At 36.7% G+C, this 115,343-nt stretch carries 106 protein-coding genes, 5 pseudogenes and 1 other annotated feature (2 of these 112 running past the window's edge); of the genes and pseudogenes, 93 read left to right on the forward strand and 18 right to left on the reverse strand.

All coding sequences use genetic code 11. The features are described from left to right. The 3 genes in view from Q9317_RS02765 to Q9317_RS02775 are tightly spaced (at most 51 nt apart) and all read left to right on the forward strand, a layout consistent with a single transcriptional unit that may run on beyond the window. Positions 1–783 carry the 3' portion of a Gfo/Idh/MocA family protein gene (locus tag Q9317_RS02765; RefSeq protein WP_003100974.1) on the forward strand. It extends 180 nt beyond the left edge of the window, so the window shows 783 of its 963 coding nt (coding positions 181–963); its start codon lies beyond the left edge, outside the window; the stop codon is at positions 781–783. Between the two features lie 51 nt (positions 784–834). Continuing rightward, positions 835–1,923, forward strand: a complete 1,089-nt coding sequence (locus Q9317_RS02770; RefSeq protein ID WP_051009475.1) for an MmcQ/YjbR family DNA-binding protein — start codon at positions 835–837, stop codon at positions 1,921–1,923. A 19-nt stretch (positions 1,924–1,942) separates the two neighbouring features. Further along, entirely contained in the window at positions 1,943–2,647 is a 705-nt protein-coding gene (locus Q9317_RS02775; protein WP_003100977.1) for a B3/B4 domain-containing protein, read from the forward strand. 37 nt (positions 2,648–2,684) lie between these two features. On the opposite strand, the gene argR is transcribed toward Q9317_RS02775, so the two are convergent. Beyond that, positions 2,685–3,158 (reverse strand): arginine repressor, encoded by a 474-nt coding sequence (gene argR, locus Q9317_RS02780; protein WP_003100979.1) that lies wholly within the window; start codon positions 3,156–3,158, stop codon positions 2,685–2,687. Between the two features lie 140 nt (positions 3,159–3,298). On the opposite strand from argR, the gene Q9317_RS02785 reads away from it, so the two are divergent. From Q9317_RS02785 to Q9317_RS02895, 23 genes and pseudogenes are all read left to right on the forward strand, one after another. Beyond that, a complete protein-coding gene (locus Q9317_RS02785; protein ID WP_003100980.1) occupies positions 3,299–3,979 on the forward strand; it encodes a Crp/Fnr family transcriptional regulator in 681 nt (226 codons plus the stop codon). A 279-nt stretch (positions 3,980–4,258) separates the two neighbouring features. Further along, complete coding sequence (gene arcA, locus Q9317_RS02790) at positions 4,259–5,494, forward strand: arginine deiminase (protein WP_003100981.1); 1,236 nt, start codon at positions 4,259–4,261, stop codon at positions 5,492–5,494. Between the two features lie 5 nt (positions 5,495–5,499). Next, a complete protein-coding gene (locus Q9317_RS02795) occupies positions 5,500–5,940 on the forward strand; it encodes a GNAT family N-acetyltransferase (RefSeq protein ID WP_003100982.1) in 441 nt (146 codons plus the stop codon). A gap of 96 nt (positions 5,941–6,036) precedes the next feature. Further along, positions 6,037–7,050, forward strand: coding sequence for an ornithine carbamoyltransferase (argF, locus tag Q9317_RS02800; RefSeq protein ID WP_003100983.1), 1,014 nt, complete (start codon positions 6,037–6,039; stop codon positions 7,048–7,050). A 103-nt stretch (positions 7,051–7,153) separates the two neighbouring features. Then, entirely contained in the window at positions 7,154–8,647 is a 1,494-nt protein-coding gene (locus Q9317_RS02805) for a YfcC family protein (RefSeq protein ID WP_003100984.1), read from the forward strand. A gap of 21 nt (positions 8,648–8,668) precedes the next feature. Continuing rightward, complete coding sequence (locus Q9317_RS02810) at positions 8,669–10,000, forward strand: dipeptidase (protein WP_003100985.1); 1,332 nt, start codon at positions 8,669–8,671, stop codon at positions 9,998–10,000. A 24-nt stretch (positions 10,001–10,024) separates the two neighbouring features. Beyond that, positions 10,025–10,975: a carbamate kinase gene (gene arcC / locus Q9317_RS02815; protein WP_003100986.1), complete on the forward strand. Its 951-nt coding sequence runs from the start codon at positions 10,025–10,027 to the stop codon at positions 10,973–10,975. Positions 10,976–11,135: 160 nt separating this feature from the next. Beyond that, positions 11,136–12,128: an aspartate--ammonia ligase gene (gene asnA / locus Q9317_RS02820; protein ID WP_003100987.1), complete on the forward strand. Its 993-nt coding sequence runs from the start codon at positions 11,136–11,138 to the stop codon at positions 12,126–12,128. A gap of 275 nt (positions 12,129–12,403) precedes the next feature. Further along, positions 12,404–12,943: a 16S rRNA (guanine(966)-N(2))-methyltransferase RsmD gene (rsmD, locus tag Q9317_RS02825; protein ID WP_003100988.1), complete on the forward strand. Its 540-nt coding sequence runs from the start codon at positions 12,404–12,406 to the stop codon at positions 12,941–12,943. Continuing rightward, a complete protein-coding gene (coaD, locus tag Q9317_RS02830; RefSeq protein WP_003100989.1) occupies positions 12,933–13,424 on the forward strand; it encodes a pantetheine-phosphate adenylyltransferase in 492 nt (163 codons plus the stop codon). Before rsmD ends, coaD begins: the two co-directional genes overlap by 11 nt. Beyond that, a pseudogene (locus tag Q9317_RS02835) lies at positions 13,411–14,448 on the forward strand (SepM family pheromone-processing serine protease). Before coaD ends, Q9317_RS02835 begins: the two are co-directional and overlap by 14 nt. Positions 14,449–14,566: 118 nt before the next feature. Continuing rightward, positions 14,567–15,550: a LacI family DNA-binding transcriptional regulator gene (locus Q9317_RS02840; protein ID WP_016355854.1), complete on the forward strand. Its 984-nt coding sequence runs from the start codon at positions 14,567–14,569 to the stop codon at positions 15,548–15,550. Further along, positions 15,543–16,454: a ribokinase gene (gene rbsK, locus Q9317_RS02845; protein ID WP_003100992.1), complete on the forward strand. Its 912-nt coding sequence runs from the start codon at positions 15,543–15,545 to the stop codon at positions 16,452–16,454. Before Q9317_RS02840 ends, rbsK begins: the two co-directional genes overlap by 8 nt. Beyond that, positions 16,429–16,827: a D-ribose pyranase gene (gene rbsD, locus Q9317_RS02850; RefSeq protein WP_003100993.1), complete on the forward strand. Its 399-nt coding sequence runs from the start codon at positions 16,429–16,431 to the stop codon at positions 16,825–16,827. The genes rbsK and rbsD overlap by 26 nt, the downstream gene beginning before the upstream one ends. 13 nt (positions 16,828–16,840) lie before the next feature. Then, positions 16,841–18,319 carry a sugar ABC transporter ATP-binding protein gene (locus Q9317_RS02855; protein ID WP_003100996.1) on the forward strand — a complete coding sequence of 493 codons (1,479 nt, stop codon included), beginning with the start codon at positions 16,841–16,843 and terminating at the stop codon, positions 18,317–18,319. Position 18,320: 1 nt separating this feature from the next. Next, the gene (locus tag Q9317_RS02860) at positions 18,321–19,265 is read left to right on the forward strand and encodes an ABC transporter permease subunit (protein ID WP_183121193.1); all 945 of its coding nucleotides are present in this window, start codon (positions 18,321–18,323) and stop codon (positions 19,263–19,265) included. A 60-nt stretch (positions 19,266–19,325) separates the two neighbouring features. After that, positions 19,326–20,291: a substrate-binding domain-containing protein gene (locus Q9317_RS02865; protein WP_016355855.1), complete on the forward strand. Its 966-nt coding sequence runs from the start codon at positions 19,326–19,328 to the stop codon at positions 20,289–20,291. 129 nt (positions 20,292–20,420) lie between these two features. Then, positions 20,421–21,752, forward strand: coding sequence for a bifunctional metallophosphatase/5'-nucleotidase (locus Q9317_RS02870; protein ID WP_037583634.1), 1,332 nt, complete (start codon positions 20,421–20,423; stop codon positions 21,750–21,752). 16 nt (positions 21,753–21,768) lie between these two features. After that, positions 21,769–22,389, forward strand: a complete 621-nt coding sequence (locus Q9317_RS02875; RefSeq protein WP_016355856.1) for a YutD family protein — start codon at positions 21,769–21,771, stop codon at positions 22,387–22,389. Between the two features lie 3 nt (positions 22,390–22,392). Further along, the gene (gene rlmN / locus Q9317_RS02880) at positions 22,393–23,475 is read left to right on the forward strand and encodes a dual-specificity RNA methyltransferase RlmN (protein WP_016355857.1); all 1,083 of its coding nucleotides are present in this window, start codon (positions 22,393–22,395) and stop codon (positions 23,473–23,475) included. A 6-nt stretch (positions 23,476–23,481) separates the two neighbouring features. Continuing rightward, positions 23,482–23,982, forward strand: coding sequence for a VanZ family protein (locus Q9317_RS02885; protein WP_016355858.1), 501 nt, complete (start codon positions 23,482–23,484; stop codon positions 23,980–23,982). A 76-nt stretch (positions 23,983–24,058) separates the two neighbouring features. Continuing rightward, the gene (locus Q9317_RS02890) at positions 24,059–25,801 is read left to right on the forward strand and encodes an ABC transporter ATP-binding protein (protein ID WP_016355859.1); all 1,743 of its coding nucleotides are present in this window, start codon (positions 24,059–24,061) and stop codon (positions 25,799–25,801) included. Then, entirely contained in the window at positions 25,791–27,545 is a 1,755-nt protein-coding gene (locus tag Q9317_RS02895; RefSeq protein WP_003101013.1) for an ABC transporter ATP-binding protein, read from the forward strand. The genes Q9317_RS02890 and Q9317_RS02895 overlap by 11 nt, the downstream gene beginning before the upstream one ends. Before the next feature lie 16 nt (positions 27,546–27,561). On the opposite strand, the gene Q9317_RS02900 is transcribed toward Q9317_RS02895, so the two are convergent. Beyond that, on the reverse strand, positions 27,562–28,212 hold the full coding sequence (locus Q9317_RS02900) for a prepilin peptidase (protein WP_016355860.1): 651 nt from the start codon (positions 28,210–28,212) through the stop codon (positions 27,562–27,564). A 115-nt stretch (positions 28,213–28,327) separates the two neighbouring features. On the opposite strand from Q9317_RS02900, the gene Q9317_RS02905 reads away from it, so the two are divergent. The 8 genes from Q9317_RS02905 to Q9317_RS02940 all read left to right on the forward strand — a co-directional run bounded on the left by Q9317_RS02905 (position 28,328) and on the right by Q9317_RS02940 (position 36,089). Continuing rightward, positions 28,328–28,570, forward strand: coding sequence for a YqgQ family protein (locus tag Q9317_RS02905; RefSeq protein ID WP_003101016.1), 243 nt, complete (start codon positions 28,328–28,330; stop codon positions 28,568–28,570). Next, positions 28,545–29,516, forward strand: coding sequence for an ROK family glucokinase (locus Q9317_RS02910; RefSeq protein WP_003101019.1), 972 nt, complete (start codon positions 28,545–28,547; stop codon positions 29,514–29,516). Before Q9317_RS02905 ends, Q9317_RS02910 begins: the two co-directional genes overlap by 26 nt. Before the next feature lie 9 nt (positions 29,517–29,525). Further along, complete coding sequence (locus Q9317_RS02915) at positions 29,526–29,912, forward strand: rhodanese-like domain-containing protein (RefSeq protein ID WP_003101020.1); 387 nt, start codon at positions 29,526–29,528, stop codon at positions 29,910–29,912. 172 nt (positions 29,913–30,084) lie between these two features. Continuing rightward, positions 30,085–31,926 carry a translational GTPase TypA gene (gene typA, locus Q9317_RS02920; RefSeq protein ID WP_003101022.1) on the forward strand — a complete coding sequence of 614 codons (1,842 nt, stop codon included), beginning with the start codon at positions 30,085–30,087 and terminating at the stop codon, positions 31,924–31,926. A gap of 124 nt (positions 31,927–32,050) precedes the next feature. Continuing rightward, positions 32,051–32,290 carry a DUF3165 family protein gene (locus Q9317_RS02925; RefSeq protein WP_003101024.1) on the forward strand — a complete coding sequence of 80 codons (240 nt, stop codon included), beginning with the start codon at positions 32,051–32,053 and terminating at the stop codon, positions 32,288–32,290. 167 nt (positions 32,291–32,457) lie between these two features. After that, entirely contained in the window at positions 32,458–33,816 is a 1,359-nt protein-coding gene (gene murD, locus Q9317_RS02930; RefSeq protein ID WP_003101028.1) for a UDP-N-acetylmuramoyl-L-alanine--D-glutamate ligase, read from the forward strand. Continuing rightward, positions 33,816–34,895: a UDP-N-acetylglucosamine--N-acetylmuramyl-(pentapeptide) pyrophosphoryl-undecaprenol N-acetylglucosamine transferase gene (locus tag Q9317_RS02935; protein ID WP_003101030.1), complete on the forward strand. Its 1,080-nt coding sequence runs from the start codon at positions 33,816–33,818 to the stop codon at positions 34,893–34,895. Before murD ends, Q9317_RS02935 begins: the two co-directional genes overlap by 1 nt. Continuing rightward, entirely contained in the window at positions 34,896–36,089 is a 1,194-nt protein-coding gene (locus Q9317_RS02940) for a cell division protein FtsQ/DivIB (protein WP_003101032.1), read from the forward strand. It begins immediately after the preceding gene. A gap of 89 nt (positions 36,090–36,178) precedes the next feature. On the opposite strand, the gene Q9317_RS02945 is transcribed toward Q9317_RS02940, so the two are convergent. Further along, the gene (locus tag Q9317_RS02945; RefSeq protein ID WP_003098612.1) at positions 36,179–37,132 is read right to left on the reverse strand and encodes an IS30 family transposase; all 954 of its coding nucleotides are present in this window, start codon (positions 37,130–37,132) and stop codon (positions 36,179–36,181) included. Positions 37,133–37,378: 246 nt separating this feature from the next. On the opposite strand from Q9317_RS02945, the gene ftsA reads away from it, so the two are divergent. The 8 genes from ftsA to ileS all read left to right on the forward strand — a co-directional run bounded on the left by ftsA (position 37,379) and on the right by ileS (position 46,260). Next, the gene (gene ftsA / locus Q9317_RS02950) at positions 37,379–38,743 is read left to right on the forward strand and encodes a cell division protein FtsA (protein ID WP_003101035.1); all 1,365 of its coding nucleotides are present in this window, start codon (positions 37,379–37,381) and stop codon (positions 38,741–38,743) included. A gap of 27 nt (positions 38,744–38,770) precedes the next feature. Next, positions 38,771–40,087 carry a cell division protein FtsZ gene (gene ftsZ, locus Q9317_RS02955; RefSeq protein WP_003101037.1) on the forward strand — a complete coding sequence of 439 codons (1,317 nt, stop codon included), beginning with the start codon at positions 38,771–38,773 and terminating at the stop codon, positions 40,085–40,087. A gap of 6 nt (positions 40,088–40,093) precedes the next feature. Next, on the forward strand, positions 40,094–40,765 hold the full coding sequence (locus Q9317_RS02960) for a YggS family pyridoxal phosphate-dependent enzyme (RefSeq protein WP_003101039.1): 672 nt from the start codon (positions 40,094–40,096) through the stop codon (positions 40,763–40,765). A 13-nt stretch (positions 40,766–40,778) separates the two neighbouring features. Then, positions 40,779–41,393, forward strand: a complete 615-nt coding sequence (locus Q9317_RS02965; protein ID WP_305981574.1) for a cell division protein SepF — start codon at positions 40,779–40,781, stop codon at positions 41,391–41,393. A 3-nt stretch (positions 41,394–41,396) separates the two neighbouring features. After that, positions 41,397–41,654 carry a YggT family protein gene (locus Q9317_RS02970; RefSeq protein WP_003101043.1) on the forward strand — a complete coding sequence of 86 codons (258 nt, stop codon included), beginning with the start codon at positions 41,397–41,399 and terminating at the stop codon, positions 41,652–41,654. After that, positions 41,651–42,442 (forward strand): YlmH family RNA-binding protein, encoded by a 792-nt coding sequence (locus tag Q9317_RS02975; RefSeq protein WP_003101046.1) that lies wholly within the window; start codon positions 41,651–41,653, stop codon positions 42,440–42,442. The genes Q9317_RS02970 and Q9317_RS02975 overlap by 4 nt, the downstream gene beginning before the upstream one ends. A 9-nt stretch (positions 42,443–42,451) precedes the next feature. Beyond that, positions 42,452–43,213, forward strand: coding sequence for a DivIVA domain-containing protein (locus Q9317_RS02980; protein WP_003101047.1), 762 nt, complete (start codon positions 42,452–42,454; stop codon positions 43,211–43,213). Next, positions 43,202–43,411 (forward strand) — a binding site (T-box leader). (Overlaps the previous gene by 12 nt.) Before the next feature lie 56 nt (positions 43,412–43,467). Continuing rightward, a complete protein-coding gene (gene ileS, locus Q9317_RS02985; RefSeq protein ID WP_003101049.1) occupies positions 43,468–46,260 on the forward strand; it encodes an isoleucine--tRNA ligase in 2,793 nt (930 codons plus the stop codon). A gap of 155 nt (positions 46,261–46,415) precedes the next feature. On the opposite strand, the gene Q9317_RS02990 is transcribed toward ileS, so the two are convergent. The 3 genes from Q9317_RS02990 to Q9317_RS03000 form a co-directional block, all read right to left on the reverse strand. Further along, the gene (locus Q9317_RS02990; RefSeq protein ID WP_003101050.1) at positions 46,416–46,718 is read right to left on the reverse strand and encodes a DUF1827 family protein; all 303 of its coding nucleotides are present in this window, start codon (positions 46,716–46,718) and stop codon (positions 46,416–46,418) included. Positions 46,719–46,774: 56 nt separating this feature from the next. Beyond that, positions 46,775–47,221 carry an NUDIX hydrolase gene (locus Q9317_RS02995; protein ID WP_003101052.1) on the reverse strand — a complete coding sequence of 149 codons (447 nt, stop codon included), beginning with the start codon at positions 47,219–47,221 and terminating at the stop codon, positions 46,775–46,777. A 126-nt stretch (positions 47,222–47,347) separates the two neighbouring features. Continuing rightward, on the reverse strand, positions 47,348–49,603 hold the full coding sequence (locus Q9317_RS03000; RefSeq protein ID WP_003101055.1) for an ATP-dependent Clp protease ATP-binding subunit: 2,256 nt from the start codon (positions 49,601–49,603) through the stop codon (positions 47,348–47,350). A 257-nt stretch (positions 49,604–49,860) separates the two neighbouring features. Between Q9317_RS03000 and Q9317_RS03005 the strand changes: the two genes are divergently transcribed. The 17 genes from Q9317_RS03005 (at position 49,861) to Q9317_RS03085 (ending at position 64,347) form a co-directional block, all read left to right on the forward strand. Next, entirely contained in the window at positions 49,861–50,091 is a 231-nt protein-coding gene (locus Q9317_RS03005) for a YkuJ family protein (RefSeq protein ID WP_003101057.1), read from the forward strand. A gap of 117 nt (positions 50,092–50,208) precedes the next feature. After that, positions 50,209–50,898 (forward strand): amino acid ABC transporter permease, encoded by a 690-nt coding sequence (locus Q9317_RS03010; protein ID WP_003101059.1) that lies wholly within the window; start codon positions 50,209–50,211, stop codon positions 50,896–50,898. Then, positions 50,895–51,629 (forward strand): amino acid ABC transporter ATP-binding protein, encoded by a 735-nt coding sequence (locus Q9317_RS03015; protein WP_003101061.1) that lies wholly within the window; start codon positions 50,895–50,897, stop codon positions 51,627–51,629. Before Q9317_RS03010 ends, Q9317_RS03015 begins: the two co-directional genes overlap by 4 nt. A gap of 75 nt (positions 51,630–51,704) precedes the next feature. Then, complete coding sequence (locus tag Q9317_RS03020) at positions 51,705–52,562, forward strand: bifunctional methylenetetrahydrofolate dehydrogenase/methenyltetrahydrofolate cyclohydrolase (protein ID WP_003101063.1); 858 nt, start codon at positions 51,705–51,707, stop codon at positions 52,560–52,562. Positions 52,563–52,685: 123 nt separating this feature from the next. Beyond that, complete coding sequence (xseA, locus tag Q9317_RS03025) at positions 52,686–54,014, forward strand: exodeoxyribonuclease VII large subunit (protein ID WP_003101065.1); 1,329 nt, start codon at positions 52,686–52,688, stop codon at positions 54,012–54,014. Beyond that, on the forward strand, positions 54,004–54,219 hold the full coding sequence (locus Q9317_RS03030; RefSeq protein ID WP_003101067.1) for an exodeoxyribonuclease VII small subunit: 216 nt from the start codon (positions 54,004–54,006) through the stop codon (positions 54,217–54,219). Before xseA ends, Q9317_RS03030 begins: the two co-directional genes overlap by 11 nt. Then, complete coding sequence (locus Q9317_RS03035) at positions 54,219–55,091, forward strand: polyprenyl synthetase family protein (RefSeq protein ID WP_003101069.1); 873 nt, start codon at positions 54,219–54,221, stop codon at positions 55,089–55,091. The genes Q9317_RS03030 and Q9317_RS03035 overlap by 1 nt, the downstream gene beginning before the upstream one ends. Then, on the forward strand, positions 55,084–55,911 hold the full coding sequence (locus Q9317_RS03040) for a TlyA family RNA methyltransferase (protein ID WP_003101071.1): 828 nt from the start codon (positions 55,084–55,086) through the stop codon (positions 55,909–55,911). The genes Q9317_RS03035 and Q9317_RS03040 overlap by 8 nt, the downstream gene beginning before the upstream one ends. Then, a complete protein-coding gene (locus tag Q9317_RS03045; protein WP_003101072.1) occupies positions 55,898–56,365 on the forward strand; it encodes an arginine repressor in 468 nt (155 codons plus the stop codon). The genes Q9317_RS03040 and Q9317_RS03045 overlap by 14 nt, the downstream gene beginning before the upstream one ends. A 21-nt stretch (positions 56,366–56,386) precedes the next feature. Then, positions 56,387–58,045 carry a DNA repair protein RecN gene (recN, locus tag Q9317_RS03050; protein ID WP_003101073.1) on the forward strand — a complete coding sequence of 553 codons (1,659 nt, stop codon included), beginning with the start codon at positions 56,387–56,389 and terminating at the stop codon, positions 58,043–58,045. A gap of 84 nt (positions 58,046–58,129) precedes the next feature. Then, a protein-coding gene (locus Q9317_RS03055; protein ID WP_370297331.1) for an IS3 family transposase occupies positions 58,130–59,262 on the forward strand; the annotation gives its coding sequence in 2 pieces (ribosomal slippage) (positions 58,130–58,403 and positions 58,403–59,262; 1,134 coding nt in all). 164 nt (positions 59,263–59,426) lie between these two features. After that, complete coding sequence (locus tag Q9317_RS03060; RefSeq protein WP_017794833.1) at positions 59,427–60,266, forward strand: DegV family protein; 840 nt, start codon at positions 59,427–59,429, stop codon at positions 60,264–60,266. Continuing rightward, on the forward strand, positions 60,259–61,098 hold the full coding sequence (locus tag Q9317_RS03065; RefSeq protein ID WP_003101082.1) for an SGNH/GDSL hydrolase family protein: 840 nt from the start codon (positions 60,259–60,261) through the stop codon (positions 61,096–61,098). The genes Q9317_RS03060 and Q9317_RS03065 overlap by 8 nt, the downstream gene beginning before the upstream one ends. Next, positions 61,076–61,666 carry a YpmS family protein gene (locus tag Q9317_RS03070; RefSeq protein ID WP_003101084.1) on the forward strand — a complete coding sequence of 197 codons (591 nt, stop codon included), beginning with the start codon at positions 61,076–61,078 and terminating at the stop codon, positions 61,664–61,666. Before Q9317_RS03065 ends, Q9317_RS03070 begins: the two co-directional genes overlap by 23 nt. A gap of 95 nt (positions 61,667–61,761) precedes the next feature. Beyond that, entirely contained in the window at positions 61,762–62,037 is a 276-nt protein-coding gene (gene hbs / locus Q9317_RS03075) for a non-specific DNA-binding protein Hbs (RefSeq protein WP_003101087.1), read from the forward strand. A 186-nt stretch (positions 62,038–62,223) separates the two neighbouring features. Continuing rightward, positions 62,224–64,077, forward strand: a complete 1,854-nt coding sequence (locus tag Q9317_RS03080) for a heavy metal translocating P-type ATPase (RefSeq protein WP_003101088.1) — start codon at positions 62,224–62,226, stop codon at positions 64,075–64,077. 69 nt (positions 64,078–64,146) lie between these two features. Continuing rightward, positions 64,147–64,347 (forward strand): hypothetical protein, encoded by a 201-nt coding sequence (locus Q9317_RS03085; protein ID WP_003101091.1) that lies wholly within the window; start codon positions 64,147–64,149, stop codon positions 64,345–64,347. 12 nt (positions 64,348–64,359) lie between these two features. Here Q9317_RS03085 and Q9317_RS03090 read toward each other — a convergent pair whose 3' ends face one another. After that, the gene (locus tag Q9317_RS03090) at positions 64,360–65,295 is read right to left on the reverse strand and encodes a dihydroorotate oxidase (protein WP_016355865.1); all 936 of its coding nucleotides are present in this window, start codon (positions 65,293–65,295) and stop codon (positions 64,360–64,362) included. A gap of 231 nt (positions 65,296–65,526) precedes the next feature. On the opposite strand from Q9317_RS03090, the gene Q9317_RS03095 reads away from it, so the two are divergent. The 13 genes and pseudogenes from Q9317_RS03095 (at position 65,527) to Q9317_RS03155 (ending at position 79,654) form a co-directional block, all read left to right on the forward strand. Continuing rightward, a complete protein-coding gene (locus Q9317_RS03095) occupies positions 65,527–66,222 on the forward strand; it encodes a phosphoglycerate mutase (protein ID WP_003101094.1) in 696 nt (231 codons plus the stop codon). A gap of 95 nt (positions 66,223–66,317) precedes the next feature. After that, positions 66,318–66,830, forward strand: coding sequence for a transcription repressor NadR (locus tag Q9317_RS03100; RefSeq protein WP_003101096.1), 513 nt, complete (start codon positions 66,318–66,320; stop codon positions 66,828–66,830). Between the two features lie 76 nt (positions 66,831–66,906). Further along, the gene (locus Q9317_RS03105; RefSeq protein WP_003101097.1) at positions 66,907–67,437 is read left to right on the forward strand and encodes a hypothetical protein; all 531 of its coding nucleotides are present in this window, start codon (positions 66,907–66,909) and stop codon (positions 67,435–67,437) included. Positions 67,438–67,540: 103 nt separating this feature from the next. Continuing rightward, positions 67,541–68,314, forward strand: coding sequence for a formate/nitrite transporter family protein (locus Q9317_RS03110; RefSeq protein ID WP_003101099.1), 774 nt, complete (start codon positions 67,541–67,543; stop codon positions 68,312–68,314). Positions 68,315–68,407: 93 nt separating this feature from the next. Further along, positions 68,408–70,492: a penicillin-binding protein PBP2B gene (gene pbp2b / locus Q9317_RS03115; protein ID WP_305981575.1), complete on the forward strand. Its 2,085-nt coding sequence runs from the start codon at positions 68,408–68,410 to the stop codon at positions 70,490–70,492. Between the two features lie 11 nt (positions 70,493–70,503). After that, positions 70,504–71,100, forward strand: a complete 597-nt coding sequence (gene recR, locus Q9317_RS03120; RefSeq protein WP_003101102.1) for a recombination mediator RecR — start codon at positions 70,504–70,506, stop codon at positions 71,098–71,100. Between the two features lie 78 nt (positions 71,101–71,178). Beyond that, on the forward strand, positions 71,179–72,225 hold the full coding sequence (locus Q9317_RS03125) for a D-alanine--D-alanine ligase (protein ID WP_003101104.1): 1,047 nt from the start codon (positions 71,179–71,181) through the stop codon (positions 72,223–72,225). Between the two features lie 125 nt (positions 72,226–72,350). Further along, positions 72,351–73,730 carry a UDP-N-acetylmuramoyl-tripeptide--D-alanyl-D-alanine ligase gene (locus Q9317_RS03130; RefSeq protein ID WP_003101106.1) on the forward strand — a complete coding sequence of 460 codons (1,380 nt, stop codon included), beginning with the start codon at positions 72,351–72,353 and terminating at the stop codon, positions 73,728–73,730. A gap of 73 nt (positions 73,731–73,803) precedes the next feature. Then, positions 73,804–74,490 (forward strand): TMEM164-related integral membrane acyltransferase, encoded by a 687-nt coding sequence (locus Q9317_RS03135; RefSeq protein ID WP_121791497.1) that lies wholly within the window; start codon positions 73,804–73,806, stop codon positions 74,488–74,490. Between the two features lie 165 nt (positions 74,491–74,655). Further along, positions 74,656–76,200, forward strand: coding sequence for a peptide chain release factor 3 (locus Q9317_RS03140; protein WP_121791498.1), 1,545 nt, complete (start codon positions 74,656–74,658; stop codon positions 76,198–76,200). A gap of 134 nt (positions 76,201–76,334) precedes the next feature. Further along, positions 76,335–78,031, forward strand: a pseudogene (locus Q9317_RS03145) (IS1182 family transposase). Positions 78,032–78,164: 133 nt separating this feature from the next. Next, entirely contained in the window at positions 78,165–78,788 is a 624-nt protein-coding gene (locus tag Q9317_RS03150; protein WP_003101111.1) for a DUF6287 domain-containing protein, read from the forward strand. 59 nt (positions 78,789–78,847) lie between these two features. After that, a complete protein-coding gene (locus Q9317_RS03155) occupies positions 78,848–79,654 on the forward strand; it encodes a hypothetical protein (RefSeq protein WP_003101112.1) in 807 nt (268 codons plus the stop codon). 175 nt (positions 79,655–79,829) lie between these two features. Here Q9317_RS03155 and Q9317_RS03160 read toward each other — a convergent pair whose 3' ends face one another. Continuing rightward, entirely contained in the window at positions 79,830–80,606 is a 777-nt protein-coding gene (locus Q9317_RS03160) for a Cof-type HAD-IIB family hydrolase (protein WP_003101113.1), read from the reverse strand. 152 nt (positions 80,607–80,758) lie between these two features. Between Q9317_RS03160 and cshA the strand changes: the two genes are divergently transcribed. Next, a complete protein-coding gene (cshA, locus tag Q9317_RS03165) occupies positions 80,759–82,390 on the forward strand; it encodes a degradosome RNA helicase CshA (RefSeq protein ID WP_003101114.1) in 1,632 nt (543 codons plus the stop codon). 136 nt (positions 82,391–82,526) lie between these two features. Continuing rightward, the gene (locus Q9317_RS03170) at positions 82,527–84,545 is read left to right on the forward strand and encodes a KUP/HAK/KT family potassium transporter (RefSeq protein ID WP_003101115.1); all 2,019 of its coding nucleotides are present in this window, start codon (positions 82,527–82,529) and stop codon (positions 84,543–84,545) included. A 22-nt stretch (positions 84,546–84,567) separates the two neighbouring features. Here the strand turns inward: Q9317_RS03170 and Q9317_RS03175 are convergent, their stop codons facing one another. Both Q9317_RS03175 and Q9317_RS03180 read right to left on the reverse strand, forming a co-directional pair. Further along, the gene (locus tag Q9317_RS03175) at positions 84,568–84,846 is read right to left on the reverse strand and encodes a GIY-YIG nuclease family protein (protein WP_003101116.1); all 279 of its coding nucleotides are present in this window, start codon (positions 84,844–84,846) and stop codon (positions 84,568–84,570) included. A 71-nt stretch (positions 84,847–84,917) separates the two neighbouring features. Beyond that, positions 84,918–85,685 (reverse strand): tRNA1(Val) (adenine(37)-N6)-methyltransferase, encoded by a 768-nt coding sequence (locus Q9317_RS03180; protein WP_031239012.1) that lies wholly within the window; start codon positions 85,683–85,685, stop codon positions 84,918–84,920. A gap of 119 nt (positions 85,686–85,804) precedes the next feature. Here Q9317_RS03180 and Q9317_RS03185 point away from each other — a divergent pair, with 119 nt between their 5' ends. The 6 genes and pseudogenes from Q9317_RS03185 (at position 85,805) to Q9317_RS03210 (ending at position 92,492) form a co-directional block, all read left to right on the forward strand. Further along, positions 85,805–86,542, forward strand: a complete 738-nt coding sequence (locus tag Q9317_RS03185) for a lysophospholipid acyltransferase family protein (protein WP_003101118.1) — start codon at positions 85,805–85,807, stop codon at positions 86,540–86,542. A 60-nt stretch (positions 86,543–86,602) separates the two neighbouring features. Continuing rightward, positions 86,603–87,277 (forward strand): helix-hairpin-helix domain-containing protein, encoded by a 675-nt coding sequence (locus Q9317_RS03190; protein WP_003101119.1) that lies wholly within the window; start codon positions 86,603–86,605, stop codon positions 87,275–87,277. Next, complete coding sequence (locus tag Q9317_RS03195; protein ID WP_172952520.1) at positions 87,258–89,507, forward strand: DNA internalization-related competence protein ComEC/Rec2; 2,250 nt, start codon at positions 87,258–87,260, stop codon at positions 89,505–89,507. The genes Q9317_RS03190 and Q9317_RS03195 overlap by 20 nt, the downstream gene beginning before the upstream one ends. Before the next feature lie 41 nt (positions 89,508–89,548). After that, positions 89,549–90,580: a DNA polymerase III subunit delta gene (gene holA / locus Q9317_RS03200; protein WP_003101121.1), complete on the forward strand. Its 1,032-nt coding sequence runs from the start codon at positions 89,549–89,551 to the stop codon at positions 90,578–90,580. 105 nt (positions 90,581–90,685) lie between these two features. Beyond that, a complete protein-coding gene (gene sodA, locus Q9317_RS03205; RefSeq protein ID WP_003101122.1) occupies positions 90,686–91,294 on the forward strand; it encodes a superoxide dismutase SodA in 609 nt (202 codons plus the stop codon). Between the two features lie 115 nt (positions 91,295–91,409). Then, positions 91,410–92,492, forward strand: a pseudogene (locus Q9317_RS03210) (serine hydrolase). An 18-nt stretch (positions 92,493–92,510) separates the two neighbouring features. Here Q9317_RS03210 and Q9317_RS03215 read toward each other — a convergent pair. Both Q9317_RS03215 and queA read right to left on the reverse strand, forming a co-directional pair. Beyond that, a complete protein-coding gene (locus tag Q9317_RS03215) occupies positions 92,511–93,707 on the reverse strand; it encodes a DUF3114 domain-containing protein (protein ID WP_003101124.1) in 1,197 nt (398 codons plus the stop codon). 6 nt (positions 93,708–93,713) lie between these two features. Next, positions 93,714–94,742 (reverse strand): tRNA preQ1(34) S-adenosylmethionine ribosyltransferase-isomerase QueA, encoded by a 1,029-nt coding sequence (queA, locus tag Q9317_RS03220; RefSeq protein ID WP_003101126.1) that lies wholly within the window; start codon positions 94,740–94,742, stop codon positions 93,714–93,716. A 189-nt stretch (positions 94,743–94,931) separates the two neighbouring features. Here queA and nagB point away from each other — a divergent pair, with 189 nt between their 5' ends. The 4 genes from nagB (at position 94,932) to Q9317_RS03240 (ending at position 97,932) form a co-directional block, all read left to right on the forward strand. Then, positions 94,932–95,636 (forward strand): glucosamine-6-phosphate deaminase, encoded by a 705-nt coding sequence (gene nagB, locus Q9317_RS03225; RefSeq protein WP_003101128.1) that lies wholly within the window; start codon positions 94,932–94,934, stop codon positions 95,634–95,636. A 68-nt stretch (positions 95,637–95,704) separates the two neighbouring features. Further along, positions 95,705–96,421 carry a pseudouridine synthase gene (locus Q9317_RS03230; RefSeq protein ID WP_037583626.1) on the forward strand — a complete coding sequence of 239 codons (717 nt, stop codon included), beginning with the start codon at positions 95,705–95,707 and terminating at the stop codon, positions 96,419–96,421. Positions 96,422–96,495: 74 nt separating this feature from the next. Then, the gene (locus tag Q9317_RS03235) at positions 96,496–97,647 is read left to right on the forward strand and encodes an MFS transporter (RefSeq protein ID WP_003101130.1); all 1,152 of its coding nucleotides are present in this window, start codon (positions 96,496–96,498) and stop codon (positions 97,645–97,647) included. 72 nt (positions 97,648–97,719) lie between these two features. After that, positions 97,720–97,932, forward strand: coding sequence for a competence protein CoiA family protein (locus Q9317_RS03240; RefSeq protein WP_121791499.1), 213 nt, complete (start codon positions 97,720–97,722; stop codon positions 97,930–97,932). A gap of 9 nt (positions 97,933–97,941) precedes the next feature. Here the strand turns inward: Q9317_RS03240 and Q9317_RS03245 are convergent. Then, positions 97,942–99,047 (reverse strand): IS3 family transposase gene (locus tag Q9317_RS03245; RefSeq protein WP_089180059.1). Its coding sequence is split into 2 segments (ribosomal slippage): positions 97,942–98,771 and positions 98,771–99,047, totalling 1,107 coding nucleotides; the frame shifts between segments, so codons are not numbered across the junction. Positions 99,048–99,131: 84 nt separating this feature from the next. Between Q9317_RS03245 and Q9317_RS03250 the strand changes: the two are divergent. From Q9317_RS03250 to alaS, 7 genes and pseudogenes are all read left to right on the forward strand, one after another. Beyond that, positions 99,132–99,878: pseudogene (locus tag Q9317_RS03250) on the forward strand (competence protein CoiA family protein); the annotation flags it as partial. A 25-nt stretch (positions 99,879–99,903) separates the two neighbouring features. Beyond that, a complete protein-coding gene (pepF, locus tag Q9317_RS03255; protein ID WP_003100091.1) occupies positions 99,904–101,706 on the forward strand; it encodes an oligoendopeptidase F in 1,803 nt (600 codons plus the stop codon). A gap of 1 nt (position 101,707) precedes the next feature. Then, entirely contained in the window at positions 101,708–102,361 is a 654-nt protein-coding gene (locus Q9317_RS03260) for an HAD-IA family hydrolase (protein WP_003100092.1), read from the forward strand. 35 nt (positions 102,362–102,396) lie between these two features. After that, positions 102,397–103,041 carry an HAD family hydrolase gene (locus Q9317_RS03265; RefSeq protein WP_003100094.1) on the forward strand — a complete coding sequence of 215 codons (645 nt, stop codon included), beginning with the start codon at positions 102,397–102,399 and terminating at the stop codon, positions 103,039–103,041. Positions 103,042–103,211: 170 nt separating this feature from the next. Then, a complete protein-coding gene (locus Q9317_RS03270; protein WP_003100096.1) occupies positions 103,212–103,919 on the forward strand; it encodes an O-methyltransferase in 708 nt (235 codons plus the stop codon). 63 nt (positions 103,920–103,982) lie between these two features. Next, positions 103,983–104,924 (forward strand): peptidylprolyl isomerase PrsA, encoded by a 942-nt coding sequence (prsA, locus tag Q9317_RS03275; protein WP_003100098.1) that lies wholly within the window; start codon positions 103,983–103,985, stop codon positions 104,922–104,924. Between the two features lie 297 nt (positions 104,925–105,221). Continuing rightward, positions 105,222–107,840, forward strand: a complete 2,619-nt coding sequence (alaS, locus tag Q9317_RS03280) for an alanine--tRNA ligase (RefSeq protein WP_003100100.1) — start codon at positions 105,222–105,224, stop codon at positions 107,838–107,840. A gap of 127 nt (positions 107,841–107,967) precedes the next feature. On the opposite strand, the gene Q9317_RS03285 is transcribed toward alaS, so the two are convergent. Then, positions 107,968–108,612, reverse strand: a complete 645-nt coding sequence (locus Q9317_RS03285; RefSeq protein WP_003100102.1) for a hypothetical protein — start codon at positions 108,610–108,612, stop codon at positions 107,968–107,970. Positions 108,613–108,709: 97 nt separating this feature from the next. After that, positions 108,710–109,402, reverse strand: a complete 693-nt coding sequence (locus Q9317_RS03290; protein WP_305981576.1) for a hypothetical protein — start codon at positions 109,400–109,402, stop codon at positions 108,710–108,712. A 390-nt stretch (positions 109,403–109,792) separates the two neighbouring features. Between Q9317_RS03290 and Q9317_RS03295 the strand changes: the two genes are divergently transcribed. Both Q9317_RS03295 and Q9317_RS03300 read left to right on the forward strand, forming a co-directional pair. Beyond that, entirely contained in the window at positions 109,793–110,575 is a 783-nt protein-coding gene (locus Q9317_RS03295; protein ID WP_003100105.1) for a carbon-nitrogen family hydrolase, read from the forward strand. 16 nt (positions 110,576–110,591) lie between these two features. Continuing rightward, entirely contained in the window at positions 110,592–111,767 is a 1,176-nt protein-coding gene (locus Q9317_RS03300) for a pyridoxal phosphate-dependent aminotransferase (protein WP_003100106.1), read from the forward strand. A gap of 70 nt (positions 111,768–111,837) precedes the next feature. Here Q9317_RS03300 and Q9317_RS03305 read toward each other — a convergent pair. The 3 genes and pseudogenes from Q9317_RS03305 to nrdF form a co-directional block, all read right to left on the reverse strand. After that, a pseudogene (locus tag Q9317_RS03305) lies at positions 111,838–112,973 on the reverse strand (IS3 family transposase). Positions 112,974–113,051: 78 nt separating this feature from the next. Continuing rightward, positions 113,052–114,302: a chloride channel protein gene (locus Q9317_RS03310; RefSeq protein ID WP_003100110.1), complete on the reverse strand. Its 1,251-nt coding sequence runs from the start codon at positions 114,300–114,302 to the stop codon at positions 113,052–113,054. A gap of 93 nt (positions 114,303–114,395) precedes the next feature. Next, positions 114,396–115,343: the 3' portion of a class 1b ribonucleoside-diphosphate reductase subunit beta gene (gene nrdF, locus Q9317_RS03315; RefSeq protein WP_003100111.1), read on the reverse strand. Its footprint extends 12 nt past the window's final position; 948 of the gene's 960 nt are visible here — the last part of the coding sequence; the start codon falls outside the window, past its right edge — the gene reads right to left on this strand; the stop codon is at positions 114,396–114,398.

Consider the following 115,343-nt stretch of genomic DNA (forward strand, 5'->3'; position numbering starts at 1 on the left):
CTTTGGGACCCGGATATTGATGTTATTTATGTTGCGACGGTTAATAAAGAGCATTATTCTGTGGCTAAGCAGGCCCTCCTTGCAGGGAAACATGTCCTTGTTGAGAAGCCTTTTACGATGACTTATGAGCAGGCCTTAGAACTCTTTTTGCTGGCGCGGGAGCAAAAACGGTTTCTTATGGAGGCTCAAAAATCCGTTTTTATTCCTATAACACAACGCATCAAAACTGCTATCACATCAGGTGACATTGGGCGGGTTATTTCAGTCACTTCACAAACCGCTTATCCCAATATTTCACATATTTCTTGGTTTGAAGACTTGGAGTTAGGTGGAGGTGCCCTACGTTTAATGGGGTCCTATCCCTTAACTTATTTACAGTATCTTTTGGACTGCCCTATTGAAAAGGCCAGTGGTATTGCCACTTTTTCAGAAGGAAAGAGTGATCAACAAGCTAAATTGATTTTAGAAATGGCAAGTGGTGTCCTTGTTGATGTTTTTTTAACCACTAAGCTAAATCTTGATCATAAATTAACCATTCGTGGCGACAAGGGTTCTCTTGAAATCCCAAGCTTTTGGAAAACAACCATGGCAACTCTAATCAAAGAAGATGGTAGCAGAAAGTTGTTAGAAGCACCAATGGACAGTGATTTCACCTCAGAAGCTTATCATGTCAGTCACTTGATAAGTAAAGGCGAATTAGAAAGTCCTATTATGACAGCACAATTAACCCTATCAGTTGTAAAAATTATCGAAGACCTTTACAAATCATGGGGGAAAGCTTAATAGTGATGAAGACCTTTCTTGATAGAGAGGTCCTTCATTTCAGTTATTTAAATGGAGGAAGTAGTGGCATTAAGGCAAGTTCCCTTAAAACAAGACTATGTCGATAAGACAAAATTAGCAGATTTCGGCTTTAAACAAGAAGGGCAAACGCATGTTTTTTCCACGTTGATTATGGAGGAGGCTTTTCGTGTTGAGTTACAAGTCAACTCTGAAGGGGACCTTTTTAGTCGTGTCATTGACAATGATTTGCAAGAGGATTATCTTCCAATCTGGGTTAAGAGCGCAAGCAATCCCTATGCCAAAAAAGTTAGAGCAGCTTATCAGCAAGTGATAAGGTCTTTTAGGACGTCTTGTTGCAAGCATCTTCCTTTTACGTCAGATCAGATGAATCGAATCAATCAGAAAATCATTAAGCGGTACGGGGATGTTTTTGATCAGCCTTTTGAGAAGGGAGATTCTTATCGTTCTTTTCGTGTTGCGGGTAAGTGGTATGCCCTAGTTTATAGCTTGGATGTCTCGAAATTAGTAGGGATTCCAAAGACTAAAGCAGGTCAAATCTTACAGGTGGCTAATGTAAAGGTGAACGCAAAGCATCTGGATTCCTTTTTGGCCTTAGATGGGGTTTACCCGGCTTACCATATGTCTAAGAAGTCCTGGGTGACAATCCTTTTAGATGATAGTCTCTCTGATGCTGTGGTGTGGGATTTTTTTGATAATAGCAGAGCTTTGGTTGCACCATCTTTACTAAGTAATCCTAATGGTTCTGATTATTGGATTATTCCAGCTAACCTAAAGTATTATGATATTGATGCTGAATTTGCAGCAAGTAAGGAAATTCTGTGGACACAAAAAGCTGGTATCAAAGCAGGTGACTATGTTTTTATTTACATCACCGCCCCAACTAAAGCTATTAGATATGCCTGCAAGGTTTTAGAGGCTAATCTGCAAAATAATGGCTACAGGAATCGTGATGGCATTGATTATCTGATGCGATTGGAATTACTTGAGCAATATACAGATGATAAGATTCCCTTTGACATCATGAAAGTGCATGCGGTGACTGCTGTTCGAGGTCCAAGGAGAATGAGTCCGCAATTAAGAGCGTTTTTAGCTGAAAAAGAGTATTTTAAAGAAAACTAGTGTATATAAGGAGAATAAGATGACACTGTTTATTGCAGATGACAGTTTCTGGGATTTGTTTCCAGATGCCCAATTGGGGGTAATATTGCTAAAAAATTATCAAGCTGAGCAAACGTCGCCTATAGAGATTAAACGTCTTTTGCGCGATAGTCATGATTTGGCCTTGAAACACTTGCCTGAAGACAATTTCACTGACAATCAGGTGATTCAAACTTACCGTAAAGCCTATCAACAATTTAAAACCAAAAAAGGTGTGCGCTCTAGTATTGAGGCGCTTTTGAAACGGGTGAATAATGGTCAAGAAATTTCCTCCATAAATCCTTTAGTAGATATCTACAATGCAGCCAGTCTTCGTTTTGGTTTACCTGTTGGAGCAGAGGATAGGGATACTTTTGTTGGAGATTTAAGGTTGACCATTACAGAAGGTGGCGATGCGTTTTACCTAATTGGTGATGATAACAATAGTCCGACCCTTCCAAATGAGCTTTGTTATAAGGATGATAAGGGTGCTGTTTGCCGTTGCCTTAACTGGCGTGACGGGGAGAGAACCATGATTCGACCTGAAACAACCAATGCCTTTTTGATTATTGAGCTACTAGATCCAAATAAGGCTGATTCTTTACAAGAGGCATTATCGTTTATTGAAGAAAATAGTAAGACTTATCTAAAAGCGAAGACCCAGGTTGAGATATTAACACAAGAAAATCCAACTATAAACTTGTAACGAAAACAGCGACTGTGGCTTAGCCACAATCGCTGTTTTATTTATTACTGAAGAAGAAAGGTGGGGTGTAATGACTAAGTGTTTCATAGCAGGCTTTTGCAGCTTGATTATCTTCACAGATGATTAAGCAAGTGTCATCACCACAAACTGTGGCGACAATTTCAGGAATTTGCATGGCATCCAAGATAGATCCAAATGATTGGGCAAGCCCAGGCAAGGTTTTGAGGACAATTTGGTTTTGCACCACTTTGAGCATGACAAGAGCATCTTCCATGTAAAACCTCAAGCGATGTTCCCAACGGGTTTGTGAGATAGAGAGTGTTTCGTAGTGGGTTTCATGACCATTAGAGACTTTAACTAAGTTGAGTTCTTTCATGTCTCTTGAAAGTGTTGCTTGCGTGATGTCAATTCCATTTTTTCGCAAGCGTTCTTGCAATTCTTGTTGTGTATGTATTGTCGTCTCAGAGATGAGCGATCTTATTAGCTGATGTCGGGTCTCTTTCTTATTCATTCGTCATTTTCCTTTAATTCAAGCAGTTTAAACCGAGTATATCAAAAAGCCTTGCTACTGTAAAGTTTTTTTAGAAACGCTTACAAAAAAGCCTTGTTTTATGCTAAAATAGAAAGAGATGTTGAAAAAGGAGGAGCAGTTTGATTAAACGTGAAGACTATCAATACTTGCGAAAATTAGATGATTTTAAACATTTTTCAATCGAAGAATTTGATAAAATAGTTGGTCTAATGGAACGCCGAAAGGTTTCAAAAGGGCACATCTTATTTTTTGAAGGCGATAAAAGAGATAAGCTTTTTCTAGTCACTGATGGTTATTTTAAAATTGAGCAAAGCGACCAGTCAGGGGCTTTTGTTTACACGGATTTTGTTCGTCATGGTACCATCTTCCCATATGGTGGCTTATTTACAGATGATAGTTATCATTTCTCTGTTGTCGCAATTACAGACGTTACTTACTATTATTTTCCAGTGGACTTGTTTGAGCAATACTCACAAAATAATACCAAACAAATGTTACATTTATACAGTAAGTTATCACGCTTATTGGAGTTACACGAATTACGCGTTAGAAATTTAATCACTTCAAGTGCAACTGCTAGAGTAACTCAATTATTAGCCTTATTATTAGTAGAGATGGGTAAAAAAGATAACACTTTGCCTTTCCAATTAACTTCGTCAGATATTGCAAGTATGAGTGGAACCACTAGAGAAACGGTAAGTCATGTTTTGAGTGACCTAAAAAAGAAAAAACGTATTAGTATAAAAGCCAAGTATATGACCTTTCTAGATAAGGATTATTTTTTACAGTTTACAGAATAAAAAGCAAAAAAATGATCATTTTTTTTGCTTTTTTTTATACTTTTTTTAAATTTTATAAAAAACATTATTTGCGCATAAATGTATATAGTTTACAAGAAAACGAATACAATTTTATTTTTATAAGAAAATGCCCTTTAAAATGTAAACGATTACACAAAAACAACGTGAAATTTCTCCCATTTTTTTCGAATAAATAAGATAGACTAATAGTGTAAGCAAGAACTAAGAAATCTTGACAAGTGAATTCACAAAATTTATCAAAAGAAAGAGGTAATTCTTATGACTGCTAAATCACCGATTCATGTTTATTCTGAAATTGGAAAACTAAAAAAAGTGTTGCTCCACAGACCTGGTAAAGAAATCGAAAACTTAATGCCAGATTATTTGGAAAGACTATTATTTGATGATATTCCATACTTAGAAGATGCTCAGAAAGAACATGATGCATTTGCTGATGCGTTGAGAAATGAAGGCGTTGAAGTTCTTTACTTGGAAAAATTAGCTGCAGAATCATTGATTAATGAAGAGATTCGTGAACAGTTCATCAATGAATATTTAGATGAAGCGAACATTCGTGGACGTGAAACTAAAAAAGCTATCCGCAAGTTGTTGATGGCCATTGAAGATAACCAAGAATTGATTGAAAAAACAATGGCAGGTGTTCAAAAATCTGAACTTCCTGAAATTGCTGAAGATGCAAAAGGGTTAACAGACCTTGTTGAATCAAGTTATCCATTTGCAATCGATCCAATGCCAAACCTTTATTTCACACGTGACCCATTTGCAACAATTGGTGATGGTGTATCACTCAACCATATGTTTGCTGAAACACGTAACCGTGAAACATTATATGGCAAATACATCTTCACTTACCATCCAGTATATGGTGGTGGTAAGGTTCCTATGGTTTATGACCGTAATGAAACAACACGTATCGAGGGTGGTGACGAGTTAGTTCTTTCTAAAGATGTGTTAGCAGTTGGTATTTCACAACGTACAGATGCTGCCTCTATTGAAAAACTATTAGTTAATATTTTCAAAGAAAATCTTGGCTTTAAAAAAGTATTGGCATTTGAGTTTGCTAACAACCGTAAATTCATGCACCTAGATACTGTATTTACAATGGTTGACTATGATAAATTTACCATTCACCCAGAAATTGAAGGCGACCTTCGTGTTTATTCTGTTACATATGAAAACGAAGAGCTTCGTATTCATGAAGAAAAAGGCGATCTTGCTGAGCTTCTAGCAGAAAACTTAGGAGTTGAAAAAGTAGAATTAATCCCATGTGGTGGTGGTAATCTTGTAGCAGCTGGTCGTGAACAATGGAACGATGGCTCAAATACTCTAACCATTGCACCAGGTGTTGTTGTTGTTTACAACCGTAACACAATCACAAATGCTATCCTTGAATCTAAAGGATTGAAATTAATTAAAATTCATGGAAGTGAATTAGTTCGCGGTCGTGGTGGACCACGTTGTATGTCAATGCCATTTGAACGTGAAGATATCTAAAGCTTATGGTCAGATTAATTGTCGGTAACCAACCCTTTCAAAGAGCAGCAAGCCTCTACATTCGATTTTCAGTCTTTGTTCTTGAACGGAAGATCAAAATGGAAGACGAATGTGATGCCAATGACAACTGTAAAACTATTTATGCCGTTCTTTATGATGGCAATCAGCCAGTTTCAACCGGGCGCTTCCTTCCCGAGACTACTGACCAAGCCAGATTAACACGAATTGCAACCTTGAAGGACTATCGAGGTAAAGGTTATGGAGGAAAAGTCATTCAAGCATTAGAGCGACATGCCCGAGCTGAAGGTTATACAAGACTAGTCATCCATGCAGAACTGACAGCAAAGAGCTTTTACGAAAGTATTGGTTATCAACTATTTGGCCATGAATATGAAGAAGACGGAGAAATCTGTCAATCACTAGCGAAAGAATGGAGCGTGTGCTAATGCATTTTTGGACACTATCTGCCATTATCGGTGGATTCTTAGCTATATATTTATACAAACAATCTCAAAATAAAAAGTAATTAAAAGGAGAACAAGATGACTCAAGTATTCCAAGGACGTAGCTTTCTAGCAGAAAAAGATTTTACTCGTGAAGAGTTTGAATACCTCATTGATTTATCAGCACATTTAAAAGATCTTAAAAAACGCGGTATTCCTCATCACTATTTAGAAGGCAAAAATATTGCACTTTTATTTGAAAAAACATCAACACGTACACGTGCAGCATTCACAACAGCAGCTATCGATTTAGGAGCACACCCTGAATACCTTGGTGCAAATGATATTCAACTTGGTAAAAAAGAATCAACAGAAGATACTGCAAAAGTTCTTGGCCGTATGTTTGATGGGATTGAATTCCGTGGTTTCAGCCAACGCATGGTTGAAGAATTAGCAGAATTCTCAGGTGTTCCAGTATGGAATGGTCTTACTGATGAATGGCACCCAACACAAATGCTTGCTGACTACCTCACTGTTAAAGAAAACTTTGGTAAACTTGAAGGCATTACATTGGTTTACTGTGGTGATGGACGCAACAATGTTGCCAATTCATTATTAGTTGCTGGTTCATTAATGGGTGTTAATGTTCATATCTTCTCTCCAAAAGAACTCTTCCCAGAAGAAGAAATTGTTAAATTAGCTGAAGGCTACGCTAAAGAATCTGGCGCACACATTCTTGTGACAGACAATGCAGATGAAGCTGTCAAAGGCGCAGATGTTTTCTACACAGATGTTTGGGTATCAATGGGTGAAGAAGACAAGTTCAAAGAACGTGTTGAAATGCTTCAACCATATCAAGTTAATATGGATCTGATTAAAAAAGCAAACAACGAAAATCTTATTTTCTTACATTGCTTACCAGCATTCCATGACACTAACACAGTTTATGGTAAAGACGTTGCAGAAAAATTTGGTGTTTCTGAAATGGAAGTTACTGATGAAGTCTTCCGCAGCAAATATGCTCGTCACTTTGACCAAGCTGAAAACCGCATGCACACAATCAAAGCAGTTATGGCAGCTACTCTAGGTAACCTCTTTATCCCTAAAGTATAAGTCATAAAACCAAACGTTAACTACTATTATGGTCGTTCTGGGGTCTGGCAACACATACCAGAACTTCAGGGCGGCCTTTTACTTTAAAATTGAGGTATATAAAATGGAAGAACAAAAAAAAGGGTTTAGGATACCTTCTTCTTATACAGTTCTCTTTATTATCATTGCTATTATGGCAATTTTGACTTGGTTTATTCCTGCAGGAGCATATGACACAACCAAAGATGGAGCAGTTATTTCTGGTACCTATCATGCCGTAAAATCTAACCCACAAGGTATTTTTGATGTTTTAATGGCTCCAGTACGTGGGATGCTAGGTGTTAAAGGCACCGATGGAGCTATCAATGTTTCCTTCTTTATCTTAATGGTAGGAGGTTTCCTTGGAGTTGTCACAAAAACGGGAGCATTAGACCAAGGGATTGCTTCAATCGTTAAGAAAAATAAAGGCAGAGAAAAAATGCTCATCGCCATTTTGATTCCAATCTTTGCATTAGGAGGATCAACTTATGGTATGGGTGAAGAAACAATGGCTTTTTACCCACTGCTCATTCCAGTAATGATTGCTGTTGGTTTTGATAGTGTTGTTGCAGTTGCTATTATATTAATTGGTTCTCAAATTGGCTGCTTAGCCTCAACCATAAATCCTTTTGCAACAGGTGTTGCCGCAGATGCAGCGGGTATCTCGATTGCTGATGGTATGGTTTGGCGTGTCCTTCAATGGTTTATTCTAGTAGGATTGTCTATTTGGTTTGTCTATAGTTATGCAAGTAAAATTGAAAAAGATCCAAGTAAGTCTGTAATTGCAGATAAAATGCAAGAACACCGTGAAATCTTTAAACTACAAAATACTGACGAAGAGATGTCGAAAAAACAAGTAAAAGTTCTTTGGATATTTATTTGTACCTTTGTCATTATGATTTTGAGCTTGATTCCATGGGAAGGTTTTAAAATCACACTTTTCTCAAACTTTAATTCTTGGTTAACAGGTCTTCCTGTTGTAGGAACACTTGTCGGCAAATCAATGGGTGCTTTTGGAACTTGGTACTTCCCTGAAATTACAATGCTTTTCATTATGATGGGTGTTCTAGTTGCCATGGTTTATAAAATGTCTGAGGAAGATTTCCTCTCTTCATTCCTTACAGGTGCTGGAGAATTCCTAGGTGTTGCAATTATCTGTGCTGTTGCGCGTGGTATCCAAGTTATCATGAATGATGGTATGATCACATCAACTATTCTTTCTTGGGGTGAACAAGGGCTCTCAGGGCTATCATCACAAGTATTTATTATCTTAGCATACATTTTCTATCTACCAATGTCATTCTTGATTCCATCAACTTCAGGTCTTGCCGGAGCAACAATGGGTATTATGGCACCTCTTGGTCAATTCTCTCATGTCCCAGCGCACTTAGTTATTACAGCATTCCAATCAGCATCAGGTGTTCTTAATATGATTTCACCTACCTCAGCAATCGTTATGGGTGCTCTTGCTATTGGTAAAATTGATTTGGCAACTTGGTGGAAATTTATCACTAAATTTATCATCTTAGTTATTGTTGCAAGTATTCTCATTTTACTTCTTGCGACATTCTTTATCTAAGAAGACTAGAGGTAATATGGTATGAAAACATATATTACAAAACAACATCAAGAGGCTTGTGTTCAAGCGATTAAAAAAATTGTTTCTTTTCCTTCTGTTCTAAATGAAGGTGAGAATGGCACACCGTTTGGACAAGCTATTCAGGATGTTCTTGAAGAAACCTTAAAAATGTGTCAAGACATAGGTTTTACAACCTACATTGACCCGGAAGGTTATTATGGCTATGCGGAGTATGGCGAACAAAAAGAGGTTTTAGCTATTCTTTGTCACTTGGATGTGGTTCCAGAAGGTGACACGAATCTTTGGAATTCAGCCCCCTTTGATTGTATTGAGAGAGATGGCAAACTTTATGGTCGTGGTACACAAGATGATAAAGGACCATCAATGATGGCGCTCTATGCAGTGAAAGCTTTAATGGATGCAGGAGTTGCCTTTAACAAGCGTATTCGATTTATCTTTGGTACTGACGAAGAAACACTTTGGCGCTGTATGAACCGCTACAATGCTATTGAAGAACAAGCGACGTATGGTTTTGCACCTGATTCTAGTTTCCCTTTGATTTATGCTGAAAAAGGCTTGTTACAAGCCAAACTTGTTGGACACGGCTCAGAGGACTTGCAGTTGGAAGTTGGTAATGCTTATAATGTGGTACCAGCAAGAGCTTCTTACAAGGGAGAAGATATTGAGGATGTAAAAAAAGCCTTAGATCACTTAGGGTTTGAATATGTTTTCAAGGATAGTGAAGTAACAGTTTATGGTTTGGCACAACATGCAAAAGATGCCCCACATGGCATTAATGCTTTAATTCGTTTAGCTAAAGCATTAGTGAGCATTCACTCAAATCCTACCTTAAGCTTTTTAGCTGATTGTGTTGATGAAGATGGTAAAGGGCTTAATATCTTTGGACCTGTTGAAGATGAACCGTCAGGCAGTCTAAGTTTCAATGCTGCAGGACTAACACTGAATAAAGAGCTAACAGAAATTCGCTTGGATATCCGTATTCCAGTTTTAGCAGATAAGGAAAAATTGGTTCAAGACTTAACAGCAAAAGCAAAAGCATATGGTCTGTGTTATGAAGAATTTGACTATTTAGCACCATTATATGTGCCACTTGATAGTGAATTAGTAACAACCTTGCTAGAGGTTTACAGAGAAAAAACTGGTGATCAAAGTCCAGCGGTTTCATCTGGTGGTGCAACCTTTGCAAGAACAATGCCAAATTGTGTAGCTTTTGGAGCAATGTTCCCTGATTCAATTCAAACAGAACATCAAGAAAATGAAAATATCGTCTTAAAAGACGCCTATCGTGCTATGGAGATTTACGCAGAAGCTATCTACCGTTTAACACGATAAGAAAAAAATAGAGGAGTTTATCGTATGACAAAACAAAAAATTGTTGTGGCCTTAGGAGGAAATGCTATTCTTTCAAAAGATGCCTCAGCTAAAGCACAACAAGAAGCATTAATTTCAACATCAAAATCACTTGTAAAATTGATTAAAGAAGGAAATGAAGTGATTGTAACACATGGTAATGGTCCACAAGTTGGTAACTTACTTTTACAACAAGCAGCAGCTGATTCAGAAAAAAATCCAGCTATGCCACTTGATACCTGTGTAGCAATGACAGAAGGAAGTATCGGCTTTTGGTTGGTCAATGCCCTTGATAATGAATTGCAAGAACAAGGCATTGAAAAAGAAGTTGCAGCTGTAGTAACACAAGTTATTGTTGATAAAAATGATGCTGCATTTTCAAACCCAACAAAACCAATTGGCCCATTCCTAACTGAAGAAGAGGCTAAAAAACAAATGGCAGAAACGGGAGCAAATTTCAAAGAGGATGCTGGCCGTGGTTGGCGCAAAGTTGTTCCTTCTCCAAAACCTGTTGGAATCAAAGAAGCTAATGTTATCAGAAGTTTAGTTGATTCAGGTGTCGTTGTTGTTAGTGCAGGAGGAGGCGGTGTTCCAGTTGTTGAAGACCCAACTACTAAAATGCTCAAGGGTGTTGAAGCAGTTATTGACAAAGATTTTGCGAGCCAAACCTTGTCAGAATTAGTTGATGCTGATTTGTTTATTGTCTTAACAGGTGTGGATAATGTTTTTGTTAACTATAATCAGCCTAACCAAGAAAAATTAGAAACAGTGACTGTTTCTCAAATGAAACAATACATTACAGAAAATCAATTTGCACCTGGAAGCATGCTACCTAAAGTAGAAGCAGCTATTGCTTTTGTTGAGAACAAACCAACTTCTAAAGCAATTATTACCTCTCTTGAAAACATTGATCATGTTCTTTCAGAAGGAGCAGGAACACAAATTATTAGTGATTAAGTCCTCGTTTTAAGCCTTGGAATTCCCAAGGCTTTTTGATTTTTAAAAAAAAGAAAAAATAGTTTGACTATTTAGGAAATCTGCTCTTTATCTTTAATCTAAATAAGTGTATAATAGCTCTAATATTCTTTTAAAAGAGTAAAAAATAAGAGGAGGAGCTATGAAGAAAAGTTTTATTCATCAACAAGAGGAGATTTCCTTTGTTAAAAATACATTTACACAGTATTTAATTGCTAAGCTAGATGTTGTTGAAGTGCAAGGACCCATTTTAAGTCGGGTCGGGGATGGTATGCAGGATAATTTGTCCGGTATTGAAAACCCTGTATCTGTTAATGTTCTTAAAATTCCAAATGCAACCTTTGAAGTTGTCCATTCTTTGGCTAAATGGAAGCGTCACACTTTGGCACGTTTTGGTTTTAATGAAGGTGAAGGTCTTGTTGTTAATATGAAAGCCCTCCGTCCAGACGAGGATTCATTAGACCAAACCCACTCGGTTTATGTCGACCAGTGGGACTGGGAGAAGGTCATCCCTGATGGGCAACGCACCTTAGCTTATTTAAAAGAAACCGTTGAAACCATCTATAAAGTTATTCGTTTGACCGAACTGGCTGTTGAAGCCCGCTATGATATCGAAGCAGTTCTTCCTAAGAAAATTACCTTTATTCACACAGAAGAGTTAGTTGCAAGATACCCTGATTTGACTCCTAAAGAACGTGAAAATGCGATTACTAAGGAGTTTGGAGCAGTTTTCTTAATTGGTATTGGTGGCGTGCTTGCTGATGGTAAGCCGCATGATGGTCGTGCCCCTGACTATGATGACTGGACAACAGAATCAGAAAATGGCTACCATGGGCTTAATGGCGATATTTTGGTTTGGAATGCTCAACTTCAGTCAGCTTTTGAATTGTCATCAATGGGAATTCGTGTTGATCAAGAAGCCCTACGTCGTCAGGTTGCTATTACAGGTGATGGTGATCGTTTAGAATACGATTGGCATAAATCACTCTTAAATGGCCTTTTCCCACTATCGATTGGTGGAGGGATTGGTCAATCTCGTATGGCGATGTTCCTACTTCAGAAAAAGCACATCGGAGAAGTTCAAACGTCTGTTTGGCCACAAGAAGTACGTGATCAATTTGAGCATATTTTGTAAGAAAAGTAGCAACAATTGTGCACTGTAATTAATAGATGCATTGTCATACTCTGGAGAGGACCAAATTGGTTCTCTCTATTTTTATAGTCAAAGTGGTGAGAAGTCTAATGTTATCTTGTCAACATTACCAAAAAGCATTGGCTTAATGGCTTTGATCAGGTTGTTGGTGGAGGCTTTTCATTATAGCTTATATTTTTTTCAGTATTTAGAATTTTGCTTCATATTTTAAAAGTAAAATGGTTGGATAGTCCTATAAATTTGATATAATAAAAGCTATGAGAATTGTATCAGGTGAATTTGGTGGTCGTCCTCTTAAGACATTACCAGGAAAGACAACTCGCCCAACCTCTGACAAGGTTCGTGGTGCTATGTTTAATATGATTGGTCCTTATTTTCAAGGAGGACGTGTTTTAGATCTTTTTGCAGGGTCTGGTGGTTTAGCTATTGAAGCTGTTTCCCGGGGCATATCAGAGGCTGTTCTTGTTGAACGTGATCGGTCTGCGCAAGCTATTATCCAAGAAAATATCAAGATGACCAAGTCTGAAAACCAGTTTAAGTTATTAAAGATGGAGGCCAACAAGGCTATTGGTCAGTTGAGTCACCCCTTTGATTTGATTTTTCTGGACCCTCCATATGCTAAGGAAGAAATTGTTGCTACGATTGAGGCTTTGGATCAAAAAGGGCTTTTTACAGATGACATTATGGTAGTTTGTGAAACAGATAAGCAGGTTCAGCTGCCGGAAGAAATTGCTTCAGTTGGAATCTGGAAAGAAAAAGTTTATGGAATTAGTAAGGTAACGGTTTATGTCAAATAAAATTGGGCTTTATTCTGGCTCTTTTGACCCTGTAACTAATGGGCATATGGATATCATTGAGCGGGCCAGTCGCCTCTTTGAACACCTTTACATTGGGGTTTTTTACAATCCTGATAAAAAAGGGTTCTTTGATTTGGAGACCCGTGTACGAGTGTTGAAAGAAGCATTAGCCTCTTATGAGAATGTAAGTGTTGTATCTGCTCAAGATAAATTGGCAGTTGCTCTTGCTAAGGAATTGTCAGTAACCCATATGGTAAGAGGACTTCGTAATCCAACAGACTTTGAGTATGAAGCTAATTTAGAATATTTTAACCATCGTTTGGATGTTTCCATTGATACTGTTTATCTCATCGCTAGAAATCACATGCAACCCATTAGTTCAAGCCGCGTCAAAGAACTCTTGCATTTTAACTCATCAATAGAGGGCTTAGTTCCTCGAGCTGTTATTAAGGAATTGGAGTCTCAACATGAAAGTTATTAATAAAATCAAATGGTGGTTACTTGGAATTATAGCCTTTTTAGGGTTAGCCTTTACTTTTTTATACCCTTTGCCTTATTATATTGAAATGCCTGGTGGTGCTTATGATATTAAATCTGTTTTAGAGATTAAAGGGCATGAGGATAAGGAAAAAGGTTCCTATAATTTTGTTGCGGTAAGCCTTGGCCGAGCAACTCTTGCACAGGTTCTTTATGCATGGTTAACCCCTTTTACAGAAATTGCTCCAGCTGAAGAAACAACCGGTGGCTACAGTGATGAAGATTACATGCGTATTAACCAGTATTACTTAGAAACATCCCAAAACGATGCCATCTATCAAGGGTTAAAATTAGCTGGCAAAGAGGTTTCTCTGGATTATTTAGGGGTTTATGTTTTAGATGTTAGTAAAGATTCCTCATTTAAAGGCGTTTTAAACATTGCCGATACTGTGACTGCAGTTAACAACAAGCATTTTAAAAGCTCTGCTGATTTAATCAAATATGTCTCTGGCTTAAGTTTAGGTGATAAGGTTAGTGTTCAATACACGTCAAATGGCGTTGACCAATCTAAGAAGGGCCATATCATCAAGTTGAAGAACGGTAAGAATGGGATTGGTATTGGCTTGACAGACTATACCAAGGTTCATACAGACCAAGAGATTACCTTCAAAACAGAAGGGGTTGGAGGTCCAAGTGCTGGACTCATGTTTACCCTTGATATTCTTGATCGAATGAATAAGGAAGATTTGCGAAAGGGTCGTAAAATCGCTGGTACAGGTACCATTGATAGAGAAGGAAAAGTTGGTGATATTGGTGGAGCGGGTCTTAAAGTCGTTGCTGCAGCTAACGAATGAGCAGATGTCTTTTTTGTGCCAAACAACCCAGTTGATAAACGGGTTAAAAAGGTGAATCCTAAAGCAGTAACAAATTATCAAGAAGCCAAAGCAGCAGCAAAAAAATTAAAAACAAAAATGAAAATAGTTCCAGTCAGAAATGTTCAGGAAGCAATTGCTTATTTGCAACAATAAGGAAAGCAGGTCTTAAAAAAGATCTGTTTTTTTGTAGAAAAAAAGTTGACAGACAAAAAGAAAACGGTTACAATATATTTTGTGAGACCGATACCACAATGAAAAGAAGGGAGATTATATGGCAACCATTAAAGAGGTAGCAGAAGAAGCAGGTTTATCAAAATCAACAGTATCTCGCTACATTTCCCAAAAAGGCTATGTTTCAAAAGAAGCTCAGGAAAGTATTAAGGCTGCCATTGCCAAGTTACATTATAGCCCAAATGTACTTGCACAATCTCTTAAAACTAAAAAAAATCAATTGGTCGGTCTACTCCTACCAGATATTTCCAACCCTTTCTTTCCAAGGTTAGCTCGAGGAGCAGAAGAGTATCTGCAAGAAAAAGGCTACCGTGTTATGCTAGGAAATATATCAGATAGTGAAGATTTGGAAGAAGACTATCTCAAAGTGCTGATACAGAGTAACGCAGCTGGGATTATCACAACACATGATTTTACTAAAAAACATCCGGAAATTGATATTCCAGTGGTTGTTGTAGACCGTGTTGACGAGCAAACCAAATATGGCGTTTTTTCAGACAATAAAACAGGTGGTCATTTAGCTGCTGAAATTATTTGTCAAGCTGGTGCTAAGGAAGTTCTGTTAATTAGAGGACCACTCGATTTAGCTAATAATTTGAATGAGCGTTATCAATCCAGTTTAGCCTATCTTCAAAAAGAGGACTTGTTGATTCATACCAGCGATAGTAAGAGTTTCAAATTTGATAAGATTCAAAGCGAAGCCAGAAAAAACTTAAATCAGTGGACGAAAATTGACAGTATCATTGCTCCATCAGATGTGCATGCTATTGCATATTTACACGAGCTTTTAGCTCGTGGTGTTAAGGTGCCTGAGGAAGTTCAGGTTATGGGCTATGATGACATTTTAATGAGTCAGTTTATTTATCCTTCTTTGTCCACTATTCATCAACCATCTTATCGGATGGGGCACTATGCGGCAGAGTTGATTTATAAAATTGCGAATCAGATTCCGGTGGAAGAAAATCGGATTAAATTACCTGTTTATTATGTTGAACGTGAGACTGTAAGGAGGTCCTATGAGTAATATTGTTGTTGTTGGAAGTATTTCCATGGATTTAGTCATGGAAACTAGTCGTATTGCCCTTGAGGGGGAGACCGTTTTTGGGGATGCCTTCTCAATGGTGCCAGGCGGAAAAGGGGCTAATCAAGCTGTAGCTCTTGGACGTTTAAGTCATGGAGATGACTGTGTTAGTATGATAGGTACAGTTGGAAATGATTCTTTTGGTCCAATTCTAGTAGACAATCTTAAAAAGAATGCAGTTAATGTGGATTGTGTGGGAACGGTACCAGAATCATCTGGAATTGCACAAATTACTCTCTTTAATCAAGATAATCGCATCATTGTTTTTCCAGGGGCAAATGCCTTGGTTGACACTGGCGGCTGGACTAAGGAATGGGAAATCATCAAGACCTGTGATTTAGTGATTTTACAAAATGAAATTCCACATGAAGTCAATTTACAAATTGCATCTTATTGCCATGACCATAAGATTAGAGTGCTTTATAATCCGGCACCAGCACGATCAAGTGATCTTGAGATGATTGATTATGTTACTTACTTCACTCCAAATGAAGGTGAGTGTAAGGAACTCTTCCCTGATAAGACTATAGAAGAGGCCTTGAAAAGCTTCCCAAATAAGTTAATTGTTACACTTGGAAGTAAGGGCTCTACTTATTATGATGGCAAGCAAATTCAAATGATTCCAGCCATTAAAACACAGGCCGTTGATACAACAGGAGCCGGAGATACATTTAACGGAGCTTTTGGCTTTGCGCTTTCAAATGATTTGGCAATTGCTGACGCTTTAAGATTTGCAACCTTAGCATCACATTTATCGGTTCAGAAATTTGGAGCGCAAGGTGGTATGCCAACGTTAGATGAGATGAAAGGACATGAAGCATATGAAGAAAAATGGAATCTTAAATAGTGACTTAGCAAAAGTTGTAGATGATTTAGGACATACGGATTGTGTTTGTATTGGTGATTTAGGCTTACCTGTTCCCACAGGTGTTAAGAAAATTGATTTGGCCTTACGCCATGGTCAGCCGACTTTCCAGGATGTACTGGATGTTTATTTGGAAAATGTTTTGGTTGAAAAAGTAGTCCTTGCAGAAGAAATTAAGACAGAGAACCCAGATCAATTGCAAGCTATCTTGGATAAATTGGATCGTTCGGTTCAAGTTGACTATCTGTCACATGAAGAATTCAAGAATCTTAACAGTCAAGTTAAGGCTGTCATAAGAACCGGCGAAGATACCCCGTATTCAAATATTATCTTACAATCTGGCGTAATACTTTAGAAAGGTTGATCTCATGAAAATTGACATGAAAGGCATTTCTAAATCTTTTGGTAGTAATAAAGTCTTAGAAAAAATTGATTTAGTGATTGAATCTGGTCAGGTTCATGCCTTAATGGGTGAAAATGGTGCTGGGAAATCAACCTTGATGAATATTCTGACAGGACTTTTTCCAGCAAGTGCAGGAAGTATTTTAATTGATGGAAAAGAAATGACCTTTTCTAATCCTCAAGAGGCCGAAGAGTTTGGGATTAGTTTTATCCATCAAGAAATGAATACTTGGTCTGAGATGACTGTATTAGAAAATCTCTTTTTAGGGCGTGAAATTAAAACAAAATTTGGTTTACTGGACCAAAAACAAATGAAAGCTAAAGCACAAGAAGCATTTAATAGGTTACATGTTTCTATCCCGCTTGACCGCCCAATTGGTAGTCTATCTGTTGGTCAGCAACAAATGATTGAAATTGCCAAGAGCTTGCTAACCAAGGTTTCTTTATTAATCATGGATGAACCAACAGCTGCACTGACAGATCGTGAAACTGAAAATCTGTTTCGAGTGATTCAATCCTTGAAAAATGACGGAGTGGGTATTGTTTATATTTCTCACCGAATGGAAGAAATTTTCAAAATCACAGATTTGGTAACAGTCATGCGTGATGGTATTGTTGTTGACACTAAAAAAACCAAAGAAACCAGTCCGCAGGAATTGGTGAAAAAAATGGTGGGCCGTGAAATTGAGGATTATTATCCTGAAAAAACCGCTAAAATTGGAGAGGTAGCCTTTGAAGTATCACATCTATCTGGTAAGCATTTTGAAGATGTGTCATTCAAAGTGCGTCAAGGTGAAATTCTAGGTTTTTCTGGTCTCATGGGGGCAGGGCGTACCGAAGTGATGCGTGCTATCTTTGGTCTTGATACCAAAAGGTCTGGAAGCATTAAAATTGCTGATCAGGAAGTTACCATTACTAATCCGGTACAAGCTATTCAACATGGGATTGGATTTCTAACAGAGGATCGTAAAGAAGAAGGGCTAATTCTTGATTTTTCCATTAAAGACAATATGACATTGCCTAGTACAAAAGATTTTGTCAAAAATGGACTTTTTGACGATAAAACAAGTACCAGTTTTGTTCAACAACTGATTGATCGTCTAAGAATAAAAACAGGAACTCCTAAGATGCCAGTTGGTAATTTATCAGGAGGTAACCAACAAAAAGTTGTTCTCGCAAAATGGATTGGTATAGCACCAAAGGTGCTGATTCTTGACGAACCAACTCGAGGCGTTGATGTGGGTGCCAAGCGTGAAATTTATCAATTGATGAACGAGCTAGCACAAAGAGGTGTTCCAATCATCATGGTTTCATCTGATTTACCAGAAATTCTTGGTGTTAGTGACAGGATTATTGTCATGCATGAGGGTAAAATCGCAGGTGAACGACACCGAGACGACGCTGATCAAGAAAAAATAATGCAACTGGCTACAGGAGGTAAATAAGGTGAAAAAAGTCATGAAATATATGTCAGAGCTAACCACTCTGATAGCTTTATTGGGATTGATGATTGTAATGACTGCAATTAATCCTAACTTTTTAACAACAAATAACTTGATGAATCTATTGTTACAAGTGACTGCAAATGGCTTCATTGCTTTTGGGATGACCTTTGTTATCTTAACAGGGGGTATTGACCTTTCTGTTGGTTCAATTTTAGCACTCTCAAGTGCCTTAACGGCAGGTCTTATTGGCAGTGGTGTTCCAGTTGGTATGGCTATTGTGATTGCTATTATATTAGGGGGCATTTTTGGTATGTTAAATGGCCTTCTTATTTCCTACGGGAAATTAGCCCCATTTATCGTCACCTTAGCAACCATGACGATTTTTAGAGGAGCAACTTTAGTTTATTCCAATGGAAATCCTATCACAGCAGGACTTTCAGATAGCTTCCTCTTTCAATTTTTAGGGCAGGGCTACCTTTTTGGAATCCCATTTCCAGTAGTCCTCATGTTTCTTACTTTTCTTATTTTGTATGTTCTATTACATAAAACAGCCTTTGGGAAATCTGTCTATGCTCTAGGAGGGAATGAAAAAGCAGCATATATCTCAGGGATTAAGTTAAACAAGGTTAAAATCATCATCTATACAATCTCTGGTATGATGGCTTCTATTTCTGGCTTGATTATTACATCACGCTTGAGTTCAGCGCAACCAACTGCTGGAGCAAGTTATGAAATGGATGCTATTGCGGCGGTTGTTTTAGGTGGAACGTCACTTTCTGGTGGTAAAGGTCGTATCCTTGGGACTTTGATTGGGACACTTATTATTGGTGTGCTAAATAATGGTTTAAATATCATTGGGGTGTCAGCCTTCTGGCAACAGGTCGTTAAAGGTATTGTCATTTTAATTGCTGTTTTACTTGACCGTTTTAAAGTAGCGAAGCCATAATTCGCCACATAGAACAAAAACTTGTCAATCTCACACTATTATTCTAAAGGAGTAGGTAAAATGAAATTTGGTAAAAAATTAGGCTTTCTTGCTTTGTTCATGTCAATGGTTCTTGTTTTGGGTGCTTGCGGCAAAACAGGTTTAGATAATGCGTCAAATGCTTCGAAAGAAGTCACTAAAAAAGCTGCAAAAGATCTCAAATTAGGGGTTTCGATCTCAACAACAAATAACCCATATTTTGTTGCTATGAAAGATGGGTTAGATAAATATGCTGGTGAAAAGAAAGTGAGCATGAAAGTTGCTGATGCTCAAGATGATGCTGCTCGCCAAGCAGATGATATTCAAAACTTTATCAGCCAAAATGTCGATGCTATTTTGATCAATCCAGTTGACTCAAAAGCCGTTGTCACATCCATTAAAGCAGCCAATAAAGCAAATATTCCAGTTGTTCTTATTGACCGTGGAAGTGAGGGCGGAGACGTTTTAACAACAGTTGCTTCTGATAACGTTGAAGCAGGTAAAATGGCTGCAGAATTTGTTGTTGAAAAATTAGGGGATAAAGCTAAAGCTTTTGAACTTTCAGGGGTACCTGGAGCTTCTGCAACAGTGGACCGTGGGAAAGGCTTTAATAAAATCGCAAAAGAAAAATTAACTGTTTTATCAAGCCAATCAGCAAACTTTGACCGTGCGAAAGCTCTTAACACAGCTCAAAACATGATTCAAGCAAACAAAGATGTTCAAGTTATTTTTGCACAAAATGATGAAATGGCGCTCGGAGCAGCACAAGCTGTGAAATCTGCAGGACTAAAAGACATTATTATCATCGGTATTGATGGCCAGCCAGATGCACATGATGCTATAAAAAATGGTGATATTACAGCAACAATTGCTCAACAACCTGCTAAAATGGGAGAAATTGCTATCCAAGCAGCAATTGACCATTACCAAGGGAAAAAAGTTGAAAAATCAACAGTGGCACCGATTTTCCTTGTGACAAAAGAAAATGTTGATCAGTATAACTGGTAATGCCAGTAGTGAGAGAAGTGTTTAGGCACTTCTTTTTTGTTTGGGCTCACTAACAGTGAAATATGGCTAGTGTCATGCTATAATGAAGAAAGACAGATGGTCTTATTAGAAACCTTGGAGGAAAAATGGATGATTGAAAATATTAGATTGCTTCATTTGAATGACCTACATTCTCACTTAGAAGCTTTCCCAAAAGTCAGCCGTTTTTTTCGAGAGGCTTCACAAACAGATGCTCAAGTGATTAAACTTGATCTTGGAGATAATATTGACCGCAGCCATCCCTTATCAGATGCCACAAAGGGCAAAGCCAATGTAGAGTTGATGAATCAATTAGGGATTGATTTTGCGACAATTGGAAATAATGAGGGGATTGGATTAAGTAAGGAAGAACTCAATAAGGTTTATGATGAGGCAAATTTCACCCTTATTATTGGGAATCTTAAAGATGAGGGAAAACAACCTGTTTGGGGGAGGCCTTACAGTATTTATGAAACAGCTGCAGGTACAAAAATAGCATTTCTAGCCTATACTTTCCCTTATGATAAAACCTATGCTCCAAACGGTTGGCAAATTGAAGAGCCAATAGCAGCTCTAAAAAGAGATTTGCAGATTCCTCAAGTTGCCCATGCAGATATTAGAATACTATTGAGCCATTTGGGCATTCGAGTAGATGAAAAGATCACAGAAGAAGTTGACCAACTTGACCTGATTATTGGCAGTCATACCCACCATGTTTTTGAAGAAGGGGCCTGTCTCAACGGGACTTATATGGCTTGCGCTGGAAAGTATGGGGAGCATGTAGGCGAAATCAATATGCAAGTGACCAATCATCGACTGAGCCATCTTGATATTATTGCCCATGAAACCAGTCATATGGCCACAGAAAAAGGGGATAAGGAGCAAGTAAATGGTTTTTTAGAGCAAGGTAAAACTCTCTTAAGTAAAATTCCTGTCGCAAGTCTAGCAGAAGCATTAAATGAAGAAGCTTCTTTAGAACTTATTATGGATGCTATGATTGATTATGCTGATGCAGATTTAGCGATAATCAATTCAGGGTTACTACTTGCTCCTTTTAGGCAAGAATTAAGCCGGAAAGACCTGCACTTGTCCTTGCCTCATCAGATGCGTCTAGCCACTTTTACGCTTAGTGAACAGCAATTATCACTGCTTTGTTATGACATGTTTGAGAAAGCAGAGCTATTAAAAAATCAAGAAATTAGAGGAATGGGCTTTAGAGGCAAACACTTTGGGAAGTTAATGACTAGAGGCTTTGAATACAAAAATGGGAAAATAGTGTATAATAGAAGAGTTATAGGTAAATCAGATGCCATGAAAGTGGTTGTGGTTGACCAATATTATTTTGCATCCTATTTTTCACGCTTAAAAGAGATGCAAGTAGAACTTTTATTTCCAGAATTATTAAGAGAAGTCCTTGAACTGTACCTCAAGAAAAGGAATTGAACCAGAAAGGAGTCCAATGAAAAAAGAAGTAACACCTGAAATGTATAACTATAATAAGTTTCCCGGTCCAGAATTTATTGCTTTTGACGATCAGGTTAAAAGCGATACGATTTCCTTTACGCTATTAGAAAATGTAAAGGATGCTTTTGACGCAACTGTTTTTGGCCAACGTTTCACGGATATTTTGTTGAAATATGATTATATCGTAGGTGACTGGGGCAATGAGCAATTACGCCTAAGGGGTTTTTACAAGGATGCTAATGACATCAAGAAGTCGAGCCGTATATCTCGTTTAGAAGACTATATTAAAGAGTATTGTAACTTTGGTTGTGCTTATTTTGTTTTAGAAAATGCTAATCCTGTTGAAATCAAGTTTGAAGAGGAACGTGCCCCACGACGTAAAAAAAATAATCGCTCAGGAAAAGCAAAACCAAAAGCTTTAGCGACAATAGAGCCTTCAAAAGCTAAAGGGAAAGCAAAAAGCAAATCAGCTGATGGCTTAAAAGAGAAAAAACAATTTACAAGTAAGAAGCGTCAAGAAACAAAGAAACCAAAATCAAGAACTGAAGGTAAGGCGAAAGAGTCGTCACACAATGCTAAAACAGGTCACTTTGTTATCAGAAAGAAGGAAAAATAAAGCATGAAACCATCAATTTATAGTTTAACCCGAGATGAGCTCATTGATTGGGCAGTTGACAATGGTCAGAAAAAATTTAGAGCGACACAAATCTGGGATTGGCTATATAAAAAACGTGTTCAAAGTTTTGACGAAATGACCAATATTTCAAAAGACTTTATTGAACTCTTAAATACGCATTTCTGTGTTAATCCTCTGAAACAAAGAACTGTTCAGGAGTCTGCAGATGGTACAGTAAAATATCTTTTTGAATTGCCAGATGGTATGTTGATTGAGACTGTTTTAATGCGTCAGCACTATGGTCAATCGGTTTGTGTCACAACACAAGTTGGGTGTAATATCGGCTGTACCTTCTGTGCCAGTGGATTAATTAAAAAACAACGTGACCTAACAAATGGTGAAATCACAGCTCAGATTATGTTGGTTCAAAAATATTTTGATGAGCGTGGAAAAGATGAACGTGTTAGCCATGTGGTTGTTATGGGCATTGGTGAACCTTTTGATAACTATGATAATGTTATGAAGTTCCTTAGAACTATTAATGATGATAATGGTTTAGCTATTGGAGCCCGTCACATAACAGTTTCAACGTCTGGTCTTGCACATAAAATTCGTGATTTTGCCAATGAGGGTGTTCAAGTTAATCTTGCAGTATCTCTTCACGCGCCAAACAATGAGTTGCGTTCAAGCATTATGCGCATCAACCGTTCTTTCCCTTTGGAAAAACTTTTTGCTGCTATCGAGTATTACATTGAAACAACAAATCGTCGTGTGACTTTTGAATATATTATGTTAAATGAAGTTAATGATGGTGTTGAACAGGCACAAGAGTTAGCTGATTTAACAAAAAATATTCGTAAATTATCTTATGTTAACTTGATTCCATACAATCCTGTTTCAGAACATGACCAATACAGTAGAAGCCCTAAGGCGCGTGTTGAAGCCTTTTACGATGTTTTGAAAAAGAATGGCGTTAACTGTGTCGTTCGTCAAGAACATGGTACAGATATTGATGCTGCTTGTGGTCAGCTCCGTTCAAACACAATGAAGAAAGATAAATTAGCCGCTAAAGCTAACAAGGGATAGAAAGTAATGTCTAATCCTAATCATCTCTCACAACATTGGCTTAACACCATAAGGATTTTAGCAATTCTTTATGTGTTGGCAGTGATGTTCATGTGTTTTACACCTCAACCAAGTCTTTTTGGACAGGTAGAAACGCCTAATATTATAGTAATTGGCCGTTTGCGACTTTTACTAGTTCCCTTTAATTCAATCTTTGGATGGCATCAAATAACCAGTTTGTACCAGTTACTTTGGGTCTTTTGTCAAAATATCTTAAATGTTTTTCTACTTTTTCCATTTGTTTTTTTCGTGCATTTGTTGACGGGGAAATGGCATGGCTATAAAAAAAGTGCTCTTTTAGGGTTTTTAATCAGCTTAACCATTGAAGTGACTCAACTTGTTTTAGATTTAGCAATTGATGCCAATCGTGTGTTTGAAATAGATGACCTTTGGACCAATAGTTTAGGTGCTGTTTTTGCTTATTTTATGTATCGTCTTATCACAAAAAATAGGGTGACTAAAATCTAAGTTTCTCTCCTTTGGAGAGACTTTTTGTTGACAAAAAACATTATAAATATAGAATTTTTAATAAGAAAGGACAACTATGTCAATTATTAAACACCTTTGGTGGTTTTTTACACAAGAGAAGAAACCCTACCTTATTGGTATTTTCTCACTCAGTTTGGTGGCTCTTCTTAATCTGATTCCACCAAAGATAATGGGAGTGGTTATTGATGGCATTACTAGTGGGAAATTAACAAGAAGTGACCTTGTTATGCAGCTATTTTGGTTAATTTTAGCAGCGATTGCTATGTATGTATTACGCTATATTTGGCGCATCTGTATTTTTGGAACCTCTTATCGTCTTGGACAGATTATGCGGTTTCGTTTATTTAATCATTTTACTAAAATGTCCCCTTCATTTTATCAACGTTATCGGACGGGGGATTTGATGGCCCATGCAACAAATGACATTAACTCCCTAACACGTTTAGCAGGTGGAGGAGTCATGTCAGCAGTAGATGCTTCAATAACAGCAATTGTGACTCTTATGACCATGTTTTTTAGCATTTCTTGGCAAATGACTATTATTGCTGTATTGCCCTTACCTATAATGGCTTATGCAACGAGTCGTCTTGGTCGTAAAACGCATAAGGCTTTTGGAGAATCTCAAGCTGCTTTTTCAGATTTGAATAACAAGGTTCAAGAAAGTGTCTCAGGAATAAAAGTTACCAAATCCTTTGGTTATCAAGCGGATGAGCTAGCATCTTTCCAAAAAATTAATCAAGAAACCTATTTAAAAAATAGTAAAACCATGTCATACGATGTTATGTTTGATCCATTAGTACTTTTATTTATTGGTGCTTCTTATGTGCTAACCTTACTTGTTGGTGCATTCATGATAAAAGAACAATCGATTACAATTGGGAACTTAGTTACCTTTATTACTTACCTGGATATGTTGGTTTGGCCACTTATGGCAGTAGGGTTTCTATTTAATATGATTCAAAGAGGGGCGGTCTCTTTTGATCGTATTAATGCACTTTTACAAGAAGAATCTGATGTTAAAAATCCTGAAAATCCAGTCAACTTGGTAGCAAATGGGGCATTAGAGTATCACATGAAAAGCTTTAAATATGACCAAGAGGCAACTCTAGGGGCTGTTACTTTTAGAATCGAAAAGGGGCAAACACTTGGCTTGGTTGGCCAGACCGGTTCGGGCAAGACAACACTCATAAAACTCTTACTCAGAGAATATGATCTTGAAGAGGGGCAGATTCTTCTTAATGGTTTTAATATTAAAGATTACCGCTTAGAAGATTTAAGGCATCTCATCGGATATGTTCCTCAAGAACAATTTTTATTTGCCACAAGTATTTTAGAAAACGTTCGATTTGGAGATCCCCAAATTACTCTAAAAGAAGTTGAAGAAGCAACGAAACTATCGCAAGTTTTTAATGATATTACGGCTATGCCAGAAGGGTTTAATACTATTATTGGTGAAAAGGGAGTGTCTCTTTCAGGTGGCCAAAAGCAAAGATTAGCAATGAGTAGAGCAATGGTTTTAAATCCAGATATCCTTATTCTTGATGATTCTCTTTCTGCTGTAGATGCTAAAACAGAACATGCTATCATTGAAAATCTTAAAACAAGCAGATCAGATAAAACAACCATTATTACAGCTCATCGCTTGAGTGCAGTTGTTCACGCTGACTTAATTATAGTCATGAAAGATGGGCATATTATTGAGCAAGGAAGACACGAGGACTTAATAAAAGCTGGTGGTTGGTATGCTCAAACCTATGTGTCTCAACAAATGGAAATGGAGGGGGAAAATGACGACTGAAAAAACACAGTGGCAGGTTTTTAAACGGTTGCTATCCTATTTGAAAACCTATAAGTTGTTAACAGGGCTTGCTTTAGGGCTTTTACTTCTGACAACTGTTATAAAGAGTTTTATTCCTTTGGTAGCCTCTTATTTTATTGATCACTATCTTGAAAATATTAACAATACAGCTTTTATTCTTTTGATAGGTTACTATGCTTTGTATCTTTTTCAGAGTATTATTCAATATTTTGGAAATCTTTTCTTTGCTAAGGTTTCTTACCGTATTGTACGAGATATTCGCCGTGATGCCTTTGAGAATATGGAAAAATTGGGTATGTCTTATTTTGATAAAACTCCAGCTGGCTCAATTGTGTCTCGATTGACAAATGACACCGAAGCAATTAGCGATATGTTTTCTGGTTTACTATCAAGTTTCATATCAGCCATCTTTATTTTTACTGTAACACTTTATACCATGCTGATGTTAGACGCAAGATTAACGGGTATTGTGCTGATTTTTGTTCCTTTTATCTTTATTTTGGTCAATATCTACCGTGAAAAATCTGTCTCCGTTATCGCTAAAACAAGAAGTCTTTTGAGTGATATTAACACCAAACTTGCTGAAAGTATTGAAGGAATACGTATTATTCAGGCTTTTGGACAAGAAGAAAGACTGAAAAGTGAGTTTGAATTAATCAACGAAGACCATGTTCATTATGCCAATAAATCAGTAGCCTTGGATAGTCTCTTTTTAAGACCTGCAATGTCTCTGTTGAAGTTATTAGCTTATGCTGTTTTGATGGCTTATTTTGGCTTTAAGGGGATTAATGGTGGACTGACAGCTGGTATCATGTATGCTTTTATTCAATACATTAACAGATTATTTGATCCCTTGATTGAAGTGACTCAAAATTTTTCAACCTTACAAACCTCTATGATTTCAGCAGGACGTGTCTTTACACTTATTGATGAAAAAAACTATGAGCCAGAGCAAATGGCATCTGATTTTCAGGTTAATGATGGTAATATTACTTTTAAAAATGTCTCTTTTTCATATGATGGTGTGAATCCTATTTTGGATGATATTTCATTTTCGGTGAAAAAAGGAGAAACCATTGCATTTGTAGGCGCAACTGGTTCTGGAAAATCTTCAATTATCAATGTTTTTATGCGATTTTATGACTTTCAAAAAGGGCAGGTTTTGCTAGATGGCGTAGATATCAGACAATATAGTCAAAAAACGTTGCGTCAGTCAATAGGTTTGGTCTTACAAGATCCATTTTTGTATCATGGAACCATTGCCTCAAATATTAAAATGTATCAAGAAATGAGTGACGCGGAGGTAAAGGCTGCGGCGACATTTGTAGACGCTAATCAATTTATTGAAAAATTACCAGAAGCTTATAACTCTAAGGTGACAGAAAAAGGGGCAAGTTTCTCGACTGGTCAACGCCAACTGATTGCTTTTGCAAGAACTATTGCTAGTCATCCTAAAATTCTTATTTTAGATGAAGCAACTGCTAATATTGATTCTGCTACGGAGCAAATTGTTCAAAATTCGTTAGCTAAAATGCGTCAAGGACGAACAACCATTGCAATTGCCCATCGCTTATCAACCATACAAGATGCAAATTGTATCTATGTTTTAGATAAAGGTAAAATTATTGAAAGTGGCAGCCATGAGCAATTGTTAGCTCAAAAAGGAACATATCATAAAATGTATCAACTGCAAGCCGGAATGATGGGCAAAGACAACTCGTAATAGGGTTGTTTTTTGATTAGTGATAGAAAAACAAAGTAATAAGTAAACTAAAAGATAAGTATGGGATAAAGGGAATTTTCCTACTTTTAAAAAGTAGGCAGGCGCTAACTCCTAAAAGACAAGCGATTTGGATAAGCCATAATAAGTGTGATAGAGAATATGTTAGTGATAAACTAGCAAGAAAAAGAAAGTCGCCAGATCCGATCGCTTTTAGCTTCCACTCTGCTAAAAACGCTAGGGTGAGAAAAAGTAGAAACAGAGTTGTGATAGGATAGAAAATTATCAGAAGTCCTGTAAAAATTAGCCAAAGAGTTAGAGGGTAAGAATGGTCACGTAAATCAAACAAAGATAATAGAAGGGAGCCGTATAAAATAGCCAAATCTGCCCAAGTGAGAAAGATTTGATGATAGGTTAGGCAAAGTAAGATTCCGCAAAAGAGTTCGATGAAAAAATAGGATAGGCTAAGCTTGATATGGCAGAAGCGGCATCGAAAACCATTAATCAGAACAGAAACAAGGGGGCATAAATCACGTATTTCTAAAGACTGCTGGCAGTTGTCACAAAAGCTTGGAGGAAAAAGGAGTGATTTTTCAGGGAATCGATACCAAGTTAACCCTATGAAGGAGCCGATACTCGCTCCTAAAGTAAAAAATAAAATTGTGTCCATACTTACTTATTCGAAAAATTTCTAAAGAAAAGAAAAAATCTTTTTTTCAGAAAAACAGAAAGCGATTGCACTATCTTCTTGAAATTACAGTAAGTTTTTGCTAAACTTTAGTTATATGAAAACATTATATGATGTGCAGCAACTGCTTAAAAATTTTGGTATTTATGTTTATATTGGCAAACGTCTTTATGATATTGAAGTGATGAAGATTGAGTTGAAACGTATCTATGATAATGGTTTATTAGACAAAACGGATTATATAAATGCTGAGCTTGTTTTGCGTCAAGAGCACAGACTAGAATTAGAAAAGGAAAGTAAAAAAGGAAACAAAAATGGCACAAAAACTACTGGGAATTGATTTAGGTGGAACAACGGTTAAATTTGGAATTTTGACATTAGACGGTCAGGTTCAAGAAAAATGGGCTATTGAAACGAATGTTTTAGAAAATGGAAAGCACATTGTTCCTGATATTGTTGCTTCGATTAAGCACCGTTTGGAATTGTATGGATTAGATAAGTCTGATTTTGCAGGAATTGGAATGGGGTCACCTGGAGCGGTAGATCGTGACCATAAGACAGTAACTGGTGCTTTCAATCTGAACTGGAAAGACACTCAAGAAGTAGGCTCTGTTATTGAAAAAGAGACGGGAATTCCTTTTGCAATTGATAATGATGCTAACGTTGCAGCTCTAGGAGAACGTTGGATTGGAGCAGGAGAAAACAATCCCGATGTTGTTTTTATGACTCTTGGAACGGGTGTTGGTGGTGGTATTGTTGCAGATGGTAACCTTATCCACGGCGTTGCTGGTGCTGGTGGTGAGATTGGTCATATGATTGTGGAACCTGAAAATGGTTTTGCTTGTACTTGTGGTAGCAAGGGTTGCCTTGAAACAGTTGCCTCTGCGACAGGGGTTGTCAAAGTAGCACGTCTTCTGGCTGAAAGTTACGAAGGTGACTCATCAATTAAAGCTGCGATTGACAATGGTGATGCTGTAAGCTCAAAAGATATTTTTGAGGCAGCGCAATCAGGAGATGCTTTTGCTAATTCAGTAGTAGATAAAGTGTCTTTCTATCTTGGTCTTGCGTCAGCTAATATTTCAAATATTCTTAATCCAGATTCAGTTGTTATTGGTGGAGGCGTGTCAGCAGCAGGAGAATTTTTACGCTCGCGGGTTGAAAGTAACTTCCAACGATTTACGTTTCCTCAGGTTCGTCAATCAACAAAAATTAAAATTGCTGAGCTAGGAAATGATGCTGGTATTATTGGTGCGGCGAGTTTAGCTAGCCAATTCGTAATAGCTTAGGAGGACATTATGACACCAATTACTATCTTGTTATGGGTATTGTTGTTAGCAACCCTTGCCTATTTTGTTTGGAATTATTTTGCTTTTAAAAAAATGGCAAAACACATTGATAATGCAAGGTTTAAAGAAATGATGCATTACAGTCAAATTATTGATTTAAGAGACCCTGTGTCTTTCCGAAAAAAACACATTATTGGGGCACGAAATTTCCCGATTCAACAGTTTGATGCATCGCTAAAAGCTTTGCGAAAAGACAAGCCTGTCTTGATTTATGAAGCTGTCAGATCTAATAATGCACCCAGAGCAATCAAAAAATTGAAAAAGGCTGGTTTTACGGATCTATATTTCCTTAAAGATGGCATTGATTATTGGGATGGCAAACTTAAAGAAAACTAATCTATTTTGAGGCTAGGAAAAACTAGCCTTTTTGTTTGGACTGATTTTCATGAAAGGGTAAAAGTGGGACTGAAAACGTTTATATATTAGCAATTGGTAAAAATGCGTGCAAAATAGATGATGAAGTGGTATACTTGTTTAGTTAAAAATAAATAAGCTACAAGAGGAAAAAATGACACAATTTAGAGAAGATATCCGTAACGTTGCCATCATCGCTCACGTTGACCACGGAAAAACAACACTTGTTGATGAACTGTTGAAACAATCACATACACTTGATGAGCGTAAAGAGTTACAAGAACGTGCGATGGATTCAAACGATATTGAAAAAGAGCGCGGTATCACAATTCTTGCTAAAAATACAGCTGTTGCCTACAATGATACACGTATCAATATTATGGACACACCAGGACACGCGGACTTTGGTGGAGAAGTTGAACGTATCATGAAAATGGTTGACGGAGTAGTCCTTGTTGTTGATGCTTATGAAGGAACAATGCCACAAACACGTTTCGTATTGAAAAAAGCATTAGAACAAGATCTTACACCAATTGTTGTTGTTAATAAAATTGATAAACCATCAGCGCGTCCGGCAGAAGTTGTTGATGAAGTTTTAGAGTTGTTCATTGAGCTTGGAGCTGATGATGAACAGTTAGAATTCCCAGTTGTTTATGTATCTGCTATTAATGGAACATCATCACTTTCAGATGATCCTGCTGATCAAGAACATACAATGGCACCAATCTTTGACACAATTATTGAGCATATTCCTGCACCAGTTGATAATTCAGATGAACCGCTTCAATTCCAAGTGTCACTCTTAGATTATAATGACTTTGTTGGTCGTATTGGTATTGGACGCGTCTTTCGTGGTAGTGTTAAGGTTGGGGATAATGTTACCCTTTCAAAACTTGATGGCAGTACGAAAAACTTCCGTGTTACCAAATTATTTGGTTTCTTTGGTCTAGAACGCCGTGAAATCCAAGAAGCTAAAGCAGGGGATTTAATTGCTGTTTCAGGTATGGAAGATATCTTTGTTGGAGAAACCATTACACCGACAAATGCTATTGAACCATTACCAATTCTTCGTATTGATGAACCAACCCTTCAAATGACTTTCTTGGTTAATAATTCACCATTTGCAGGTCGTGAAGGAAAATGGATTACATCTCGTAAGATTGAAGAACGTCTTCTTGCAGAATTGCAAACAGACGTATCACTTCGTATTGACCCAACAGATTCTCCAGATAAATGGACTGTTTCAGGTCGTGGAGAACTTCATTTGTCAATCTTGATTGAGACAATGCGTCGTGAAGGCTATGAGCTTCAAGTATCACGTCCAGAAGTTATCATCAAAGAAGTTGATGGCGTTAAGATGGAGCCTTTTGAACGTGTTCAAATTGACACACCAGAAGAATACCAAGGTGCAATCATTCAATCCCTTTCAGAACGTAAAGGTGACATGCTTGATATGCAAATGGTTGGTAACGGACAAACCCGTTTGATCTTCTTGATTCCAGCTCGTGGTTTGATTGGTTACTCTACTGAGTTCTTGTCAATGACACGTGGTTATGGTATCATGAACCACACCTTTGACCAATACATGCCAGTAGTTGCAGGTGAAATCGGTGGTCGTCATCGCGGAGCCCTTGTTTCAATTGATAATGGTAAAGCAACAACCTATTCAATCATGCGTGTTGAAGAACGTGGAACCATTTTTGTAAACCCAGGTACTGAGGTTTATGAAGGGATGATTGTTGGTGAAAACTCACGTGATAATGACCTTGGGGTCAATATCACAACAGCTAAACAAATGACAAATGTCCGTTCAGCTAATAAAGATCAAACATCAGTCATCAAGACTCCTCGTATTTTAACCCTTGAAGAGTCTTTAGAATTCTTGAATGACGATGAATACATGGAAGTAACACCAGAATCAATCCGCCTGCGTAAACAAATTTTAAACAAAGCAGCGCGTGATAAAGCTAATAAAAAGAAAAAATCTGCGGAATAAACGAATTGCAAATCATTTAAAGCAGGCATAAGAAAAAGGTTTTTAGAAGGTTACTTACTTTTTAAAAATCTTTTTGTGTCTGTTAAACAGTTGCTATTTTGTGCTGTTTAGAAAGAGAGTTATTGTGTTTTACTTCATTATTGCGGTATTAATTGTTTTATACTATTTCTTTATGGCACCTGATAGTATCAAAAACACCTTAAACATGATTGGGCTTGTAGCTATTACAGCTTTGTTATTGGTTCTTTCTGTTATGAGTATTGTCAAAATTATGCAATCACCTCCAGAAATTTTTGTGGCACTTGCGATGATTATTTTGGCCTATTTTGCTCTTAAAGATGTCATAAAAATGCCTAAAAAATAAAAATGAAAAAGGAATACAGTTTGGTTTTCCTTTTTTTCTATACCATTTCCTTATTACTATGGGAACAGAAAATGGTTTATTTACTCCTCTCGCTTAAAATCTTGAAAAAGGCAGTAAATAAAGGTAAAATAGTAAAGGATTAGAATAGATTGAGTGGGTTTTCGACAATGAAGAAGATTACAAATTTTAAAAATAAGAAAGTTCTTGTTCTGGGTTTAGCTAAATCAGGACAGGCAGCAGCACGCCTTTTAAACCAGTTGGGGGCTATGGTCACTGTTAATGATGGCAAAACTTTTGAAGAAAATCCAGAGGCTCAGTCCTTATTGGCTGAAGGGATCAAAGTTATCTGTGGAAGTCATCCTCTAACACTTTTGGATGAAAATTTTGAAGTCGTGATTAAAAATCCAGGGATTCCCTATCGTAATCCTATGGTAAAAAAAGCTTTAGACAAAGAGATTCCAATTCTGACCGAAGTTGAATTGGCTTATTTGGTTTCTGAGGCTCCAATCATTGCTATCACAGGTTCAAACGGAAAAACAACCACAACAACAATGATTGCTGACATTTTAAAACATGGCGGACAATCAGCACTCTTATCAGGGAATATTGGTTTTCCAGCTTCGGAAGTTGCTATTGCAGCAGAGTCATCAGACACCCTTGTAATGGAGTTATCATCGTTTCAATTGATGGGAGTGCAAGCTTTCCATCCACACATTGCCTTGATTACAAACCTAATGCCAAGTCATTTGGACTATCATGGCACTTTCCAGGAGTATGTAGCAGCAAAATGGAATGTCCAAAACAACATGACCCCAGAAGATTTTGTGATTTTGAATGCCAACCAAGCCATATCAAAAGAGTTAGCTCAAAACACTAGAGCGCAAGTTATTTACTTTTCAACTACTGAAAAAATCAATGGTGCTTATCTTTTTGAAGGCAAACTCTATTACCAAGGGGACTATATAATGGATGCTGATCAAATTGGTGTCCCGGGCAGCCATAATATTGAAAATGCTCTTGCAGCTATTAGCGTTGCAAAATTATCAGGCCTATCAAATCAAGTCATTGCAGAAAGTATTTCACGTTTTAGTGGGGTTAAACATCGCCTCCAATTTGTCGGCGCTATTGATGGCGTGCGCTTTTACAATGATAGCAAATCAACCAACATTTTAGCTTGTCAAAAAGCTTTATCGGGCTTTGCTAATGAGCATTTGATTTTGATTGCCGGTGGTTTAGACCGAGGGAATGAATTTGATGAATTAGTACCTGACATTGTAGGACTGAAAAAAATGATTGTCCTAGGAGAGTCAGCTGAAAAAATGAAAGCGGCAGCTGAAAAAGCTGGCGTAACTTGTCTTAAGGCTAAAGATGTAGCAGATGCAACTCGCATGGCTAAAGAAGTTGCCCAAGCAGGAGATACCATTTTACTTAGTCCAGCCAATGCCAGTTGGGATATGTATAAGAACTTTGAAATCCGTGGAGAAGAATTTCTGTCAGCTTACCGTGACTTAAAAGGAGATGCCTAATGCGCCAAAAGAGAATGGTATTTACCGGTGGTGGGACAGTTGGTCATGTGACCTTGAATTTGCTTTTGATTCCAAAATTTATAAAAGATGGTTGGGAAATTCATTATATTGGTGACAAAAATGGCATCGAATACAAGGAAATTCAAAAATCAGGATTGGCAGTAAACTTTCATGGTATCAAAACAGGCAAACTCAGACGATATTTCTCATGGCAAAATCTTTTAGATGCTTTTAAGGTTGGTATTGGTCTTTTGCAGTCGCTGATGATTATTGCAAGATTGAAACCGCAAGCTCTCTTTTCAAAAGGGGGATTTGTTTCAGTGCCTCCTGTTATAGCTGCAAGATTAGCAGGTGTTCCAGTTTTTGTCCATGAATCTGATTTATCAATGGGCCTTGCTAATAAAATTGCTTCTAAATTTGCCACAACCATGTACACAACATTTAAACAAGAACAAGCACTTCCAATCATGAAACATGTTGGAGCTGTAACAAAAGTTAAGAAAGATGATAGTGTTTTTGACCATGAAATCAGAGCAATAAGAGCTAGCTTTGACCCTGCTTTAAAAACCTTGCTTTTTATTGGTGGTTCAGCTGGAGCAAATGTTTTCAATCGCTTCATTGATGACAATGAAGCCTTGATGACTCAATTTAACGTGATTAATATTACTGGAGATCCTCAGTTGAATGCTAGTCAAAAGAATCTCTACCGTATTGATTATGTGACAGATTTATATCAAGCTTTGATGAATCAAGCTGATGTTGTTGTGACAAGAGGTGGTTCAAATACAATTTTTGAATTGTTGGCAATGACAAAACTGCAAATTATTATTCCCCTAGGCAAGGAAGCAAGTCGTGGTGACCAACTAGAAAATGCCCAGTATTTTGAAAAGCATCATTATGCTAGACAACTTAGTGAGGACTCTCTAAGTTTGGAAAAATTGATTGAAGAAGTTAATGCTTTGCTAAAAAATCAAGAGTCTTATAAAGATGCCATGAGACAATCACACGAAATCACATCACCAGAAAGGTTTTATGAGTTGTTGAGGGCTGATATAAGTTCCAAAACAAAGGATAGGTAGATGACAAAAAATAAGAAAAAAACCGAAAATCAACCTGTTAACTTAAGTGAATGGCAGAAGCGAAATATTGAATTTTTGGAGAAAAAAAGACTTCAAGAAGAAGAGGAAGAAAAACGAAGAGAAAAACTTCTTCTTGAAAAAAAAGCTGAGTTTCAAAAAGAACAAGAAGAAGTAGTATCCGAAATTTCCGAAGAAGATGAACAAGTAAGTACAGAAGAAATTGCTGTAGAAGAAACAGTAGTTGAGGAAGAAAGAGAACAAAACGTTGAGCAAGAGTCTCTAAAAACTCTGAAAACTAAAAAAGTTAAAAGAGAAAAAAGCAGACGAGAATTGGCTTTTATTAAGGCAATTCCAGTTCTATTAATCAGCCTTTTAATGCTATCAGGGTCACTTTTTATGCTGACACCATATAGTAAAAATAAAGTTTTTTCGACCAAAGGGAATAAGCATACCAGTCTGACAGAACTCATTGATCAAAGTAAAATTAAAGACAGTGATTACATTTCAAAGGTTTGGTTATCATCCAGTAAGTTTGAAACTGCAATTAAAAATGCTAATCCCTGGATAAAAGTTGTTTTGATAAGTTATGATTTTCCTAATCGTTTTACATTTGACGTTAAGGAGTATAATATTATTGCTTATGCACAAGAAGAAAATGGCTTACAACCTATTCTTGAAAATGGTCGACGTGTTGATATGGTCAATCATTCAAAGTTACCAAAATCTTATTTGATTATTAATCTAAAAGACGAAACAGCTATTCAGAATCTTGTTAAAGATTTGACCAAGTTGCCCAAAGAATTAGTGAAAAATATTAAATCGGTCTCTTCTATAGATTCAAAAGTGACTCAAGATTTATTATTAATTGAACTGCATGACGGCAACCTTGTGCGAGTTCCGCAATCTCAATTGCTTGAAAAAATGCCTTATTATCCAAAAGTTAAAGGAAAAACAGAAGGTGCTGTTATTGTCGATATGGAAGTTGGTATTTATTCAACAACAAGTGATATTGAAGCGACTCCAGCAACCCCAATTGAAAATAAAGAGGCCCTTAAACAAAAGACAAAAGAGCAACAAGAGTCTTCTGAAAATCAAGAAAATGGACAAACTGCTAGCAATGAAACAGGTCAATCTTCAGGAGAAGAAGTGCCAACACAACCTGGAACTCCAACTTCAGCTCCAGCAGTCCAATAGTAGGAAAATTGGTCTTGACAAAGACTTAAAGTATCAGATTTTAGAATAAAAATTAAATTGACAAAAAAGAGCTAAATTTCAAGTCCAAGTTAGCCAGCGGTTAAAAACTCTTTAGGAGATTTGTAGTCTAATATTTTCTTAGGATAGTTGTTTATCCAATTTTCAATGAATGCGACCTCTCTTTGGGTCGTTTTCTTTGTTCCTTTAGGTAACCATCTTCTGATCAGTCTGTTATGGTTCTCATTCGTTCCCCTTTCCCAGGAAGCGTAGGGATGTGCGTAGTAGATATCTTCTTTTGGAAAGACAAGAGAAAGTCTGTTGAATTCAGTTCCGTTATCAGCTGTAATAGAGTGAATAGGGTGAGTCTTTACTATACTTTCTAAGGCATGATTGACCGACTGAGCAGACTTATCCGGAATGAGTCTGATAATCTGGTGACGACTACGGCGGTCTGTTAGAGTTAGTAGACATTCATTCTTAGCCCTTGTTAGAATAACCGTATCAATTTCATAATGCCCATTTTCAAGTCTACGATTAATCGCATCAGGTCTTTTCTCAATGGATTGACCAGCAGGTTTGAAACGAGGGCTAGCCTTCTTTGATTTTCCCTTTCTTTTCCTTGGATACAAGATGTGATCAGAATGGATGCCAAGGTGTCCGTTATGAATCCAATAATAGATGGTTGAAACAGGAACAGCTATACCTTTCGACTTCACCATCATTTCAGGTGAAAAGTTCTGCCTCATATAGTGCAGAATCCTCTCTTTCGTATCTTTATCCAAGCCAATAGAACGAATAGAATTTCGTCGTTTATTCTCATAGCTAGCTTGAGCGTAGTCAGCTTGATAAATCATTTCAAATTTACCTTTACGAATTTGTTGTCTGACAAGTCCTCGTTTAACCTCATTATGAATGGTTTGAGGCGCTTTACCTAGCAAGTTAGCGATGGCTCTATTGGACTTTCCTTCTGACTTCCATTTCTCGATGAAGTAACGCTCAGCTATTGTCAAATGTTTTCCTTTTGGTGTATAATGTTCATGCATCTCAAAGTGTCCTATCTTGTGTTTGTGGTGAACTACAAGTATATCTCTTTGAGATGTTTTTTCATACCCTCAGATGGCTAACTTCATTTTAGAACTTTCTATTGACAAAAAAGATTAAGTTTGTATAACAAAAAACGTAAAATGATAACATTTTACGTTTTTTTATGATACAATATTCACTGAATAATTCTGTTTTTGAACAGATTTTAGAATAGTAAAAGTTTGGAAAGAAGTGAGGTCAAGTGAATGGCTAGAAATGGCTTTTTTACTGGTTTGGATATAGGAACTAGCTCCATTAAGGTTTTAGTAGCAGAATTTGTTTCAGGTGAAATGAATGTTATTGGCGTTAGTAATGTCCCTAGTACCGGCGTAAAAGATGGAATAATTATTGATATTGAAGCAGCAGCTGCTGCAATCAAAACTGCAGTTGAACAGGCAGAAGAAAAAGCAGGAATGACAATTGAAAAAGTCAACGTTGGTCTTCCAGCGAACCTTCTTCAAATTGAGCCTAGCCAAGGGATGATACCAGTTCCAAGTGAATCAAAAGAAATCAAAGATGAAGATGTTGATAGTGTTGTTAAATCAGCTCTAACAAAAAGCATCACACCAGAACGCGAAGTTATTTCATTAGTTCCAGAAGAATTTATTGTTGATGGCTTCCAAGGCATTCGTGACCCTCGCGGTATGATGGGGATTCGTTTAGAGATGCGTGGCTTGATTTATACAGGTCCAAGCACAATCTTACACAATCTTCGTAAAACTGTAGAACGTGCTGGTATTAAAGTTGAAAATATTCTGATTACACCACTGGCATTGGCTAAAACAGTTTTAAACGAAGGCGAACGCGAGTTTGGCGCAACTGTTATTGATATGGGTGGCGGTCAAACAACTGTTGCTTCAATGAGAGCACAAGAACTTCAATACACGAATATTTATACTGAAGGTGGCGAATACATCACCAAGGATATTTCCAAAGTATTGAAAACATCCATGTCAATTGCAGAAGCTTTGAAATTCAACTTTGGACAAGCTAATGTTGAAGAAGCTAGTTTAACAGAAACTGTGAGTGTTGATGTTGTTGGTAGTGAAGAGCCTGTAGAAGTAACAGAACGTTATCTCTCAGAAATCATCTCTGCACGTGTGCGTCATATTCTTGAACGTGTTAAACAAGATTTAGACCGTGGTCGTCTTTTAGAATTACCAGGTGGTATTGTTCTTGTTGGTGGTGGGGCTATTGTTCCTGGCGTTGTTGATATTGCTCAAGAAATCTTTGGAACAACCGTTAAACTTCATGTGCCAAATCAAGTTGGTATTAGAAATCCAATGTTTGCCAATGTTATCAGTTTGGTAGAGTATGTTGGTAAGATGTCTGAAGTTGATGTTTTAGCACAGAATGCAGTATCAGGTGAAGAACTGTTAAGAAGAAAACCAGTTGATTATTCTAACCACGATACTTATGTTCCTAATTACAACGAAGCAAGACCAACTAATTCGACCCCAAGTTATGAACCTCAAGTGGCTCCAGCACAATATGGTAGTCAAGAGCCAGCTCAGCCTAAGGCGAAATTGGGTGATCGTGTTCGTGGCATTTTTGGAAGCATGTTTGATTAAAAGATAGTAATAAAGTGAGGATATAAAATGGCATTTTCATTTGATGCAGCGTCTGTACAAGGTGCAATTATTAAAGTTATTGGTGTAGGTGGTGGTGGCGGAAACGCGATTAACCGTATGATTGATGAGGGTGTTGCTGGTGTCGAATTTATCGCAGCAAACACTGATGTTCAAGCTCTTAGTTCATCAAAAGCTGAAACAGTTATTCAACTTGGCCCTAAATTAACACGTGGTCTTGGTGCAGGAGGTCAACCTGAAGTTGGTCGTAAAGCAGCCGAAGAAAGTGAAGAAGTATTAACAGAGGCCTTAACAGGTTCTGACATGGTATTCATCACAGCTGGTATGGGTGGTGGCTCTGGAACTGGTGCGGCTCCTGTTATTGCTCGTGTAGCAAAAAGTTTAGGTGCTCTTACAGTTGCAGTTGTAACTCGTCCCTTTGGTTTTGAAGGAAATAAACGTGGCAACTTTGCTATTGAAGGTATTCAAGAACTTCGTGAACAAGTTGATACGTTATTAATCATCTCAAATAATAATCTTCTTGAAATTGTTGACAAGAAAACACCATTGCTTGAAGCACTAAGTGAAGCTGATAATGTTTTACGTCAGGGTGTTCAAGGAATTACTGATTTAATTACTAGCCCAGGTCTTATTAACCTTGACTTTGCGGATGTTAAAACTGTTATGGCTAACAAAGGCAATGCTCTTATGGGAATCGGTATTGGTACTGGTGAAGAGCGTATTGTTGAAGCGGCTCGTAAGGCTATTTACTCACCATTGTTGGAAACAACTATTGATGGGGCAGAAGATGTTATCGTCAACGTTACAGGTGGTATGGACATGACACTAACAGAAGCAGAAGAAGCTTCTGAAATTGTTGGTCAAGCAGCCGGTAATGGTGTAAATATCTGGTTAGGAACATCAATTGATGATACGATGAATGACGAAATCCGTGTAACAGTTGTTGCGACAGGTGTCCGTCAAGATAAAGCTGAGCAAGTTGCTGGTTTTCGTCAGCCTCGTCAATTTGGTAATGTGAACCCTCAACAAGCAGGTGCTCAATATGCTGAAAAAGCGCAACAAGCTCCAACACCAAATTTTGAGCGTCAGACAAAAAACTTTGATTTTGATATGACAGAAACACGTGAAATGCCAAAAACACAAGGAATGGCACCAAAATCTAATCAAAGTCAAGGCTCTGCTTTTGGCAACTGGGATTTAAGACGTGACAATATTGCTCGTCCAACTGAAAGTGAATTAGACAGTCAACTGAATATGACAACTTTCTCAACAACTGAAGATAGTGATGACGAGTTAGAAACACCACCATTTTTCAAAAATCGCTAAAACATAATGGATTTAAAGCAAAATAAAGAAGAGATTTTTAAAAGAATCCAAAGTTCTTGTCTAGCTGCAGGACGTAATGAAGACTCAGTCTCAGTGATTGCAGTTACCAAGTATGTGGATAATGATATTGCAGGACAGTTAATCAACACGGGGATTAAGCACATTGGTGAAAACCGTGTTGATAAATTTCTTGATAAATATGAAGCACTTAAGGATAAAGAATTAATTTGGCATTTAATTGGAACCCTTCAAAGGCGTAAAGTTAAGGATGTCATTAACAAAGTAGATTATTTTCATGCTTTAGATTCGGTTAGTCTTGCTCAAGAAATTCAAAAACGTGCTGATCATCCCATCAAATGTTTCCTCCAAGTCAATATTTCTGAAGAAGAAAGCAAACATGGCTTTAAAATGAATGAGATTGAAGAAGCACTTGATCAGATAGAAGGCTTAGATAAGCTTCAAATTGTAGGCTTAATGACAATGGCACCATTGAATGCAAATCAAGAAACAATCGCTAATATTTTTGGAAAAACAAATCAATTGAGAGAAGCTTTACAAGCACAAAATAGAAAGAATATGCCTTTTTCAGAACTTAGTATGGGAATGAGTAATGACTTTGATCTTGCTATTCAAAATGGTACAAGTTTTGTCAGGATTGGAACTTCTTTCTTTAAATAAAATGGAGAAAAATATGGCATTTAAAGATACACTTAATAAGATGGTTTCTTATTTTGATACTGATGGCGTCAGTGAAATGGAGGAAACCAGTACTCCTCAAAAAGTGGAAGAAAAGGTAAAAACGCAAAAAGAAGCGGTAACTCCAAATCAACCACATACTTCAAGTCGCCCAGTAACTCAAAGACCAGTTGCTACTGAACAGAAAGTTCGTCAATACCCAAATCAGTCGCAAGCTAGACCAACTCATGTTGAAACGATGGAAAGACGGGCAAATCCAGAAGCTCTTGTATCACAACGACGTGACCAAATGCAGCAAGTTTCAAAACAAGAGCAAACAACAATTGTTTTGAAATACCCTAAAAAGTATGAAGATGCACAAGAAATTGTTGACTTATTGATTGTTAATGAATGTGTTCTTATTGATTTTCAATTTATGCTTGATGCTCAAGCTAGAAGATGTTTAGATTTCATTGATGGCGCAAGTAAAGTACTCTATGGTACTCTTCAAAAAGTAGGTTCTTCAATGTATTTGTTGACCCCATCCAATGTATCTGTTAATATTGAAGATATGAATATTCCAAATAGTGGCCAAGATTTTGGTTATGATTTTGATATGAAGAGACGGTAAGCAATGATTTTTTTACTAATCATCATTTTAAATATTATTAAGGTTTATTCTTATTTACTCCTAGGTTTTGCATTATTATCTTGGTTTCCAGGAGCGTATGATACATGGCTAGGGAGATTAATTTGTCATTTAGTTGAACCAGTTTTGAAACCTTTTCAAAAGTTGCCTTTGCAAATTGCTGGGATAGATTTTACTGTTTTTGCAGTTATGATAGCCCTCAATTTTTTAAGTGATTTTCTGATAAAACTATTAATTAGATGACTAAACAAAAAGACATTTTGCAACACTTTCACCCAGATGAATATCCCTTTATTGAAAAAATAAAAGATGTGATTCAAAAGGTTGATCAAACTTATGTTTTACATGTAACGGATTTTTTAAATCCTAGGCAAATTACCATTGCTAAAAATGTGGTAGCACATTCAGGACTTCATTGTTATTCTTCGACAGATTCTTTTCAGAGTGAGTATGGTCGTTTGATTATTGCACCAGATTATTATCAATTGGATGAAGCTGACTTTGAAATTTCCTTACTCGAAATGAGATATCATGCAAAATTTAACCAACTCAAACACTCGCAAATTTTAGGCACATTAATTAATGAACTTGGAATAAAGCGTTCCTTAATTGGGGATATTCTTGTAGAAGAAGGTTACGCCCAATTAATGGTTTGTCAGCATCTTTTAAGTTATTTTTTAGGGAATATCACTAGAATTGCAAGAACAAGTGTTAGTCTAAAAGAGATTGATTTTAGTAAACAAATCATTCCTAAAATGCAAGCCTCTATGGTTGATGTTACGGTATCGAGTTTAAGAATTGATCGTCTCATGGCAAGTATTTTGAAGCTATCTCGACATCAAGCTATCAAATTGATTGCATCAGAAAAGGTTACAATTAACTATAGGAAAATTAATAAGGCATCTGATCTTTTAGAAGTCGGTGATCTGGTTAGCGTCCGAGGTTTTGGTCGTTTCATGTTAATGGCGGATAATGGCTTTACTAAAAATGGAAAACATAAATTGACACTCAGTAAAACGTTGCATAAATAAGGAGAAATAATGGTACTTTCAGCACTAGAAATTAAAGATAAAACATTTAAAACAAAATTACGTGGTTATAGCGAAGAAGAAGTTAATGAATTTCTTGACATCGTTGTTGATGACTATGAATACTTAGTAAAGAAAACACGTGATCAAGAAGCTAAAATTGCAACTCTTGAAGAAAAGCTTTCTTACTTTGATGAAATGAAAGAGTCACTTAGCCAATCTGTTATTTTGGCTCAAGAAACTTCTGAAAAAGTAAAAGCCTCAGCAAATGCTGAAGCAACGAATTTAGTTAGCAAAGCTAATTACGATGCCCAACATTTGTTGGATGAATCAAAAGCTAAAGCCAACCAAATGTTACGTGAAGCAACTGATGAAGCAAAACGTGTTGCAATTGAGACTGAAGAATTGAAACGTCAAACACGTGTTTTCAATCAACGTCTTGTTTCATTAATTGAAGCGCAGTTATCTTTAGCAAATTCTCCAGAATGGTCAGAATTAATGCAACCTACTGCTGTTTACCTTCAAAATTCAGATGTTGCCTTTAAAGAAGTTGTAAAAGAAGTTCTCGGAGAAGATATTCCTGAGACAAACGACAGTGCTTCTTTTGATGCGACACGTCAATTTACTCCGGAAGAAATGGAAGAATTGCAACGTCGTGTAGATGAAAGCAATAAAGAGTTGGAATCACATTTAGAGCAACAAAACAGTGATTTCTCTGAACCTGAAATCAATTTGAATGAAACCCAAACTTTTAAATTAAATATTGAAGACTAAGAAAAATAAGATGATTTGTTAATACTTACAGCAAGTAGGTGATGATGAGAGACCTATATTCCCTTGACAAATGATTATCATTTTCGATCTTTCTAACTGAAGTCAGTAAGTTAGGAGGTTAGCTCACCTTACGAGCAAAGAGGGAATAATAGATTATTATTCTGAACTAAGGTGGTACCACGAGCTTTCGTCCTTTTTGCGGCGAGGCTCTTTTTGTTTACAGTTATTACAATACTGATAAGGAGCTTGAGATTATGAAATTAAAAGAAACATTAAACCTTGGGAAAACAGCCTTTCCAATGCGTGCAGGGTTACCAAGCAAAGAACCTGTTTGGCAAAAAGCTTGGCAAGAAGCTGCCATTTATCAAAAACGTCAAGAATTAAATGAAGGTAAACCAGCCTTCCATTTACATGATGGTCCTCCCTATGCCAATGGGAACATCCACGTTGGTCATGCTTTGAATAAAATTTCAAAAGACATTATTGTACGTTCAAAGTCAATGTCAGGTTATCAAGCACCCTTTGTACCGGGATGGGATACTCATGGCTTACCGATTGAACAAGTCTTAGCTAAAAAAGGCGTTAAGCGTAAAGAGTTGGATTTAGCTCAATACCTTGAAATGTGTCGTGATTATGCATTAAGTCAGGTTGATAAACAACGTGAAGATTTTAAACGTTTAGGAATTTCGGCAGATTGGGAAAATCCTTATGTGACTTTGAAACCAGAATATGAAGCCGATCAAATTCGTGTTTTTGGCGCTATGGCAGATAAAGGCTATATTTATCGTGGTGCTAAGCCAGTTTATTGGTCGTGGTCATCTGAGTCAGCCTTGGCAGAAGCGGAAATCGAATACCATGATATTGATTCAACATCGCTTTACTATGCAAATAAAGTAAAAGATGGTAAAGGACTCCTTGATACAGATACTTATATTGTTGTTTGGACCACAACACCATTTACAGTAACGGCATCCCGAGGTTTGACTGTTGGCCCTGATATGGACTATGTTGTGGTTAAACCAACTGGTCAAGACCGTAAATACCTTGTGGCTGAAGGACTATTGGATAGTCTTGCAGCTAAATTTAATTGGTCTGATTTTGAAGTTCTATCAAGTCATAAAGGGTCAGAATTAGAGTATATTGTGACAGAACACCCATGGGATACTGAAGTTGACGAATTGGTTATCTTAGGTGACCACGTAACCCTTGATTCAGGTACTGGTATTGTCCATACAGCTCCAGGTTTTGGTGAAGATGACTACAATGTTGGTATCAAATACAAACTTGAAGTAGCAGTAACTGTTGATGGTCGTGGAATGATGATGGAAAATGCTGGTCCAGACTTCCAGGGCCAATTCTATGATAAAGTTGTTCCAACTGTTATTGAAAAACTTGGTGAATTACTTCTTGCTAAAGAAGTCATTAATCACTCTTACCCATTTGACTGGAGAACGAAAAAACCAATCATCTGGAGAGCAGTTCCACAATGGTTTGCATCTGTTTCTGATTTCCGTCAAGAGATTCTAGCAGAAATCGAGAAAACAACCTTCCACCCAGCTTGGGGTAAAACACGTCTCTATAATATGATTCGTGACCGTGGAGATTGGGTTATTTCTCGCCAACGTGCTTGGGGGGTTCCGCTTCCGATTTTCTATGCTGAAGATGGCAGTCCAATCATGACAAAAGAAGTGACAGACCATGTAGCAAATCTTTTTGAAAAAGAAGGCTCAATCATCTGGTGGAAAAAAGAGGCTAAGGAACTTTTACCAGAAGGGTTCACACATCCAGGTTCTCCAAACGGAGAATTTACCAAAGAAACAGATATCATGGATGTATGGTTTGATTCGGGGTCGTCATGGAATGGTGTTATGAATGCTCGTCCAAATCTATCTTACCCTGCTGATTTATACCTTGAGGGATCAGATCAATACCGTGGTTGGTTTAATTCATCCTTGATTACATCTGTGGCCGTTAATGGGCATGCGCCTTATAAGTCAATTCTATCTCAAGGTTTTGTTTTGGATGGAAAAGGTGAGAAAATGTCTAAATCAAAAGGAAATATTATTTCACCTAATGATGTTGCCAAACAATATGGGGCTGAAATTTTACGCCTTTGGGTAACATCTGTTGATACAGACAATGATGTACGTGTGTCTATGGATATTTTAGGTCAAGTCTCAGAAACCTACCGTAAAATTAGAAATACCCTACGCTTCTTACTTGCAAATACAGCTGATTTCAATCCAAATACTGATACTGTTGCATTTGAAAACCTAGCCCCTGTTGATAAATACATGACAATCACATTTAATCAATTGGTAGATACCTTCCATAACTCTTATGAAACATATGATTTTATGGCAATTTATAAGGCAGTGGTTAACTTTGTAACTGTTGACTTGTCAGCCTTCTACCTTGATTTTGCTAAAGATGTTGTTTATATTGATGCAGCTAATAGCCTTAGCCGTCGTCGCATGCAAACCGTATTTTATGATATCTTAGTTAAAATCACAAAACTTTTGACGCCAATTCTGCCGCATACTGCAGAAGAAATTTGGACATATTTAGAATTTGAGGAAGAAGAATTTGTTCAATTGACGGAACTTCCGCAGGCAGAGTTCTTTACAGGTCAAGAAGAAATTATTGAAGCTTGGGATGCCTTTATGGGACTTCGTAATCAAGCTCAAAAAGCTTTGGAAGAAGCTCGTAATGAAAAAGTCATTGGTAAATCACTAGAAGCTCATTTAACAATCTATGCTGGTCAAGAAGTTAAGACACTTTTAGAAGCACTAGACAGTGATGTTGCCTTACTTCTTATTGTTTCTCAATTAACAATTGCTGACTTGTCTGAGGCGCCTTCTGATGCTGTGGCATTCGATGGTGTAGCCTTTAAAGTTGAACATGCTATTGGTGAAGTGTGTGAACGTTCTCGTCGTATTGATCCTACAACACGAATGCGTTCCTACAATGCTTTTGTCTGTGATGCCAGTGCAAAAATCATTGAAGAAAGTTTCCCAGAAGCAGTAGCTCAAGGCTTTGAATCCTAAAAAAGTTTGAGCTAAATGTCAAATACTAAATAAAAAAACAAACAAGACTGAAATTTTGAGTTACAGTCTTGTTTGTTTTTCTTTAACTAGAGCAAGTCGTGAAGCCAAATGATGACGCATTTCTAAAATTGCAATCTTTGTCTTTTAAGCCCTTGTTATTGTGTGATTTGAAATGAAATTTCAATAAGATTATCTGTATGAAGCGTCCTTGTTAACTCTGGATCAATATGTTGTGTATTGATTTTACGTTTGAGGAAAAATTCACGAATAACTTCTAATTCATCTTCTTTGATAGCACGGTATTTGTTAGTAATGAGAAGTTCATAGTGCTTAGGAGCTTTAGTAAACACAACATCTGTGTTGCCAGCGGAATAGACCTCAACAAGTTGAGCATCAGTATTTCGAAGTTGATTTTGGACAAGTTCGGGGTGACTGCTAGTCGTGTTAATTAATCGCATGATGGTTTCTCCTATGGGTATGATATGATGTAAAATGGTTTGTACAATTGGTATGATTAATGATGTCTATCCAGCCACTGCTCAATTCCCCATTTGTGGCTTCCGCGTTTTAGCTTATCAATAGCTTCTTCAACTGGGAACCAAGCGATGGTATTGAAATCTTCAAGTGGCTTGCCAAGAATGGTATAATCAGTCACTTCATAGAGATAGGCAGGATTGTAATAATGAGTGTCACGATGACGGGAATAAAAGTATTCATCAGCTTGACCATAATAATAACCAAGTTTAGCTGAGAAGCCTAATTCCTCAGCAAGTTCTCTTTCAAGAGCCATAATATGGTCCTCAGCAGCTTCGATTTCACCACCAGGTAAGAACCAAGAACCATTTGGTGCCTGCACTAAAACGATGTGACTATTTTCTTTATTTGGAATAACAGCATAGACGCCATAGCGTGTCTGATAGGCTTTGTCAGGGATTTTTTCACCGAAAATTGGAATTGTCATAGGTCTCTCCTTTTCTTTATTATACTAAATTTTCAACAATAAATCTTTGAATAATAATTAATTTGTTAAAAAGATTTCAAAGCAAAAAGAATGAATCCAAAGCTTCATTCTTTTTGCATTTGTGGCTTATTGTGGTGTTTCGTAACTTGTCACTTCATTCTTTTTATTTGATTTAATGACAATCTGACCATTACTTGTCATGATGGCGCGTAAATCTTTTTCGCTTGGATTTTCCAAGTAAAAATCAGTGATAGCATCTTCAATGTGTTCTTGTAGGGTACGACGCAATGGCCGAGCTCCCATTTTAGGATCATAGCCTAAATCAACTAATTTTTCTTTTACTTTTTGAGTCACCTCTAAATGAAGGCCGTTGTGTTCAAGTCTTTGATTAATATCATCTAACATCAAATCAACAATATGTAAGAGATTATCCTTGCTAAGTGCTTGGAATTCAATGATACCATCAAAACGGTTCATGAATTCAGGGCTAAAGAAGTTCCCGAGTTGACCTAAAACAGACTGTGAACGCCCCTCACGAGTAGCACCAAATCCAACAGAGGCTTCGACTTTACCAGTTCCTGCGTTTGATGTCATGATAATGATAGTGTCTTTGAAACTGACAGTGCGGCCTTGTCCATCTGTTAAACGTCCATCATCTAACACTTGAAGGAACATATGCATAACATCTGGATGTGCTTTTTCAACCTCATCTAAAAGGATAAGAGAGTATGGGTTACGACGAACTTTTTCTGTTAATTGACCTGCTTCATCATAACCAACATATCCTGGAGGAGCACCGACAAGTTTTGATACTGCGTGTTTTTCCATATATTCTGACATGTCAAATCGAATCATATTATCAGCAGAACCGAAAAGTTCAATAGCTAATTGTTTAGACAATTCTGTTTTCCCAACACCGGTAGGTCCAACAAAAAGGAAGGAGCCAATTGGTCGATTAGGGCTGCCTAGTCCCACTCTGTTGCGGCGAATAGCTTTAGCAATCTTTGTGACAGCCTCATCTTGACCAATAACATGTTTTTTCAAATCATCTGCCAAATGAACCAATTGAGATTGCTCTTTTTCTTTCAAATCGCCAACAGGAATATTGGTTTTTTGCTCAACAATTGCTTCAATGGTTTTCTCGGTAATAATAGGAATATCCTGATCATCCAATTTTTGCTTTTGCATTTCTTTATACTTGGTAATTTGATCGCGGAAGTATGCTGCGCGTTCATAATCCTCATTACGCGTTGCTTGAGTTTTTAGATTTTCAGCTTCAAGCAAGCGTTTATCAATTTCTTTAGGGTCAACAAAATTGAGTGTTAAGTTCATTTTAGATCCCGCCTCATCAAGAAGATCAATAGCCTTGTCAGGTAAGAAACGATCTTGGATGTAACGATTTGATAAATGAGCTGCGGCTTCAATAGCATCTTGGCTATACTTAACATGATGGTAGCTTTCATATTTTGCCTGAATCCCTTTTAAAATAATAAGGGTTTCTTCAACAGATGGTTCATCTACCTTAACAGGTTGCATTCGCCGCTCAAGAGCGGCATCTTTTTCAATGATACGGTATTCATTAAGGGTAGTAGCACCAACTAATTGCAACTCGCCACGAGCTAGAGCAGGTTTTAAAATATTACCGGCATCCATATTGCCATCGCCAGCGCTACCAGCACCAACAATTTCATGGATTTCATCAATAAATAAGATGACATCATTGCGTTGACGGATTTCATCCATCAGTTTTTGCATACGCTCTTCAAATTGACCACGAATGCCAGTTCCTTGAACAAGACTGACCACATCTAGGCGGATAACTTGTTTATGCTGGAGTTTGTGAGGGACTTCTCCATCAACAATCTTTTGTGCCAAGCCTTCGACAACTGCTGTTTTCCCAACGCCAGGTTCACCAATCAAAACGGGATTATTTTTCGTTCTACGGTTTAAAATTTCGATAACACGCACGATTTCCTCATCACGTCCGATAACCGGGTCAATATCACCATTTTTAGCCATATCTGTAATATTGATACCAAACTCTTCAAGAAGTCCTTGAGGAGCAGGAGCGCTTGTTGTTTGCTGATGGCCTTGTTGTTGCCCGTCGTTTCTAATAGGGGGCTGTTGGTTGTTGCCTTGCGGAGTGTTTGGCAATTGACCAAAGGGTTTAAAATGATTTAAATCACCAAAAAAATCATCAAAGAAAGGACTGATAGAAGAATCTTGTCTTTTAGAATGAAGACCTCCCAAAATTGGATTGTTAGCATCTGTTTTCATAATTTGATAGCAATTTTGACATAAATCGACTTGTTTTTGCTTACCATTTAAGCTTGTATACAAGTGAATGGAAGCTTCGTTTAAGTTACAGTTTTGACAAAGCATATGATTACCTCCAAAGCTTTTTGTGACAGTTATGCCTTTAGTCAATAAAGGTCAAACTTTATACTCATATTATAGCACCCTAAAATGGGAAATCAAGTAAAAAGTTTATTTTTTAGCACTCTTTTAATCAGAGTGCTAATCGCTTGTTTTAAAGTGAAAATCTCACGTAAAATAATCAGAAAAAACTTTCTTTTTGTGTTTGTTTAGACATTTTTATGTTAAAATAATAAAGACAATAAAGGAATAGGAGAATCGAAATGGAATCACATTTGGTGAGAATTATTAACCGCCTTGAATTGATGATTACTGATGGTGGTAATTTAAAAAGAAATTTTGAACGTGATGGTGTCGTCGTCGCTGAAGTGGCATTTTCTAATGACCCAGAAAGCGGACCAGTTTTCACATTGAGAGATGTTGAAGCACGTGAATCATATTCTTTTGATAGCATTGATTTAATTGCAATGGAAATCTACGATTTACTATATTAATCATGTGGAATAAGGGAGCTTACTTTGTAAGTTCCCTTATTTATTTTAAACTTGTATTTTTATTCATTTGATGTTATAATTATTTTTATTCTTAAATTGATACTAATAGGAGTTTATATGAATTTTTCTTTTTTGCCCCAATACTGGGCTTATTTTAATTATGGGGTTATCGTAACCATCCTTATTTCAGCTAGCGTCGTCTTTTTTGGAACAATTATTGGTGTCATGATTACTTTTGCCAATCGCAGTTCTTTTAAGCCCTTAAGTTGGTTGGCTAGCTTATACGTTTGGATTTTCCGTGGAACTCCTATGGTTGTTCAAATTATGATAGCCTTTGCTTGGATGCATTTTAACAACTTACCAACAATTGGTTTTGGTGTTCTTGATCTTGATTTTTCAAGACTATTGCCTGGTATTATTATTATTTCTTTAAATAGCGGAGCTTATATTTCAGAAATCGTCAGAGCAGGTATTGAAGCTGTTCCTAAAGGCCAGTTAGAAGCAGCTTATTCACTTGGTATTCGTCCTAAAAATGCAATGAGATTTGTCATTTTACCGCAAGCATTTAAAAATATATTACCTGCTTTAGGCAATGAATTTATTACCATTATTAAAGATAGTGCCTTACTTCAAACTATCGGGGTTATGGAATTGTGGAATGGGGCTCAAACAGTCGTGTCTTCAACTTATCTGCCAATTACACCTTTACTGTTTGCTGCTTTTTACTACTTAATGGTGACAACAATTTTATCACAACTCTTGAAAATGCTTGAGTCAAAAATGGGACAAGGAGTAAATGGATTATGAGTGAAACAATTATAGCAATTAATGATTTGCATAAATATTTTGGTAAAAATGAAGTCTTAAAAGGCATTAATCTTGATATTCAACAAGGTGAAGTCGTTGTTATTATCGGACCATCAGGTTCTGGAAAGTCAACACTTTTGAGAAGTATGAATTTGTTAGAAGTTCCTACTAAAGGTCAGGTCACTTTTGAAGGTGTTGATATCACTGATAAGAAAAATGATGTCTTCAAGATGCGTGAAAAAATGGGCATGGTTTTTCAGCAGTTTAACTTATTTCCAAATATGACTGTTTTAGAAAACATTACCCTATCTCCGATTCAAACCAAAGGCAAATCAAAAGCTGATGCTGAAAAGAAAGCCTTTGAACTACTTGAAAAAGTGGGACTTTCAGAAAAAGCTCATGCCTATCCCGTTAGTTTATCAGGTGGACAACAACAAAGGATTGCTATTGCTCGAGGTTTGGCTATGGATCCAGATGTCTTATTGTTTGATGAGCCAACATCAGCTCTAGACCCTGAAATGGTTGGTGAAGTACTTGCTGTTATGCAAGATTTAGCAAAATCGGGAATGACAATGGTGATTGTAACACATGAAATGGGATTTGCAAAGGAAGTCGCAGACCGGGTCATCTTTATGGATGGTGGTGTAATTGTTGAAGAAGGCACACCAAGCCAAGTCTTTGACAATACTCGTGAAGAAAGAACACAAGATTTCTTAAGTAAGGTTCTTTAAAAGAAATTGGAAAAGGAAGAGGCAAATGCTTCTTCTTTTTGATATAATAGAAAAAATAAATGAAAGGATAGTCAAATGGCGACAATAATTGATGGAAAAGCCTTAGCGCAAAAAATGCAAGCGAGCCTTGCAGAAAAAGTCACAGACATGAAAAAAGAGTACGGCATTGTCCCAGGTTTAGTGGTTATTTTAGTTGGAGATAATACAGCAAGCCAAGTCTATGTGAGAAATAAGGAAAAATCTGCATTGGCTGCAGGATTTAAAAGTGAGACCATTAGACTTTCAGAATCAACGAGTCAAGAGGAATTAATTGCAATCATTAGACAGTACAATCTTGATGAAACCATACATGGTATTTTGGTGCAGTTACCGCTACCACAGCATATTAACGATAAAAAAATTATTTTGGAAATTGACCCTAAAAAAGATGTTGATGGCTTTCATCCAATGAATACTGGGCATCTTTGGTCAGGCCGTTCTCAAATGGTTCCGTGTACACCAGCAGGTATTATGGAAATGTTTAGAGAATACAGCATAGATTTAGAAGGTAAAGATGCTGTTATTATTGGTCGTTCTAATATTGTTGGAAAACCAATGGCTCAATTACTTTTGGATAAAAATGCAACAGTCACTCTAGCTCATTCACGTACGCGTCATTTGGAGAAAATTGCAAGACGGGCAGATATCTTAATTGTTGCAATTGGTCAAGGTCATTTTGTCACTAAAGAATTTGTCAAAGACGGTGCAGTGGTTATTGACGTTGGGATGAATCGTGATGACAATGGTAAGTTAATTGGTGATGTTGCTTTTGATGAAGTTGAACCCTTAGCAAGCTATATTACACCTGTTCCAGGTGGTGTTGGACCTATGACCATAACCATGCTATTAGAGCAAACCTATCAATCAGCACTCCGTAGTATCATTACAGACTAAAACATTGTTAAAGAGAAGCATAGGGCTTCTTTTTTCATTCTTTCAACACCCAAATTATAGCGAAAAATGGTATAATTGCATTAGTATTCACTCGATATGAGAAGAAGTTAGAAAGGTTAGACCATGCCAGACTATCTAAGTGTCACACATTTAACCAAATATTTGAAAATGAAGTTTGACCGTGACCCTTACTTGGAAAGGGTTTACCTGACGGGTCAAGTCTCCAACTTTCGTAAACGTCCCAGTCATCAATATTTTTCACTTAAGGATGAAGGTGCAGTTATTCAAGCGACCATGTGGGCAGGTGCCTACAAAAAATTAGGCTTTGACCTTGAAGAAGGCATGAAAGTAAATGTTATTGGAAGGATTCAAATCTATGAACCTTCTGGGTCATACTCTATTATTATTGAAAAGGCAGAGCCAGATGGCGTAGGTGCTTTGGCCTTACAATTTGAACAATTAAAAAATAAATTGGCGGCTCAAGGTTATTTTGAAGACAAACACAAGCAAAGTCTTCCCCAGTTTGTGACCAAAATTGGGGTTTTGACAAGTCCAAGTGGAGCTGTTATCAGAGATATTATCACAACTGTATCCAGACGTTTTCCTGGTGTTGAAATCTTGCTTTTTCCTACTAAGGTACAAGGAGAAGGTTCGGCGCAAGAAGTGGTTGCAAACATTAAAAAAGCAAATCAAAGAGATGATCTAGATCTGTTAATTGTTGGTCGAGGAGGAGGTTCTATTGAAGACCTTTGGGCTTTTAATGAGGAAGAGGTCGTTAGAGCTATCTTTGAATCGCACCTTCCCATCATTTCCAGTGTCGGCCATGAAACAGACGTCACCTTGGCAGATTTTGTAGCTGATCGCAGAGCGGCAACACCGACAGCAGCAGCAGAGTTAGCAACGCCAGTAACTAAAGCTGATATCATCTCTTGGCTTGCAGAACGACAAAATAGAGTCTATCAGGCACAATTAAGACTCATAAAACAAAAGCAAGAACAGGTTCTTAAACTGTCACAATCAGTGATTTTTAGGCAACCAGAACGTCTTTATGATGCTTATTTGCAGAAACTTGATCGCTTGCAATTAGCGTTAGGCAATGCCTTTAAAGAGCAGTTGAGACAGTCAAAAGAAGACGAGTTGCTTCTTAAGCATCGGTTACGCTCCATTGATTTAATTGGAAAAGTGACCACTTATCAAGAAAATCTTAAACATCTGACTTATCAACTAGAAGCTCATACCAAACATAAATATGAGAAACAATTTGCTCGTTTTGAAAAAGCTCAAGATGCTTTATTATCTTTAGATACGACACGGATTATTGCCAGGGGATATGCCTTGGTAAAAAAAGAAAATCAAGTCCAGGAATCTGTGAAAACACTAAAAAAAGGAGATCAACTTAGCATTGAAATGCGAGATGGTCAGATAGAAGTAGAGGTTAAGCATGTCAACTAAAAAAACATTTGAAGAAAATTTACAAGAATTAGAAGCTATCGTTACACAATTGGAAAATGGTGATGTTCCTTTAGAAGAGGCCATTAGCCAATTTCAAGAAGGAATGCTCTTGTCTAAAAACCTTCAAAAGACCTTACAGGAAGCTGAAAAAACTATGGTTAAGGTCATGCAGGCGGACGGAACAGAAGTGGAAATTGATGCCTAATGGATAAGTTACAAGGAATTGATGATGCTATTCGTCGTTACTATGATACAGCGCCTTTTGTTGTATCAGAAAGCCTAATTGAAGCTATTCTTTATTCTGTTGATGCTGGGGGTAAACGTATTCGACCTCTACTGTTACTAGAATTACTAGAAGGATTTGGCGTGACGCTAACAGATGCTCATTATGATGTGGCAGCTGCTTTAGAAATGATTCACACTGGTAGTCTTATTCATGATGATCTTCCAGCTATGGATAATGATGACTACCGTAGGGGACGTTTAACCAGTCATAAACAATATGATGAAGCGACAGCTATTTTAGCAGGTGATAGTCTTTTTTTAGACCCCTTTGGCTTATTAGCTAAAGCTCAATTACCTGCTCATATTTTGATTAGGCTAGTAAAAGAACTATCAGCTGCATCAGGGACCTTTGGTATGGTCGGTGGGCAAATGCTGGATATGCAAGCTGAAGGTCAAAAATTAGATGTTATAGAATTATCAATTATTCATGCTAATAAAACAGGACAGTTACTAGCTTTTCCATTTATGGCAGCAGGCTTAATTACAGAACAAGAAGAAAAAATCACGCAAAGACTTCATCAAGCAGGTCTACTGATTGGTCACGCCTTTCAAGTTAGAGATGATATTTTAGACCTTACTGCTAGCTTTGATCAACTTGGTAAAACACCTCAAAAAGATCTCCAAGCACAGAAATCAACCTACCCAAGTTTACTGGGCTTAGAGCAATCTTACTTTGTTTTAAATGATTCCTTGGATCAGGCTCAAAGGATTTTTGCTGATTTGCATCAACGAGTTGGTTTTGATGCAACTACCATACATGACATGATAGAAAGGTTGCGACTAAATGCCTAAAGAAAGAGTAGATGTCCTAGCCTATAAGCAAGGGTTATTTGATACTAGAGAACAAGCTAAAAGAGGTGTTATGGCTGGTCTTGTCGTCTCATTACTCAATGGGGAGCGGTATGATAAACCAGGAGAAAAAATTGATGAAGCAACTGAACTTAAACTAAAAGGTGAAAAACTGAAATATGTTAGCCGTGGTGGTCTTAAACTTGAAAAAGCTTTAGAGGTTTTTGGTATTTCTGTTAGTGATATGACAACTATTGATATTGGTGCCTCAACAGGTGGCTTCACAGATGTCATGTTGCAAGCAGGTGCAAGGTTGGTTTATGCTGTTGATGTGGGAACCAATCAATTGGTTTGGAAGTTGCGTCAAGACCAACGGGTGCGTAGTATGGAACAATATAATTTTCGCTATGCACAATTAGCAGATTTTATGGAAGGTCAACCTTCCTTTGCAAGTATTGATGTTTCTTTTATTTCCTTGAATTTAATTTTACCAGCATTGCAAGAAATTCTTGCTGATAAAGGACAAGTGGTTGCCTTAGTTAAGCCACAGTTTGAAGCAGGCAGAGAGCAAATTGGAAAAAATGGAATTGTTAAAGACGCTAAGATTCATGAATTTGTTTTAAAAAATGTCATGCATTTTGCTCAAAATAACGGATTTACAGTTAAAGGCTTAGATTTTTCACCAATTCAAGGTGGCCATGGTAATATTGAATTTTTAGCCCACTTAGAAAAAACATCACATCCTCAATCACTGGATTTACAAGTTGTTGAGGAAATCGTTGAAAAAGCACATAAGGAATTTAATCGACATGAAGAAGAATGAACGTTTAGATTTGATTAAAAAAATGGTTTTATCCCATGATATTGAAACACAGCATGAATTGCTAGCATTATTAAAAAATCATGGTTTAGAGTTAACGCAAGCTACCATTTCTCGAGATATGAATGAAATTGGTATTGTTAAGATTCCGTCTGGATCAGGTCCCTATATTTATGGCTTATCTCAGGATAGTGGTAAAAAAATTTCTCAACGCCCTGTCTCTATTCGCAGTACAATTTTACAAGTATCAGAGGAGCATGAGAGTCTTAAGTACCATCTTTACCTTAAGGTAACCCCTGGAAATGCAATGCTTATTAAGCGTTACTTGTTTACAGACTTTGCAGATAGACTCTTTAGTGTTATTGCTGATGATGACAGTATTCAAATTATTAGTAAAACACCTGAAGATACAACATATATTCGTCAACAAGTTCAAAAATGGATGAAGGATAAATAATCTCAAGAGAGGATTGAATGCATGCTACTTGAAATTTCCATAAAAAATTTCGCAATTATTGAAGAAATTTCCTTGCAATTTGATAATGGAATGACAGTACTTACTGGTGAAACAGGAGCTGGTAAATCTATTATCATTGATGCTATGAATATGATGCTTGGGGCGCGTGCAAGTACAGAAGTGATTAGACATGGGGCTCAAAAGGCTGAAATTGAAGGTTTCTTTTCATTAGGGGAAAATCAAGCACTCCAAGAAGTTTTACAGGAAAATGGATTGGAACTTTCTGATGATTTGGTTATCCGAAGAGAAATTTTTGCTAATGGGCGAAGTGTCAGTCGCATTAATGGTCAAATGGTCAATTTGGCAACACTTAAACAAGTCGGTCAGTTTTTAGTGGATATTCACGGACAGCATGACCAAGAAGACCTAATGAAGGCTAGTCACCATCAGGCAATCTTAGATGCTTTTGGTGATAGTCATTTTAAAGCTGTTAAGTTGACCTACCAAGAGCTTTTTGATCAGTATAAGAGCTTACGCAAAAAAGTCATTGATAAACAAAAAAATGAGCGTGACCATAAAGAAAGAATTGACATGCTTTCTTTCCAAATGGCAGAAATTGAAGCTGCAGATTTAAAACGTGGTGAAGACCAAGCCCTAATCAAAGAGCGTGATCGATTACTTAACCATAAAAATATCGCTGATACGTTGACAAATGCTTATGTCATGTTGGATAATGAGGAATTCTCAAGTTTATCAAATATGAGATCAGCCATGAATGACTTGATGTCAATTGAAGATTATGATCCTGACTATAAGACCATGTCATCAAGTGTTTCAGAAGCCTATTACATTTTAGAAGAAGTAACAAAGCAGCTAGCTGATACAATTGACAACCTTGATTTTGATGGGGCAAGATTGCAAGAGATTGAAGCTCGTCTAGATATCATTAATAGCCTTAGCCGTAAATATGGGGGGCAGGTTGATGATATTTTGGATTATTACAATAATAGCCTTAAGGAATACCAACTCCTATCAGGTGGAGATGTGTCAACAGGTGATATTGAAAAAGCACTCAAACAGTTAGAAAAAGACCTTTTACAAGCGGCTAGTGATCTAAGTAAACATCGTCATCAATTGGCCTTGCAACTTGAGACTGACATTAAAAATGAACTTAAAGAGCTTTATATGGAAAAAGCTGATTTTAAAGTGAATTTTCAAGCTTCGAAATTTAACCGTCAGGGGAATGAGAGCATTGAATTTTACATCATGACAAACCCTGGTGAAGGCTTTAAACCACTTGTGAAAGTGGCTTCTGGTGGGGAATTATCTCGTCTCATGTTAGCTATTAAATCAGCCGTTTCACAAAAAGAGGACAAGACGAGTATTGTTTTTGATGAGGTTGATACTGGTGTGTCCGGTCGTGTGGCGCAAGCTATTGCCCAAAAAATCTATAAAATTGGTCAGCATGGTCAAGTCTTAGCTATCTCACATTTGCCTCAGGTTATTGCAATTGCTGATTACCAATTCTTTATTTCTAAAGAAAGTAAGGAAGATAGCACAGTTTCAAGAGTGTCTCTTTTGACTTTTGAAGAGCGTGTTGAGGAGATTGCTAAAATGATTGCAGGGCATGATATTACAGAAACAGCAAGACAACAAGCGAAAGACTTATTACAAAAATAGAGAGAATCGGCACTGCCCCCATCAAATGAGACAGAAGAAAAACACTCCTGAAGAAATCTAGTAAACTAGAAACAGGAGTGTTTTATTATGGTCAAAAAAGCTTATTCATTAGAAACGAAGTTATCTTGCATCGAGATGAAGAATGTAGGCAAGTCAAACAAGGTCATTATGGAGACCTTAGGTATCAAAAATGATAGTCAAATCTATACTTGGATGAAATGGTATGAAAAGGATGAATTGCACCGTTTCCACCAACCTGTAGGTAAACAATATACTTACGGACAAGGTATGGAACAACTCTCTGAAATAGAACAGTTACGACTTCAGGTGGATCTCTTAAAAAAGTATCGAAGCTTGATAAGAAAATCGACAAAGTGACCCTTATCAAGCTTGTGGAAGACTATAAGAATATTTACCCCGTTTCCGTTATTCTAAATTGTTTTGGTGTCAGACGGTCTACCTTTTACCGTTGGAAAAAGAAAAGGGAGACGCCACAGAAAAGAGATGTCATAGTTGAAACCATTGAGCTACTCTGCATGGAGAATCACTTTATTTATGGTTATCGTACCATTACACGATTGCTCAAGAAGACCTATGGATTGACTATTAATGCTAAGAAGGTCTATCGTATCATGAAAACTAATGGCTGGCTTTGTCGTACACGTCCAAAGAAATCTCCCAATCTGGGCAAACCCTATTATGTGACGGGAAATAAATTAAATCGGAATTTCCAAGCCGATAAGCCATTGGAAAAGCTTGTAACGGATATTACCTACCTATATTTCGGAAACTGTAAATTGTATCTCTCTTCAATTATGGACCTCTATAACCGAGAGATTATAGCTTATACTATCTCAGATTGTCAGGACACAGATTTTGTACTAGACACCCTTAATCAACTGAAATTACCCAATGGAGCACTCTTACACAGCGATCAGGGCTCAGTCTACACTTCTAAGGCTTACTATCAGGCTTGCACGGAAAAAGGCATCACCCGCTCTATGTCCCGTAAGGGAACACCAGCAGATAATGCCTGTATTGAATGGTTTCACTCCGTCCTAAAGACTGAAACCTTTTATCTCCATGATAGGAGAAAATACAACAAGGATAGTATAACAAATATTGTTAAAAATTACATTATATTTTATAATGAAACTAGAATTCAACAGAGATTAAACGACCAGCCTCCTGTACAGTACAGGAAACTGATCGCGTGAAAGTGTTTTTCTTCTGTCCCACTATTGGGGTGCAGCGCCATCACCTCTCTTTTTTGTTTTTAGGGGGATCAATTCGTCTGCTAAAGAAGGTGAGTTTTTGATTTATTGGCTAATCAGTGCTAAAATAAAGTGACATGAATCTCATGATAGAATGGAAGGAAAAAATGGGAAAAATTAAAATTGTGACCGATTCATCCCTAACAATTGAACCGGAATTAATTGAAAAATATGACATTACAGTTGTTCCCCTATCAGTAATGGTGGATGGTAAACTGTATTCTGATAATGACTTAAAAGCAGAAGGCCAATTTCTAAAATTAATGCAAAATAGCAAAGAGCTTCCTAAAACTAGCCAGCCCCCAGTAGGGTTATTTGCACAGTACTATGAACAATTACAGGCTGATGGGGCGAAAGAGATTATTGCCATCCACCTTACGCCAGCTTTGTCGGGGACTATTGAAGCATCGCGCCAAGGCGCAACAATTGCTGGCGCTAATGTTCATGTGCTGGATTCAGGATTTACTGACCAGGCCATGAAATACCAAGTGATTGAAGCTGCAAAAATGGCACAAGAAGGAGCAGAACTGTCTGACATCCTGACAAAAATTGAAGACATCAAAAAAAATACCAAACTGTTTATTGGTGTTTCTACCCTAGAAAATCTTGTTAAAGGTGGAAGAATTGGTCGAGTAACAGGAGCAATTACAAGTTTGCTTAACATTCGACTGTTAATGGAGTTGAAGGATTCTGAATTAAAACCGATTGCTAAAGGACGAGGAAATAAAACATTTTTGAAATGGTTAGATAATTATATGACAGATACCCTTGATAAAACGATTAAAGAATTAAGCATTTCCTACGCAGGAGACCGCACTTTGGCGCAACAATTGCAAGAAAAATTGGCGAGCGTTTACAGTGGTCCAATTGCAGTATTAGAAACGGGATCTATTATTCAAACCCACACTGGTGAAGGGGCATTCGCCATTATGATAAGATATGATTAAAACACTTCTTAAAACTAGTCTGGGCTTTTTGCTCATGCTTGCCATGTCTTTTTTCGTTTTAAATCTGTTGATACCAGAATCGAAATCACAAGTTAAAAAAGGTGATTTATTACAGCACGAAAATCGGACCTTCAACTATATTGCAATTGGTGATTCCTTAACTGAAGGAGTTGGTGATTCAACAAATCAAGGTGGTTTTGTGCCAATACTTGCTAAAAATTTAGAAAGCCAGTATAACCTCAAAGTTACCTACCGTAATTATGGCATATCAGGCAATACCAGTAATCAGATTTTAGCAAGAATGCTTTCTGAGGATGTCATTCAAGAACAAGTGAAACAATCTGATTTAATGACCCTAACAGTTGGTGGCAATGATGTCATGGCTGTTATTCGGAAAAATTTGACTAATTTAAAACGTTCTAGTTTTGAAAAAGCTTCGCTTGCCTATCAAGATCGTTTACGTCAGATTATTGACTTAAGCAAAAAGGAAAATAAGCACCTTAGTATTTATATTCTAGGAATCTATAACCCTTTTTACCTTAATTTTCCAGAGATGACAGAGATGCAAGATGTTATCGATAATTGGAATCAAAAGACTAAAGAAGTTACCCAAGAATATGACAAGGTCTATTTTGTTCCAATTAATGATCAGCTTTATAAAGGTGCTAATGGTGAAGAGGCTATTATTGAGCAAGATGGCAGTCAAAAAACAGTAATCAATGATGTTTTGTTTACAGGAGATCATTTCCATCCCAACACTATTGGTTATCACATTATGTCAGACAATGTTATGGAGGCAATTAAGAAACATGAAAAAAAACTTAACAATTAATTGGTGGAAGTGGGCCTGTTTATTACTACTTGCCTTCAATTTAGCCTTTGTAGCTGTGCTTGCCAGTCGTTTGATACAAGTTAGAGAAACAGAGAGTCAGCAATTGGTTCAATCTAAAGCGAAAAAAGTTAAAGTTGGAACGATTATCAGCAATCGTCAGCAAATCAATGACACGGTGGCTAGTTTTTTGCAAGCCTACCAAACAAAAGAGCTCAACTACAAACTTTATACGACGAGTTCATCCATTGTATTTGAAGGAAAATACAAGTTACTTGGCTATGAAGTGCCCTTATATATCTATTTCCAACCAAGTCATTTAGAAAATGGGGCTATTCAATTAGAAGTCACCTCGTTTTCGGCAGGGACTCTCCCTTTACCAGAAAGAGAAGTCCTGCAATATCTAAAGTCAACTTATAAACTGCCACACTTTGTGACAGTCAATCCTCAGAAGTCACTTCTAGTTGTTAATTTACAATCGATTGAAAACCAACAAGGACTTTATCTGGAATCTAAGAAAATTGACTTAGTTAATAATGACATTAGCTTTGATATCTTTAAGAAATCGTAGAAATAACGTTAAATACTTGACCTATAAGCTTTTTTTAGATATGATTATAACTGTTAAAGCAATAATGCTTATAAATTAATTGGAGGATTTGTTAAATGGCTAACAAACAAGATTTAATCGCAAAAGTTGCAGAAGCAACTGAACTTACTAAAAAAGATTCAGCAGCAGCAGTTGACGCTGTATTCTCTGCAATTGAAGGCTTCCTTGCAGAAGGTGAAAAAGTTCAATTAATCGGTTTTGGTAACTTTGAAGTTCGCGAACGCGCAGCTCGTAAAGGTCGTAACCCACAAACTGGTGCAGAAATCGAAATCGCAGCATCAAAAGTTCCAGCATTCAAAGCTGGTAAAGCTCTTAAAGACGCTGTTAAATAATAATTATAAAAAAACCTTATCATTTCAACTGAAGTTGACCTTGATAAGGTCTTTTTTTTATTTTCATTGAAATTTTCTGAAAGGTATTATTTAGAATCGTTCCAAATTACTTGACTTTTTTATTTAGAATAATTATAATTAAGATAGATTAAAGAGTTTGATAACTTTCAAGTTGGAGGGATTAAAATGACTTGGATTAAAGAACATAAACGTATTTTAGCAACGGTATCTTGTTTGATTTTGATTTTAATTGGTTTGGCATTATATGCTTCTCAAGCAACTCTTGCATCCTATTTTTTTATAACAGCCTTTGTAGTTGGTGGTTATGAATCGGCAAAAACAGGTTTAGAAGAGTTGGCCATCCATAAACATCTCTCGGTAGATGTTTTAATGGTTTTAGCAGCAGTTGGTGCTGGTTTTATTGGTTATTGGTTAGAAGGCTCTCTTTTGATTTTTATTTTCTCATTGTCAAGCACCTTGGAAGAATTGGCTATGGAAAAAAGTAAAGATGCAATAGCAGCCTTAATGAACCTGACACCAGACACTGCACGTAAATTTAATGCTAATGGAAATCTCGAAGAAGTTGAGACAAAAAATCTATTGATAGGGGACAAACTTCAAGTCCGAAAAGGTGAGGCTGTACCTATTGATGGCAAGTTGTTGAGTGACTTTGGACAATTTGATGAGTCAATGGTTACAGGTGAGCCTATTACAGTGGATAAAGCAAAAGGTGATGACTTAATTGGGGGTACTATTAACAAGGCACAGACAGTTGAAATGCTTGTAACGGTTGAAAACGAAGACACTTTGTTTGCCAAAATTGTTAATTTAGTAGAATCAGCTCAAACCCAAAAAAGTAAAACAGCAACCTTTATTGAAAATCTTGAAGACACTTATGTAAAAATCGTTTTGCTAATGGTTCCAATTTTTATTTTCTTTACCCACTTCATTTTGGGCTGGGAGTGGCTTTCAGCCTTTTATAGAGGAATGATTCTCTTAACCGTTGCATCTCCTTGCGCATTGGTTGCTGCTTCAACTCCTGCCAGTCTATCTGCTATTAGCCGTGCGGCTCGTAAAGGATTAGTCATAAAAGGGGGAGATATCATCGATAATATGGGAGATATCAAAGCAGTTGTCATGGATAAAACGGGTACTCTAACACAAGGAAAACCATCTGTAGTTGATGCCAAGTATATAGGTGAAAAAGGACTGGTTGATGCCCTTGTAAAAACAGTAGAAGAAACATCGTCACATCCAATTTCAAAAGCACTTTTAGAATTTACTTCAGAAACAGATCGCTTGCTACTTGATTCAATTGATGACATCTCTGGAAAAGGTTTCTTGTTGCAATATAAAGGCCAAGAATGGCGTATAGGTAAGAAATCATTTGTTTTAGAAGTGGTTGATTCTATTGATAAGGTTGAAGAAGCTATTGAACAATTAGAAAATCAAGGTAAAACACTGGTTTATGTTTCCTGTGACAATAAATTAATGGCTTACTTTGCTTTGCTAGATGATATTAAGGCAGAATCTCTAGATGCTATTAATATGTTACATGATCTCGGCATTAAAACAGTTATGCTAACTGGAGACCAAGAAAAAACAGCAACCTATGTTGCTGAAAAGCTGGGAATTGATCAGGTGGTAGCAAATTGCATGCCACAAGATAAGCTAGCACGTATCCTAGAGCTCAAAAAACAATACGGTTGTGTGGCCATGGTTGGTGATGGCATTAATGATGCACCAGCCTTAGCACAGGCCGATGTATCCTATGCAATTGGTACAGGAACAGATATTGCTATGGAAAGTGCAGACAGCGTCATTATGGATGACTTGACTAGAATTCCCTATTCTATTAGACTATCCCAAAAAATGAAAGGGATTGTCAAACAAAATATTATCTTTGCTTTGTCTGTCATTTCCTTGTTGATTCTTGCCAATGTCATGCAAGTGGTTAATTTACCACTAGGGGTAGTTGGGCATGAAGGCTCTACAATTCTTGTTATCCTAAATGGTCTACGCCTACTGTCCTTTAAATAGTGTAAAGGCTTGCAATGTCTCAGAAAAGCCGATATACTAGAATTAATAATTCTAGAGGAGAGGGCTATTATGATACATCATGTCGTTTTGGGCCTTGTTATTTTCACAGCAGTCAAAATTGCTTTGATTATGATAATGTCCAATATCTTTTTACCTAAAAATGGTAAACAAAAAGCAGCAATTGAAGGTAAAGAATCTGAGCTAAAACCCTCAAAAATTGGCCATTTAAAAGCAGCAGAGAAGTTTAAAAGAGATTACTTTTTAAAGTAGTCTCTTTTAAATTTAAGTAAGGTACTTGAGTTTTCCTCGGAAATCAGCCAAGCTGTCATACCCTTTTGCAAGCATAATGTTTTGTAATTCTTTGGTGACCCGATCAAAGATAATGGGACCTTCTTCGTGTAAGGCTGTTCCAATTTGAACCATACTAGCCCCACATAGAATATGTTCAAAGGCATCTCGCCCATTTTTGACACCTCCCGTTCCAATAATGTGAATAGAAGGATTGAGTCTTTGATAAAAAGCGTGAACATTAGCAAGAGCTGTTGGTTTAAGGTATTCCCCTCCAATACCACCAAAACCATTTTTGGGTTTGATGGTAACTGTTTCATCATCAATTAGCAATCCATTACCTATCGAATTCACACAGTTAACAAAGGTTAGCGGGAAGTGATTAAAAATAGCAGCAGCTTGGTCAAAATGAACAATATCAAAGTAGGGTGGTAATTTTAGTCCTAGAGGTTTTTTGAAATAAGTGAAAATCTCTGATAATACTTTTTTTGTGGTATCAAAATCATAAGCCATTTGGGGCTTGCCAGGAAGGTTTGGACAAGACAGATTGAGTTCGACTAGACCACGATAATTAGAATCTTGAACTTTTTTTAAGATATGATGAGTATCGTCAAGACTTAGACCAATCACTGACAAGAAGTGATTGGTACTGGTGGTGTTTTTATCTAATTCAAGTAAAAAGTCAAGGTAGTATTCATAACCAAAGTTTGGAAGTCCCATTGCATTAATAGAGCCCAATGGACTTTTTAGATACCTTGGTTCCGGATTACCTTTTCTAGGCGTTAGCGTTCCAGTTTTAGTCACAAAACAAGCAGCCTTAGATGCTTGAATGGCAAGTAATTCCTCTTTTGTCATGCAATAGATACCAGCAGCGTTCATTAGACAATTATCAAAGTGAAATGAACCAATTGTTGTAGCAGTTGAGACCATAAAACCTCCTAAAGTTGGCAAATTTTTTCTATTCTATCATTTGGCTTTTACAAAGGCAAGTGAATTCCTAAGAAAATAAAAAATGTATGTTAATGATAACTTTTCAAACTTTTCATGAGAATGACTAAGGTCTTTCAAAATATACAGGAATATACTAGCTTTTTTAGTCTATTTTTTGTAAAATAGAGAGGAAAAAGGTTTAAAACCTTTAATAAAAGGAGATATTAACTAATGGTAAAATTGGTTTTCGCTCGCCACGGTGAGTCAGAATGGAACAAAGCTAATCTTTTTACTGGTTGGGCAGACGTTGACCTTTCAGAAAAAGGAACTCAACAAGCTATTGATGCTGGTAAATTAATTAAAGAAGCTGGTATTGAATTTGATTTAGCCTTCACTTCAGTTCTTAAACGTGCAATTAAAACAACAAATCTTGCACTTGAATACTCAGATCAACTTTGGGTACCAACTGAAAAATCATGGCGTTTAAACGAACGTCATTATGGTGGTTTAACAGGTAAAAACAAAGCAGAAGCTGCAGCAGAATTTGGTGATGATCAAGTTCACATCTGGCGTCGTTCATACGATGTATTGCCTCCAAATATGGCTAAAGATGATGAGCATTCAGCACATACTGACCGTCGTTACGCTCACCTTGATAACTCAGTTATTCCTGATGCAGAAAACTTAAAAGTTACTTTAGAGCGTGCCTTACCTTTTTGGGAAGATAAAATTGCACCAGCTTTAGTTGATGGTAAAAATGTTTTTGTTGGCGCACATGGAAACTCAATTCGTGCCCTTGTTAAGCACATCAAACAATTATCAGATGACGAAATCATGGACGTTGAAATTCCAAATTTCCCACCATTAGTTTTCGAATTTGATGAAAAATTGAATCTTACTGCTGAATATTACCTAGGTGGTGAATAATACGATAATCAGGCTACGGCCTGATTTTTTCTTCTTTTTCTTACCTGGTTTTTTATGATATGATAGTGGTAAGAAAATGCTAGGAAAGGATATTAATGAAAGCTAAGGACCGTAGAAAAGAAATTTTAGAGAAGCTAACGGTTAGTCAAGAGACCTTATCGGCCTCACAATTGGCTAAAGTGTTTGATGTCAGTAGACAAGTCATTGTAGGAGACATTGCTTTATTGCGGGCGCAGGGAGCAGATATTCTATCTACGCCAAAAGGGTATATGATAAGAGAAATTGTTGCCAGCCACTACTATTCGGGTAGAATAGTTTGTAAGCACTCTCCGGAAGAGACTTACCAGGAGCTCTCAATTATTCTTGAGCAAGGCGGACAAATTCTTACTGTTGAAATTGACCATCCTGTCTATGGCATGTTAACAGCGCCATTGAATATCAAAAATGAAGATGACATTGCTCTTTTTTTAGAGGCTATAAAGGACTCTAAAGGCCATTTTCTATCATCTTTGACAGAAGGACTTCATAGTCATTTGATTGCTTGTCCAAGTCTTGCTGATTTTGAACGGATAAAAGAAGCACTAAGCAAGGCCCATATTTTATACTAGATTTAAAAAAAAATACTTACAGGTGTCTTGACACTTGTAAGTATTTTTTTTATGATTAATAATTGAAGGAGACATTATGACGCAAAAAAATACAAAAAAAATCGCATACGCTTCAATTTTAACGGCTTTTGGAATTTTAATTCCAATGATAATGCCGGTGAAAATCATTATTGGTCCAGCTTCTTTTACCTTAGCTAGTCATGTCCCCTTATTTTTAGCAACCTTTATATCTGTTCCTGTTGCTATTTTTGTTGGGTTTGGGACAACTTTAGGCTTCTTTATGGCAGGATTTCCTATTGTTATTGTGATGCGTGCTTTGTCGCAAATTATTTTTGCGTTCATCGCGAGTATCATTCTTAAAAAAAGTCCTCAGTGGATTGAACAGCCTCTTAAAACCTTTATTTTTGGCTTATTGATTAACCTGATTCATGGTTTGGGTGAGCTGATTGCAGTTTACCTCATGACGTCACCAGCTGGAGGTGATCCGAAGTATCTCTTATCACTAGTTCTTCTAGTTGGTGTCGGAACAGTTATTCATGGTCTAGTGGATTTCTATTTAGCTCTTTTCCTATGGAAATCCTTGCTTAAGGCAAATCTTCTAAAGTAAGTTCATCTAAATTCTGAAATCTTCTCTGAAAGTGCTTGCATTTTTTCTAAAAATTGCTATACTAGTTAATGCATTTGTGAATCACGTAACATTAGGAGTTAATATGAAAAGTCCAGAAAATATTTTAGAAACAACGATTGCAATTGGTCACCACAAGATTGAAAAAAGCTTTCTTGCTAAGGCTATTTTAGGATTTATTGGTGGTGCCATGATTAGTCTTGGCTATCTCTTGTATGTCAGGATTGCGGCGAGTGCTTTAGAAAGCTTTGGAGCCTTTTCAAGTATTTTAGGGGCAGCAGCTTTTCCAATTGGTTTAATCATTATTCTGATGGCTGGTGGTGAGCTAATTACAGGTAATATGATGGCTGTGTCGGCAAGTTTTTTTGCTAAAAAAGTTACCTTATCTGACTTAGTTAAAAACTGGTTAGTTGTTACGCTATTTAATGTCATTGGCGCTATTTTTGTAGCCTTTGTGTTTGGGCATTTTTTAGGATTAACCTCAGCAGGTATTTTCAAACAAGAAGTCATCGAAGTAGCACATGCTAAAATTGCAGCTAGTCCTATGCAAGCTTTTGTTTCAGGTATAGGGTGTAATTGGTTTGTTGGTTTAGCCTTATGGTTAAATTATGGTGCAGGTGATGCCTCAGGTAAAATTTTAGGCATTTGGTTCCCAGTAATGACGTTTGTAGCTTTAGGCTTTCAGCATAGTGTGGCTAATGCCTTTATTATTCCAGCAGCTATTTTTGAATCAGCAGCTACTTGGATGCAATTTTTAAGTAACTTTACCTTTGTTTACCTTGGAAATATTGTTGGTGGCGCTATCTTTGTTAGTCTCTTTTACTACAAAGCATTCCATCATCCAAAAGAAGGTCATTAATCTAAACATATGAAAAAAATGATGAGGTTGAGAAGATTATTCTCAGCCTTATTTTTATAAATTATGATAAAATAGGAAGCGAAGTTTAAAAAAATGGAGGGCATCGTCATCAGTTTCAATCACGAAAATCGCAAACAAAACAAGAAAAATCCATCCATTCATTTGCGTATCCACCTCTTATTTTTGATTATTGTCCTTCTGTTTACAAGTTTGATTTTTCGCCTAGCCTATATGCAAATTCGTAACAAGAGTTTTTACGATGCTAAACTCAAAGCAACAACTGTTTATAAAGTGAAAAGCTCTAAGCCTAGAGGCCTTATTTTTGACCATAGCGGTAAAGTTATTGTTGCTAATGACATTAAAGATGTTGTCTCATTTACACGAAACCCAAAAGTTTCTGCGAAAGACATCAAGACTTTGGCAAAACGTTTATCCGACTATGTCACTTTCTCTGATAATAAGGTTTCACAAAGAGCTAAGAAGGATTATTATTTGGCTGATCCAGAGGTCTATGCCAAAGTTGTTACAAAACTCCCTAAAAAGAAAAAATTTGATTCTTATGGCAATCGCCTGACCGAAGCTAAAGTTTATCAAAATGCAATAGATAGCATTAAAGAAAGTGATCTCACTTATTCCCCTCAAGAAGTAAAACGTATTGCTATTTTTAATCAGATGAACGCAACGGCAGCTTTTTATACCGTTACCCTTAAAACAAAAGCTTTATCTGACCAAGAAATTGCCTATGTCATTGCTAATCAGTCAAAGCTGCCAGGGATTTCAGTAAGCACTGATTGGAACCGTAAGATTGAAGAGACAAGCTTAGCTTCTATTATTGGGAAAGTATCTAGCCGCGAAGCAGGCTTGCCTCAAGAAGAAGCGCATGCTTATCTCAAAAAGGGCTATTCCTTAGATGATCGTGTTGGGACGTCTTATTTGGAAAAAAGCTACGAAAATGAGCTTCAGGGTCGTCATGAAACACGTGACATTAAAACAGATAAAAATGGGAAAATCATTTCTGACAAGATTACAGATAAAGGTGAAAATGGTAAAAATTTGAAATTAACCATTTCCAGTGATTTTCAAAAAGACGTTAATGCTATTGTCAAAAATCACTATCAAACAGAGATATCTCAAGGTTTGGCGAATTACTCTGAGGGAATCTATGCTCTTGCAATGAATCCTAAAACGGGTGCTATTTTAGCAATGTCAGGTTTAAGTCGAGATACTGAAAGTGGAGCTTTGCAAGATAATGCACTTGGCACTTTTACAAATGTCTTTACGCCAGGATCTGTTGTCAAAGGTGCCACCCTTGCTGCTGGATGGCAATCTTCTGTGATTTCAGGAAACCAAGTTTTAATTGACCAGCCCATTCAGTTTGGAAATTCAAAACCTATTAACTCTTGGTTTACATCAGGTCAACAAGCCATTTCAGCTATTCAAGCACTGGAATATTCATCAAATACGTACATGGTGCAAGTTGCTCTGAAAATGATGGGACAGGATTATCATGTTGGTATGTCCTTAACCACAGATGGTATGAAATCAGCCATGGAACGCTTGCGATCAACCTATGCAGAATTTGGACTTGGAACTGCCACAGGCATTGATCTTTCAGGAGAATCCCAAGGCTTTATTACTAATGACTACACAGTTTCAAATGTCGTAACGGAATCTTTTGGTCAGTTTGATAACTACACAACATTACAATTGGCCCAATATGTTTCAACCATTGCTAACAAGGGAAATCGTATGGCCCCTCATCTTGTCGAAGGGATTTATGATGCAGATGACAAGAAAGGGCTTGGGAGATTAAATCATCTTATTGAACCCAAAGCACTTAATAAAGTATCTATTTCAGATGAACAACTGTCTATCATTCAAGATGGTTTTTATCAGGTAGTTAATAGTGCTAGCCCTTATGCTACAGGTAAAGGCTTGGCAGGTTCTGCAACGCCTATCAGTGCCAAAACAGGTACTGCTGAAACCTATGCAAAAGATAGCAATGGCCGTACGGTTGAAACTTTCAATTTAAATGTAGTGGCTTATGGACCAAGCAGTGATCCTCAAGTTGCTGTTGCAGTCATGTACCCGCATGCTAGTGACCCATTAGCCAAGACACATCAATATATTGCTAAGGATATTATTAATCTTTACATGACAAAATATGCAAATCAATAAAGGAGCTAAGCGTGCTTTATCCAACCCCAATTGCAAAATTAATAGAAAGTTACTCTAAACTCCCAGGTATCGGTGTAAAAACAGCGACCCGTTTAGCCTTTTATACTATCGGAATGAGTGACGAAGATGTTAATGATTTTGCCAAAAATCTCTTATCTGCAAAACGTGAATTAACCTATTGTACTATTTGTGGGAATCTTACAGATGAAGACCCTTGTTCTATTTGCATAGATCCAAATAGAGACAAAAGTCTTATCTTAGTTGTTGAAGAGTCAAAAGATGTTTCAGCGATGGAAAAGATTCAAGAGTATCATGGCTTTTATCATGTTTTGCACGGCTTAATTTCACCGATGAATGGTGTCGGTCCAGATGATATTAACTTAAAAACCTTGATTACTAGATTAATGGATAGTGACGTTAATGAAGTCATTGTTGCAACCAATGCAACAGCTGATGGTGAAGCAACCTCTATGTATATCTCGCGTGTCTTAAAGCCTGCAGGGATTAAAGTCACACGCCTTGCGCGCGGATTAGCCGTTGGCTCAGACATTGAATACGCAGATGAAGTGACCTTGCTTCGGGCAATTGAGAATCGAACAGAATTATAGTAGTGCTTAAAATGATTTTGAAAAGTATTCTTATTTTTGCTATAATCTAATAAAAATTCAATTCAGATAGGAAAAAAAATGGCTAAACAAACATTAGTATTATTATATGGAGGACGTTCTGCTGAGCGCGAAGTATCAGTTCTTTCAGCTGAAAGCGTCATGAATGCTATTAATTATGACAAGTTTTTGGTTAAGACTTATTTTATCTCTCAAGAAGGGGAGTTCTTCAAAACGCAATCATTTGATCAAAAGCCATTGGCCTCTGCTAAATTGATGACAAATGCAACCAAGGACATGAGTCAGAAAATTAAAGCCAGCGACATTTATGAGAAAGATGCTGTTGTTTTTCCAGTTCTTCATGGACCGATGGGAGAAGATGGCTCAATTCAAGGGTTTTTAGAAATCTTAAAAATGCCTTATGTGGGAACAACTATTCTATCATCAAGTGTTGCTATGGATAAAATCACCACAAAACATGTTTTAGAATCGGCAGGTATTCCGCAAGTTGCTTATACTGTCTATATCGAAGGTGAGGATTTAGAGTTAGCCATTGCTGAAAGTTTAGAAAAACTTACTTTCCCAATTTTTGTCAAACCAGCGAATATGGGTTCTTCTGTTGGCATTTCTAAAGCTGAGACGCAAGTAGAATTAAGAGAAGCTATTAAATTAGCTCTTAAATATGATAGCCGTATTTTAATTGAGCAAGGACTAGTGGCGCGTGAAATAGAAGTAGGTCTTTTAGGGAATACTCAAGTTTCTTCAACTCTTCCTGGTGAAGTTGTTAAAGATGTTGCTTTTTATGATTATAAAGCCAAATATGTAGACAATAAGATTACAATGGCAATACCAGCAGAGATTGAAGCACCAATTGTTGCAGACATGCGACGTTACGCAGAACAAGCTTTCAGAGCAATCGGTGCTTGTGGCTTGTCACGATGCGATTTCTTCTTAACAGAAGACGGTAAGATTTACCTCAATGAATTAAACACCATGCCAGGATTTACTCAGTGGTCTATGTACCCACTATTATGGGAAAATATGGGGATGAGTTATTCTGACTTGATTGAAAAACTTGTTAATTTAGCAAAAGAGGTCTTTGAAAAACGTGAAAGCCATCTGATATAAGATAAACAATTGAAGACTCAGGTCTTCTTTTTTAGGATGACATGCTTTTAATTGTCCAAGTCATTTTCTAAAAATGTGCTATAATATTATGGTAACTATTAGGATTTAATCAAAAAGGATAGAATATGAAATTAACATTACATGAAATAGCGAAGGTTGTGGATGCAGAAAATGCCATCTCAGAGTTTGAAGACGTTCCCCTGGGACAAATCGAATTTGATAGCAGAAAAATCACTAAAGGGGACCTTTTTTTGCCCTTAAAAGGCTTACGAGATGGGCATGATTTTATTGATATTGCCTTTGAAAATGGTGCTGTGGCAACCTTCTCAGAGAAAGTAATTAGTAACAAGCCTTATATTTTAGTGAAAGACACCTTAGTGGCTTTCCAAAAATTAGCTCAGTATTATATTGAAAAAATGCGTCTCGACGTTATTGCAGTGACTGGCTCAAATGGTAAAACCAGTACAAAGGACATGATTGAGGCTGTGCTTTCAACCACTTATAAAACCTATAAAACACAAGGTAACTATAATAATGAAATTGGCTTGCCTTATACGGTACTGCATATGCCTGATGATACAGAAAAAATTGTCCTAGAAATGGGACAAGACCATTTGGGTGATATTCATCTCTTATCAGAAATTGCCAAGCCTCACATTGCAGTTGTAACCTTAATCGGTGAAGCCCATTTAGAATTTTTTGGCAGTCGAGATAAGATTGCAGAAGGCAAAATGCAAATCACAGATGGTATGGATTCAGACGGCATTTTAATTGCCCCAGGTGATGCAATCATTGATCCTTATCTTCCAGACAATCAAATGATTATCCGTTTTGGACCGCATCAGGAGATTTTTGTTGAAGATGTTGTGGAAGAAAAAACTGGATTAACCTTCACAACTAATGTGCTTAAAGAGAAGGTCAAACTTCCTTTGGCAGGTAAATTTAATGCCAGTAATGCTATGGTAGCAGCCTATGTTGGTAAACTATTAGCTGTAACTGATGAAGACATTATTGAAGCATTAGAGACGGTCTCTTTAACCAAAAATCGTACAGAATGGTTGAAAGCTGCTAATGGAGCAGATATATTATCAGATGTCTACAATGCCAATCCAACAGCGACACGATTGATTTTAGAAAGTTTTTCTAGCATTTCAGCAAATCCTAATGGGAAAAAAATAGCCCTATTAGCTGATATGAAAGAATTAGGAGAAGACTCAGTAGCTCTTCACTCACAATTAGTCAGTTCTTTGAATCCTAACCTTATTACTGACCTTGTTTTTTATGGAGACGATATTGAAGAGTTGGCGCAATTAGCCAGTCAAATCTACCCCATTAATAAAGTGCATTTCTTTAGAAAAGATAAGGAGATTGATCAATTTGAAGCCCTTTGCCAACATGTTAAGGCATTAGTTGAATCAACTGATCAAATCTTACTTAAAGGAAGTAACTCAATGAACCTTGAGCGACTTGTTGATGCTTTAGTGACAACAAGATCATCACGATAGGGCGTAAGCTCAGAAAAATCTTGTCACTCTTACAATCTTAGGGTATAATGAGGAAATGAAGAAAGGATTAACCATGGAATTTTTTACAACCAATCCGAGTGGGATTCCACATTTATTTTTCCTGACAGCACTATTAATTGCTCCCTTACTGCTTGTAGCTAGTTTCAGATTTTACAAGTTAAAGAGCTTTCGTCAACTCTTTTTAGTCATTCAATTTACGCAATTAATTGGACTTTATGGTTGGTATGCATTGAAAGGTTTTCCAATTCAAGAGAGTCTTCCTTTATACCATTGCCGTATCGGCATGTTAGCTGTATTTTTCCTGCCAGATAAAACCAAGTGGAAACAACTGTTTATGCTTCTAGGAATCGGTGGGACCATTTTGGCTTTAATTTCGCCAGATTATTACCCTTACCCTCTATGGCATATCTCTAATGTTGCCTTTTATTTAGGTCATTATGCTCTACTTGTTAATGGTATGGTCTATTTGATGAGATTTTATGATAGAGATCTCTTGTCTGTACGAGAAATCGTGACCTTTTTAGCTAGTTTACATTTCTTTATTATGATTGTTAATGTAATTACTAAAGGAAATTATGGTTTCTTGATGAATTTACCGCTTATTCATAGCCAACATTTGGTTTTTAACTTTATTTTCATGACGGCTATTTTAACCTTATTAGCTAAAATTGTTGAAAAAGGATTTGTAAAAGCTTTAGAAAATAATCCGGAAGCTTTAGCTTACACAATTGAGAAGTAAGAGATTGCGAAAGCACTTAAAATCAGCTATAATAAAAGAGTTGTCATCAAAGACGACTCTTTTTACATGTATTATAAAGGAGATCAACCAATGTAGTTATTAGGATTGATGTCAAAACTATTACAAGAGTTAAAATGACTCTTCAAACATTCAAGGAATAAAATAATGTCATTACAAGAAGAAATTAAAAAAAGAAGAACCTTTGCCATCATCAGTCACCCGGACGCTGGTAAAACAACTATTACAGAGCAACTCCTTTATTTTGGAGGAGAATTACGTGAAGCTGGAACTGTTAAAGGAAAGAAAACGGGAACCTTTGCCAAATCTGACTGGATGGATATTGAAAAGCAACGTGGTATTTCGGTGACATCATCTGTGATGCAGTTTGATTACGCTGGAAAACGTGTTAACATTCTAGATACTCCAGGACATGAGGACTTCTCTGAAGATACGTATAGAACCTTAATGGCTGTTGATGCTGCGGTTATGGTTGTTGACTCAGCTAAGGGGATTGAAGCACAAACTAAAAAACTTTTTGAAGTTGTTAAACACAGAAACATCCCTGTTTTTACCTTTATCAATAAATTAGACCGTGATGGTCGTGAACCTTTAGAGTTGCTTGAAGAACTAGAAGCAGTTCTTGGGATTGCATCATACCCGATGAACTGGCCAATTGGTATGGGAAGAGCTTTTGAGGGACTTTATGATTTGCATAATGAACGCCTAGAGCTCTATAAAGGTGATGAACGCTTTGCAAGTTTAGAAGAAGGGGCAAGTATTTTTGCAAGTAACCCTTTTTACCAACAAGCACTTGAAGATATTGAGCTCTTGCAAGAAGCTGGAAATGAATTCTCAAAGGATGCTATTTTAGATGGTGAGTTAACACCAGTATTTTTCGGCTCTGCCCTAACTAATTTTGGTGTGCAGACTTTCCTTGATACTTTCTTAGAGTTTGCTCCAGAACCGCATGGTCATAAAACAACAGATGACAAGGTTATTGATCCTCTAAACAACGATTTTTCTGGCTTTGTCTTTAAAATTCAGGCAAATATGGATCCACGTCATAGAGACAGAATTGCCTTTGTACGGATTGTTTCTGGTGAGTTTGAAAAAGGTATGGGGGTTAACTTTACTCGTACTGGTAAGGGAGCTAAGTTATCTAATGTGACGCAGTTTATGGCTGAATCTCGTGAAAATGTTGAGAATGCTGTAGCTGGTGATATTATTGGTGTTTATGACACGGGTACTTATCAGGTTGGTGATACTTTAACTGTTGGAAAAAATAAATTTGAGTTTGAACCTCTTCCAACTTTTACCCCTGAAATCTTTATGAAAGTTTCACCTAAAAATGTTATGAAGCAAAAATCTTTCCATAAGGGAATGGAGCAGTTAGTTCAAGAAGGTGCTGTTCAGCTTTATAAAAACTATCAAACCGGCGAGTATATGCTAGGAGCAGTGGGGCAATTGCAGTTTGAAGTCTTTAAACATCGTATGGAAGGTGAATATAATGCAGAAGTTGTCATGACACCGATGGGGAAAAAGACTGTTCGTTGGATTGATGAAGCTGATTTGGATCAACGCATGTCATCTAGCCGCAATATCTTGGCTAAGGACCGATTTGATCAACCTGTCTTCCTCTTTGAGAATGAATTTGCCCTACGTTGGTTTGCAGATAAATATCCCGATGTTCAACTAGAAGAAAAAATGTAAATATAAGAAGAGAGGCTGGGCAAAAAGTAGCTTCAGAATAGAAAAAACGAGCATTTCCGCAGTTGGAGATGCTCGTTTTCCTATGTCATGGTTTATAATTATAATAACGACAAAACAACTAGAAAGCCATGACTATGTATAAAGAGTATAACACAAATCAACTCAGTTTGGAATTAAATCTTGCCTACGATATTCCAATGAATCATGAGGTTAGATTAATCAGTCTCTTTGTGGACAGTATTCCAAATCATATTTTGCTTGAAGAGACGTCTCACACTGGTCGTCCTGCCTTTCATCCTGCCATGCTTTTGAAGATGACGCTCTTCGCCTATGCCCGCCAGGTCTTTTCTGGTCGCAAAATAGTTCAGATGAATGAAGAAGTCATTCCCATGAAATGGTTGAGCCAGGACACCTACGTTAGCTATAAAACCATCAATAATTTTCGTTCTAGTAAACATGCCAATAACCTAATTAAGACCGCCTTTATTTATTTCACCCTCCTCATGCGTGAGAATGGCATGATTGAAGATGATGCTCTCTTTATCGATGGCACCAAGCTAGAAGCTGATGCTAATCTCTACTCTTTCACTTGGAAAAGAGCTGTTGATAAATACGAAGAGGCACTAAACGGAAAAATCTCAGAACTCTATGACCAGCTGGTTCAAGAGGGGGTAAACCTAGCTCTGTCTAAAGAAGAATGCGAAACCAGCGAGGGGTTAGTGCGCCTTTTAGAAGACACTGAACAGGCCTTGGCGGAAGTTGAGAAATCAATTTCTGAGGAACCAAAAGTTATCAAGGGAGGTTCTGCCAATAAACAAAAGCGACGTCGTATTAAGAAACTGCGCAACCAGTTGAGAAAGGATTATCTCCCTCGTAAGCAACGCTATGAGGAGGCTAGAGAGATTCTAGAAGAGCGTAACTCTTTCTCCAAAACGGACCACGATGCCACTTTTATGCGAATGAAAGAGGACCACATGATGAATGGCCAGCTCAAACCTGGCTATAATGTTCAAGCTGCCACCAATGGTCAATATGTTCTTGCATATGATATATTTCCAAATCCAACGGACACCCGAACCCTGAAACCATTTCTCCAATCCATTCAAACTCTGGACCTCTTCCAAAATATTGTCGCCGATGCCGGTTATGGCAGTGAGGAGAATTATAGTTTTATCATTGATGAGTTGGAGAAATCTCCTCTGATTCCCTATGGCATGTACCAGAAGGAATTGACTAAGAAATATAAAAACAGTCCTACTAATCCAAATAATTGGGACTACCTTGAAGAAACAGACCAATTCATTAAACCAGATGGTGTTGTTTATTCCTTTAAATATTACTCTCGTAGAAAAGATAAGTATGGCTTTGAACGGGATTTCAAGATTTATGAGGCAGAAAAAATACAAAGCACGGAAGAGTTGGAAAAACTTTCCAAAACAGAAAGTGGTCGCCAGAAACAGATCCATTACAATCCAACTTGGAATTACTTTAAAGAACTCATAAAGGAAGAATTACATAGCGAAGATGGCTCTCGAATCTATGCCAAACGGAAAATCGATGTCGAACCCGTTTTTGGCCGATTGAAGAGTGTTTTTGGCGTGCGTAGAGTCCATGTCAGAGGCAATCAAGCCGTCCAAACGGAGGTTGGATTCCTCTTCATGAGTATGAATCTCACGAAATTAGCTAAGAATCTCGACTCTAAAACTTCAAATACTCAAAAACCACACAGTGATTTTTTCATCTTGATTGTTTTCAAGACTGAAATCTCTGCGTGGTTTTATTTGAAGCTACTTTTTGCCCAGCCTCTTTTAAAGTATTGATAAGGTTATAAAGTGTTTTTTGCCACAGTTTATATGTCTTTGGTATGACTTTTATTACAAAAATGTAACAAAAGTGTTGCAATGATATTTTTAAGTGATATAATGAAAATGAAATAATGATAAAAAGACATTTGGAGACCTATTATGAAAAAAAGATTAGTTTTTGCTATTTCGACCATTATTGTGATTCTTTCCGCATTTTTAGCCATTACCTTCTTCACTGCCAAACCTCAAGAACAAGCGCTTAAAAAAGACGTTAGTCAGTCACAAGTTAAAAAAGCAAAAGTGAAAAAGAAAGCATTAAAAATAAGTCAAGATACCAGTCGTGTGAATCAATCTGAAACTATTAATCATAGTGGTCAAAAGAGTAGTCAAGAAAATACTTCTCATTCAACAAGTGCTACTATTGGAGCACAAAATGGAAAAATAAGTGAAACACAAACTTTACTAAGCGCTTTACAAAATCGAGATTTCTCTTCGATTGTTGGAACATGGGAAAATGATTTAGGTGACCTTATCATTATTGCTGATGATAGCAGCCTTACTCTAGAGTATAAGCAGCCTGACGGTAGTATAAGTAGCGGCCAGGACAAAATAGGTACGGGTGTTATCCAAGAGGACTGTTACATGGCTAATATTACTGGCGCTAGATTTATAGTAATTCCTGCTGGTGTAAAAAATAACCATAATGGAATGGTATATCATCAGAATTCAATTGTTGTAGGACAATCCTTAGCGGCAGATGAACATCCATTTTTTAAACACTAATCAAGTCATTTCATATAGAGATTTGACATCAATCAAGATCATAATAAGGAGAGAAAAAAATGAAAAAGAAATTTGCTGTTAGTACCCTAGTCCTTACATTGGCATGCTCAAGTATTCTTTGCTTCGGTCAGGAACAAAAAAGTGCTAAAAAGCAACCTATAAGTAAAGCAATTCCAGTTAGTCACTTAAAAATGACTCGTAAAAAAGATGCAAATGAAGTTTTTAAAGCTGTCGATGATAAAAAGTTGACTTCGAGTTCACCTATCAGAGGAAATCTTCCTCAACAAGTGCAAGAACAAAGTCATGTTAATCAACAGACGACTCTTCCAATTTTAGATGAAAAGGATCAAGCATTTGAGCTTCCTGTAACAACTGCAGCTCAAGAAGTTGCTCAAGTTGCTGATGCAAAAACGACAAATAATGGTGAGCAAGTCAACAGAATGAGTCAAACTCCAGAAGTGGCAACACTACCTGCTCTTCAAACCTTAATGCCACTACCTGTTGCTAGTATTGGTACATGGACTGTCCAAGTTGAGCCAGATTGGTTAGTGACCATTACAGTTTCTGCTGATGGAACAGTAAGTCGAGTTGATCAATCAGAAACTTATACTTACTATTCTCAACCACAAAGTGTACATTTTAATGGGGTTTATGATCGTGGGAATGGCAATTATGAATTGGTTGGTGATTATGGGACAAATCAAGCTATTATGATTATTGGTGGAATCGGTGGTGCTAATATCAAATATACCTTTGGCATGCATCTTGACGGAAATAGTCTCATCCCTGTTTTGTGGCAAACGGACATTGCTTCTGAATTTGATTTTGCTTCTCCTTTAAGTGGCCCAACGTTAAGAAAACCATAAAAAAAGAGCCTAGGACATTACTGTTCTGGGCTTTAAATGATATAAAAAATTAACAATAGATAGTTTAAAAACGCATCATAAACCATTAAACTCAATTACTTAGGATATAGACTTAGACTCAAAAAAACATTGTATTAATAAACTTTTTGCAAGAAAGATCGTAAGAAAATAGACTTTAGATGAGCCCATAGTGTTTGAGTCCAAAAAGGATTCCGTCTTCTGTGTTTTTATGGGTGATAAACTCAGCAAGTTCTTTTAGTTCAGCTATAGCATTCTCCATGGCAATGGGATGATCAACAGCTTTTAATAAATCAAGGTCGTTCCCACCGTCACCAAATCCATAAGTTGGTAGATTACTTAAACCTAGATATTTTTTTATAGTGTTAACACCTGTGCCTTTATTGAAGCCTGTTTTTACAACATCAATAGAAAATGGACTATTACGCAAGAATTGTAAACTGGGCACAGCTTTCTTATAAAAATGATCATTGTCTTTGTTAGAAGCACCTACAAGAATCATATTAACGTCGTGATCCAAATAGTAGTTGTCATCGATTCTTGGAGTAGGGCCATGAAAATACTTGAAATGTTGTTTAAGACCTTCAGATAAATCTGCTAAAATTAGTTCTTTAGGGGTGTAATAAGCAATACTTTCTCCTAAACGTCGGGCTAATTGCAATGTGTCTTTAATATCTTGTTTATCAATTGTTTCAGAAGAAATAATTTGGCCTTCTACCTGAACAACCATACCATTTAGCATAGCGACAGAGTCAATCCCAGATTCTTCTAAAACAGTATCGAGTTCCTTTACAGATCGACCTGTTGCAATTGCTGGTAAATAGCCATTGGCACGTAATTGTTTAAGAGCATGGCGGTTTTCATAAGAAATATGTGATGAGGCATTCAAAAGAGTGCCATCTAGGTCAAAAAAGACAATACCTTTATAGTTCATAACTTTATTTTAGCATAAAAACCTTTTCATAACTAAATTCCTATCTTTTTGATTTTTATTGTGTTAAACTAGTTTAGTTGTTAATTGAACGACAAATAATATAAAAGGCTTATAAGGCAGCTTCGCACTGCTTTTTTAGAAAAGAGAAACAATTGAAATTTACAGAATTAAACTTATCAGAAGACATCCAATCAGCTGTTGTAACAGCAGGTTTTGAAAAAGCATCTCCTATTCAGGAAATGACTATTCCATTAGCTTTGGAAGGTAAGGATGTTATTGGTCAGGCTCAAACAGGAACTGGTAAAACAGCTGCATTTGGTCTTCCAACCTTGAATAAGATTCGCACGGATGACAATATCATCCAAGCATTAGTGATTGCACCAACGCGTGAATTAGCGGTACAAAGTCAAGAAGAACTTTTCCGTTTTGGTCGTGATAAAGGTGTTAAAGTTCGCTCTGTATATGGCGGATCAAGTATTGATAAACAAATTAAAGCATTGAAATCCGGTGCTCATATTGTTGTTGGTACACCAGGTCGTTTACTAGACCTTATCAAACGTAAAGCATTGAAACTAGAACATGTTGAAACATTGATTCTTGATGAAGCTGATGAAATGTTAAACATGGGCTTCCTTGAAGATATTGAAGCTATTATCAGTCGTGTTCCTGAAGAACGTCAAACGCTCCTATTTTCAGCAACAATGCCTGCTCCAATTAAACAAATTGGTGTTAAGTTCATGAAAAATCCTGAACATGTTCAAATTAAAAACAAAGAATTAACAAATGTTAATGTTGAACAATTCTACGTTCGTGTTAAAGAACAAGAAAAATTTGACACCATGACACGTCTTATGGACGTTCAACAACCAGAACTTGCTATTGTTTTTGGTCGTACAAAACGTCGTGTTGATGAAATTACCCGTGGTCTTAAATTACGTGGTTTCCGTGCAGAAGGTATTCATGGAGACCTTGATCAAAACAAACGTTTACGTGTTATTCGTGATTTTAAAGGGGACCAAATTGATATTTTAGTTGCAACTGACGTTGCTGCGCGTGGACTTGATATTTCAGGAGTTACTCACGTTTATAACTACGACATCACTCAAGATCCAGAAAGTTATGTTCACCGTATTGGTCGTACGGGTCGTGCTGGTAAAACAGGTGAGTCTATTACTTTTGTATCACCAAACGAAATGGGTTACTTGTCAATGATTGAAACATTGACTAAAAAACAAATGCTTCCACTGAAACCTGCAACAGCAGAAGAAGCATTCCAAGCGAAAAAGAAAATTGCTCTTAAGAAAATTGAACGTGACTTTGCTGATGAGACTATTCGTTCAAACTTTGACAAATTCAAAGGAGATGCAATTCAATTAGCTTCAGAATTTACACCTGAAGAATTAGCGCTTTATATCTTGAGTTTAACCGTTCAAGATCCAGACACCCTACCAGAAGTTGAAATTGCACGTGAAAAACCATTACCATTTAAATATGTTGGTGGTGGTCATGGCGGTGGCAAAAAAGGTAAAGGCGGCCGTGGTAGAGATAACCGTGGACGTGGTGGCCGTGATGGTGACCGTCGTGGTGGTTACCGTGGTGATCGTAACCGTGATGACCGTGATAATGACCGTCGTCGCAACAAACGTGATAAACGTGACAACCATGATGCAAGTGCTAGTGGTAGCCGCAAACCAAAACGTAATGCAAAAGAATTTTACAATAAAGACAAAAAGTCTGGTAATAAAAAGGATTCAGGTTTCGTTATTCGTCATAAAGGTGAATAATCAAATGACAAGAATTGAAATGATTTTCAATTCTTTTTTTTATTTTCAAATTTGTTTTCTTTTTTGAATGCTTTCTGTTATAATGGGTTCATCCATTTGGGTATATTTTATATAATATTTTAGGAGGAAGATTGGGATGTCAAATGCCAATCACCCGGCTTTTGATAAAGCAAGTAAAGCCGGATTTATCATTGCACTCGGAATTGTCTATGGAGACATAGGGACAAGTCCTCTTTATACCATGAATTCATTAGTGGAAAATCAAGGTGGAATTAGCTCGGTATCAGAAGCTTTTATTCTAGGTTCAGTTTCCTTAATTATATGGACCTTAACCTTGATCACAACCATTAAATATGTTTGGATTGCCCTGAAGGCGGATAACCATCATGAAGGTGGAATTTTCTCGCTTTATACCCTGGTTCGAAAAATGTCGCCATGGTTAATTGTTCCAGCAATGATTGGTGGGGCTACTTTATTATCTGATGGGGCACTCACACCAGCTGTTACAGTGACTTCGGCAATCGAGGGCTTAAAGGCTGTACCAGGAATTAGCCATATTTATCAGAATCAAACTAACGTCATCATAACCACCCTTTTGATTCTGCTGACGCTTTTTTCCATTCAGCGCTTTGGGACAGGTGTTATTGGTAAGTTATTTGGACCAATTATGCTGCTTTGGTTTAGTTTTCTTGGTCTGACTGGGATTTATAATAGTTTAGGCCATCTTGCTATTTTTAAAGCCATTAATCCTTACTATGCTATTCATTTATTATTAAGCCCAGAAAATCATCGTGGCATTTTTATCCTAGGTTCCATTTTCCTTGCAACAACTGGTGCAGAGGCCCTTTACTCAGATTTGGGACACGTTGGTCGAGGAAACATTTATATGAGTTGGCCATTTGTAAAACTTTGCATCGTCTTATCGTATTGTGGACAAGGGGCATGGGTTTTAGCCAATAAAAACAGTGGAATTGTCTTGAATCCATTCTTTGCCAGTGTTCCAGAAAGCATTAGGGTTTACTCGGTTATTTTAGCAACTTTAGCAGCTATTATTGCCTCACAAGCTTTGATTACGGGTTCCTTTACTCTAGTGGCAGAAGCCATGCGTCTTAAAATTTTCCCACTTTTTCGTGTGACCTATCCTGGCGAAAGTTTAGGACAATTGTATCTTCCTGTTATTAACTGGATTTTATTTCTTATCACATCGTGTACAGTCCTTTATTTTAGAAGTTCAGAGCATATGGAAGCTGCTTATGGTCTTGCGATAACCATAACCATGCTGATGACGACAATTCTCTTGTCTTATTTCCTTATTAAACAGGGCATGAACGCAGGTTTAGCTCATTGTATCATGGCATTTTTTGCTTTGGTTGAATTTATTTTCTTCTGGGCTTCCGCTGTCAAATTCTTACATGGTGGCTATGTTGTTGTGATTATTGCCTTTGCAATTTTATTTCTGATGTTTATTTGGCATCAAGGCACCAAAATTGTTTTCAAATATGTTAAGTCACTTAATTTGGTGGATTATAAAGAGCAAATTAGGGCACTTAGAGATGATACCAGTGTGGATTTGTATCAAACCAATGTGGTTTATTTAACCAATCGTATGAAAGATAATATGATTGATCGCTCTATTCTTTACTCTATTTTGGATAAACGTCCTAAACGAGCTAAAGTCTATTGGTTTGTCAACGTCAAAGTTACAGATGAACCCTATACCGCAAAATATAGAGTTGATACCTTTGGCACAGATTACATGGTTAAAGTTGAACTCTTTTTAGGATTTAGAATGCCTCAGTCTGTTCCAAGATATTTGAGAACTATTGTTCAAGATTTAATGACTAGTGGTCGTCTCCCCCTTCAAGAACAGGAATTTTCAATTACTCCTGGTCGTAAAGTTGGTGATTTTAGATTTGTTATTATTGAAGAAAGAGTTTCAAATGCAAGACAATTAAATGCTTTTGAACGCTTTATTATGCAAACGAAAGCAAGTATAAAGCACTTCACAGCCACTCCGTCCCGTTGGTTTGGTTTGCAATATTCAGAAGTAACAGTGGAAGTGGTCCCATTAATTCTTTCAGACATTCTTAAACTGCCAATTAAAGAAATGGAAGAAGTACTGGAAGCTCCAGTAGAACTGGCCCCAAAAAGCTGACGCCTATAAAAAAGCAATGAGATCAGTTCTCATTGCTTTTACTTTGATGTTGGGCAATATAAGCTAATTTTTGTGCCCGATTTTTTCGTTTTTTGAATAAAGCTTCTGCACTCATGGCTTCTTGTTTACTTGGAAAGCTTTCAGAATAAATTAAAGTCACAGGTATGCGAGCCTTTGTGTATTTTGCTCCCTTTCCTGAATTGTGCATTTTTAGGCGGCGTTCAAGATTTGTTGTATAGCCGGTATATAAGGTTCCGTCTGAACACTCTAAGACATACATATAAGCAGAGGTTTGATTCATTGATAGTCCCATTCTAATAGGAAATAAAAGCCTTATTAGGCGAGAAATAAGGTATTCTATGGAAAGTAATGTTAGGTCGCTTTAAATTGAGAGTTTTGCCCAAAATAAATATCATAAATATGGTCTGTATAGTCCCCATTATCATTATGCACAATAAGGGGGGGCAATATTTTAAGGCCATCGGTAGAACCGTCTTTGATCGCTTCTATCAGTAACATATTAGCGTCCTTACCCAGTTTAGGATAGACAAACTGAATGCGCTTAGGAGCTAAACCATTGCTTCTGAGACAATCCAAAATATCAATGAAGCGGTCTGGTCTATGAACCATTGCTAGGCGACCATTTGACTTGAGAACGTGACGGCTAATCTGACAGATTTCTTCTAAATTGGTTGTGATTTCATGCCTAGCTAATAAGTAGTGTTCCGAGAGATTTTTTTTAGATGTTTCACTACTTTTAAAGTAAGGAGGATTGCAGAGGATCAAATCAACACCTGAGCGTGGGGCATGGTTTAAAAGGTTTTTTAAGTCATCGCAGACCATAGTTACTTGATCTTCGAGCTGATTGAGTTTTATGGAGCGTTTTGCCATATCAGCTAGTCTTTCTTGAATTTCAACTTCAAGAATAGTAGCCTTAGTTTTGGTGCTCACAAAGAGACCAACAGCACCATTTCCAGAACATAAGTCAACAATACGACCTCTAGATGGAATTTTAGGAAAACGTGATAGCAAGACACTATCGATAGAATAGCTAAAGACATCTTTGTTCTGAATAATTTTCACGTCGCTTGAAAAGAGTTGATCAATTCTTTCGCCCGTTTTTAATAAGTTACTTGTCATAAAAATATTATAACAAAAAACTGGAAAAGAGGTAATAGTAGAGGCATTAACCAATGACTTTCCCAATGCCTTCATTCATGGTACAATAAGTAAGAAGTGATATACCAAAGGAGAAACCTGTGTTTTATGCTTATTTAAGAGGCTTAGTTGTTTTTTTATTATGGGTTGTTAACGGCAATGCCCATTATCATAATGAAGAAAAAATACTAAAAGCTGATGACAATTACATTTTAGTTGCCCCACATCGCACATTCTGGGACCCTGTATATATGGCCTTTGCTGCCAGACCTAAACAATTTATTTTTATGGCCAAAAAAGAACTCTTTACGAATCGTCTTTTTGCTTGGTGGATAAAAATGTGTGGAGCCTTCCCAATTGACCGTGAAAATCCAGGTCAAGATGCCATTCGATACCCAGTAAATGTTTTAAAAAAACAAAATCGTTCGTTAGTCATGTTTCCAAGTGGCAGTCGTCATTCAAAAGATGTTAAAGGTGGTGTAGCAGTTATTGCTAAGATGGCCAAAGTCAAAATCATGCCAGCAGCCTATGCAGGGCCAATGACCCCAAAAGGTTTATTAGCTGGAGAACGCGTTGATATGAACTTTGGTAACCCGATTGATATTTCAGACATCAAACGCATGAATGACGAAGGAATTGCAGAAGTAGCGAATCGAATTCAAGCAGAGTTTGACAGACTTGATCAAGAAAATCAGATTTACCAACCGGGTAAAAAACGTCATCCACTGACTTATATTTACAGAATCCCACTAGCCCTAATTCTTGTTGTTATCCTTCTTTTAACAATGCTCTTTTCATATATTGCAAGCTTTATTTGGATGCCTGAAAAACACCGCTAAAAAAATTCACAAGACTGTGGATTTTTTTTATTTTTCTCGAATAAACAATTGAGGTGAAAAATGGAAGATTTATTCTTGAAAGTTAATAATTGGATTACTGAAAAATATACTCTAAGCAGACTAGTGACACTATTGCTTACACTAACTCTCATACTTATTGTCTTTTTTACGTTTTTTGGAAAACCAAAGGCTAATCAAGCAAAAGAAGAAAAATTAATACCCAAGTTCGAAAAAGTTGATCAAACAAGGACAGAGTCTCTAGACAGTAAGACTATTGAGAGTCAGGGAGAAGCTAACGAAATAGTTGTCGATGTCAAAGGTGCCGTTATGCACGAGGGAGTCTATCATCTTAAAGCAGGGAGTCGTGTTACGGATTTAGTTCAAATGGCAGGTGGGCTGAGTCCAGAAGCAGATCGTAATGCCTTAAATTTAGCAGAAAAATTATCTGATGCAAGCATGATTTACGTGGCTAAAAAAGGCGAAATAAATAGTTCAGAGCTAGTTCTCAAAGCTGCAGCATCTAGCTCTGATAAGCAAGACGAAAAAATTAATATTAACAAGGCCAGTGAGGCGGATTTGACAAAAATTCCAGGTGTCGGTCAAAAGCGGGCTCAAGAAATCATTGCAGAACGCGATAGACAAGGGGGTTTTAAAAGCATTGATGATTTGCTTAAAATTTCAGGAATTGGGCAAAAAACCTTGGATAAATTAAAAAATGACATCACTGTTGACTAAGTATTTTCCAATTGAACCCATACAATTTTCGTTCTTGCTGGTTTTCTTCTTCTATGCGATCTTTTGCCCCAGTCTTTTAAACTATTGTTTACTCGTTTTTTTTCTTTTTTTCTTGATTAAGCATTATGGCTTGAAACAGTTAGCTGTAGTTTTGATTATCTTGATTTGTAGCAGTCTCTATTTTTCAGGGCTTAAATACCATCAAAAGAGGCAGTTTCAGCATCAGCCAAACCATATTTCACGCATTGAGCTCCTCCCAGATACCATTAAGCTTAATGGTGATTTAGTGAGTTTCACAGGTCGCTATCACCATAACCATTACACTATTTTTTACAAACTTAAAACGAAGAAGGAACATGATTTTTTCAAGCGTAATACAGACTTTTTAACAATCACTTCTGATATCAAACTTGAAAAAGCAGAACAAGTCCGAAATTTTAATGGCTTTAATTATCGCTATTTTTTGAAAAACCAAGGTATCTATAGACTAGGAAAACTTAAAACGATTGAAAGCATTAGCTATTGTAGGCCCAAAAATATATATGACCAGTTTAAAGTCTTAAGGAGAAAAGTGATTGTTTGGTCATTGGAGGTTTTTCCTGAACCAATGTCTCATTATATGGCTGGTCTTTTATTTGGCTATTTAGACAAGTCTTTTGGAGAAATGACAACGATTTTTAACCAACTAGGTATTATTCATTTATTTGCTTTATCAGGTATGCATGTTTCTTTTTTTATCAAAAATTTTAGAAAACTATTAATCTTACTTGGCATTCCAAGAGACTTTTTCCCATTTTCTGAAGTTCTCTTTTCCTTTTTTTATGCTGCAATGACTGCTTATAGTGTTTCAGTTCTTAGGAGTTTGCTGCAAAAAAACCTCAATAATATAGGGATAAAAGGACTGACGAATTTAGCGGTGACCATTGTCATTATGTTTTTGATACACCCCTTTTTTCTCTTAACCGCAGGAGGTGTTCTTTCCTTTACCTATGCTTTTCTTTTAGGAATGATTAAAATTGAAGGGAAAAACTCCTTAAGAAATCAGTTGAAAAAATCTGTCATGCTATCACTAGCTGTTTTACCTGTCTTACTTAGCTTTTTTTCACAGTTTAATCCTTTAGCTATTGTTTTAACCTTTATTTGTGGTTTTTTATTTGATCAATTGATTCTACCTGGATTAACAGGAATATTTTTCCTTTCCCCTCTTTTAAATTTAGGTCTTGTCAACCCTGTTTTTCTTTTACTTGAACACTTATTAAAGCTTGTAAATTATTCCTTAGGAAAAGCAATCGTTTTTGGAACACCGAATCATTTCCAAGTCATGCTAATTAGTTTTTTAGTCGCTTTACTATATGACTATAGAACCATTTGGAAACCCACAAAGAAAGTTTGGATAGGTTTTCTTATTCTAGGAGTATTTTTAAGTCTAAAGTACCCATTAATAAATGAAGTTACTGTTATTGATGTTGGCCAAGGGGATAGTATTTTTGTCAGGGATATGACAAACCACACCCTTTTGATTGATGTTGGAGGTGTTCATTATAATCAAGGTAAGAAAGACTGGCAGAAACGTCATCAAAGCAGTAATGCAGCAAAAACCTTGATTCCCTATTTGAAATCAAGAGGTGTTTCATCAATTGACCAATTGCTTCTAACCCATACCGACACGGATCACGTAGGAGATATGGAAGAGGTTGCTAAAGCCTTCAGGATTAAAGAAATCTTAGTTAGTGCAGGAAGTTTGACTAATCAAGCTTTTGTGAACCGCCTTAAAAAAATGGCAATAAAGGTAAAACTTGTGATGGCAGGTGATACCCTTTCTATTATGGGAAGTCATTTGCAGGTCCTCTACCCTTGGGAAGAAGGCGATGGCAAGAATAATGACTCACTTGTATTGTATGGAAAGTTATTGAATCAGACTTTTCTCTTTACAGGAGACTTGGAACAAGCAGGTGAAGAAGCAATCATGAAGCATTATAAGCCTCTTAAAGTTGATGTTCTAAAGGCAGGTCATCATGGATCAAAAGGATCTTCTACAGAAAGCTTTATTGATGCATTGAATCCCCAAATTAGTCTCATATCAGCAGGAAAAAATAACAGTTATAAACACCCTCATAAAGAAACTATAGATAGATTTAACAGGAGAAATATTACTGTTTATCGAACAGACCAGCAAGGAGCAATTCGTTTTATAGGCTGGAAGAGGTGGCAGATTGAGACTAGCCGATAAAGAAACGCCGCTAAAAGCTAAGAAGATGGTATAATAAAGATATGATAGCTATTGAACAAATTGAAAAACTCAAAAAAGAAGATTTAGGCTTAATTACACTTATTACAGGTGAAGATATTGGCCAATACAGTCAGATGAAAGAACTCTTTATGAAAAGAATAGCTTTTGATAAGGACGATTTAACCTACTCTTACTTTGATTTATCAGAGTGCTCTTATCAAGATGCTGAAATGGATTTACTTAGTTTGCCTTTTTTTGCAGATGAAAAATATGTGGTGTTTGATAACTGTTTAGATATAACAACAAGCAAGAAATCTTACTTGAAAGACGCGGATTTAAAAGCATTTGAAGCTTATCTAGAACAGCCGCTTGAGACTAGCCGATTGATTATTTTTGCGCCTGGCAAATTGGATGGGAAACGTCGTTTAGTTAAACTTTTAAAAAGGGATGCAGAAGTACTAGAAGCTAATCTCTTAAAAGATGCTGAAGTGGTTTCATATTTTCAAACATATAGTCACAAACAAGGTCTTACTTTTGATAATGGGGTTTTTGATCAACTCATTTTAAAATCAAATGTTGACTTTAGTCAGATGATGAAAAACATAACCTTCTTAAAATCTTATAAAAAAGATGGTCATATTGTATTTGCAGATATTGATGAGGCAATCCCAAAGAGTTTACACGATAATATATTTGATTTAACACGCTTTGTTGGTCAAAAAAAGGTTACAGAAGCAAATAGTTTGGTCCATGATCTGAGATTATCTGGCGAAGATGAAATTAAGTTAATTGCAATTATGATTGGGCAATTTCGACTGTTGTTGCAAATTGCCTTATTGCTGCAAATGGGTAAAAATGAGCAACACATTATCGGAACCTTATCTGATTTATTTGGGCGTAAAGTGAACCCATATCAAGTTAAATATGCTATAAAAGATCTTAAAACAGTAAAAGTAAGTTTTTTAAAGGAAGCTATAAAAATCTTGATTGAGACAGACTATCAGATTAAAACAGGAGTTTACGAGAAAGATTACCTGTTTGATATTGCCTTATTAAAGTTAATGACATATTGAAAATAAAAAATCCACAGAACTCTTTTTAGCTCTAATCAAATTAGTTGAAAGCTCTCTCAAATTGCGTTACTATAGACTTATACTTAGGAAAAGAGGACAAAAACAATGGCTATTATTTTACCAGAACTTCCATATGCATATGATGCTTTAGAGCCACAATTTGATCAAGAAACAATGACACTTCATCATGATAAACACCATGCGACTTATGTTGCTAATGCTAATGCTGCCTTAGAAAAACACCCAGAAATTGGTGAAAACTTAGAGGAGCTCTTGGCAAATGTTGAGTCTATTCCAGCCGATATTCGTCAAGCTTTAATCAATAATGGTGGCGGACACTTGAATCATGCTTTGTTCTGGGAATTATTATCACCTGAGAAAACTGAAGTAACAAAAGAAGTTGCAAGTGCAATTGACCAAGCTTTTGGATCTTTTGATGCTTTTAAAGAACAATTTGCAGCAGCAGCAACTGGCCGTTTTGGTTCTGGTTGGGCTTGGTTAGTTGTTACTAAAGAAGGAAGTCTTGAAATTACTTCAACTGCAAATCAAGATACCCCTATTTCAGAAGGTAAGAAACCTATTTTAGCACTTGATGTTTGGGAGCATGCTTATTACCTTAACTACCGTAATGTTCGTCCAAACTACATCAATGCTTTCTTTGAAATCATTAACTGGAATAAAGTAGATGAATTATTTAAAGCTGCTAAAGCATAATTAGTGTAAAAGTCAAAAGCCAAATTTGGCTTTTTTTGTATGTTTATAAGATGTTTGCTTGATAAAAAATTAAATTGATATACAATATAATTATAGGAGAGTGACATAAAGACATATGAAAAAAATAAGGGAGATTAGAAAAGATAGACTTATCACGGGGATATGTTTACTGTTAGGACTTGTTGGCTTTATACAAACAGCCAAAGTTACTGACCATAAGGGTCAGCAGCAAAAAAACAAGACTAATCAAGTAAAAAAAGTTAGAGAACCGGCTAAAGTTCTACTGCCAAAGACGCGACAAAAAGAAAAGTCACAGCTGGCCAAGGAAGCTGTCATGCAAGAAGATTTTGCACGAATGAATGAACTTGGACTTTATTATGACTATGCCAATCTTAGTTTAGTTGATACTGTAAAAGCTTATTTGAAGGAATTTTCGATTTCGGAGGACCAAATTGCTTTTTCATACAAGGATTTGGAATCAGGTAAAACCTTCTCAATGAATGATACCCAGCCAATGACAGCGGGATCTACCTACAAATTACCCTTAAATATGTTGGTAGTAGATGACCTTGCTAAAGGAAAATTCACAATGGACGAGCGGTTTGATATTACACAGACCACATATGAATATGAAAATGAGCATCTAGCTTATGTTGGCCAATTTTCAGGTGCAATGAGCATTCCAGAAATGCAGGAATATTCGCTACTGTATTCTGAAAATACGCCAGCATATGCCCTAGCAGAGAGAGTTGGAGGCTTAGATAAAGCTTTTCAAAAAATGTCAAAATATGGACAGTCAAAAGCTGATATCAAAACGATTCAAAGACAAGGAAATAAGACCACTTCAGATTATTATCTTCAAGTTTTAGACTACCTTTGGACAAAGCAAGAGAAGTATAAAGACCTTTTATACTACATCGGAGAATCTTTTCCAAATCAATATTAAAAAACTTATTTACCTGATTTAATAATCTATCAAAAACCTGGCTATGTTGGGGAAGCACTGAATGTTGATGCGATTGTTCTAGAAGAAAGTCCATACTTAATTGCTCTTTATACAGCTTATTTGGGAGGTTCCACAGAGCAATCTGAAGAAATCAGTAGTCTAGGCTATAATCAATTGGTTGCGTTAACCTATGTTATTAATCAATGGCATCGTGTCAATCACAATAGTGAAAGTAAAAAGGAGACATCTTAGAAAGATGCTCCTTTTTATTTAGGGATGAATAGCATTTTGATAATGCCGCAGTAATTTTCGGAATTTTTTTAATGCAGCTCTAGTTAGCTGACTGGAAGATTTCCCATTCCGGCTATAGATTGGGTTGTTGGCATCTTCTTGTTGATCTAAATCGGGTTCAAGAAATTTGCCATCAGCTTCAGTCATAGCTTTTTTAATAAAAATGGGGTCTAAACGATCGATTAATTCGACATCTAACTTATAATGCAGCTCGTTGTTGCTATTTGCATAATTAAAGCTAGCTCCGTTAACTAGACTGTTGCGATCGCTGTGCTGATTATCAAGTGGTGACAAAAATTGACCTTCTTCAGAAAGAATAAACTCTGAGTGGAAATTAACCAAAACCTTGTAATTGTTCTGGGGAATGTTATCCGAGTAAAGTGGTAATTGATTTCCAAGGTCCGCTACTTTATTGTGGTAGCGTGAGGATTCATAAAGGCTGTATTGGTCTTTTTCTAAACTGGCTAAATATTTTGCAAAAGCTTGAGCATCAGTTTCTCCTTTTTTCTGATAAAAACGGCGCACCCATTGACTTTGTTGAGCAGAAATGAGGTAACGTAATTGATGAATGTTTTGGTTAAAAGGGCTATAGGCAACTTGACTTAAGTCATTGTAATTCAGTTGTACCAAAAAGGCCAACTGATCCCAAAATGGATCGGTCGGAGACAAATCTGCATCAAACCTCTGCATCAATTGTTCAGCTTCTTTTTTACGATTAGTGATTTCATCAGGTAATTTGAGGTACTTTAAAAGTAGCTGTAAATCTCTATGTGCTTGACGTGGTGTTGCTGCCTTATCTTGTAAGGACCAGAGTTGTTTGAACTTTTCTGAGCCGACAATTTGAAGGCTTTGATAATTATTTTTGAAATCTTTTGCTTTACTCGTGACAGCTAAGCGGTTGATAAACCCTTTTTGAATAGCTTGATTTGTCCAACCATCTTCTTCTAATTGTTTGGCATAAATCAAAATATGGCGTCGAAGTGCTTCTTTAGCAGATGTTTTTAAGGTTTGACTGTTATGATGTGATGCTTGATAATGCAAGTAATAATCATTGTAGGCTTCATGTGCTCTATTAAAAGCTATACGGTTTTGTTCTTTTTTTATGATGGGGATGAGTTGGTAGCTGATTAGTGGCAGTAGGACTATAATGATTAGGAAATAATATCTTTTTTTCATTGTTTTTTAGTGTACAAACATAGCATCCCCAAAACTAAAGAATCGGTATTTTTCATTAACTGCGTGTTTATAAGCTTCAAGGACGAATTCACGACCTGCAAAAGCTGAAACAAGCATTACTAAAGTCGATTTTGGTAAATGGAAATTGGTAGAAAATGCGTCAACGACAGTAAAGTGATAGCCTGGTTTAATAAAAATATTAGTCCAACCAGAATCAGCCTTGATATCCCCATTAAACTTGCTACCGATGGTTTCAAGTGTTCGAATAGAAGTCGTTCCAACAGCAACAACACGTCCTCCTTTTGCTTTAACTTCTCGAAGAGTTTGTGCAGCTTCTTGTGATAAACTGTAAAATTCAGAATGCATTTCATGGTTATCAACATCATCAACTGATACCGGCCTAAAAGTACCAAGGCCAACGTGGAGTGTTAAGTAAACCAAATGTACCCCTTTGGCTTTGATTCTGTCAAGAAGATCATTGGTAAAGTGAAGACCTGCAGTAGGAGCGGCAGCTGAGCCATTTTCTTTGGCGTAGACAGTTTGGTAACGTTCAGAATCGTCTAGTTTTTCATGGATATATGGTGGTAATGGCATTTCGCCTAAACTTTCTAAAACTTCTAGGAAAATACCTTGGTAAGAAAATGAAACAATGCGGCCACCGTGTTCCAACTCTTTGACCACAGTAGCTTGAAGACGACCGTCTCCAAAGGTGATTTGACTGCCAACTTTCAGGCGTTTAGCAGGCTTAGCTAGAACTTCCCATTGGTCAGCTTCCGTGTTTTTTAACAGAAGAAGTTCAACATGACCATGAGTGTCAATTTTTTCGCCGTGAAGACGAGCTGGAAGGACACGCGTATTGTTCATGACCAATGCATCTCCTGGATTTAAGTAATCAATGAGATGATCAAAATGGCTATCTTTCATGCTTTTGTCTTTAGTGTTTAATAGCAATAGTTTTGAACTGTCCCGTTGTTCAAGTGGGGTTTGAGCAATCAGCTCCTCAGGTAAATCAAAATCAAAATCATTAGTATTCATTAGGGCTCCTTTTATTATATGACTAAAAATAGATGTCTCTAGCCTGAAATAAATCTTAACTATTATAACATGCTCTAGATAAAGAGTCATTAGAATGCTATGTAAAAAATAAAAATCAAGGGCTTGACAAAAATTGGTCTATACCATACAATGAAGATATCAAAAGGTCTATACCAATAAGGAGGAAATATGAAAGTCATTAAAGTACAAAATCAAGAAGAAGGTGGCAAAGTTGCTTACACATTGTTAAAAGAAAGTCTTGCTAGAGGGGCTAAAACATTAGGTTTAGCAACGGGAAGTACACCAGTTACTTTTTATCAAGAAGTTGTTAAAAGTACCATGGATTTTTCTGAAATGACCAGTATTAACCTGGATGAATATGTTGGACTCCCAGTTGAAAATGACCAAAGCTATGATTACTTTATGAGAGATCATCTTTTTAATCATAAACCATTCAAAGAAAACTTCCTGCCAAATGGTTTGGCTGAAAACCTTGATCAAGAAGTCAAACGCTATGATCAGGTCATTGCTGAGCATCCTATTGATTTCCAAATTTTAGGGATTGGTCGTAATGGGCACATTGGTTTCAATGAACCAGGTACATCGTTTGAGATGACAACGCATGTCGTTGATTTAGAAGCATCTACTATTGAAGCTAATAGTCGTTTCTTTGCCAGTGTCGATGCTGTTCCTAAACAGGCTATCTCAATGGGAATTGCTTCAATTATGAAGTCAAAAGAAATTGTTTTATTGGCTTTTGGAGAAGAAAAAGCAGAGGCTGTTAAAGCTATGATTACTGGCCCTGTTACAGAAGAATTGCCTGCAAGTGTCCTTCAAAAACATGAAGCAGTATATGTCATTGTTGATGAGGCAGCAGGAGCATTGCTAGATTAAGAATAGAAAGAATAGGTGTCACTGTTAATTAATGCCGTGGCATCTATTTTTTATGTTACACTTATTCTATGAGATTAGATAAATTGTTAGAAATGTCAGCTGTTGGCTCTAGAAATCAGGTTAAAAAGATAATTAAGGCACATGGTGTTGTGGTTGATGGAAATATCGCAAAATCTGGAAGTCAAAATGTTGATCCTGGTCTACAAACAATCCTTGTTAATGACAAACAAATACATTTTTTTCCAGCAACTTATTTGCTCGTCAACAAGCCACAAGGAGTTGTTTCAGCGCGGTCAGATGCAAAGCATAAAACAGTAATTGATTTAATTGGGGAAGAAGATTTTGTTGAGGGGCTATACCCTGTTGGACGTTTAGATAGAGATACGGAAGGACTCGTTTTAGTAACAAATAATGGGCCATTGGGTTTTCGAATGCTTCATCCGAAACACCATGTTACTAAGGAATATTTTATAAAAGTTAATGGTCTATTAGGAGATGACGCGGTTGCATTTTTTGATAAAGGCGTTGCATTTTTAGATGGGACAAGATGTCAACCGAGTAAACTGAGGATTATCCAGCAAGGAGAGGAGGAATCTTCAGCATATTTAACCATTTCAGAAGGCAAATTCCATCAGGTTAAAAAGATGTTTTTAAGCTACGGTTTAAAAGTGACTTATTTGAAACGTACAGCATTTGATGCCTTAAAATTAAATGATCTTAAAGTAGGCTGTTATAGACAATTGACAGACACTGAAAAAGAAGTGATTAAGCAGTTTTTGCAATAAGTAATTCAGATTTCTTGACCAGACTTAAAAGTGCTTATATACTTGTAAAGTAATATTTTACAAGGAGATTAGTTATGAAAAATACATTGTCTAGAAAATTGGCTATTTTGTCAATTTCTATTTTCCTCATGTCCCATTTGGCTATTGCCCCTGCAATTCCAAAGTTATATGAACTCTATCATGGAAGTAATCCTAATTTAGGATTAGCATCTGTAGAAAGTCTAGTTACAATCCCAGCAATGATGATTACCTTATTTGTTATTTTAAGTAATTTCGTTGTTGCAAAATTAGGCAAGAAAAAGACAATCCAAATTGGTTTGATTCTCATTCTTTTCTCAGGGATTGTTTCTTTTTTTACAACACAGTTTACCTTGGTATTGATTTGCCGTTTGCTACTTGGTGTTGGTATTGGACTTTATAATTCCCTCTCAATCAGTATTCTTAGTGATTATTACGAAGGTGATGAGCGTGCTAGTATGATTGGTTTTAGAACTGCAACACTAAATATTGGTAAAGCTTTAACAACTTTCTTAGTTGGTTTTGCCTTATTAATTGGTGTTAATTATACTTTCCTTGTCTACCTCCTAGTGATTCCTGTTTATCTTTTCTTTTCGAAATATGTTATTGAAACAGAAAATCAGATTGTCCCAATTAAAGCTGCAAGTATTTTCAATAAAACTGTTGCTCTTTTAATGCTCATTACTTTTTTTGTTGGAATAAGTTATATTGGGGCAACCATTAAAATCCCTAGTTTATTAGTTAATCACTATCACTATAGCAGTTTCTTTGCAAGTAATGTCTTAACTCTTTTGGCTGTTAGTGGTATTTTAATTGGACTTGTTTTTGGGCAATTGACAAAACTTTTTCAAGAAAGAACAATGCTTTTCATGATTGTATTAATGGGATTAGGAAATCTTTTCTTTAGTTTTGCTAACCATTCATTCTTATTTTTCCTTGGTGCTCTTTTTATTGGTGCAAGTTTTGTAGGTACCATGTCTTCTGTCTTTTATGTCATTGCAAAGCATTTTAAAGGTGAGCATAATAACTTTGTGACCAGTTTAGCCCTAACAGCAGGGAATATTGGTGTTATTGTGACACCATTAATCCTTACAAAGTTACCAACGGCAATGCATCTTGAAACTTTTATTACACCATTTTATATTACAAGTGGTTTAATGTTAGTTAATGTTCTTATTTACTTCATGCTAGAAAAAAATTTAAAATAAAGTTATAAAGTTATCTGAAAAGATAGCTTTTTTTCGAATAAATATGTGAGGACTTTTAGTGAGAGGATAAACATGTTAAGAGCTATAGATAAAAACGGACAGTTAGTAAACTTATTAGATAGCCTACCTTCGAAACAGGAATTTAGGTGCCCAGCTTGTAATGGCCAAGTCGTCTTGAGAATTGGTACTGTGGTTAGGCCATATTTTGCTCATTTACGTTTAAAAGACTGTTATTTAGCAAGTGACAATGTGAAAAGGCAACGCTTTTCTGTACAACATTTATAAAGTGTTTTTCTAGGCAATTAATCTTTTAGTCATTGGTGTTTGGTAGTTGAGACTACCATGAATGCGGTGGTAATTCCACCAATGAACATAGTCTTTAGTCTTAAGAACTAGTTCTTCCAGCGATTGAAAGGTTTCTTGATAAACAAATTCAATTTTGAAAGCACGATACGTACTTTCAGCTACGGCATTGTCATAAGGACAACCAGCCTGACTAAGCGAACGTGTGATTCCAAAGGCTTCCAATATTTCATCAATTAACTGATTATCAAACTCTTTGCCACGATCTGAATGGAACATCTTGACTTTGGTCAGGGCGTAAGGGATGCTTTGTATGGCTTGCTTAACGAGTTCAGCGGTCTTGTGCCAACCAAGAGACAGGCCGATGATTTCACGGTTGTATAGGTCAATGATGAGGCAAACATAAGCCCAACGATTGCCTACACGAACATAGGTTAAGTCAGTGACTAAGGCTTGTAGTGGTCTTTCTTGCTTAAACTGCCTGTCTAAGTGGTTGGGAATAGGGGCTTCATTCTTGCCTCTAGAATGTGGTTTGAAGGTGGCTTTCTGATAAACAGAAACCAAATTGAGTCGCTTCATAATGCGTCGAATCCGACGCCGTGAAAGTGTGATACCTTCGTTATTCAAGCATATTTTGATTTTTCTGGATCCGTATCTGGACTCGCTCTCGAGGAAAATTCTTTTAATAGTTTCTTCAAACTCCGTTTCAGATACTGACTCCACGGCTTGATAGTAATAACTTGAGCGTGGCATATTCAGCCAGCGACACATCTTTGAAATGCTGTATTTAGCCTTATTAGCAGTGATTATTTCCCTTTTTGTGCCATAATCACTGCCGCTTGCTTTAGGATATCTAATTGCATTTCGAGTTCTTTATTGTGTTTCCTGAGTTCAATTAGCTCCCGCTGTTCATCTGTCAGATTATCAACAGACTTGAATGAACCAGTTGTTTTGGCTTGTCTAACCCACTTATCGAAGGTGGAAGGGGTTAGCTCGTATTCCTTGATGAGGCTGCTACGCTTTCTACCAGCATTGTAAAGGTCCACAATTTGTTGCTTAAAATCATCGGTGAAGTGACGACGTACTTTTCTAGACATGGTTTTTCTCCCGTTTTTCTTAAGTGTAGAACACTTTATAATTTCTGTCTAGTTTAGTGTAACCTATTCAATGAATCTGAGGAGCATTTATCCTTAAAAGCAAAACTTTACCAGTCTTTATCTAGCAATCAAACAGTTGAGGTGGAAGCATTTATTCCTGAAATCAGTCAAGTTGCAGATCTTTTAGTGAATCATAAATTAGTACTTGAGGTTCAGTGTAGCTCTTTACCCTTGCCTCGTTTAATCAGAAGGAGTCAATCTTATCAGGAAAATGGGTATCAAGTAAGGTGGTTATTAGGGAAAAAATTATGGTTACAGAAACGTTTAACGGCTTTGCAAAAACAAATGCTTTATTTTAGCTGGCAATTGGGCTTTCATTTATGGGAGTTGGATTTAGAAGGTAATCAGATCAGATTAAAATTTTTAATGCATGAGGATCTCTTTGGTAACGTACACTATAGGGAACAGACTTGCAGTTTAGATGGAGATCTCATGGCTTTTTTTCGTTTGCCTTATAGAATTCAAAACTATCTGACCTTTAGTGTTGCTATGGATAAGTCAGTCTTGAAAAAGATTCAAAAATCCTTACTAAGGCGTGAGAAAAAGTGGATGCTTAGACAAGAAGAGGCGTATTTACAAGGGGATAACATTCTTCAAAAAAAATGGAGTGATTTTTACCCACAGCTTTTACCAGTGACCTCACAGTTAGGTTTTTGTCAAATTAGTCAGGATTTGAGCAACTATTACAAACACTTTGAACATTATTATAAGAATATAAGCAATAATACGGTGCAAACGCTTCATCCTCCCTACTTTTATGTTAAAATATGAAGGTATAGAATTTTAGGAGGATATTATGTCAGATAATCGTAGCCATTTAGAAGAAAAATATACTTGGGATTTAAGCACTATTTTTGCTAGTGATAGAGACTGGGAAATGGAGCTTAATGTACTTGTTAAGCAAGTAGAAGAAGCTAAAAAATGGGCAGGACATTTAGTAGAGTCTGCTAGTAATTTATTAACTATTACTGAGATTGAGTTGGACTTGTCACGAAGAATTGAGACTGTCTATGTCTATGCTCATATGAAAAATGACCAGGATACTACTGTAGCCAAATATCAAGAATACCAAGCAAAAGCATCGGCTTTATATGCTAAATTTAGTGAAGTCTTTTCATTTTATGAACCAGAATTTATGGCACTTGAAGCAGATAAGTTTCAACAATTCCTTAAAGAAGAATCAAAATTAAATGATTATAGACATTTCTTTGACAAACTGTTACATAGTAAAAAGCATGTTTTGTCTCAAGCAGAAGAAGAGCTATTGGCTGGTGCACAAGAAATTTTTAATGGTGCTGAAGAAACATTTAGTATTTTTGACAATGCCGATGTGATTTTTCCAACAGTTATGGATGACAAAGGCCAAGAAGTGGAAATCACGCATGGAAACTTTATCAGTTTGATGGAATCCAAAAACCGTAAGGTGCGTCAAGATGCTTATGAAGGTCTTTATAGTACCTATGAACAATTCCAACACACTTATGCTAAAACATTGCAAACAAATGTTAAGGTTCAAAATTTCAAAGCACGTGTTCATAAATATGATTCAGCTCGTCATGCAGCTATGTCAGCAAACTTTATTCCAGAATCTGTTTATGATACTCTTCTAACAGCAGTTCATAAGCATTTGCCACTGTTACATCGTTATTTAAAGCTACGCCAGGAAATTCTCGGTCTTAATCAGTTAAAAATGTATGATGTCTACACGCCACTTTCTGCAACAGATTTATCGATTCCTTATGATCAAGCTATTGAAAAAGCAGAAAAAGTCTTATCTATTTTTGGTGACGAATATGCTAAACATGTTCATCATGCTTTTGCAGATCGTTGGATTGATGTGCATGTTAATAAAGGAAAACGTTCAGGTGCCTATTCAGGTGGTTCATATGATACGAATGCCTTTATGCTCTTGAATTGGCAAGATAATTTGGATAATATGTTTACTCTGGTTCACGAGACTGGTCATAGTTTACATTCAACCTTTACTCGTCAAACACAGCCTTATGTTTATGGTGATTATAGTATTTTCTTGGCGGAGATTGCTTCAACGACTAATGAAAATATTCTGACAGAAGCTTTATTGAATGAGGTAGAAGACGACAAAGAGCGTTTTGCAATTTTAAATCATTATCTTGATGGTTTCCGTGGAACTGTTTTCCGTCAGACACAATTTGCTGAATTTGAACATGCTATTCATCAAGCAGATCAAAATGGACAAGTGCTTACAAGTGAATTCCTTAACACCCTTTATGCTGATTTAAATGAAAAGTATTATGGCTTATCTAAAGAAGACAACCATTTTATTCAATACGAATGGGCTCGTATTCCTCATTTCTATTACAATTACTATGTTTACCAATATGCAACTGGCTTTGCTGCGGCTAGCTATTTAGCCAATAAAATTGTTCATGGTGAGCAAGAAGACATAAACCGTTATTTAGACTATCTTAAAGCTGGAAATTCGGATTACCCATTAAATGTTATTGCTAAGGCTGGTGTTGATATGACGAATGAGACTTACCTTAACGAAGCATTTGCAGTTTTTGAGGAACGTTTAACTGAACTTGAAAAACTGGTTGAAAAAGGTGCGCATTTGTAAGATGGCGCTAAGAAATAAAGCATTTCCCTTAGCAAATTTTATTTGGGATTTTGATGGTACCTTGGTTGAGTCCTATGAAGCAATTATTGAGGTTTTAAACTTGCTTTACGATAATTATCAGTTGCCTTTTGACCTTAATGGTGTAAGTGATTTTATCATTGAGAACTCTATAGGTGAGCTTTTAGAACAGTTGTCTAAAGAGCATGGCTTGCCCCTTTTAACATTAAAAATCTTCTTTAATCATGAGCAAGAAGCGCGTGATCATATGATTAGCTTAATGCCAGGAGCTAAAGACCTTCTAGATTATGCTACAGGCAAAGGCATAAGACATTTTATCATCACTCATAAAGGCAGTACAACTGAGCAAGTTCTTACGAGATTAGGAATTAAACAATACTTTACAGAAGTTATCACAGCAGCTTCTGGGTTTGCAAGAAAACCAGATTCAGAATCTTTTGATTATCTTTTGAAAAAATACAAACTTGATAAAAGTCAGACCTTTTATATCGGTGATCGGCCTTTAGACAGAGAATTTGCTGAAAATTCTAAAGTAATGTCAATTAATCTAAGAGAAGCCTCATCGGAAAAAAATATAGCCATTAATGACTTAAGTGATATCAAAGTGATTATCGACCAAAATATTATCTCTAAGTAAAGTAATAGGGATTTCCTTAATAGAAAATGGTGATTATGCGTAAAGTTATTATTTTTGATATGGACGGTGTTATCGTTGATTCAGAATATACCTTTTTATCCAGTAAAACACAAATGCTTTTGGATCGAGGTATTGATACTGATGAGACTTACCAATACCAATTTATGGGAACAACGTTTCCTTTTATGTGGCAGGTCATGAAAAAAGAGTTCCAATTAGAGGATTCGGTTGATGATTTGATTTCGGAAATGAATGACAGGCGTGAACAAATGATTGCTCGAGATGGTATTCAACCCATTAAAGGTGTTGTAGCGTTTATTAAAAAGTTACAGGAAAAGCAATACCGTTTAGCTCTGGCTTCATCTTCACCAAAATCAGACATTCTGAGGAATTTAGCTGAACTGGGAATTTTAGATGCTTTTGAAGTTAAGGTTAGTGGTGAAGAAGTTAAACAGTCTAAACCAGAGCCGGATATCTTTTTAAGAGCAGCAGCATTAATGGATGTTAAAGCAGAGGATTGTATCGTTTTTGAAGACACTAAAAATGGTAGTCGTGCAGCAAAGTCTGCTCAAATGACCTGTATTGGCTTTGCAAACCCTGATTATCCACTGCAAGATTTATCAGCTTGTGATGCTATTATTACAGGATTTTCGGAAGCTTTTAACTTAATTGAACAATAGACTGTAAAAAACTTCAAGCTAGCTTTTTTCGCTTGCTGAACGCATCAATTGTGGTTCTTTTTGAGGAGTCTTTATTGAATGTTATGACAATCAATAAAACTGTAAAAAAATGAAAGCCTATTGTATCAACATTCTTGACACTTTCTGACAGTCTGTGATATGCTAGCGTCATGGTTAAATCATATAGTAAAAATGCAAATCACAATATGCGTCGTCCTGTTGTGAAAGAAGAAATAGTTCGTTTTATGCGTCATCACCAAATGAAAACGAGTGGGCATTTGGCTGACATTGAGGCCTTTGCTCGCCAGGAAAATATTCCAATTATTCAGCACGAAGTTGTTTCTTATTTTCGAGTCCTTCTGCAGTCCTTGCAGCCAAAGCGAATTTTAGAAATAGGAACAGCAATTGGTTTTTCAGCTTTGCTAATGGCAGAAAATGCACCAGAAGCAGAAATTGTTACCATTGATCGCAATCCTGAGATGATTGCATTTGCCAAAGAGAATTTTGCCAAATATGACAAGAAAAAACAAATCACCTTATTAGAGGGAGATGCAGCGGATGTCTTGTCACAATTAGATCAAACATTTGATTTTGTGTTCATGGATTCAGCTAAATCTAAATACATTGTTTTCTTACCAGAAATTCTTAAACATCTGCAGGTTGGTGGTCTTATCATATGTGATGACGTCTTTCAAGGCGGGGATATTGCAAAACCTATCGAGGAAGTTCGCCGAGGTCAGCGTACAATTTACAGAGGATTACATCAACTGTTTGAAGCTACACTGGACAATCCGAGTCTTTCTGCAAGTCTCATTCCGCTTAGTGATGGATTGCTTATGGTCAGAAAAAATAGTGATAATGTAAGACTATCAGATTAAGTATTGTTTAAGGAAATATGGTATAATAGCTAGGTTAAAGATAAAAAGGAGCACAACATAAATATGAAAAATTCTAAAAAGTTACTCACTGGTTTTGTAACGCTTGCTTCAGTAATGACACTTGCTGCATGTAGTTCAACAAGTAGTAACACAAAACTTGTCACTATGAAAGGTGATACTATTACTGTTAAAGATTTTTATGAGGAAGCTAAAACATCAACAGCAGCACAGCAATCTATGCTTAGTCTTGTTATGTCACGTGTTTTTGAAGAAGAGTTTGGTAAAAAAGTTTCTGAAAAAGATGTTGAGAAATCATATAATAAAACGGCTGGTCAATATGGTTCATCTTTCTCGGATGCATTAGCACAAGCAGGTTTAACTACAGAAGCCTATAAAAAACAAATTCGTACAACAATGTTAGTGGAGTATGCTGTTAAAGTTGAGGCTAAAAAAGAGTTAACAGATGCAAACTATAAAAAAGCTTTCAAAGATTATACGCCTGAAATGAATGTACAGGTCATTGCACTTGATGATGAAGAAACAGCTAAGAAAGTTTTAGAAGAAACAAAAGCTGAAGGGACAAATTTTGCTGATATCGCTAAAGAAAAAACAACTGAAGCTAAGAAAAAAGTAGATTATTCATTTGATTCAGCGTCTACTGTTTTACCAGCAGATGTTGTTAAAGAAGCAGCTAAACTTAAAGAGGGTGAAAAATCTGAACTGGTGACTGTTATGGATGCAGCTACTTACCAGAAAAAATTCTACATCCTTAATGTTGTTAAAAAAGCTGAGAAAAAATCAGACTGGAAAACCTATAAAAAACGTCTTAAAGAAATCATTTTAAATGAAAAAATTAATGACAATGCTTTCCAAAACAAGGTCATTTCAAAATCACTTGATAAAGCAAATGTAAAAATTAAAGACAAAGCTTTTGCAAACATCTTAGCACAATTTGCAACAGATAAAAATGCAAATAATGCTATTAAACCATCTGTTGGTAAATAGATATCAGTTGACCTAGTCTTAAAAAGACAGTATAATAGAAAAGTTGAGAATTGTTTTTCATAGATTTGACACAGAAAAATGACGGTTGCTGCGAGTCATGGATAATCAGAGAGACATGCTACTTAACCTAAAATCATATTTAATAATTTAAAAGAGAATGACAAGTTCATTGAATAGAGGTGGTACCGCGGTTTTCGCCCTCTGTGAGATGAGCTTGTCTTTGTTTTTATGACCTTACTAATGAAAAGGAGAAAAGTGTTGGCAAAGCAAGGCTTAGTCACACTATAGGATTTTATTATGAAACAAATGACATCGGCAGAAATTCGTCAAATGTGGTTGGACTTTTGGAAATCAAAAGGACATTCAGTGGAACCATCAGCAAACCTTGTTCCAGTAAATGATCCCACTTTGTTATGGATTAATTCAGGGGTTGCGACTCTTAAAAAATATTTTGATGGGTCTGTAATTCCTGAAAATCCACGGATTACCAATGCCCAAAAATCAATTCGTACAAATGATATTGAAAACGTAGGTAAAACTGCTCGTCACCATACCATGTTTGAAATGCTTGGTAATTTCTCAATTGGAGACTACTTCCGAGATGAAGCCATTGAATGGGGATTTGAATTGCTAACAAGTTCGGAATGGTTTGATTTTCCAAAAGAAAAATTGTACATGACTTATTATCCAGCAGATACGGATTCTTACAATCGTTGGATAGCTTTGGGTGTTGAGCCAAGTCATTTGATTCCTTTAGAAGAAAACTTCTGGGAAATCGGTGCTGGTCCCTCAGGTCCAGATACTGAAATTTTCTTTGATCGAGGTCCAGAATTTGATCCAGAAAATATTGGTATTCGTCTTCTTGAAGAAGACCTCGAGAATGACCGTTATATTGAAATTTGGAACATTGTTTTATCTCAATTTAACGCCGATCCTGCAGTTCCGCGTTCAGAATATAAAGAGCTTCCTAACAAAAATATTGATACGGGTGCAGGTTTAGAACGTCTAGTAGCTGTTATGCAAGGTGCTAAAACGAATTTTGAGACTGACCTTTTCATGCCGATTATTGCTGAAGTTGAAAAATTATCTGGTAAAGAGTATGATCAAGATGGCGATAATATGAGCTTTAAAGTTATTGCGGACCATATTCGTGCCCTTTCATTTGCCATTGGAGATGGTGCACTTCCAGGAAATGAAGGTCGTGGTTATGTGCTTCGTCGTTTACTTCGTCGTGCTGTTATGCATGGACGTCGATTGGGAATTACTGAAACCTTTCTTTATAAATTAGTGACTACAGTAGGACACATCATGGAATCTTATTACCCAGAAGTCCTTGAAAAGCGTGATTTCATTGAAAAAATCGTTAAACGTGAAGAAGAAACTTTTGCTCGTACCATTGATGCTGGGTCAGGACATTTGGAGCAATTGCTAGCGCAACTTAAAGAAGCAGGAAAAGATAGACTTGAAGGTAAAGATATCTTCAAATTATACGATACCTATGGTTTCCCTGTAGAATTAACAGAAGAATTAGCTGAAGATGCTGGCTATAGAATTGACCACGAAGGCTTTAAAGCTGCAATGAAAGAGCAACAAGATAGAGCTCGTGCAGCAGTGGTTAAAGGTGGTTCAATGGGGATGCAAAATGAAACTTTAGCAGGGATCACTGAAAGCTCAGAGTTTCAATATGAAACAGCTCTTTTAAAATCAGCTCTTTCTGTTATTGTGACTGACAATGAACGTAGCCAAGTTGTTTCTGAAGGTCAAGCTCTTCTTGTCTTTGATAAAACACCATTTTATGCTGAAATGGGTGGTCAAGTTTCTGACCGTGGCTTTATTAAAAATGATAAGGGGGATCTTGTTGCAAAGGTTATTGATGTTCAAAAAGCTCCTAATGGTCAAGCTTTGCATACTGTAGACGTTTTAGCAAGTTTGTCTGTTGGAACAGTATACACTCTTGAAATTGATCAAAGACGTCGCTTTGCTGTTGAGAAAAACCATACAGCAACACATTTGCTTCATGCAGCTTTACATAATATCATCGGAGAACATGCAACTCAAGCAGGATCACTCAACGAGGAAGAATTCCTTCGTTTTGACTTTACGCATTTTGAAGCTGTAACAGCTGAGGAACTACGCCATATTGAAGAAGAAGTTAATCAAAAAATTTGGGATGCTCTAGTTGTAAGTACTGTTGAAACAGATGTTGATACTGCAAAATCAATGGGAGCGATGGCTCTCTTTGGTGAGAAATATGGCAAATCTGTCCGTGTTGTTTCAATTGGAGATTATTCAGTTGAGCTTTGTGGAGGTACACACTTGTCAAACACTTCTGAAATTGGCCTCTTTAAGATTGTCAAAGAAGAAGGAATTGGCTCAGGAACACGTCGTATCCTTGCTGTGACTGGAAAACAAGCTTTTCAAGCTTATCGTAAGCAAGAAGATGCATTGAAAGTTGTTGCTCAGACCCTTAAAGTACCACAAATGGAACAAGTTCCAACAAAAGTGGCAAATCTTAGTGAACAATTACGAGACCTTCAAAAAGAAAATGCTGAATTGAAAGAAAAAGCCGCTGCAGCACAAGCAGGTGATGTCTTTAAAGAGGTCAAAGAAGTTAATGGAAAAACTTATATTGCAACTCAAGTATCTGTGTCAGATGCAGGAGCTCTTCGTACTTTTGCGGATAATTGGAAGCAAAAAGACTACTCTGATCTTTTAGTTCTTGTTGCAAGTATTGGTGATAAAGTAAATGTTCTTGTTGCAAGTAAATCAAAAGATTTTCATGCAGGAAATCTTGTTAAGGCATTAGCGCCAATTGTGTCAGGTCGTGGTGGAGGAAAACCAGACATGGCCATGGCTGGTGGTTCAGATGCAAGTAAGATGATGGATCTATTAGCAGCAGTTCCAGAACATCTCTAAAAATAGTAAAAATAAACACCCTCTTTCTTCAGGATTACTGAAGAAAGAGGGTGTTGTTTTATATTGTCTGTCCTGAGTTGAATCGAAGGACAAGTCGGTGAGTTTTGTCAGTTTAAGCTATTATATCTTAAAAGTCAAAGTTGAATAAGTCATAATAGCGCATCGGTGTATCCCAAGATTTAACGATAGCTGCAACGTCTTCAATGTTTTTATCTTGAGATTCATAAGAGTCATCGATATAAACACGGAGTTGGTAACTATCATTTGAACGATAGGTGATGATTTTAAGGTCTTCTGCTGCCTTCTTAAATTGTCGATCTTGTTCCTCTTTTGATACGTCAGTATAGTTTTTAGACAATCCTGTACGATGTTCCACATAAGCATTGATATCAGAATCATCATATTTTAAATCTTTCAATGCTTTTTTATAAAGTAATGAAAAATAATGACGCTTAGTATCAAAATCTACTTTATCCTTATTGTATCCTTGTTTTTGTTTGACTTGCAAGGTTTCTATAGCTTGTGAAGAGTTTTCGATTGTTTCATTAGCTTCACGTAACCACTCGTATCTCTTTTCTGGCTCTATTTTGAGATAATCATATAAGCCATTCAATTCTTGAAGATATTGCGAAGTGTCATAGGTTGTTATTGTTTCAAAGGTATGAACGGGTCTACCTGTATATTCAGGTTCATTGGCAGATACTGCTGCGGCTGAGAAAAGCATCACTGCTGACAATGATGAAAAGATTAGGGTTTTGAGATTTTTTTTCATTAGAGTTTCCATTCTTAAGTTTTTAAGTTATAACTGAAAAGTATTGCTAGAGTTTTGATTAGGAAAGGGTTTTAATGTGAATAGATTTTGGGATTTATTATGGGATATAGTGGTAATAGCTGTTTTTTTGACTCCATTTATAGGATAAATTTAAAATACTTTCAGTGTTTTGTTGTTCAGCTTCTTCTTTCTTATCAGGATTTTGACTGACAATTCCTTGGGCGATTTGTTGTGATTCATAGGAATCATCAATGTAGACTCTTAAAAAGACATTGCTATAAGCTTGATCTTGGATAATAGCAAGATCTCTTTGTGCATTTTCAAACTGGTAATTATTTGCTGGACTATAAGTGTCTGAAATGCCAATTCGGAAGTCAATATAAGCTTCTACATCTGAAGCTTCAAATTTCAAATCTGTTAATGTTTTTTTATAAAGCAGTTTGTAGTAGGTGCGTTTTGTAAAGTATTCGAGTTCTTTTAATTTTGCAGTGTCTAAGTTGGCATTTTTCAAGATGTTTTGAGTATATTTAATACCATTGTCATCATGCTCTGTAAATCCATCTACCCAAAACCAAGGTTCGATATCTTTATCTGTAATGGCATAGTGACCGTGTAACTTATTGATCTCATCAAGTTTTTTAGAGATTGCATCTTTTAACTGTTGGTCTTCAGTTGAAAAGTTTTGTTGTGCCTCTTGAGCAAATACAACTTGGCTTGCTGCTGTAGCTGATGAGAATATTGTTAGCGCTGTCATTGATGAGAACGCAAGTTTTTTAAATGTTTTTTTCATAAGAGAATTCCTCTTTTCTATTTATTTTTGTCGATTTTTACCTTTCGACGTGTTTTATTATAGTCGGACATTTAATAGAAGTCAAAGAAAAAGTTTAATCAAAAATTTAAATAGAATAGAAAAAGATTAACTTTATTAAAATTAAATAAGTTATATTTAATTTTAATAAAGACCAAAAAGGCCTTTATATCTAATAAAATAACTTTAATAAACAGCTATCTTTCTTTGTTAACTATTGCCTTCTTCCTTATCATTAAATCTAAATAAGTGTTATTTTACTTTTTGGATATAGTCCTAAACTATAAGGGATTATTGTAAATCAAAATGCAAATCTTAGAAAAATTCTTGCTATAATAGAAAACATTAATAAGGAAATAAAGAGAGGTTCTTATGCGTATTTCACTTGTTCAAATGGCTATTATCGAAGCAGCGGTTGATAGGAATTTTAAACATCTTGAAAAGCTTTTGCAAGAAGCCATATTAGAGAGGCCAGATATTATTGTCCTTCCAGAAATGTGGAATACAGGCTATGCTTTAGAGCAATTAGAAGAGATTGCTGATGAAGATGGTAAAAAAAGCAAAGCCTTTATATCAGCTTTTGCTAAGAAACATCATGTCACTATTGTAGCTGGATCAGTTGCAGTTAAAAAAGACAATAATTTTTTTAATACAACTTATGTGTTTGATCGCCAAGGGCAATTGATTCAGACATATGAAAAAGTTCATCTTTTCGGACTAATGCAAGAAGATCAAGTCATGAAGTCAGGTGCTAGTCCTTCTCATTTTAGAGTAGATGATGTTTTGTCTTCGAGCATTATTTGTTATGACTTGCGTTTTCCAGAATGGCTACGTACAATGATGTCACAGGGGAGTCAAATTCTCTTTGTTCCAGCACAATGGCCGACTGCACGTGTGCAACAGTGGGAGCTTCTTCTAAGAGCTAGGGCAATTGAAAATCAAGCTTTTGTTGTCGCAGTTAATAGGGTCGGGCAAGCTCAAGGGGAGCATTTTCCAGGACACTCTATGGTCATTGATCCATTAGGGAATATAGTCTTACAGGCAAAAGATAATCAAGAAGGTATTTTTACAGTAGACATTGATTTGTCAGAAGTAGAAAAGGTCAGAGGTCAAATACCAGTCTTTGAGGACCGTAAGCCTGATTTGTATAAATAGAAATTGAGGATAAAAAATGATAGGTGATCACTCGCAATTACTAGAAAAACTTCCAGAGCAATTTTTCGCACATTTGGTTCAGAAAGTCAATGCCAAAGTAGCAGAAGGTTATGATGTTATTAATTTGGGCCAAGGAAATCCTGATCAACCAACCTATGATTATATTGTTGATGCATTGGTTAAGGCTGTTAAAACACCAAGTAGCCATAAATATTCTCAGTTCCGAGGTAATCCTAGCTTCAAAGAAGCAATTGCAAGATTTTATGAAAAGGAGTATGGCGTCAAACTTGATCCTGAAAAGGAAATTTGTGTCCTTGGAGGTGCTAAAATTGGTTTGGTTGAACTGCCTTGGGCTCTGACAAATCCAGGTGACTTGATATTGTTGCCAGATCCAGGTTATCCAGATTATTTGTCAGGAACGGCTTTGTCACAAGTTGAGTATGAAACCTATCCCTTATTACGAGAAAATGATTTTTTACCAGACTTAAAAGCTATTCCAGAAGATGTGGCACAAAGAGCTAAGTACATTTTTATTAATTATCCTAACAATCCAACAGGAGCAGTGGCTAGCATAGCGTTTTACGAAGAGTTGGTCATTTGGTCACAAAAATATGATGTTGGTGTGGTTAGTGACTTTGCCTATGGCGCCTTAGGTTATGAAGGGTTTAAAAACCCAAGTTTCTTACAGGTTAAAGGCAGCAAGAAGCAAGGCATTGAACTTTATACTTTCTCAAAAACCTTTAACATGGCGGGGTGGCGTCTTGCTTTTGCAGTTGGCAATTCTGATATGATTGAAGCCCTCAATCTGATTCAGGATCACCTTTTTGTCAGTGTTTTTCCGGTCATACAAGAAGCAGGCCTTGTAGCACTACTTGACCCTCAAAGACAAGTCGAAGTTGATAAACTCAATCAAAACTATGATCAGCGTCGTAAAGCCTTTGTGACAGCAGCTGAAAAAATTGGCTGGAAAGCTTTTCCATCCAAGGGTTCTTTTTATGTATGGATGCCTGTTCCAGAAGGTTACACGAGTCAAACTTTTGCTGATTTGCTTTTAGAAGAGGCACAGGTGGCTGTCGCTCCTGGATTAGGTTTTGGCCAAATGGGAGATGGCTATGTCAGAATTGGTTTATTAGTAGAACCTGAACGACTAGAAGAAGCTGTTGCGCGCATTGGAAAATTAAACCTCTTTTAAAACAAAAAAACTCTACTTTTGAACTGCACCCTGGACTTGTCAAGAAAAAATAGACATAAAGTTAAGCTAATTAGTAACTATTTTTTTCAAATTCTACAGGTGAGAGATACCCTAAAACTGAATGCAGACGTTTAGGGTTATAGTAAGTCTCAATATATTTAAAAATCTCAAGCTGAGCTTGCTCAATAGTTGCGAAATGAGCATCATTGACAAACTCTCTTTTTAATGTTTTATAAAAGGCTTCCATGAGTGCATTATCGTATGGATTACCTTTTCGACTCATACTGGACTTACATTTTTTTCGTCTAAGTAGGTCCGGAAATCGTGCTCCGGTATATTGAGACCCCTGATCTGTATGGACGATTACCCCTTCTTTAGGCTTTTCTCTATCATAAGCTTGATTGAAAGCCTCTGTTACCAACTTGTCTTGATACGTCGGCCCATTGCCCAACCAACAATCTTTCTACTATAAACGTCTATAAAGACAGATAAATAAAGTATTCCTTCTTGTGTAGGAATGTAGGTTAAGTCTCCTAGCCGTAATTTATTCTTACCAGTCGCTTGGGAACATTGATTAACAAGATTGGGACGAGTTAATGAAGAACGTTGATGGTTATAGTATTTATATTTATATCGACTTCCTTTAGCATAGAGACCTAGCTGATGAAGGAGCCTACCAACACGTTTATGATTGACATGCAGGCCGTTCTTGGGTAATTCGTACACTTCCGTAACGCTCTTTATGTTCATAGAAAATGGCTTTAATCATTTCCTTCAAAGCTTCATTCTCAACATGCCTTGAAGATGGACGACGTTTTAAATAAGCATAGAAACCTGAACGAGAAACTTGAAGAGTTTGACAGGCGTGATGAATAGTCAAATTAATACTATTTTCCTTCAGAAACCGAAATTTTATTTCCGGTTTGGCTTCAAGAAGACCTGAAACTTTTTTAGAAGTGCTAATTCCTCCTGTAGCAGTTTGTTCTCTTTTTCAAGCTTTTTTATCTCAAATTGAGCATGACGAAGTGCGCTCCCATGTCCTGGGAACGCACTTTCTCCATATTTTTCATATTCTTGAATCCATCGCTAAAGACTATTGGGATGAATTGCTAAAGTTGAACTAACCATTTTTACAGATTGCTCTTCCTCAAGAATGAGTTTGACAGCAGAGAGTTTGAAGGCTTTATCAAAGGTTTTTCTTGGCATAATGACTTTTCCTCGTTTCCACTTAATTTTGTGTCTACTTTATTATACCAAGTCCAACCCAAGCGTTAGATTTTGTGTCTAACTTTTGGGGTGCAGTTCAGTTTTTGCTAGTTTTTTATAAACCAATAGTCCACTCAAAACTGCAATCGCAATAGGGATGGCATTGTAGAATGGTTGATTGGTGATTTCAGGAAGAAATAAAATAGCAGTCAGGGGCATTTGATTTAAGAGGCCTAAAAATACTGCTGCTCCAATAACAATGGCAAATGGTAGTGATACAACTGGTAATGGGCTGATATTCCATAAGACTGCAAATAAAGCGGCAGCTGTTCCACCCAACATCATAGCGGGAGCAATTTTACCGCCATAGGCGCCGGAGAAAAAGACAAGCCAAACGGCAATAGCTTTTGCTAAAAATAGGGCTAATGCATAGATAAAACTAGGTTTTTCATGAAGAATAAAAAGGATACCAGCCTTTCCATTTCCTAAGATTTGAGGGAAATAAAGGCTTAAAACACCTACCAATAAGAAGGCAAAGAGGGCTCTCAAAATGAAACTTTTCTCATTTAACTGCCGTTTTGGAATTTTTTTAAGAGCAAATTGGTATCCAAAAGCAAGAAGAGCAATGAAAATTCCTGCAAAAATAGACCAAATAAGCAGGGAGGCATTAAACTGCAGGAGTGGCAGTGAATACTGGATATCATCACCAAGTAGTAGGCGGACGACAAAAACAGCTATAAATGAAGAGAAGGTCGCTGCTAGGATATCTTTAAATTTCCAGGAAATAAGGATGGTTTCTAAAATAAAAATAGTTGTAGCAAATGGCGCATTATAGACCGCACCAAGTGCAGCTCCAGAAGCACATGCTAAGAGGGTATTCCTCTTGTCACGAATTATTGAGGGAGTTTTTTCAATCCAAGCGTCAGATAAGGCAACAGTAACTTCTCGAGAAGCTCCTTCTCGTCCGACTGGAGATCCCATAGAAACAGTTATTAATTGAAGCATCCCATGAATAAAGTTTACTCGGCTATACATGATGTGATTGTCTAGGACAACTGTTGAAATTGGCACCAAGGGTTTGTTTTGCTTAGCTAGTGTATACCAACCAAAACCAGCAAGTAGACCTGCTAATGTTAAAGATATTACACGTCTAAGTGGGAGGGTTTGAGTAATCGTCTGGCTGAAATTTCCTTCTTGAAAACCTAAACTGAGCTCTTGAATAAAGTGAATAAGTACTGTTAAAAGACTTCCAACAAGTCCAGCTGTTAGACTGACAATAAGTAGGGCTAGAAAAAAATACAGCAATTTTTGTATCGATTTTGAATTCATACTTCCATTGTAACAAAAGACAAGAAGGAGATAAAGCTGACACCCTCACGAAAAAAACAAGTACCCAATCACAGAGTACTTGTTTTATAAACCTTATAATCCTACATTATAATCATCATCTTGCATAGCTTCTACAGAACCTAGCAAGTAACCATTTCCGACCTGTGAAAAGAAGTCATGGTTTGATGTTCCTGTTGAAATACCGTTCATAACGATGGGGTTAACATCATTTGCGGTATCAGGAAAGAGTGGGTCTTGACCTAGATTCATCAAAGCTTTGTTGGCATTGTAGCGAAGGAAAGTCATGACCTCTTCTGTCCATCCAACCTGATCGTAAAGTGTTTTGGTATAATTTTCTTCATTCTCATATAGTTGGTAAAGAAGATCATACATCCATTCTTTAAAGGCTTCTTGTTGGTCTTCAGCTAACTCATTGAAACCTAATTGGAATTTGTAACCAATATAGGTTCCATGAACAGATTCATCACGAATAATGAGCTTAATAATTTCAGCCACATTAGCTAATTTATTGTTTCCAAGATAATAGAGTGGTGTGAAAAAGCCAGAATAGAATAAGAAAGTTTCCAGATAAGTTGATGCAACTTTCTTTTGGAGAGCATCACCATTTTCATAAATATCATTAATGATTTTAGCTTTCTTTTGAAGGAATTCATTATTATTAGTCCATTCAAAAATATCTTCGATTTCTTTTTTAGTGTTTAGGGTTGAAAAGATAGAAGAGTAAGATTTGGCATGAACAGATTCCATAAATTGGATATTGTTCAAAACGGCTTCTTCGTGTGGTGTACGAACATCAGCACGGATAGCCTCAACACCAGTTTCAGATTGCATGGTGTCCAAAAGTGTAAGACCACCAAAAACCTTTCCAACAAGGTCTTTTTCTTGTTCAGACAGCTTACGCCAATCGTCCAAGTCATTTGATAAAGGAATACGGGTATCTAACCAAAATTGTTCTGTTAATTTTTCCCAAGTGGATTTATCAATAACATCTTCAATTTCATTCCAGTTAATTGCTTCATA

Origin of the sequence: Streptococcus iniae, from assembly GCF_030732225.1 — a bacterium.
In the GTDB taxonomy this organism is placed as follows: Bacteria; Bacillota; Bacilli; order Lactobacillales; family Streptococcaceae; genus Streptococcus; species Streptococcus iniae.

Excerpts from the sequence above, each read along its gene's own strand:
- Q9317_RS03080 (WP_003101088.1), top strand. The coding sequence starts at position 62,224 with ATGACTTGGATTAAAGAACATAAACGTATTTTAGCAACGGTATCTTGT.
- queA (WP_003101126.1), bottom strand. The coding sequence starts at position 94,742 with ATGAATACTAATGATTTTGATTTTGATTTACCTGAGGAGCTGATTGCT.
- ftsA (WP_003101035.1), top strand. The coding sequence starts at position 37,379 with ATGGCTAGAAATGGCTTTTTTACTGGTTTGGATATAGGAACTAGCTCC.
- Q9317_RS03060 (WP_017794833.1), top strand. The coding sequence starts at position 59,427 with ATGGGAAAAATTAAAATTGTGACCGATTCATCCCTAACAATTGAACCG.
- Q9317_RS03010 (WP_003101059.1), top strand. The coding sequence starts at position 50,209 with ATGAATTTTTCTTTTTTGCCCCAATACTGGGCTTATTTTAATTATGGG.
- Q9317_RS03020 (WP_003101063.1), top strand. The coding sequence starts at position 51,705 with ATGGCGACAATAATTGATGGAAAAGCCTTAGCGCAAAAAATGCAAGCG.
- asnA (WP_003100987.1), top strand. The coding sequence starts at position 11,136 with ATGAAGAAAAGTTTTATTCATCAACAAGAGGAGATTTCCTTTGTTAAA.
- Q9317_RS03095 (WP_003101094.1), top strand. The coding sequence starts at position 65,527 with ATGGTAAAATTGGTTTTCGCTCGCCACGGTGAGTCAGAATGGAACAAA.
- Q9317_RS03310 (WP_003100110.1), bottom strand. The coding sequence starts at position 114,302 with ATGAATTCAAAATCGATACAAAAATTGCTGTATTTTTTTCTAGCCCTA.
- Q9317_RS03235 (WP_003101130.1), top strand. The coding sequence starts at position 96,496 with ATGAAAAATACATTGTCTAGAAAATTGGCTATTTTGTCAATTTCTATT.
- Q9317_RS02875 (WP_016355856.1), top strand. The coding sequence starts at position 21,769 with ATGAAAAAAGAAGTAACACCTGAAATGTATAACTATAATAAGTTTCCC.
- Q9317_RS03045 (WP_003101072.1), top strand. The coding sequence starts at position 55,898 with ATGAAGAAGAATGAACGTTTAGATTTGATTAAAAAAATGGTTTTATCC.
- Q9317_RS03190 (WP_003101119.1), top strand. The coding sequence starts at position 86,603 with ATGGAAGATTTATTCTTGAAAGTTAATAATTGGATTACTGAAAAATAT.
- Q9317_RS02775 (WP_003100977.1), top strand. The coding sequence starts at position 1,943 with ATGACACTGTTTATTGCAGATGACAGTTTCTGGGATTTGTTTCCAGAT.
- Q9317_RS02855 (WP_003100996.1), top strand. The coding sequence starts at position 16,841 with ATGAAAATTGACATGAAAGGCATTTCTAAATCTTTTGGTAGTAATAAA.
- Q9317_RS02905 (WP_003101016.1), top strand. The coding sequence starts at position 28,328 with ATGAAAACATTATATGATGTGCAGCAACTGCTTAAAAATTTTGGTATT.
- Q9317_RS03160 (WP_003101113.1), bottom strand. The coding sequence starts at position 80,606 with ATGAACTATAAAGGTATTGTCTTTTTTGACCTAGATGGCACTCTTTTG.
- Q9317_RS02970 (WP_003101043.1), top strand. The coding sequence starts at position 41,397 with ATGATTTTTTTACTAATCATCATTTTAAATATTATTAAGGTTTATTCT.
- Q9317_RS03065 (WP_003101082.1), top strand. The coding sequence starts at position 60,259 with ATGATTAAAACACTTCTTAAAACTAGTCTGGGCTTTTTGCTCATGCTT.
- Q9317_RS03175 (WP_003101116.1), bottom strand. The coding sequence starts at position 84,846 with ATGAATCAAACCTCTGCTTATATGTATGTCTTAGAGTGTTCAGACGGA.
- Q9317_RS03140 (WP_121791498.1), top strand. The coding sequence starts at position 74,656 with ATGTCATTACAAGAAGAAATTAAAAAAAGAAGAACCTTTGCCATCATC.
- recN (WP_003101073.1), top strand. The coding sequence starts at position 56,387 with ATGCTACTTGAAATTTCCATAAAAAATTTCGCAATTATTGAAGAAATT.
- Q9317_RS02840 (WP_016355854.1), top strand. The coding sequence starts at position 14,567 with ATGGCAACCATTAAAGAGGTAGCAGAAGAAGCAGGTTTATCAAAATCA.
- Q9317_RS03085 (WP_003101091.1), top strand. The coding sequence starts at position 64,147 with ATGATACATCATGTCGTTTTGGGCCTTGTTATTTTCACAGCAGTCAAA.
- Q9317_RS03170 (WP_003101115.1), top strand. The coding sequence starts at position 82,527 with ATGTCAAATGCCAATCACCCGGCTTTTGATAAAGCAAGTAAAGCCGGA.
- Q9317_RS03295 (WP_003100105.1), top strand. The coding sequence starts at position 109,793 with ATGCGTATTTCACTTGTTCAAATGGCTATTATCGAAGCAGCGGTTGAT.
- murD (WP_003101028.1), top strand. The coding sequence starts at position 32,458 with ATGAAGAAGATTACAAATTTTAAAAATAAGAAAGTTCTTGTTCTGGGT.
- Q9317_RS03150 (WP_003101111.1), top strand. The coding sequence starts at position 78,165 with ATGAAAAAAAGATTAGTTTTTGCTATTTCGACCATTATTGTGATTCTT.
- Q9317_RS03195 (WP_172952520.1), top strand. The coding sequence starts at position 87,258 with ATGACATCACTGTTGACTAAGTATTTTCCAATTGAACCCATACAATTT.
- Q9317_RS02915 (WP_003101020.1), top strand. The coding sequence starts at position 29,526 with ATGACACCAATTACTATCTTGTTATGGGTATTGTTGTTAGCAACCCTT.
- Q9317_RS02895 (WP_003101013.1), top strand. The coding sequence starts at position 25,791 with ATGACGACTGAAAAAACACAGTGGCAGGTTTTTAAACGGTTGCTATCC.
- Q9317_RS03100 (WP_003101096.1), top strand. The coding sequence starts at position 66,318 with ATGAAAGCTAAGGACCGTAGAAAAGAAATTTTAGAGAAGCTAACGGTT.
- rbsD (WP_003100993.1), top strand. The coding sequence starts at position 16,429 with ATGAAGAAAAATGGAATCTTAAATAGTGACTTAGCAAAAGTTGTAGAT.
- Q9317_RS03125 (WP_003101104.1), top strand. The coding sequence starts at position 71,179 with ATGGCTAAACAAACATTAGTATTATTATATGGAGGACGTTCTGCTGAG.
- ftsZ (WP_003101037.1), top strand. The coding sequence starts at position 38,771 with ATGGCATTTTCATTTGATGCAGCGTCTGTACAAGGTGCAATTATTAAA.
- Q9317_RS02910 (WP_003101019.1), top strand. The coding sequence starts at position 28,545 with ATGGCACAAAAACTACTGGGAATTGATTTAGGTGGAACAACGGTTAAA.
- rsmD (WP_003100988.1), top strand. The coding sequence starts at position 12,404 with ATGAGAATTGTATCAGGTGAATTTGGTGGTCGTCCTCTTAAGACATTA.
- Q9317_RS02965 (WP_305981574.1), top strand. The coding sequence starts at position 40,779 with ATGGCATTTAAAGATACACTTAATAAGATGGTTTCTTATTTTGATACT.
- Q9317_RS03300 (WP_003100106.1), top strand. The coding sequence starts at position 110,592 with ATGATAGGTGATCACTCGCAATTACTAGAAAAACTTCCAGAGCAATTT.
- alaS (WP_003100100.1), top strand. The coding sequence starts at position 105,222 with ATGAAACAAATGACATCGGCAGAAATTCGTCAAATGTGGTTGGACTTT.
- pbp2b (WP_305981575.1), top strand. The coding sequence starts at position 68,408 with ATGGAGGGCATCGTCATCAGTTTCAATCACGAAAATCGCAAACAAAAC.
- Q9317_RS03260 (WP_003100092.1), top strand. The coding sequence starts at position 101,708 with ATGGCGCTAAGAAATAAAGCATTTCCCTTAGCAAATTTTATTTGGGAT.
- sodA (WP_003101122.1), top strand. The coding sequence starts at position 90,686 with ATGGCTATTATTTTACCAGAACTTCCATATGCATATGATGCTTTAGAG.
- Q9317_RS03090 (WP_016355865.1), bottom strand. The coding sequence starts at position 65,295 with ATGGTCTCAACTGCTACAACAATTGGTTCATTTCACTTTGATAATTGT.
- Q9317_RS02975 (WP_003101046.1), top strand. The coding sequence starts at position 41,651 with ATGACTAAACAAAAAGACATTTTGCAACACTTTCACCCAGATGAATAT.
- arcA (WP_003100981.1), top strand. The coding sequence starts at position 4,259 with ATGACTGCTAAATCACCGATTCATGTTTATTCTGAAATTGGAAAACTA.
- Q9317_RS03015 (WP_003101061.1), top strand. The coding sequence starts at position 50,895 with ATGAGTGAAACAATTATAGCAATTAATGATTTGCATAAATATTTTGGT.
- Q9317_RS03230 (WP_037583626.1), top strand. The coding sequence starts at position 95,705 with ATGAGATTAGATAAATTGTTAGAAATGTCAGCTGTTGGCTCTAGAAAT.
- Q9317_RS02940 (WP_003101032.1), top strand. The coding sequence starts at position 34,896 with ATGACAAAAAATAAGAAAAAAACCGAAAATCAACCTGTTAACTTAAGT.
- Q9317_RS02900 (WP_016355860.1), bottom strand. The coding sequence starts at position 28,212 with ATGGACACAATTTTATTTTTTACTTTAGGAGCGAGTATCGGCTCCTTC.
- Q9317_RS03040 (WP_003101071.1), top strand. The coding sequence starts at position 55,084 with ATGCCTAAAGAAAGAGTAGATGTCCTAGCCTATAAGCAAGGGTTATTT.
- Q9317_RS02805 (WP_003100984.1), top strand. The coding sequence starts at position 7,154 with ATGGAAGAACAAAAAAAAGGGTTTAGGATACCTTCTTCTTATACAGTT.
- Q9317_RS02795 (WP_003100982.1), top strand. The coding sequence starts at position 5,500 with ATGGTCAGATTAATTGTCGGTAACCAACCCTTTCAAAGAGCAGCAAGC.
- argR (WP_003100979.1), bottom strand. The coding sequence starts at position 3,158 with ATGAATAAGAAAGAGACCCGACATCAGCTAATAAGATCGCTCATCTCT.
- Q9317_RS03110 (WP_003101099.1), top strand. The coding sequence starts at position 67,541 with ATGAAAAGTCCAGAAAATATTTTAGAAACAACGATTGCAATTGGTCAC.
- Q9317_RS03215 (WP_003101124.1), bottom strand. The coding sequence starts at position 93,707 with ATGAAAAAAAGATATTATTTCCTAATCATTATAGTCCTACTGCCACTA.
- Q9317_RS03265 (WP_003100094.1), top strand. The coding sequence starts at position 102,397 with ATGCGTAAAGTTATTATTTTTGATATGGACGGTGTTATCGTTGATTCA.
- hbs (WP_003101087.1), top strand. The coding sequence starts at position 61,762 with ATGGCTAACAAACAAGATTTAATCGCAAAAGTTGCAGAAGCAACTGAA.
- Q9317_RS03290 (WP_305981576.1), bottom strand. The coding sequence starts at position 109,402 with ATGAAAAAAACATTTAAAAAACTTGCGTTCTCATCAATGACAGCGCTA.
- Q9317_RS02770 (WP_051009475.1), top strand. The coding sequence starts at position 835 with ATGGAGGAAGTAGTGGCATTAAGGCAAGTTCCCTTAAAACAAGACTAT.
- Q9317_RS03180 (WP_031239012.1), bottom strand. The coding sequence starts at position 85,685 with ATGACAAGTAACTTATTAAAAACGGGCGAAAGAATTGATCAACTCTTT.
- Q9317_RS03270 (WP_003100096.1), top strand. The coding sequence starts at position 103,212 with ATGGTTAAATCATATAGTAAAAATGCAAATCACAATATGCGTCGTCCT.
- rlmN (WP_016355857.1), top strand. The coding sequence starts at position 22,393 with ATGAAACCATCAATTTATAGTTTAACCCGAGATGAGCTCATTGATTGG.
- Q9317_RS03030 (WP_003101067.1), top strand. The coding sequence starts at position 54,004 with ATGTCAACTAAAAAAACATTTGAAGAAAATTTACAAGAATTAGAAGCT.
- Q9317_RS02810 (WP_003100985.1), top strand. The coding sequence starts at position 8,669 with ATGAAAACATATATTACAAAACAACATCAAGAGGCTTGTGTTCAAGCG.
- holA (WP_003101121.1), top strand. The coding sequence starts at position 89,549 with ATGATAGCTATTGAACAAATTGAAAAACTCAAAAAAGAAGATTTAGGC.
- xseA (WP_003101065.1), top strand. The coding sequence starts at position 52,686 with ATGCCAGACTATCTAAGTGTCACACATTTAACCAAATATTTGAAAATG.
- Q9317_RS03070 (WP_003101084.1), top strand. The coding sequence starts at position 61,076 with ATGAAAAAAAACTTAACAATTAATTGGTGGAAGTGGGCCTGTTTATTA.
- Q9317_RS02945 (WP_003098612.1), bottom strand. The coding sequence starts at position 37,132 with ATGCATGAACATTATACACCAAAAGGAAAACATTTGACAATAGCTGAG.
- Q9317_RS03240 (WP_121791499.1), top strand. The coding sequence starts at position 97,720 with ATGTTAAGAGCTATAGATAAAAACGGACAGTTAGTAAACTTATTAGAT.
- Q9317_RS03105 (WP_003101097.1), top strand. The coding sequence starts at position 66,907 with ATGACGCAAAAAAATACAAAAAAAATCGCATACGCTTCAATTTTAACG.
- Q9317_RS03130 (WP_003101106.1), top strand. The coding sequence starts at position 72,351 with ATGAAATTAACATTACATGAAATAGCGAAGGTTGTGGATGCAGAAAAT.
- ileS (WP_003101049.1), top strand. The coding sequence starts at position 43,468 with ATGAAATTAAAAGAAACATTAAACCTTGGGAAAACAGCCTTTCCAATG.
- Q9317_RS03035 (WP_003101069.1), top strand. The coding sequence starts at position 54,219 with ATGGATAAGTTACAAGGAATTGATGATGCTATTCGTCGTTACTATGAT.
- Q9317_RS03005 (WP_003101057.1), top strand. The coding sequence starts at position 49,861 with ATGGAATCACATTTGGTGAGAATTATTAACCGCCTTGAATTGATGATT.
- Q9317_RS02990 (WP_003101050.1), bottom strand. The coding sequence starts at position 46,718 with ATGCGATTAATTAACACGACTAGCAGTCACCCCGAACTTGTCCAAAAT.
- Q9317_RS02870 (WP_037583634.1), top strand. The coding sequence starts at position 20,421 with ATGATTGAAAATATTAGATTGCTTCATTTGAATGACCTACATTCTCAC.
- Q9317_RS02935 (WP_003101030.1), top strand. The coding sequence starts at position 33,816 with ATGCGCCAAAAGAGAATGGTATTTACCGGTGGTGGGACAGTTGGTCAT.
- Q9317_RS02885 (WP_016355858.1), top strand. The coding sequence starts at position 23,482 with ATGTCTAATCCTAATCATCTCTCACAACATTGGCTTAACACCATAAGG.
- Q9317_RS02960 (WP_003101039.1), top strand. The coding sequence starts at position 40,094 with ATGGATTTAAAGCAAAATAAAGAAGAGATTTTTAAAAGAATCCAAAGT.
- typA (WP_003101022.1), top strand. The coding sequence starts at position 30,085 with ATGACACAATTTAGAGAAGATATCCGTAACGTTGCCATCATCGCTCAC.
- Q9317_RS02995 (WP_003101052.1), bottom strand. The coding sequence starts at position 47,221 with ATGACAATTCCAATTTTCGGTGAAAAAATCCCTGACAAAGCCTATCAG.
- arcC (WP_003100986.1), top strand. The coding sequence starts at position 10,025 with ATGACAAAACAAAAAATTGTTGTGGCCTTAGGAGGAAATGCTATTCTT.
- coaD (WP_003100989.1), top strand. The coding sequence starts at position 12,933 with ATGTCAAATAAAATTGGGCTTTATTCTGGCTCTTTTGACCCTGTAACT.
- Q9317_RS02890 (WP_016355859.1), top strand. The coding sequence starts at position 24,059 with ATGTCAATTATTAAACACCTTTGGTGGTTTTTTACACAAGAGAAGAAA.
- pepF (WP_003100091.1), top strand. The coding sequence starts at position 99,904 with ATGTCAGATAATCGTAGCCATTTAGAAGAAAAATATACTTGGGATTTA.
- prsA (WP_003100098.1), top strand. The coding sequence starts at position 103,983 with ATGAAAAATTCTAAAAAGTTACTCACTGGTTTTGTAACGCTTGCTTCA.
- Q9317_RS02865 (WP_016355855.1), top strand. The coding sequence starts at position 19,326 with ATGAAATTTGGTAAAAAATTAGGCTTTCTTGCTTTGTTCATGTCAATG.
- Q9317_RS03000 (WP_003101055.1), bottom strand. The coding sequence starts at position 49,603 with ATGCTTTGTCAAAACTGTAACTTAAACGAAGCTTCCATTCACTTGTAT.
- Q9317_RS03285 (WP_003100102.1), bottom strand. The coding sequence starts at position 108,612 with ATGAAAAAAAATCTCAAAACCCTAATCTTTTCATCATTGTCAGCAGTG.
- Q9317_RS02980 (WP_003101047.1), top strand. The coding sequence starts at position 42,452 with ATGGTACTTTCAGCACTAGAAATTAAAGATAAAACATTTAAAACAAAA.
- argF (WP_003100983.1), top strand. The coding sequence starts at position 6,037 with ATGACTCAAGTATTCCAAGGACGTAGCTTTCTAGCAGAAAAAGATTTT.
- Q9317_RS03135 (WP_121791497.1), top strand. The coding sequence starts at position 73,804 with ATGGAATTTTTTACAACCAATCCGAGTGGGATTCCACATTTATTTTTC.
- nagB (WP_003101128.1), top strand. The coding sequence starts at position 94,932 with ATGAAAGTCATTAAAGTACAAAATCAAGAAGAAGGTGGCAAAGTTGCT.
- Q9317_RS03155 (WP_003101112.1), top strand. The coding sequence starts at position 78,848 with ATGAAAAAGAAATTTGCTGTTAGTACCCTAGTCCTTACATTGGCATGC.
- rbsK (WP_003100992.1), top strand. The coding sequence starts at position 15,543 with ATGAGTAATATTGTTGTTGTTGGAAGTATTTCCATGGATTTAGTCATG.